This window comes from Pseudomonas sp. H1_G08 (genome assembly GCF_054681355.1).
Window position 1 is genome coordinate 283,885 of record NZ_CP162822.1, and the last position, 113,473, is coordinate 397,357.

100 protein-coding genes, 1 tRNA gene, 1 pseudogene and 1 riboswitch (2 of these 103 running past the window's edge) are annotated in these 113,473 nt (G+C 60.6%); of the genes and pseudogenes, 50 read left to right on the plus strand and 52 right to left on the minus strand.

The genetic code is table 11. From position 1 onward, the window contains the following. Both AB4N85_RS01325 and nhaA read right to left on the minus strand, forming a co-directional pair. Nucleotides 1-1,156 carry the 5' portion of an S-type pyocin domain-containing protein gene (locus AB4N85_RS01325; RefSeq protein WP_095180549.1) on the minus strand. It extends 59 nt beyond the left edge of the window, so 1,156 of the gene's 1,215 nt are visible here — the first part of the coding sequence; it begins with the start codon at nt 1,154-1,156; its stop codon lies beyond the left edge, outside the window. A 171-nt stretch (nt 1,157-1,327) separates the two neighbouring features. Beyond that, nucleotides 1,328-2,512 carry a Na+/H+ antiporter NhaA gene (gene nhaA, locus AB4N85_RS01330; protein WP_252868909.1) on the minus strand — a complete coding sequence of 395 codons (1,185 nt, stop codon included), beginning with the start codon at nt 2,510-2,512 and terminating at the stop codon, nt 1,328-1,330. A 251-nt stretch (nt 2,513-2,763) separates the two neighbouring features. Here nhaA and AB4N85_RS01335 point away from each other — a divergent pair, with 251 nt between their 5' ends. After that, nucleotides 2,764-3,858, plus strand: a complete 1,095-nt coding sequence (locus AB4N85_RS01335) for a PLP-dependent cysteine synthase family protein (protein ID WP_056783376.1) — start codon at nt 2,764-2,766, stop codon at nt 3,856-3,858. 136 nt (nt 3,859-3,994) lie between these two features. On the opposite strand, the gene AB4N85_RS01340 is transcribed toward AB4N85_RS01335, so the two are convergent. After that, entirely contained in the window at nt 3,995-5,608 is a 1,614-nt protein-coding gene (locus AB4N85_RS01340; RefSeq protein WP_041478036.1) for an NAD(P)/FAD-dependent oxidoreductase, read from the minus strand. A 96-nt stretch (nt 5,609-5,704) separates the two neighbouring features. Continuing rightward, nucleotides 5,705-6,358, minus strand: a complete 654-nt coding sequence (locus tag AB4N85_RS01345) for a COG3650 family protein (protein ID WP_252868910.1) — start codon at nt 6,356-6,358, stop codon at nt 5,705-5,707. Nucleotides 6,359-6,495: 137 nt separating this feature from the next. On the opposite strand from AB4N85_RS01345, the gene AB4N85_RS01350 reads away from it, so the two are divergent. Continuing rightward, entirely contained in the window at nt 6,496-6,843 is a 348-nt protein-coding gene (locus AB4N85_RS01350) for a hypothetical protein (RefSeq protein WP_252868911.1), read from the plus strand. Nucleotides 6,844-6,847: 4 nt separating this feature from the next. Here AB4N85_RS01350 and AB4N85_RS01355 read toward each other — a convergent pair whose 3' ends face one another. Beyond that, nucleotides 6,848-7,447: a short chain dehydrogenase gene (locus AB4N85_RS01355; RefSeq protein WP_252868912.1), complete on the minus strand. Its 600-nt coding sequence runs from the start codon at nt 7,445-7,447 to the stop codon at nt 6,848-6,850. A 104-nt stretch (nt 7,448-7,551) separates the two neighbouring features. Between AB4N85_RS01355 and AB4N85_RS01360 the strand changes: the two genes are divergently transcribed. Both AB4N85_RS01360 and AB4N85_RS01365 read left to right on the plus strand, forming a co-directional pair. Next, nucleotides 7,552-8,466 carry a LysR family transcriptional regulator gene (locus tag AB4N85_RS01360; RefSeq protein WP_056783386.1) on the plus strand — a complete coding sequence of 305 codons (915 nt, stop codon included), beginning with the start codon at nt 7,552-7,554 and terminating at the stop codon, nt 8,464-8,466. Between the two features lie 356 nt (nt 8,467-8,822). Beyond that, nucleotides 8,823-9,818 carry an IS110 family RNA-guided transposase gene (locus tag AB4N85_RS01365; protein WP_460066159.1) on the plus strand — a complete coding sequence of 332 codons (996 nt, stop codon included), beginning with the start codon at nt 8,823-8,825 and terminating at the stop codon, nt 9,816-9,818. Between the two features lie 28 nt (nt 9,819-9,846). Here AB4N85_RS01365 and AB4N85_RS01370 read toward each other — a convergent pair whose 3' ends face one another. The 9 genes from AB4N85_RS01370 to AB4N85_RS01410 form a co-directional block, all read right to left on the minus strand. After that, nucleotides 9,847-10,323, minus strand: coding sequence for a DoxX family protein (locus AB4N85_RS01370; RefSeq protein ID WP_095180554.1), 477 nt, complete (start codon nt 10,321-10,323; stop codon nt 9,847-9,849). Then, nucleotides 10,320-11,078 carry an HvfC/BufC N-terminal domain-containing protein gene (locus AB4N85_RS01375; protein ID WP_095180555.1) on the minus strand — a complete coding sequence of 253 codons (759 nt, stop codon included), beginning with the start codon at nt 11,076-11,078 and terminating at the stop codon, nt 10,320-10,322. The genes AB4N85_RS01370 and AB4N85_RS01375 overlap by 4 nt, the downstream gene beginning before the upstream one ends. Continuing rightward, the gene (gene bufB / locus AB4N85_RS01380) at nt 11,075-11,962 is read right to left on the minus strand and encodes an MNIO family bufferin maturase (RefSeq protein ID WP_095180556.1); all 888 of its coding nucleotides are present in this window, start codon (nt 11,960-11,962) and stop codon (nt 11,075-11,077) included. Before bufB ends, AB4N85_RS01375 begins: the two co-directional genes overlap by 4 nt. 25 nt (nt 11,963-11,987) lie before the next feature. Beyond that, nucleotides 11,988-12,293, minus strand: a complete 306-nt coding sequence (locus AB4N85_RS01385; protein WP_041478029.1) for a BufA1 family periplasmic bufferin-type metallophore — start codon at nt 12,291-12,293, stop codon at nt 11,988-11,990. A gap of 230 nt (nt 12,294-12,523) precedes the next feature. Further along, on the minus strand, nt 12,524-13,225 hold the full coding sequence (locus tag AB4N85_RS01390; protein WP_003222380.1) for an ABC transporter ATP-binding protein: 702 nt from the start codon (nt 13,223-13,225) through the stop codon (nt 12,524-12,526). Next, nucleotides 13,226-13,993: a high-affinity branched-chain amino acid ABC transporter ATP-binding protein LivG gene (gene livG, locus AB4N85_RS01395; RefSeq protein WP_016771357.1), complete on the minus strand. Its 768-nt coding sequence runs from the start codon at nt 13,991-13,993 to the stop codon at nt 13,226-13,228. It lies immediately after the preceding gene. Beyond that, a complete protein-coding gene (locus tag AB4N85_RS01400; RefSeq protein WP_016771356.1) occupies nt 13,990-15,246 on the minus strand; it encodes a high-affinity branched-chain amino acid ABC transporter permease LivM in 1,257 nt (418 codons plus the stop codon). Before AB4N85_RS01400 ends, livG begins: the two co-directional genes overlap by 4 nt. Continuing rightward, nucleotides 15,243-16,166 (minus strand): high-affinity branched-chain amino acid ABC transporter permease LivH, encoded by a 924-nt coding sequence (gene livH, locus AB4N85_RS01405; RefSeq protein WP_016771355.1) that lies wholly within the window; start codon nt 16,164-16,166, stop codon nt 15,243-15,245. Before livH ends, AB4N85_RS01400 begins: the two co-directional genes overlap by 4 nt. A 229-nt stretch (nt 16,167-16,395) precedes the next feature. Next, a complete protein-coding gene (locus tag AB4N85_RS01410; protein ID WP_016771354.1) occupies nt 16,396-17,523 on the minus strand; it encodes a branched-chain amino acid ABC transporter substrate-binding protein in 1,128 nt (375 codons plus the stop codon). 351 nt (nt 17,524-17,874) lie between these two features. On the opposite strand from AB4N85_RS01410, the gene AB4N85_RS01415 reads away from it, so the two are divergent. After that, nucleotides 17,875-18,180: a DUF2288 domain-containing protein gene (locus AB4N85_RS01415; protein WP_016771353.1), complete on the plus strand. Its 306-nt coding sequence runs from the start codon at nt 17,875-17,877 to the stop codon at nt 18,178-18,180. Between the two features lie 284 nt (nt 18,181-18,464). On the opposite strand, the gene AB4N85_RS01420 is transcribed toward AB4N85_RS01415, so the two are convergent. Next, nucleotides 18,465-20,663: a hypothetical protein gene (locus tag AB4N85_RS01420; protein WP_095180557.1), complete on the minus strand. Its 2,199-nt coding sequence runs from the start codon at nt 20,661-20,663 to the stop codon at nt 18,465-18,467. A gap of 196 nt (nt 20,664-20,859) precedes the next feature. Between AB4N85_RS01420 and AB4N85_RS01425 the strand changes: the two genes are divergently transcribed. Next, nucleotides 20,860-21,756, plus strand: coding sequence for an NAD(P)-dependent oxidoreductase (locus AB4N85_RS01425; protein ID WP_252868913.1), 897 nt, complete (start codon nt 20,860-20,862; stop codon nt 21,754-21,756). On the opposite strand, the gene AB4N85_RS01430 is transcribed toward AB4N85_RS01425, so the two are convergent. Together AB4N85_RS01430 and AB4N85_RS01435 are read right to left on the minus strand one after the other, a co-directional pair. Beyond that, nucleotides 21,647-23,929, minus strand: coding sequence for a putative bifunctional diguanylate cyclase/phosphodiesterase (locus AB4N85_RS01430; protein WP_252868914.1), 2,283 nt, complete (start codon nt 23,927-23,929; stop codon nt 21,647-21,649). The two genes, AB4N85_RS01425 and AB4N85_RS01430, sit on opposite strands and share 110 nt — an antisense overlap. Nucleotides 23,930-24,079: 150 nt before the next feature. Continuing rightward, nucleotides 24,080-24,448: a YkgJ family cysteine cluster protein gene (locus tag AB4N85_RS01435; protein WP_236168009.1), complete on the minus strand. Its 369-nt coding sequence runs from the start codon at nt 24,446-24,448 to the stop codon at nt 24,080-24,082. 301 nt (nt 24,449-24,749) lie between these two features. Between AB4N85_RS01435 and AB4N85_RS01440 the strand changes: the two genes are divergently transcribed. Then, entirely contained in the window at nt 24,750-26,099 is a 1,350-nt protein-coding gene (locus AB4N85_RS01440; protein WP_056783397.1) for a spinster family MFS transporter, read from the plus strand. Nucleotides 26,100-26,209: 110 nt separating this feature from the next. On the opposite strand, the gene rapA is transcribed toward AB4N85_RS01440, so the two are convergent. After that, complete coding sequence (gene rapA / locus AB4N85_RS01445) at nt 26,210-29,056, minus strand: RNA polymerase-associated protein RapA (protein ID WP_252868915.1); 2,847 nt, start codon at nt 29,054-29,056, stop codon at nt 26,210-26,212. 240 nt (nt 29,057-29,296) lie between these two features. Between rapA and AB4N85_RS01450 the strand changes: the two genes are divergently transcribed. From AB4N85_RS01450 to ccoM, 3 genes are all read left to right on the plus strand, one after another. Continuing rightward, nucleotides 29,297-29,638, plus strand: coding sequence for a hypothetical protein (locus tag AB4N85_RS01450; protein WP_024011931.1), 342 nt, complete (start codon nt 29,297-29,299; stop codon nt 29,636-29,638). 94 nt (nt 29,639-29,732) lie between these two features. Beyond that, a complete protein-coding gene (locus AB4N85_RS01455; RefSeq protein ID WP_016771347.1) occupies nt 29,733-29,894 on the plus strand; it encodes a hypothetical protein in 162 nt (53 codons plus the stop codon). 149 nt (nt 29,895-30,043) lie between these two features. Then, nucleotides 30,044-30,157: a cytochrome c oxidase subunit CcoM gene (gene ccoM, locus AB4N85_RS01460; RefSeq protein WP_016771346.1), complete on the plus strand. Its 114-nt coding sequence runs from the start codon at nt 30,044-30,046 to the stop codon at nt 30,155-30,157. Nucleotides 30,158-31,139: 982 nt separating this feature from the next. Here the strand turns inward: ccoM and AB4N85_RS01465 are convergent. Beyond that, nucleotides 31,140-32,615 (minus strand): inorganic phosphate transporter, encoded by a 1,476-nt coding sequence (locus tag AB4N85_RS01465; protein WP_016771345.1) that lies wholly within the window; start codon nt 32,613-32,615, stop codon nt 31,140-31,142. A gap of 370 nt (nt 32,616-32,985) precedes the next feature. Then, complete coding sequence (locus AB4N85_RS01470; protein WP_008080067.1) at nt 32,986-33,186, minus strand: hypothetical protein; 201 nt, start codon at nt 33,184-33,186, stop codon at nt 32,986-32,988. A gap of 631 nt (nt 33,187-33,817) precedes the next feature. Here AB4N85_RS01470 and pcaR point away from each other — a divergent pair. The 11 genes from pcaR (at nt 33,818) to pcaC (ending at nt 44,890) form a co-directional block, all read left to right on the plus strand. Further along, nucleotides 33,818-34,660 carry a pca regulon transcriptional regulator PcaR gene (gene pcaR / locus AB4N85_RS01475; protein ID WP_016771343.1) on the plus strand — a complete coding sequence of 281 codons (843 nt, stop codon included), beginning with the start codon at nt 33,818-33,820 and terminating at the stop codon, nt 34,658-34,660. A gap of 293 nt (nt 34,661-34,953) precedes the next feature. Next, nucleotides 34,954-36,300 carry a 4-hydroxybenzoate transporter PcaK gene (locus AB4N85_RS01480; RefSeq protein WP_073475852.1) on the plus strand — a complete coding sequence of 449 codons (1,347 nt, stop codon included), beginning with the start codon at nt 34,954-34,956 and terminating at the stop codon, nt 36,298-36,300. A gap of 269 nt (nt 36,301-36,569) precedes the next feature. Further along, on the plus strand, nt 36,570-37,427 hold the full coding sequence (locus AB4N85_RS01485; protein ID WP_073475850.1) for a CoA transferase subunit A: 858 nt from the start codon (nt 36,570-36,572) through the stop codon (nt 37,425-37,427). Beyond that, nucleotides 37,427-38,206, plus strand: a complete 780-nt coding sequence (locus AB4N85_RS01490; RefSeq protein ID WP_016771341.1) for a CoA-transferase subunit beta — start codon at nt 37,427-37,429, stop codon at nt 38,204-38,206. The genes AB4N85_RS01485 and AB4N85_RS01490 overlap by 1 nt, the downstream gene beginning before the upstream one ends. Further along, nucleotides 38,203-39,408, plus strand: coding sequence for a 3-oxoadipyl-CoA thiolase (gene pcaF, locus AB4N85_RS01495; RefSeq protein ID WP_252868916.1), 1,206 nt, complete (start codon nt 38,203-38,205; stop codon nt 39,406-39,408). Before AB4N85_RS01490 ends, pcaF begins: the two co-directional genes overlap by 4 nt. Nucleotides 39,409-39,444: 36 nt before the next feature. Next, complete coding sequence (pcaH, locus tag AB4N85_RS01500; RefSeq protein ID WP_041478916.1) at nt 39,445-40,149, plus strand: protocatechuate 3,4-dioxygenase subunit beta; 705 nt, start codon at nt 39,445-39,447, stop codon at nt 40,147-40,149. A 1-nt stretch (nt 40,150) separates the two neighbouring features. After that, nucleotides 40,151-40,717 carry a protocatechuate 3,4-dioxygenase subunit alpha gene (gene pcaG, locus AB4N85_RS01505; RefSeq protein WP_076566302.1) on the plus strand — a complete coding sequence of 189 codons (567 nt, stop codon included), beginning with the start codon at nt 40,151-40,153 and terminating at the stop codon, nt 40,715-40,717. A gap of 261 nt (nt 40,718-40,978) precedes the next feature. After that, nucleotides 40,979-42,274 carry an MFS family transporter gene (locus AB4N85_RS01510; protein WP_041478914.1) on the plus strand — a complete coding sequence of 432 codons (1,296 nt, stop codon included), beginning with the start codon at nt 40,979-40,981 and terminating at the stop codon, nt 42,272-42,274. 45 nt (nt 42,275-42,319) lie between these two features. Then, nucleotides 42,320-43,684, plus strand: coding sequence for a 3-carboxy-cis,cis-muconate cycloisomerase (locus AB4N85_RS01515; protein WP_252868917.1), 1,365 nt, complete (start codon nt 42,320-42,322; stop codon nt 43,682-43,684). 11 nt (nt 43,685-43,695) lie between these two features. Beyond that, entirely contained in the window at nt 43,696-44,487 is a 792-nt protein-coding gene (gene pcaD / locus AB4N85_RS01520; protein WP_252868918.1) for a 3-oxoadipate enol-lactonase, read from the plus strand. 10 nt (nt 44,488-44,497) lie between these two features. Further along, complete coding sequence (gene pcaC / locus AB4N85_RS01525) at nt 44,498-44,890, plus strand: 4-carboxymuconolactone decarboxylase (protein WP_252868919.1); 393 nt, start codon at nt 44,498-44,500, stop codon at nt 44,888-44,890. 103 nt (nt 44,891-44,993) lie between these two features. Here pcaC and AB4N85_RS01530 read toward each other — a convergent pair whose 3' ends face one another. From AB4N85_RS01530 to emhA, 5 genes are all read right to left on the minus strand, one after another. Continuing rightward, entirely contained in the window at nt 44,994-45,800 is an 807-nt protein-coding gene (locus AB4N85_RS01530; RefSeq protein WP_252868920.1) for a methyltransferase domain-containing protein, read from the minus strand. A gap of 292 nt (nt 45,801-46,092) precedes the next feature. Then, nucleotides 46,093-47,352, minus strand: a complete 1,260-nt coding sequence (locus AB4N85_RS01535) for an OprD family porin (protein ID WP_252868921.1) — start codon at nt 47,350-47,352, stop codon at nt 46,093-46,095. Nucleotides 47,353-47,720: 368 nt separating this feature from the next. Further along, entirely contained in the window at nt 47,721-49,181 is a 1,461-nt protein-coding gene (gene emhC, locus AB4N85_RS01540) for an efflux RND transporter outer membrane subunit EmhC (RefSeq protein WP_252868922.1), read from the minus strand. Beyond that, nucleotides 49,178-52,342 carry an efflux RND transporter permease subunit EmhB gene (emhB, locus tag AB4N85_RS01545; protein WP_041478908.1) on the minus strand — a complete coding sequence of 1,055 codons (3,165 nt, stop codon included), beginning with the start codon at nt 52,340-52,342 and terminating at the stop codon, nt 49,178-49,180. The genes emhC and emhB overlap by 4 nt, the downstream gene beginning before the upstream one ends. A 3-nt stretch (nt 52,343-52,345) precedes the next feature. Continuing rightward, a complete protein-coding gene (emhA, locus tag AB4N85_RS01550; protein WP_039762673.1) occupies nt 52,346-53,503 on the minus strand; it encodes an efflux RND transporter periplasmic adaptor subunit EmhA in 1,158 nt (385 codons plus the stop codon). Between the two features lie 266 nt (nt 53,504-53,769). Here emhA and emhR point away from each other — a divergent pair, with 266 nt between their 5' ends. After that, nucleotides 53,770-54,402: an efflux system transcriptional repressor EmhR gene (gene emhR / locus AB4N85_RS01555; RefSeq protein WP_016771330.1), complete on the plus strand. Its 633-nt coding sequence runs from the start codon at nt 53,770-53,772 to the stop codon at nt 54,400-54,402. A gap of 397 nt (nt 54,403-54,799) precedes the next feature. Here emhR and AB4N85_RS01560 read toward each other — a convergent pair whose 3' ends face one another. The 3 genes from AB4N85_RS01560 to AB4N85_RS01570 are packed head-to-tail and all read right to left on the minus strand — an operon-like array spanning nt 54,800 to nt 57,384. Beyond that, nucleotides 54,800-55,849 carry an alkene reductase gene (locus tag AB4N85_RS01560; RefSeq protein WP_016771329.1) on the minus strand — a complete coding sequence of 350 codons (1,050 nt, stop codon included), beginning with the start codon at nt 55,847-55,849 and terminating at the stop codon, nt 54,800-54,802. A gap of 31 nt (nt 55,850-55,880) precedes the next feature. Further along, nucleotides 55,881-57,047, minus strand: coding sequence for an MFS transporter (locus tag AB4N85_RS01565; protein WP_150636450.1), 1,167 nt, complete (start codon nt 57,045-57,047; stop codon nt 55,881-55,883). Between the two features lie 34 nt (nt 57,048-57,081). Beyond that, nucleotides 57,082-57,384, minus strand: coding sequence for an ArsR/SmtB family transcription factor (locus AB4N85_RS01570; protein WP_016771327.1), 303 nt, complete (start codon nt 57,382-57,384; stop codon nt 57,082-57,084). 168 nt (nt 57,385-57,552) lie between these two features. On the opposite strand from AB4N85_RS01570, the gene AB4N85_RS01575 reads away from it, so the two are divergent. After that, nucleotides 57,553-58,137: an acyl carrier protein phosphodiesterase gene (locus AB4N85_RS01575; RefSeq protein WP_252868923.1), complete on the plus strand. Its 585-nt coding sequence runs from the start codon at nt 57,553-57,555 to the stop codon at nt 58,135-58,137. 105 nt (nt 58,138-58,242) lie between these two features. On the opposite strand, the gene AB4N85_RS01580 is transcribed toward AB4N85_RS01575, so the two are convergent. Next, the gene (locus tag AB4N85_RS01580) at nt 58,243-59,037 is read right to left on the minus strand and encodes a lysophospholipid acyltransferase family protein (RefSeq protein WP_041478905.1); all 795 of its coding nucleotides are present in this window, start codon (nt 59,035-59,037) and stop codon (nt 58,243-58,245) included. After that, entirely contained in the window at nt 59,037-59,792 is a 756-nt protein-coding gene (gene olsB, locus AB4N85_RS01585) for an L-ornithine N(alpha)-acyltransferase (RefSeq protein WP_016771324.1), read from the minus strand. Before olsB ends, AB4N85_RS01580 begins: the two co-directional genes overlap by 1 nt. 153 nt (nt 59,793-59,945) lie before the next feature. Here olsB and AB4N85_RS01590 point away from each other — a divergent pair, with 153 nt between their 5' ends. The 5 genes from AB4N85_RS01590 to AB4N85_RS01610 all read left to right on the plus strand — a co-directional run bounded on the left by AB4N85_RS01590 (nt 59,946) and on the right by AB4N85_RS01610 (nt 64,281). Continuing rightward, nucleotides 59,946-60,824: an acyl-CoA dehydrogenase middle domain-containing protein gene (locus tag AB4N85_RS01590; RefSeq protein WP_252868924.1), complete on the plus strand. Its 879-nt coding sequence runs from the start codon at nt 59,946-59,948 to the stop codon at nt 60,822-60,824. Nucleotides 60,825-60,988: 164 nt separating this feature from the next. Continuing rightward, a complete protein-coding gene (locus AB4N85_RS01595) occupies nt 60,989-62,068 on the plus strand; it encodes a serine hydrolase domain-containing protein (RefSeq protein WP_460066685.1) in 1,080 nt (359 codons plus the stop codon). Continuing rightward, entirely contained in the window at nt 62,065-62,361 is a 297-nt protein-coding gene (locus AB4N85_RS01600; RefSeq protein WP_130901887.1) for an amidase, read from the plus strand. Before AB4N85_RS01595 ends, AB4N85_RS01600 begins: the two co-directional genes overlap by 4 nt. Before the next feature lie 170 nt (nt 62,362-62,531). Further along, on the plus strand, nt 62,532-63,122 hold the full coding sequence (locus AB4N85_RS01605) for a YceI family protein (RefSeq protein WP_016771320.1): 591 nt from the start codon (nt 62,532-62,534) through the stop codon (nt 63,120-63,122). Nucleotide 63,123: 1 nt separating this feature from the next. Beyond that, the gene (locus tag AB4N85_RS01610) at nt 63,124-64,281 is read left to right on the plus strand and encodes a phospholipase D-like domain-containing protein (protein ID WP_056783426.1); all 1,158 of its coding nucleotides are present in this window, start codon (nt 63,124-63,126) and stop codon (nt 64,279-64,281) included. A gap of 197 nt (nt 64,282-64,478) precedes the next feature. Here the strand turns inward: AB4N85_RS01610 and bglX are convergent, their stop codons facing one another. Beyond that, complete coding sequence (gene bglX, locus AB4N85_RS01615; RefSeq protein ID WP_252868927.1) at nt 64,479-66,770, minus strand: beta-glucosidase BglX; 2,292 nt, start codon at nt 66,768-66,770, stop codon at nt 64,479-64,481. 258 nt (nt 66,771-67,028) lie between these two features. Between bglX and AB4N85_RS01620 the strand changes: the two genes are divergently transcribed. The 6 genes from AB4N85_RS01620 (at nt 67,029) to AB4N85_RS01645 (ending at nt 71,666) form a co-directional block, all read left to right on the plus strand. After that, the gene (locus AB4N85_RS01620) at nt 67,029-67,637 is read left to right on the plus strand and encodes a LemA family protein (protein ID WP_095180575.1); all 609 of its coding nucleotides are present in this window, start codon (nt 67,029-67,031) and stop codon (nt 67,635-67,637) included. Between the two features lie 13 nt (nt 67,638-67,650). Further along, the gene (locus tag AB4N85_RS01625) at nt 67,651-68,403 is read left to right on the plus strand and encodes a TPM domain-containing protein (protein WP_095180576.1); all 753 of its coding nucleotides are present in this window, start codon (nt 67,651-67,653) and stop codon (nt 68,401-68,403) included. Between the two features lie 33 nt (nt 68,404-68,436). After that, nucleotides 68,437-69,054: a TPM domain-containing protein gene (locus tag AB4N85_RS01630; protein ID WP_460066692.1), complete on the plus strand. Its 618-nt coding sequence runs from the start codon at nt 68,437-68,439 to the stop codon at nt 69,052-69,054. A 177-nt stretch (nt 69,055-69,231) separates the two neighbouring features. Further along, nucleotides 69,232-70,458 carry a class I SAM-dependent methyltransferase gene (locus AB4N85_RS01635; protein ID WP_056783440.1) on the plus strand — a complete coding sequence of 409 codons (1,227 nt, stop codon included), beginning with the start codon at nt 69,232-69,234 and terminating at the stop codon, nt 70,456-70,458. Nucleotides 70,459-70,659: 201 nt separating this feature from the next. After that, nucleotides 70,660-71,241 carry a DJ-1/PfpI family protein gene (locus tag AB4N85_RS01640; protein ID WP_460060135.1) on the plus strand — a complete coding sequence of 194 codons (582 nt, stop codon included), beginning with the start codon at nt 70,660-70,662 and terminating at the stop codon, nt 71,239-71,241. Between the two features lie 80 nt (nt 71,242-71,321). After that, entirely contained in the window at nt 71,322-71,666 is a 345-nt protein-coding gene (locus AB4N85_RS01645; RefSeq protein WP_252879576.1) for a YegP family protein, read from the plus strand. A 164-nt stretch (nt 71,667-71,830) separates the two neighbouring features. On the opposite strand, the gene AB4N85_RS01650 is transcribed toward AB4N85_RS01645, so the two are convergent. Further along, complete coding sequence (locus AB4N85_RS01650) at nt 71,831-72,850, minus strand: DUF4917 family protein (protein ID WP_423663873.1); 1,020 nt, start codon at nt 72,848-72,850, stop codon at nt 71,831-71,833. 154 nt (nt 72,851-73,004) lie between these two features. On the opposite strand from AB4N85_RS01650, the gene yiaY reads away from it, so the two are divergent. Continuing rightward, on the plus strand, nt 73,005-74,153 hold the full coding sequence (yiaY, locus tag AB4N85_RS01655) for an L-threonine dehydrogenase (protein ID WP_252868931.1): 1,149 nt from the start codon (nt 73,005-73,007) through the stop codon (nt 74,151-74,153). Here yiaY and AB4N85_RS01660 read toward each other — a convergent pair. Next, entirely contained in the window at nt 74,114-74,785 is a 672-nt protein-coding gene (locus AB4N85_RS01660) for a hypothetical protein (protein WP_252868932.1), read from the minus strand. The two genes, yiaY and AB4N85_RS01660, sit on opposite strands and share 40 nt — an antisense overlap. Before the next feature lie 219 nt (nt 74,786-75,004). Between AB4N85_RS01660 and AB4N85_RS01665 the strand changes: the two genes are divergently transcribed. The 6 genes and pseudogenes from AB4N85_RS01665 to AB4N85_RS01690 all read left to right on the plus strand — a co-directional run bounded on the left by AB4N85_RS01665 (nt 75,005) and on the right by AB4N85_RS01690 (nt 80,301). Then, nucleotides 75,005-76,309 carry an NHL repeat-containing protein gene (locus AB4N85_RS01665; protein WP_252868933.1) on the plus strand — a complete coding sequence of 435 codons (1,305 nt, stop codon included), beginning with the start codon at nt 75,005-75,007 and terminating at the stop codon, nt 76,307-76,309. A gap of 348 nt (nt 76,310-76,657) precedes the next feature. Beyond that, the gene (locus tag AB4N85_RS01670) at nt 76,658-77,389 is read left to right on the plus strand and encodes a PA3715 family protein (protein WP_150636484.1); all 732 of its coding nucleotides are present in this window, start codon (nt 76,658-76,660) and stop codon (nt 77,387-77,389) included. Continuing rightward, nucleotides 77,388-77,519, plus strand: a pseudogene (locus tag AB4N85_RS01675) (glutathione transferase); the annotation flags it as partial. The gene AB4N85_RS01670 and the pseudogene AB4N85_RS01675, both read left to right, overlap by 2 nt. A 61-nt stretch (nt 77,520-77,580) precedes the next feature. Then, nucleotides 77,581-78,219, plus strand: a complete 639-nt coding sequence (locus tag AB4N85_RS01680) for a LysE family translocator (RefSeq protein ID WP_041478891.1) — start codon at nt 77,581-77,583, stop codon at nt 78,217-78,219. Nucleotides 78,220-78,294: 75 nt separating this feature from the next. Further along, nucleotides 78,295-79,644 carry a sensor domain-containing protein gene (locus AB4N85_RS01685; protein WP_252868934.1) on the plus strand — a complete coding sequence of 450 codons (1,350 nt, stop codon included), beginning with the start codon at nt 78,295-78,297 and terminating at the stop codon, nt 79,642-79,644. 153 nt (nt 79,645-79,797) lie between these two features. Continuing rightward, nucleotides 79,798-80,301, plus strand: a complete 504-nt coding sequence (locus AB4N85_RS01690) for a DUF4142 domain-containing protein (RefSeq protein WP_073475791.1) — start codon at nt 79,798-79,800, stop codon at nt 80,299-80,301. 162 nt (nt 80,302-80,463) lie between these two features. On the opposite strand, the gene AB4N85_RS01695 is transcribed toward AB4N85_RS01690, so the two are convergent. After that, entirely contained in the window at nt 80,464-80,874 is a 411-nt protein-coding gene (locus AB4N85_RS01695; RefSeq protein ID WP_016771301.1) for a low affinity iron permease family protein, read from the minus strand. Nucleotides 80,875-81,050: 176 nt separating this feature from the next. Between AB4N85_RS01695 and tam the strand changes: the two genes are divergently transcribed. Next, on the plus strand, nt 81,051-81,821 hold the full coding sequence (tam, locus tag AB4N85_RS01700) for a trans-aconitate 2-methyltransferase (RefSeq protein ID WP_095180585.1): 771 nt from the start codon (nt 81,051-81,053) through the stop codon (nt 81,819-81,821). A 343-nt stretch (nt 81,822-82,164) separates the two neighbouring features. After that, the gene (locus tag AB4N85_RS01705) at nt 82,165-82,524 is read left to right on the plus strand and encodes a DUF6124 family protein (RefSeq protein WP_252868935.1); all 360 of its coding nucleotides are present in this window, start codon (nt 82,165-82,167) and stop codon (nt 82,522-82,524) included. Nucleotides 82,525-82,588: 64 nt separating this feature from the next. Here AB4N85_RS01705 and AB4N85_RS01710 read toward each other — a convergent pair whose 3' ends face one another. Continuing rightward, nucleotides 82,589-82,798 (minus strand): transcriptional regulator, encoded by a 210-nt coding sequence (locus AB4N85_RS01710; RefSeq protein WP_081932519.1) that lies wholly within the window; start codon nt 82,796-82,798, stop codon nt 82,589-82,591. Nucleotides 82,799-83,097: 299 nt separating this feature from the next. Here AB4N85_RS01710 and AB4N85_RS01715 point away from each other — a divergent pair, with 299 nt between their 5' ends. Then, nucleotides 83,098-83,394 (plus strand): helix-turn-helix domain-containing protein, encoded by a 297-nt coding sequence (locus AB4N85_RS01715; RefSeq protein WP_095180586.1) that lies wholly within the window; start codon nt 83,098-83,100, stop codon nt 83,392-83,394. Then, nucleotides 83,394-84,677, plus strand: coding sequence for a type II toxin-antitoxin system HipA family toxin (locus tag AB4N85_RS01720; protein ID WP_095180587.1), 1,284 nt, complete (start codon nt 83,394-83,396; stop codon nt 84,675-84,677). The genes AB4N85_RS01715 and AB4N85_RS01720 overlap by 1 nt, the downstream gene beginning before the upstream one ends. 145 nt (nt 84,678-84,822) lie before the next feature. Here AB4N85_RS01720 and AB4N85_RS01725 read toward each other — a convergent pair. The 12 genes from AB4N85_RS01725 to AB4N85_RS01780 all read right to left on the minus strand — a co-directional run bounded on the left by AB4N85_RS01725 (nt 84,823) and on the right by AB4N85_RS01780 (nt 98,763). Then, nucleotides 84,823-84,896, minus strand: a tRNA-Gly gene (locus tag AB4N85_RS01725). 157 nt (nt 84,897-85,053) lie between these two features. Then, a complete protein-coding gene (locus AB4N85_RS01730) occupies nt 85,054-85,938 on the minus strand; it encodes an alpha/beta fold hydrolase (protein ID WP_236167986.1) in 885 nt (294 codons plus the stop codon). 316 nt (nt 85,939-86,254) lie between these two features. Further along, nucleotides 86,255-86,947 (minus strand): pseudouridine synthase, encoded by a 693-nt coding sequence (locus tag AB4N85_RS01735; RefSeq protein WP_460066706.1) that lies wholly within the window; start codon nt 86,945-86,947, stop codon nt 86,255-86,257. Between the two features lie 33 nt (nt 86,948-86,980). Next, a complete protein-coding gene (locus tag AB4N85_RS01740) occupies nt 86,981-87,211 on the minus strand; it encodes a cysteine-rich CWC family protein (protein ID WP_460066709.1) in 231 nt (76 codons plus the stop codon). After that, nucleotides 87,204-88,691, minus strand: coding sequence for a sensor domain-containing diguanylate cyclase (locus AB4N85_RS01745; RefSeq protein ID WP_041478881.1), 1,488 nt, complete (start codon nt 88,689-88,691; stop codon nt 87,204-87,206). Before AB4N85_RS01745 ends, AB4N85_RS01740 begins: the two co-directional genes overlap by 8 nt. A 281-nt stretch (nt 88,692-88,972) precedes the next feature. Continuing rightward, a complete protein-coding gene (atzF, locus tag AB4N85_RS01750) occupies nt 88,973-90,745 on the minus strand; it encodes an allophanate hydrolase (protein ID WP_460066713.1) in 1,773 nt (590 codons plus the stop codon). A gap of 25 nt (nt 90,746-90,770) precedes the next feature. Then, the gene (gene uca, locus AB4N85_RS01755; protein WP_252868938.1) at nt 90,771-94,406 is read right to left on the minus strand and encodes an urea carboxylase; all 3,636 of its coding nucleotides are present in this window, start codon (nt 94,404-94,406) and stop codon (nt 90,771-90,773) included. 278 nt (nt 94,407-94,684) lie between these two features. Beyond that, nucleotides 94,685-95,326, minus strand: coding sequence for an urea amidolyase associated protein UAAP2 (locus tag AB4N85_RS01760; protein ID WP_016771291.1), 642 nt, complete (start codon nt 95,324-95,326; stop codon nt 94,685-94,687). An 11-nt stretch (nt 95,327-95,337) separates the two neighbouring features. Next, on the minus strand, nt 95,338-96,063 hold the full coding sequence (locus AB4N85_RS01765) for an urea amidolyase associated protein UAAP1 (protein WP_252868939.1): 726 nt from the start codon (nt 96,061-96,063) through the stop codon (nt 95,338-95,340). A gap of 13 nt (nt 96,064-96,076) precedes the next feature. Continuing rightward, complete coding sequence (locus AB4N85_RS01770) at nt 96,077-96,865, minus strand: ABC transporter ATP-binding protein (protein ID WP_252868940.1); 789 nt, start codon at nt 96,863-96,865, stop codon at nt 96,077-96,079. Further along, nucleotides 96,862-97,677 (minus strand): ABC transporter permease, encoded by an 816-nt coding sequence (locus AB4N85_RS01775; RefSeq protein WP_024011982.1) that lies wholly within the window; start codon nt 97,675-97,677, stop codon nt 96,862-96,864. Before AB4N85_RS01775 ends, AB4N85_RS01770 begins: the two co-directional genes overlap by 4 nt. Before the next feature lie 18 nt (nt 97,678-97,695). Next, on the minus strand, nt 97,696-98,763 hold the full coding sequence (locus tag AB4N85_RS01780) for a putative urea ABC transporter substrate-binding protein (protein ID WP_095180593.1): 1,068 nt from the start codon (nt 98,761-98,763) through the stop codon (nt 97,696-97,698). A gap of 63 nt (nt 98,764-98,826) precedes the next feature. After that, nucleotides 98,827-98,927: riboswitch (guanidine-I (ykkC/yxkD leader) on the minus strand. Between the two features lie 350 nt (nt 98,928-99,277). On the opposite strand from AB4N85_RS01780, the gene AB4N85_RS01785 reads away from it, so the two are divergent. From AB4N85_RS01785 to AB4N85_RS01800, 4 genes are all read left to right on the plus strand, one after another. Further along, nucleotides 99,278-99,682 (plus strand): hypothetical protein, encoded by a 405-nt coding sequence (locus AB4N85_RS01785; protein WP_039760873.1) that lies wholly within the window; start codon nt 99,278-99,280, stop codon nt 99,680-99,682. A 196-nt stretch (nt 99,683-99,878) separates the two neighbouring features. Then, nucleotides 99,879-101,123, plus strand: coding sequence for a glycosyltransferase family 4 protein (locus AB4N85_RS01790; RefSeq protein ID WP_252868941.1), 1,245 nt, complete (start codon nt 99,879-99,881; stop codon nt 101,121-101,123). Between the two features lies 1 nt (nt 101,124). After that, a complete protein-coding gene (locus AB4N85_RS01795; protein ID WP_217852417.1) occupies nt 101,125-101,979 on the plus strand; it encodes a hypothetical protein in 855 nt (284 codons plus the stop codon). A 2-nt stretch (nt 101,980-101,981) separates the two neighbouring features. Continuing rightward, nucleotides 101,982-107,513 carry a calcium-binding protein gene (locus tag AB4N85_RS01800; RefSeq protein WP_290127818.1) on the plus strand — a complete coding sequence of 1,844 codons (5,532 nt, stop codon included), beginning with the start codon at nt 101,982-101,984 and terminating at the stop codon, nt 107,511-107,513. 64 nt (nt 107,514-107,577) lie between these two features. On the opposite strand, the gene AB4N85_RS01805 is transcribed toward AB4N85_RS01800, so the two are convergent. Beyond that, nucleotides 107,578-108,690 carry an enoyl-CoA hydratase/isomerase family protein gene (locus AB4N85_RS01805; protein WP_252868942.1) on the minus strand — a complete coding sequence of 371 codons (1,113 nt, stop codon included), beginning with the start codon at nt 108,688-108,690 and terminating at the stop codon, nt 107,578-107,580. A 132-nt stretch (nt 108,691-108,822) separates the two neighbouring features. Here AB4N85_RS01805 and ung point away from each other — a divergent pair, with 132 nt between their 5' ends. Further along, complete coding sequence (ung, locus tag AB4N85_RS01810) at nt 108,823-109,515, plus strand: uracil-DNA glycosylase (protein ID WP_150636503.1); 693 nt, start codon at nt 108,823-108,825, stop codon at nt 109,513-109,515. Nucleotides 109,516-109,634: 119 nt separating this feature from the next. Here the strand turns inward: ung and AB4N85_RS01815 are convergent, their stop codons facing one another. The 4 genes in view from AB4N85_RS01815 to AB4N85_RS01830 are tightly spaced (at most 55 nt apart) and all read right to left on the minus strand, a layout consistent with a single transcriptional unit that may run on beyond the window. Next, nucleotides 109,635-110,669 (minus strand): AbrB family transcriptional regulator, encoded by a 1,035-nt coding sequence (locus tag AB4N85_RS01815; RefSeq protein ID WP_056783516.1) that lies wholly within the window; start codon nt 110,667-110,669, stop codon nt 109,635-109,637. After that, the gene (locus AB4N85_RS01820; protein WP_016771277.1) at nt 110,662-112,176 is read right to left on the minus strand and encodes a tripartite tricarboxylate transporter permease; all 1,515 of its coding nucleotides are present in this window, start codon (nt 112,174-112,176) and stop codon (nt 110,662-110,664) included. Before AB4N85_RS01820 ends, AB4N85_RS01815 begins: the two co-directional genes overlap by 8 nt. Before the next feature lies 1 nt (nt 112,177). After that, on the minus strand, nt 112,178-112,636 hold the full coding sequence (locus tag AB4N85_RS01825; RefSeq protein WP_095180598.1) for a tripartite tricarboxylate transporter TctB family protein: 459 nt from the start codon (nt 112,634-112,636) through the stop codon (nt 112,178-112,180). A gap of 55 nt (nt 112,637-112,691) precedes the next feature. Beyond that, nucleotides 112,692-113,473 carry the 3' portion of a Bug family tripartite tricarboxylate transporter substrate binding protein gene (locus tag AB4N85_RS01830; protein WP_024011991.1) on the minus strand. It continues 196 nt past the right edge of the window, so the window shows 782 of its 978 coding nt (coding positions 197-978); the start codon falls outside the window, past its right edge; it ends in the stop codon at nt 112,692-112,694.

The window sequence follows — 113,473 nt, forward strand, 5'->3', positions numbered from 1 at the left end:
TGTGGTCGTAAGAGCCTAAATGGCTGCCATCACTTGCGCGGTAGCCTTCAAGCTCGCCGTGTAAATAGTCCCATTCATAAATTATTCGGCCTTTTGCATTGATCCAGCGATCCCGGAGCCCACCGTTGAACGGCGTTTTCTTTTTTGCTCTTCTTAAATCGGGAAAGGCTGTGATATCCGACGTTTCGGGAGCGGGGTGATAGGTATGTCCCGCTTCAGCGGTGCCTTTCGCAGAGCTGACAACGATGTAAATCGGTTTTACACCCGAGTCTGTGGGAAACACCAGAATGAAATCTTTGTACTCCGGCGGATAAAGCGGATTCACCAGTATCCCGTCCGCCGCCTTCGTCGGTGGATACACCCAGATATGCGGTGCCTGCGGTGCGGCCTCCAGTGCTGGAATGCCGAGAATGTCCGAGCCATCCACCGCCGGGGTCCAGAGCAGTTCGACGCCTTCACCCAGATCGGCAACGAACCGGTCGCCACGCGCAATGAACTGCACGACATCGACCATTTCCCAATCGCGGTTCTTACCGGTGTAGAAACCGTAACCCTTGAGGCTGCCATCGGCCTGTTGCTCGACGCGCAGGCGCACGCGGGTTCGGGCTTGTTTGAGTGTGCTCAGTTGCTCATCGGTGTAGAGCGCGCTGTCGCCCAGGCTGGATGGCATCAAAAGCGCAATCAGCCCCACCAAAGTCGCAGCCGCCGCAGGGGAGGCGAGCGCCGGTAGCACTTCAAAAGCCGAGCCTGCCAAGGCCAGACTGCCGAACCCGACCGGGATGGTGTTGGCGCTGATTTTCTTGAGAGGAATGCCGCCGCTTGCGTCGGCTTCGCGAGCGCCGAGCAGGATCAGCTCGCCGTAATCCTTCAGGCTGTCGGTCGGCACCATGCCGGAAGGATTGCTGTAATCGATAATCGCATCCGGCAACTTGCAGGACTTGGCGAATACACAGCCGGCACGCACGGCTTCAGGTTTTTTCGCAGCCACTTCACGGCTGCGCTCGAACGCCTCCTGCCGCGCCAGCATCGCGTCGTAAGCGTTTTGCCCGGCTTCGCGCTCGGCCAGTTCTGCGGCCGTCATATACCGCCAGGTAACGTGATGCCCGTCGCCCTGCGGTGGGTTTTGCACCCGGGGAATGTCCTTGTTCCGCGCCACTGATCATCCCTTCGTTCATCATCGACAGCCCCTCGGAAAGGGGCTGCAGGACGTTATCGAAGCGGAGAAAGTGTGGCTGTAGGACGGGTCGCTAATGACGTGGGGATTGTTCGCTGCGTAACTGTCAGGCGAGGAATCTGTGGCGAGGGCCAAGCTCCCTCGCCACAGGGGTCATTGCAGTTGTGAATTCTTGCGACTCGCCGCCGCCGTCACCGCATAACCAATCACCGCCGCGAGAATCGAGCCGGTGAGGATGCCCATGCGATCCATGCCGGCGTAATCACTCACGCCGGGTTCGAAGGCCAGCGAGCCGACGAACAGGCTCATGGTGAAGCCGATGCCGCAGAGGACTGCCACGCCGAGGACCTGGCCCCAGTTGGCGCCTTGGGGCAGGGCGGCGATGCCGATCTTGACCGCCAGCCAGGTCAGGCCGAACACGCCGACGGTCTTGCCCAACAGCAGGCCGATGGCGATGCCCATCGGTACGTCGTGGGTGAAGCTTTCGACGGTGACGCCGCTCAGTGACAGGCCGGCGTTGGCGAAGGCGAACAGCGGCAGGATGCCGTAGGCGACCCAGGGGTGCAGCGCGTGTTCGAGGGTCAGCAGCGGCGACGACTCGGCGTTTTTCGTGCGCAGGGGAATGCAGAAAGCCAGGGTCACGCCGGCCAGTGTCGCGTGGACACCGCTTTTGAGCACGCAGACCCAGAGGATCAGGCCGATGATCATGTACGGCCCGAGCTTGACCACGCCGAGCCGGTTCATCGCCACCAGCGCGGCAATGCACGCAGCCGCCAGGCCAAGGGACAGGGTCGAGAGTTCGCCGGAATAGAAGATTGCGATGATGACGATGGCGCCCAGGTCATCGATGATCGCCAGGGTCATCAGGAACAGTTTCAGCGACACCGGAACGCGTTTGCCAAGCAGGGCCAATACGCCGAGGGCGAAGGCGATGTCGGTGGCGGTCGGAATGGCCCAGCCACTCAGGGCGGCGGGGTTGTCGCGGTTGAGGAACCAGTAGATCAGCGCCGGCACCAGCATGCCGCCGATCGCCGCTGCGCCGGGCAGGACGATCTGCGAAGGCTTGGACAATTGGCCGTCGAGCACTTCGCGTTTGACTTCCAGACCGATCAGCAGGAAGAACATCGCCATCAGGCCGTCATTGATCCACAGCAGCAGAGGTTTGGCGATTTTCAACGCGCCGATCTGCGCCACCACCGGGGTGTCGAGCAGGCCGGTGTACAGCCACGACAGCGGTGAGTTGTTGATGATCAGCGCGAGAACGGCTGCGGCGATCAATAGCAGACCGCTGGCGGCTTCCAACTGAAAGAAACGCGTGAAAGTGCTACGCAGAGGCAAGGTCGCTCTCCATCGAATCAAGAAAAAGGTGAAACACCCTAACCCGTACCGTTAGTTGTTAAAACAAAAGTTATATTCTTTTTTGTTATATGTCGTTACAGGCTGTCTGGCTCGGGCAGCACTGAGCCTAGCAGTTGCCCGACACATTGAGACTCAGCTGTATCTTTGCCGTCTGCGGTATTTTTCCTAAGCTTGCGCCAGACCTTTTTCAGGAGACCGATCTCCTGGCTGATTCAATGAGAACCGAGACCATGAGCGACAACCGACAGTGGGCACGCGAAGCCATCCGCATCATCGAGGCGGACTTCCAGCGCAGCGCCGACACCCACCTGATCCCTTTGCCGCTGCCCGGTTTTGCCGGCATCGAGTTGTATTTCAAGGACGAATCCAGCCACCCCACCGGCAGCCTCAAGCATCGCCTGGCCCGTTCGCTGTTCCTTTACGCGCTGTGCAACGGCTGGCTGAAACCCGGCGCGCCGGTGATCGAAGCGTCCAGTGGGTCGACGGCGATTTCCGAAGCGTATTTCGCGCGCATGCTCGGTTTGCCGTTTATCGCAGTAATGCCGGCGACGACTTCGAAAGAGAAGATTGCCCAGATTGCTTTTTACGGCGGGCAGAGCCATCTGGTGCAGGATCCGACGCAGATCTACGCCGAATCCGAGCGCCTGGCCCGCGAGCATGGCGGTCACTTCATCGATCAGTTCACCTACGCCGAACGTGCCACCGACTGGCGAGCGAACAACAACATCGCCGAGTCGATCTTCCAGCAGATGCGCTACGAAAAGCACCCTGAGCCGACGTGGCTGATTTCCAGCCCCGGCACTGGCGGGACTACAGCGACCCTTGGTCGATACGTGCGTTATCGCCAGCACTGCACCCGCGTGTTGTGTGCCGATGCCGAGCGTTCGGTGTTCTTCGATTTCTATCAGAGCGGTGATGCCAGCCTGCGTCTGGACTGCGGCTCGCGCATCGAGGGCATTGGTCGACCTAGGGTGGAAGCGTCGTTCCTGCCCAAGGTGATCGATGCGATGGTCAAGGTGCCGGACGCCCTGTCGCTGGCGGCCATGCATTATCTGGCGCAGCGTTTGGGGCGGCATGTCGGCGGGTCGAGCGGGACCAATCTGATCGGTGCGCTGATGGCGGCGCAACAGATGAAAGCGGCGAGGCAGTCGGGGTCGATCGTGGCGATCCTGTGCGATGGCGGCGAGCGTTATGCCGACACGTATTACGATCAGCAATGGCTGAAGGCGCAGGGCTATGAACTGGGTGATTTGATTGCAGCGGTGGCGGCGAGTGCCGAGCGCGGGGAGGCGCTGCCGACCTCGGTGCTGCGCGCCAACATCTGAAGAAACGCAAAAACCAATGTGGGAGCGAGCCTGCTCGCGAAGGCGGAATCACATTCAACAACTTCGTTGAGTGACAGACCGCTTTCGCGAGCAGGCTCGCTCCCACAGGGTTTTGTGTTGGGTCAGTTGATGCTGATCAGGCTTCCAGTCCGAGGATATCGCGAGCCACTGCCTCGGCAATGCGAATCCCGTCAACACCCGCCGAGAGAATCCCGCCGGCATAGCCCGCGCCTTCACCGGCCGGGAACAGGCCTTTGACGTTCATGCTCTGCAGCGACTCGTTGCGGGTGATGCGCAGCGGCGATGAAGTGCGCGTCTCGATTCCGGTCAGCACGGCGTCGTGCAGAGAATAACCGCGAATCTGCTTCTCGAACGCTGGCAAGGCTTCACGGATCGCCTCAATGGCAAAGTCCGGCAGCGCCAAGGCCAGATCGCCCAGCGCCACGCCCGGCTTGTACGACGGCTCGACTTCGCCCAGTTCGGTCGATGGAATGTCGTTGATGAAGTCGCCAACCAGTTGCGCCGGAGCCTTGTAGTCGCTGCCGCCAAGGATGAACGCGTGGGATTCCAGGCGCTCCTGCAACTCGATACCGGCGAGCGGGCCGCCCGGATAATCGACTTCCGGGGTAATGCCGACGACGATGCCGGAGTTGGCATTGCGCTCGTTACGCGAGTACTGGCTCATGCCATTGGTGACCACGCGATTGGGCTCGGAGGTCGCCGCGACCACGGTGCCGCCCGGGCACATGCAGAAGCTGTACACCGAACGGCCATTCTTGGCGTGGTGCACCAGTTTGTAATCGGCCGCGCCAAGTTTCGGGTGGCCGGCGTACTTGCCCAGGCGCGCGCGGTCGATCAGCGACTGCGGATGTTCGATGCGGAAACCCACCGAGAACGGCTTGGCTTCCATGAACACGCCACGGCTATGGAGCATGCGGAAGGTGTCGCGGGCGCTGTGGCCGAGGGCCAGAACCACGTGTTTGGAATGCAGGGTTTCGCCGCTGGCCAGTTGCACCCCCACCAGTTGGCCGTCTTCGATCAGCACGTCGCTGACGCGCTCCTGGAAGCGCACTTCACCGCCCAGTTCGCGTATCTGCTCGCGCATGTTTTCGACCATACCGGTCAGGCGGAACGTACCGATGTGCGGCTTGCTGACGTAGAGGATTTCTTCCGGCGCGCCGGCCTTGACGAACTCGTGCAGGACTTTGCGGCCGAGGAATTTCGGGTCCTTGATCTGGCTATACAGCTTGCCGTCGGAGAACGTGCCCGCGCCGCCTTCGCCAAACTGTACGTTGGACTCGGGATTGAGCACGCTTTTGCGCCACAGGCCCCAGGTGTCCTTGGTGCGCTGACGGACTTCGGTGCCGCGTTCGAGAATGATCGGTTTGAAGCCCATCTGCGCCAGCAGCAGGCCGGCGAAGATGCCGCACGGGCCGAAACCGACGACGATCGGCCGCTGACCGAGATCGCTCGGTGCCTGGCCGACGAATTTGTAGCTGACATCCGGCGCCACGTTGACGTTACGGTCGTCGGCGAACTTGCCCAACACTCTGGCCTCGTCGCGTACGTTGAGGTCGATGGTGTAGATGAAGCACAGTTCGGAGGACTTTTTGCGCGCGTCATAGCTGCGCTTGAACAAGGTGAAATCGAGCAGATCATCGCTGGCGATGCCCAGACGCTGCACGATGGCGGCGCGCAGGTCTTCTTCGGGATGGTCGATTGGCAGCTTGAGTTCAGTGATTCGTAACATGGCGGGGATCCGGATTCGCGGGGCGCACAACTGCGCCAGGGCGTTTGAAGGCGGCGATTATAAGCCGCCGCGAGCGGATCCGTGGGGGAAAAACGATCAGTCGTTACGCGCGCCGCCGAAATAGCCGCAGCCGCGCTGGACCTGGCCGTCGATACGCAACTCGGCGCTCATATGCTGCACGCTGCCGGTGCTGCTGTCGACGCAGCGCTGTGGCGCAACCCACAATTCGATGCGCTGGTTGTTGGCTTCGCTGCTGAGATTGAAGCGGCCGTCGCCCAGTTGCTCTTCCACATACGGCACGGCGAGTGGAGCCTGGCCGTCGCGCTCGATGACCATGCCTTTGCCGCTGACCTTGACGTTCCATTCCGGGCCATGGCCGGCAGCGCGCAGGATCAGCAGTTTGAAATTCGGATCGTCGCAGGCCGTGCCCGAGCGCTCGACGCGATACAACTGGCCGAGGTCGAGACGGTCGCCGGAGACCTTGCCGCGCACATCGGCAAACAGCTTGCCCTGCTCGTCGGCAAGGGTGGCGGCCTCTTGCAGGACGCTGGTGCCGCCGATGTCGTTGACCACCAGTTGCCGCTGATCCTGGCACGGCTGGAACACCAGTTTGCCGTCGGCGGCGGTCAGTTGCCCCTGCATGCGCGTCTGCCCGGCATGGGACACACTTTCACGCTGGCCGTCGAACAACTGGCAGGCGGCAAACATCGGCAGTAGGGCAACGAGGACGAACGAACGGGCAACACGCATCTTTGGCTCTCCAGACAAGTGCTGCCACGTTACTGAGGCTGAGTGCCTATCACAAGGTCTGGTCTGCCACTATTGAGTCGGGCGTGGGAGCCCCGCATAGTCTCATGCACGTTTTTTGATGGATCAGGGAGTGTTAAATGAAATGGAAAATTGCGCTGTTGCTGTTGGCATCTGCAAGCGCTGTCAGCGTCCAGGCAGCCGATTTGGCTTTCTCGTCAGGGGTTGATTTCACAAAGATGGTAATGCTGCTCAAGGATGATCAGGGGCCCAATCCGGATCTTGTCGAACTGTCCCTGGTGTTGACACCCGTAGCCACTGAGAGGGCTAAGGCAATCAGTCATGAGGCGATGGGCCAGCCATTGAATCTTTCGATCAACGGCCAGCACATTTCCACGGCGACAGTGCGATCCGAGCTGGGCGGGGAGTTCAGGATCTCAATGTCGCGGTCTGTCGCCAAACGGCTTTTACCTACCCTGATCGATTAATCATTCAGGCCACGTGAAACGTCTGACCGGTTTGCAGGCCTTCGACACTTTTCGCGTAGGCCAATGCCACTTCCGCGGCAGGAACCGGCTTGAAGCCACGGAAGTAGGGCGCGTATTTGCCCAAGGCTTCGGTGAGTACGGTCGGGCTCACCGAGTTCACCCGCAGGCCACGCGGCAGTTCGATGGCGGCGGCGCGGACGAAGCTGTCGATGGCGCCGTTGACCAGCGCTGCCGAGGCGCCGCTGCGAATCGGATCGTGGCTGAGCACGCCGGTGGTAAACGTGAACGAAGCGCCATCGTTGGCGTACTCGCGGCCGATCAGCAGCAGATTGACCTGACCCATCAGTTTGTCTTTCAGGCCGAGGGCGAAGCTGTCTTCGGTCATGTCGTCCAGCGCTGCAAAAGTCACGTTGCCCGCCGCGCAGATCAGCGCATCGAACTTGCCGGTCTGTTCGAACAGCTTGCGGATTGAGGCGCTGTCGCTGATATCCACTTGCAAGTCACCGCTGTTACGACCGATACGAATGACCTCGTGGCGTTGCGACAATTCTTTGTCCACCGCTGAGCCGATGGTGCCGCCTGCGCCTATCAACAGAATTTTCATCGTGCTGTACCCCATGTGTGTGAATGAGGTTTCAGTCTAGGGTGGTTTTTTCAGCGGATAAGCGCACTAATAGGCAACCTTTGGTTTTCAATTGGAAACAATCCATGAGCGAAATGGATGATCTCGCCGCGTTCGCTGTGCTGATCGAGGCCGGCAGTTTCACCCTTGCGGCGCAGCAGTTGGGCTGCAGCAAAGGCCAGTTGTCCAAGCGCATCAGCCAGCTCGAAGCGCAGTTCGGTGTGGTATTGCTGCAACGCACCACCCGGCGCTTGAGTCTGACGGCGGCGGGGGCGGCGCTGCTGCCGCAGGCCCAGGCGCTGGTGGTCCAGGTCGAACGCGCACGGCAGGCTTTGGCGCGGTTGAAGGACGACATGGCCGGCCCCGTGCGCATGACGGTTCCGGTGTCGCTCGGCGAGACCTTCTTCGATGGCTTGCTGCTGGAGTTTTCCGGGCAATACCCCGAGGTGCAAATCGAGCTGGAGCTGAACAACAGCTATCGCGATCTGTCGCGCGATGGCTTTGATCTGGCGATTCGCGCCGAAGTCGCCAATGACGATCGGCTGGTGGCCAAGCCGTTGTTGGCGTGGCACGAAATGACCTGCGCCAGCCCGGCCTACCTCGAGCGCTTCGGCGAGCCGGCGACGCCGCATGCCTTGGCCGAGCATCGTTGTCTGCTCAACAGCCATTACAGCGGTCGCGAAGAATGGCTGTATCACCAGCAGCACGAGTTGCTGCGGGTGCGGGTTTCGGGTCCGTTTGCCAGCAATCACTACAGCCTGTTGAAGAAAGCAGCGCTGTCCGGCGCCGGCATCGCCCGTCTGCCGTCGTATCTACTGCAAGCGGAACTGGCGGACGGCCGCTTGCGCTGGTTGCTGCGCGATTACCAGACGCGACGCATGCCGATGTATCTGGTGCACCCGTATCAGGGGGGATTGCCCAAGCGCACGCAGGTGTTGGCGGATTATTTGATGGGCTGGTTCAAGCGCAGTGGCGAGGCGCTGGATCGACTCCAGCGCTGACACCGAACCTGTGTAGGAGCTGCCGAAGGCTGCGATCTTTGGATTTTTAGAAGCAAGATCAAAAGATCGCAGCCTTCGGCAGCTCCTTGTATGTTCCCCACACACCAGCATGAATGAGATCTAAGCTCGCTGGTGCGACATACGAAGATGTGTTTCTGGGGGAGACCGATCGCTCCTTAAGGCAGGACTTGCTCCTGACCTTGTATGTAGAGAGGTCCCCCCGCCTCATTGCCCACCACGAAGAGTATCGAGAAGCCGACGAGTCGGACTTCGCATTACAAGGTTGCAGTGGCATGAAGTTCGAGGTCAGGGGAACCAGGAAGCATTTTTAACTCAGTTCTCTTGGAGTTGAAAGCATGAACATGCACGTCGGCTTGGATGTGGGATCTCGCACTACAGCGATGGGCTGGCGCAATGGCGGCCGCTTTGCAGGTCAGTGCAATATCGACCAGACACCGGCGGGGCGCAAAGCTGCTGTCGGCAAATTGCTTGAGCTCAAGCCTATGTCTGTGGTGATGGAAGCCACAGGAATCTACTATCTGGACTTGGCCATGGAGCTCGCTGCGGCGGGTTTGCCAGTCTCGGTTATCAATCCGAAGAGTTTTCACAACTTTGCAAAACTGATGCTGAAAAACAGCAAAACGGACGCAATCGATGCCCAGTTATTAGCTGAGTACGGCGAACGCATGAGCCCAAGGTTGTGGACGCCGCCCACTTCAATACAGCTTGAGCTACGCGCTATCGGTCGCCACATCAATCGTTTGACGGGTCATCGCACCCGCGCCAAAAACGAGCTGCATGCACTAAAAGCCACTCAAACAACTCTTCTGATGCTGATTGAAGACGAAGAAGAAGCCATCAACGCCTTTGACAAACGAATCGAGCGTTTCCGACTAGCGGGTCGTGCATTGATCGACAACTGCCCAACGTTGAGCGCCCAGTTCGCCCACATGATCGCCGCCCCTGGCATGGGTGAGATCTCAGTATTTGCGGCGCTGGCTGAACTGACGACCTTACCGGTAACGCTCAAGTCAGCGCAGGTCAGCCGCCATGCCGGACTCGATGTCCGACTCACGCAATCAGGCACCAGCATTGATAAACCCGGCCGGATAAGTAAGGGCGGCAATGCCTATTTGCGATCAGCGATGTACATGCCTGCGCTGACCGCCATACGTTGCGACCCAAATGTGAAAGCGTTTTACGAAGCCTTGGTGGCTCGAGGAAAGAGGAAGATGCAGGCTATTGTCGCAGTCATGCGCAAATACCTGACCGGACTATGGGCCTGCATGCGGGCAGGCGAAGACTTCAGTACAGCCAAGCTTTTTAGCGATAAACACACCCAAAAAGCTTGACCGTGAACAGAGTATCTACAGTTTCAGGTCAGCCTTGGCATCGGCGGGCAATCAGCTGATCGATCGACAATTTGCCCGGCCCGGTCGCCATCAGGTACAGCAACACCGCCGCCCAGGTGCCGTGGGTCGGGTAGGCATCCGGGTAGACAAACAGTTGAATGGTCAGGGTCATGCCGAGCAATGCCAGCGCGGAAAACCGCGTCGCTAGGCCGAGCAGGATCAGCAGCGGAAACACATGCTCGGCAAACGCCGCCAGATGCGCGGCAATTTCCGGCGACAACAGCGGCAGGTTGTACTCGCTCTGAAACAACGGAATCGTCGAATCGGCCAAACGTGGCCAGCCCAGTTCAAAAGTGCCGTCAATCAAATCGACGGCCAGTCCTTCGACCTTGGTTTGCCCGGATTTCCAGAACACCGCAGCGATGGAAAAACGCGCGATGAAGGCAATCAGGCTGTGCGGGATTTTTTCCAACAGCGCGATGACGCGCAGGATAAAGGCGTTCATGGCAACTCCTTGTAATTCAGACGGGTAATCGCGTTATGCGCAATCAGTAAGGCGAGGGTTTGGGCGAGATCGAACGGCGGGCTGTTTTCTGCCGCCGCGAGCAGTGGCGAGTCCTGGAGCAGATGACCAATGAACACGCTCGCACCCGCCTCAAGAGCAAACACCTCAACGTCGAGACCGTTGCGCAGCACCAGGGCATGCTGGCCTTGATGGAGGCCAATGCCCGCCAGACTTGGCTCCTGCTGATGCGCGGCCCAGATCGCCACCACCGCGAAAGCAGAGTCGAGCAGGTGCAGCGAGGGATGCAGTTCGAAACACAGTTCACTCAGCGACTGCGGATCGGCCAGCGCGGCACTGACTTGTTCAGGCCGGATCGGCTGCGCATCGGCGGCGTGGTAGGCAACAGTACGCAAGTGCTCCAGTCGCGCGACGTCTGCGACATAAGGCACGCCGGCAATGGGTTCGAATTGTGCGATGAAGTCGGCGAAGTCCTCGCCATAGCGGCTCATCAACGGACTGTGAGGCGGCTGACTCTGGACGAAAATCGCCGCCATGGCGCGGAAGAATTCCTCGCCGACCAATTGCAGCACCACCGGATAACTGTCGGCCAGGGCATTGATCAGCGAGCTTTGCACGTTGTTGCGATAGACCGCGAAACGCCGCGACGGATCAGCGCCATTGCGGCTGCACAGGCCCTTGGGATACGGCAGTTGCGCATTGAGCAAAGCGGCGGCGAAGTCCGCCTGCGTGCTCATGCCGCACGCTCCGCGCGACGCAACAGCGTCTCGGCTTGCTGCGCTTCGGCGAGCAATGCGTTGAAAGTCGGGACGTGATTATCGCGTTCGATGAGTGTCGCCACCGGGCCGATACGTTGCAGCACTTGCCGGTACAGATCCCAGACGGCCGGATCAATCGGCGCGCCGTGATCGTCGATCAGCAAGCGGTCGCCGAGGTTGTCGCAATCTTCAGCGAAGCCGGCCAGATGAATCTCGCCGGCTGCGTGCAGCGGTAACGCATCAAGGTAGGCCGACGGATCGCGCTGATGATTGATGCACGACACGTAGACATTGTTGACGTCGAGCAACAAGCCGCAGCCGCTGCGGCGGATTACTTCGGCGATGAACTCGGCCTCGTCGATCGTCGAGTGCTCAAATCCCAGATAGGTCGCCGGGTTCTCCAGCAGCATCGGTCGTTTCAGAGTGTTCTGCACCTGGTCGATGTGCGCACAGACGCGGTTCAGCGTCGGCGTGTCGTAAGCCAGTGGCAGCAGGTCATTGAGGAACACCGGGCCGTGGCTCGACCATGCCAGATGTTCGGAAAAGGCTTGCGGTTGATAGCGCTCGATCAGCTCGGCGAGGCGTTTGAGGTGCTGGCTGTCCAGCGGGCCTTCGCCACCGATCGACAGTCCCACGCCATGCAGTGACAGCGGGTACTGTTCGCGAATCAGACCGAGAAAATGATGAAACGGGCCGCCGGCCACCATGTAGTTTTCGGCGTGGACCTCGAAGAAACCGAGGTCCGGTACGGAGCCGAGCACATCAAGGAAGTGCCCGGTCTTGAGCCCCAGCCCGGCGCGGGCAGGGAGCTCGGTGCGAGCTGCCTGAGTGCGCGGCAGGGACGGTTCGTGATGACTGAACATGGGCGTCACTCAGGCAGGCCGTGGATCAGGACTTGGCTTTGAAGGCTTCGAGCTGACCGAAACCGGTCGGCGAGGTTTTGCTCTCGGTGGTGGCGCAGGTGCCCTTCGGAACGAGCTTCCAGGCGTTGGCCTGATAGTCCATTTTCGCCGTGCCGGCGCAGGTGGTGCCGGCACCTGCGGCGCAATCGTTCTTGCCTTTGAGGGCTACGCCGAAGCATTTTTCCATGTTGGCATCAGCGGCCTGAGCGGTGGAGACAGTGGCGATGCTCAGAGCGGAACCGAGAGCCAGAACCAGAGCGGTGGCGGACAGGGTACGGGTAGTCGCAGTCATGATGTTTCTCCAGGTTTATCAGGGTTTCTGCAAGTGCTGTTGCGCTTGCTTGTCCCTCTAGAGAACGGGTGGGGGGATGCGTTACAGGTGGGGCGAGAAATTTATAAAAAATTTCGGATTCAGCAGTATCCCTGTGGGAGCGAGCAGGCTCGCTCCCACAGAGGATCGGTGTTTTTCGTTTGGGCATAAAAAAACGGCCCGAAAGCCGTTTTTCTGTGCAGCGATAACACTCAACCGCCGAGGTACGCCTCGCGCACTTTCGGGTCGGTCAGCAGCGCTTCACCGGTGCCTTGCATGACCACGCGGCCGTTCTCCAGAACGTAGGCGCGGTCGGCGATTTTCAGCGCCTGGTTGGCGTTCTGCTCGACCAGGAACACCGTCACACCGTCCTTGCGCAGCTGTTCGATGATGTCGAAGATCTGCTGGATGATGATCGGCGCCAGACCCAGCGACGGCTCGTCGAGCAGCAGCAGCTTGGGCTTGCTCATCAGTGCACGGCCGATGGCGAGCATCTGCTGTTCGCCGCCGGACATGGTGCCGCCGCGCTGGTTGAAACGCTCTTTCAGGCGTGGGAAAAGTCCGAGGACCTTGTCCATCTGTTCCTGATAGTCGCCCTTGTCGGTGAAAAATCCGCCCATCGACAGGTTTTCTTCCACGGTCAGACGGGCAAACACTCGACGACCTTCCGGGACCACGGCGATGCTCTTGCGCATGATCTGCGACGAGTCCTGGCCGACCAGTTCCTCACCCATGTAGCGGATGCTGCCGCTGTGCGCCTGCGGCGAACCGCAGAGTGTCATCAGCAGCGTGGATTTGCCGGCACCGTTGGCGCCGATCAGTGTCACGATCTCGCCCTGACGGACTTCGACGTTGACGCTGTGCAGGGCCTGAATCTTGCCGTAGAAGGTGGAAACGTTTTCGAACTGCAGCATTTACGCTTCCCCCAGGTAGGCTTTGATCACTTCAGGATTGTCGCGGATCTGTTCCGGCGTACCGTCGGCCAGCGGCGTGCCCTGATTGATCACGACGATGTGGTCGGAAATGCTCATGACCAGTTTCATGTCGTGTTCAATCAGCAGCACGGTAACGTTGTGCTCTTCGCGCAACACACCGATCAGCGCCTTGAGGTCTTCGGTTTCCTTCGGGTTCAGGCCGGCGGCCGGTTCGTCGAGCATGAGAATCCGCGGACGGGTCATCATGCAGCGGGCGATTTCCAGACGCCGTTGCTGGCCGTAGGCGAGGGTGCCGGCGGTGCGGTTGGCGAACTCTTTGAGGTTGACCTTTTCCAGCCAGTATTCGGCAAATTCCATCGCCTCGCGCTCGCTTTTGCGGAACGCCGGGGTCTTGAACAGGCCGGACAGGAAGTTGGTGTTCAAGTGACGGTGCTGGGCGATCAACAGGTTCTCGACCGCGGTCATGTCCTTGAACAAACGCACGTTCTGGAAGGTACGCACCACGCCTTTGAGGGCGATCTTGTGGCCCGGCAGGCCCTGGATCGGCTCGCCGTCGAGCAGGATGCTGCCGCCGGTAGGCTGATAGAAACCGGTCAGGCAGTTGAACACGGTGGTCTTGCCGGCGCCGTTCGGGCCGATCAGGGCAACCACCTGCTTTTCCTTGACGGTCAGCGCCACGCCGTTGACCGCCAGCAAACCGCCGAAGCGCATGCTCAGATTTTCGACTTTAAGGATCTCGCGGCTCATTTGCGCAACTCCATGTGTGGGCGTTGCATCGGCAGCAGACCTTGTGGACGCCAGATCATCATCAGCACCATCAGCGCACCGAACATCAACATGCGGTACTCGCTGAACTCACGCATCATTTCCGGCAACAGGATCATCACGATCGCCGCCAGAATCACGCCCAGTTGCGAGCCCATGCCACCCAACACGACGATGGCGAGGATGATCGCCGACTCGATGAAGGTGAACGACTCGGGCGTCACCAGCCCCTGACGTGCAGCGAAGAAGCTGCCGGCGAAACCGGCGAACGCAGCACCCAGGGTGAAGGCGGAGAGCTTGATCACGGTCGGGTTCAGGCCCAACGCGCGGCAGGCGATTTCGTCTTCACGCAGCGCTTCCCACGCACGGCCGATCGGCATGCGCAGCAGACGGTTGATCACGAACAGCGCGGCCAGTGCGAGCAACAGCGCAACCAGGTAAAGGAAGATCACCTTGTTGATCGAGTTGTATTGCAGGCCGAAATACTCGTGGAACGTCTGCAGGCCTTCGGCGGCTTTGCGCTCGAAGGTCAGGCCGAAGAACGTCGGTTTTTCGATGTTGCTGATGCCGTTCGGGCCACCGGTGATGTCGGTCAGGTTACGCAGGAACAGACGGATGATTTCGCCGAAACCCAAGGTCACGATCGCCAGATAGTCGCCGCGCAGACGCAACACCGGGAAGCCCAGCAGGAAGCCGAACGTCGCCGCCATCAGGCCGGCAATCGGCAGGCAGATCCAGAAGCTCAAGCCGTAGTAATGCGACAGCAGCGCGTAGCTGTAGGCGCCGACGGCGTAGAAACCGACGTAGCCCAGGTCAAGCAGACCGGCCAGACCGACGACGATGTTCAGGCCCAGGCCGAGCATCACGTAGATCAGGATCAGCGTTGCGATATCCACCGCGCCACGGGAGCCGAAGAACGGCCAGACCAGGGCGATCAGAATCAGCGCAATGATGAAATAGCGCTGGGTGGTTGGCAGGGTCAGGAAGTTGCTGGCCTTGGCCGGGATCAGCGGCATGCCCGGCGAGGAGCGCCAGGCCTTGCTGATCTGCTGGTTGAACAGCACGCGCAAGAACATCAGCACCGAGCAGATCGCGATGGTCGCAAGTACCGCAGGGCTGGTGTTGTGCACTTCCAGATTGATGCCGACGATGGTCAGTTTCAGACCCAGTACCGGGTAGGCCACCGCCCACACCAGCAAGGCACTGAACAGTGCCTGTTTAAGATTCCTAGTCATACTTTCTCAACCTCCGGACGGCCCAGAATGCCGGTCGGACGGAACAACAGCACCAGAACCAGCAGGCCGAACGCAACGACGTCCTTGTACTGGTCGCCGAAGATATCGGCACCGAACGCTTCCGCTACACCGAGCACCAAGCCGCCGAGCATTGCCCCGGGGATGCTGCCGATGCCGCCCAGTACCGCAGCGGTGAAGGCCTTGAGGCCGACGAGGAAACCGGCGTTGGGGTTGATCACGCCGTATTGCATGCTCAGCAGCACCGCGGCAACGGCGGCCAGCGCAGCACCGATGACGAAGGTCAGGGCGATGATGTTGTTGGTGTTGATGCCGAGCAGGTTGGCCATCTTGATGTCCTCGGCACAGGCGCGGCAGGCGCGGCCCAGGCGGGAACGGGAGATGAACAGGGTCAGGCCGAGCATGGCGATCAGGGTCACCACGAACACCACGATCTGCATGTAGGAAATCAGCACTTCTTGTGCGCCACCCGGACCGAAGGCGAAGTTGCCCGGGATCAGGTTGGGGATAGCTTTGTCCTTGGAGTCTTGCGCCAGCAGAACGGTGTTCTGCAGGAAGATCGACATACCGATGGCAGAAATCAGCGGGATCAGACGGTTGCTGCCGCGCAGGGGGCGGTAGGCGATCCGTTCGATGCTGTAACCGTAGGAACTGGTGACGACGATGCTGGCGATGAACGCCGCAGTCATCAACAGCGGGACACTGTCGAGTCCCATCATGGTCAGCCCGGCGATGGCGATGAAGGCCACGTAGGAACCGATCATGTACACCTCGCCGTGGGCGAAGTTGATCATTCCAATGATGCCGTAGACCATCGTGTAGCCGATGGCGATCAGGGCATACATGCTGCCAACGTTGAGGCCGTTAACCAGCTGTTGGAAGAAGTGATAGAGGTCAGGCATTACAGCGCTCCTAAAAACCTGTACGCATTTCACTGGTGGAGTCATTTTCCCGCCCGGCCCCGTGGATCTCTATCCACTTCGAATCCGGGTTTTGCCAGCGAACCGCTGATGACGGTTTTGAGATTTTCAGGTGGGCAGACTGGCGGATCACGCCAGCGCGGCCCATACATTCGCAAAACAAAGCCCACGGCACGCCGTGGGCTTTATTGGCAGTCAGTCGGGCAAGGCCTTACTGAGGCGAAACTTCAGTTTTAGGTTTGCCGTTGTGCCACTCGTACACGACAAATTTGAAGTCCTTCAGGTCGCCCTTGTCGTCGAAGCTCAGGTCGCCGGTCGGGGTCTTGAACGAACCGGCGTGGATGGCTTCAGCCACTTTGGTCGCGTCTTCGGACTTGGCCGCCTTGATGCCTTCGGCAATCACGGTCACTGCCGAGTAGGACGGGAACACGAACGGACCGCTCGGATCTTCCTTCTTGGCCTTGAACGCGTCAGCCAGGGCAACGTTGGCCGGATCCTGGTCGAAGGATTTCGGCAGGGTCACCAGCAGGCCTTCGGACGCATCCTTGGCGATCTGGGTGATCGAGTCGTTACCCACGCCTTCCGGACCCATGAAGCGGGCTTTCAGGCCTTTTTCCTGAGCTTGGCGCAGGATCAGACCCAACTCCGGGTGGTAGCCGCCGTAGTAGACGAAGTCGACGCCGGCTTGCTTGAGCTTGGCGATGATGGCGGAGAAGTCCTTGTCGCCAGCGTTGACGCCTTCGAAGACGGCAACCTTGGTGCCTTTCTTCTCGAGGGTCGATTTGACGGCGGTGGCGATGCCTTCACCGTACTGCTGTTTGTCGTGCAGCACGCCAACCACTTTCGGTTTCACGTGATCGGCGATGTAGTTGCCGGCGGCAGGGCCTTGAGCGCTGTCGAGACCGATGGTGCGGAAGATCATTTTGTAGCCACGGGCGGTGATGTCCGGGCTGGTGGCAGCCGGGGTGATCATGATCACGCCTTCGTCTTCGTAGATGTCCGAAGCTGGCTGGGTGGAGCTGGAGCACAAGTGACCGACCACGAACTTGACGCCGTCGTTGACGACCTTGTTCGCTACCGCTACCGCTTGTTTCGGATCGCAGGCATCGTCGTATTCAACGGCTTCGAGTTTCTTGCCGTCGACGCCGCCCTTGGCGTTGATCTGCTCGATGGCCATTTTCGCGCCACTGAACTGCATGTCGCCGTACTGGGCTACTGGACCGGTTTTAGGGCCGGCGATACCGATTTTGATGGTGTCAGCTGCGAACGAATGGCTGGCAACCCCGGCCAGAACCATAGCGGCAAACAGTTTGGAAATCTGCTTAGTAGCCTTAGTCATAGTGCTCCACTCTTACTGTTGTATTTTTTAGAGTTCTGGCGCCGTAGCAGCAGAACCGGGTCAGATATCTTTGCGATACCCTCCGGAAAATGCCCCGGCAACTGTACCGGTACAGTGTAGAGCGCCGCTTGATCAACTGGGAAGCGGGCGCCACGGGGCAAAACTTGGGGGTGTCGCATTTTTGAATGAAAGAGACAGAATTGCGGCGGGGCAATCGGGGGCATATATCCCAAAAGGCAGCATTCCCTGGCGTTCCTGCTCTTTTCGTTCGGTGCAGCGATTTGCAACCGGGTTTTTCTGCCGGACCACCGACGTTATCATTCGCGTCGATTTCTTTTCCGGACAGCTCCCATGAATCAAGAACCTAGCACCCTCTATGCCAAGCTGCTTGGTGAAACGGCATCTATTACCTGGAAAGAGCTGGAGCCGTTCTTCGCCAAGGGTGCCCTATTGTGGGTCGACCCTGACCTGGATTTGATCGCCGCCGCCGAGGCCGTGGCCTCGGATGAAGGCGAGAAAGTCGCGGCCTGGCTGGCCGACGACAAGGTCGCCAAGCTGTCTGAAACGCGGGCGCTGGATATTTTCGAACGTGATCCGCAGCTGTGGGCCGTGGTGGTTTCGCCGTGGATTCTGATCCAGGAAAGGGCGGCCGTTTAATTGCCTGCACCCTTTTGGCGCCTCGATTGCCGCGCCGCAAGTGTGTAGCGGAGTAGCGTGATGGCACCTTGCCGTGGAGAAATGCCACGCCTCACGGTGACGTAAACGTAACGGGAACAGTTTATGGAGCGGCCTGAGGGTCGCTTAATTGTTTCTGAATGTTCGCAGTGTTGGAGTTTGTCGGTGAAGTCGAGGGCGCCTTCGCGAGCAGGCTCGCTCCCACACTGGAATGCACTTTCCTGTGGGAGCGAGCCTGCTCGCGAATGGGGCGACTCGGTGCTGGATCAGACCGAGTAAGTCTTCCCGGTATGGTTATTCAGCGAAATGACCTTGGTCTTGCCAATCCGGTGGCGGTAGATCTCGCGCAGGTACTTGATCGACTTCTTCACGCAATCGCGTGACAGGCGAATGTCATTGATCGAGACGAACTTGTCCTTGTCGTTGATCAACTCACGGTATTTCTTTTCGTACATCGGTTTGATCGCGTACCAGTTGGTATCGAGGATCTTCGCCGGGTTTTCGAATTCGTTGAGCAGGTCGTCGATCCGCTCCTCGTCGAAGTCTTCCTGAATGATGAAGTCGAGAATCGAGTTGTCCAGCGTTTCGTCGAAACGGTACGGGTTCTTCGCGAAGCAGCGCTTGATGAATGCCACGATCAGTGTGAGGAAGTCGTCCGACAGGCACGGGCTCTTGGCGATCAGGGTGGTCAGCGACAGGTTGGCCGAAGCGCCGATCACCAGCGCGTAGCGCTTGAGCGTGGTGTTGGGGAACAGGCTGTTGAGGTGGGTCTTCAACCGGTTCAGATCCATGTACGACAGTTTGTAGTCTTTCGGCAGCGAGACGATCGAGACCACCGACGAGCAATTCTTGAAGAAGTGCAAATCGTGCAGCGCGGCGGCGTCGTAGCCGGAATTCTTGTACTGCTCAAGCGAAGCGCGATAACGCTTGGATTCGATCGGCAGCAGGCTGATGCCTTCGATGGCCTGAGTGACCTTGTTGAAGTGCGGCAGGTCGATCGAACGGAAGAACAGGTCGTCGATGTTCAGGCGCTGCGGCTCTTTATCGAAGACCTTGAACTTGTCGCTGCTCGGCGGCGGAGTTTCCGGGACTACCGATTCGGCGTAGGCAATCGCCACCGGGCCGGCCAGACTCATGAACAGGTCGTTGGCATCCAGGCGGATGGTTTCGCCGATGTCGATGCCGGCGCGGCGGAAGTAGTTCTGGTCGTAGTCGGTGGTGACTGCCTGCGCCGTCAGAATATTGAAGATCTGCTGCGAGATGTACTGGTTGGCATGCTTCTCCATGGCATTGACATCAATGTTCTGGATATTGCCGTCATCGCTTTCTTCGGCGTAACGCATGATGTCGTTGGAGATCAGCATCATCGCGTTCCACGGGCGGATACGCCCCATCACGCTGGCTTCGCTGCTGTCTTCGTTGGCGAAGTTGTAGGAGAAATCCCATTCCTCCGACAGGTATTTGCACAGCAGGCGCCCGGCGTTGATGTGCAGCGCTTCGGACATTTCGCTGCGGTGGTCGGAAATGTTCGGCAGCACGCAGATGCCGCTGGTGAAGATCGGCTCAAAGACAAACGAATGGCCGCTCTTGCCGTCATGCTCGTCCATCGGCTTGGTGTCGAAGGTCTTGTTCATGTACGAGTGCTGCTGCGCCAGACCGAACTCCGAGGCCATGCCCGAACCGGTACCGCCGCCGGCACTGAAGATCGAGAAATACAGTCGCGACTGGTTGGCCTTGATCCCGCAGCTGTCGATCAGGTACGAGTGGATCATTTTCCAGTCGGGGCTGGAGAAGCGCTGAGTGTCCTTGTTGAGGATGATCTTCGCCAGGTACTGGCCGAGGATCGGCGCGTTACCGGCGCCACCGGCGTGGACTTCGGACAAGTCCATGATCTTCATTTTGCTGTAGTCGCGCAGAAAGCCGCTTTTCTCGCCCTTGCGCGAGAAACGGATGCGCCCGGCGATGTCCTTGTCGAGGTCGCCAAGCATCACCAGCGGTTCGACCAGAAACACCGGTTTGGTCGATTTGCTGGTGCCGATGCGCAGGTTGTTCTTGATCCACTGCGCCGGGCTGTAGCCCTTGTCGGCCAGGCGTCGGTCGCTCGGGCGGTCTTCGTTGTTGAATTCGTTGAGGTAGAACTTGCGCGCGTTGTACACCAGCTCCGCCACGTCGAGGGCGATGTTGGAGCCGCAGCGACCGAGGCCGATCAGGCACACCGAGGGAAATTCCTGGTCGTTGTGCTGCTCGTTGTCGCCTTCCTGATGCGCCGGGCGCGGGAATACCGAATCGCGCAGGCCGTCGAGGTTATCGAGGATGCGGTCAGTGTTGGTTTCGGTGAAGTACAGGTATTGCTGGGTCGACAGCGGACGCGAAGGCGGCGTCGGTCTGGATAATGACGCGCTGTTCGCGGCGGGGCTCAGGGTCAGATCGGCTGTTGCACTGGCGGGGTTGTTTTTAGAGGTCATGGTGCGCCATTTACCTGGACTGGGTTGGCCCGCCGAACAGTGCCGGCGAACCTCACGGAATAAGATCTCGCGTCTTGTGTGCGCGAATACGGCCCGGGCGTCGTAGTGCTGGCTGGTCTGATCGCCGGGCGGAATCCTTTCCTGATCGTTGATGAATCGGCCATGATTCGGTGATCTTTAATCGAAAAGAGGCGAAATGATGTCAACGCTACCTTCGTTGGGGTTTGCCGGAATCGGCCTGATGGGCCTGCCCATGTGCCGGCGTCTGCTGGCGGCGGGTTACCCGTTGACGGTGTGGAACCGCAACCCGGACAAGTGCGCACCGCTGGTTGCGGCCGGCGCCCGCCAGGTATCGAGCCCTGCCGAACTGTGCGCACACGCCGACATCGTCATGCTGTGTCTGGCCGATACCGCCGTGGTGCGTGAAGTGGTGTTTGGCACTGGCGGTATCGCCGAAGGGGCAAAAAACGGCCAGCTATTGGTGGATTTCTCCAGTCTTGAACCGACCGCGACTCGCGAGATGGCCGCAGCGCTGGCCGAGAAAACCGCCATGGGCTGGCTCGATTCACCAGTGTCCGGCGGCGTGGTCGGCGCCGAGGCCGGCAGTCTGGCAATCATGGTCGGTGGTGCAGCGGCAGATCTTGAGCGCGTGCGCCCGGTGCTGCTCAGCCTTGGTCAGCGCGTCACGCACATGGGCGGCATTGGCGCCGGCCAGGTGACCAAGGCCTGCAACCAGATGATCGTCGCCTGCAATGCGCTGGTGATTGCCGAAGTGGTGGCGCTGGCCGAGCAGGCCGGGGTCGATGCCAGTCTGATCGCCGAGGCGCTGGCCGGTGGCTTTGCTGATTCGAAGCCGTTGCAGATCCTTGCCCCGCAAATGGCCGAAAGCCGTTTCGAACCGGTCAAGTGGCACGTGCGCACGCTGCTCAAGGATCTCGACACAGCAGTGAAATTTTCCCGCGAGCAGGGCTCGGCGACGCCAATCAGCGGATTGGCCGCACAATTGATGCGCCTGCATGGGGCGCAAGGCTTTTTAGCGAAGGATCCAGCGACGCTGGTGCAAATGTATCGCGCGCCAGACTCAACGGATTGACCCCGAGCACGGGTTCGCGCTGGTTGATTTCATCGAGCACCGCGCGCAATTCGTCCAGCGGCACCGGGCGGCTGAGCAGATAACCCTGAATGAAGTCGCAGCCCGAACGTTCGAGAAACTCATATTGCTCCAGGCTCTCGACGCCCTCGGTGACCACCTGCAGATGCAGGGTGTGGGCCATGACGATGATCGCCTGCACGATCTCCATGTCCGCCGTGGCGGTGGGAATGTCGAGGATGAACGAGCGGTCGATTTTCAGGGTGTTCAGCGGCAGGCGCTTGAGGTAGGCCAGCGACGAATAGCCGGTGCCGAAATCATCGATCGACAGCGACACACCGAGGGCGCGGATTTGCCGCAGCAGCACCAGAGTGTCGGCGATATTGCCCATCAAGGCGTTTTCGGTGACCTCCAGTTCCAGGCGTTCCGGGGCAACGCCCGCCGTGTGCAAGGCGTGCTCAATCTCCTCGGCCAGCTCTTCGCGCGCCAGATTCAGCGGCGAGCAGTTCCAGGCGATTTTCAATTCGGCACAACCATGCCGCGACAGCTCGCCAAGATCCTTGCAGGCGCGGCGCAGCACCCAATTGTCCAGTTCGGCGATCAAACCGTTGTTCTCGGCGATACCTATGAAGCGATCCGGTGTGAGCAAACCGTGAACCGGATGCTGCCAGCGAATCAGCGCCTCGAGCTTGGTCACGCGTCCGGTTTTCACTTCGAAGATCGGCTGGTAGTAGAGCATCAGCGCGTTGTCTTGCCGTAGCGCACTGCGCAGTTCTTCTTCCAGTTGCAGCTCGAAACTGGCGCGGGTCTTCAGGCTGGAATTGAAGAAGTGCAGACCGTTGCGCCCGGCGCCTTTGGATTGGTACAGGGCCAGGTCGGCGTGTTTGAGCAGCTCTTCGCAGGTAGTGCCGTCTTCGGGAAACAGGCTGATGCCGATGCTGGTGGTCATCACCATGCGCCGGCCGGCCAGTTCGATCGGCTCTTTCATCTTGTGCATGATGCGCTGCGCCATACCGCGCGCCTCTTCGCGGTCGCGCAGGCTGATGAGGATGCAAAACTCGTCGCCGCCGAACCGCGCGACCACGTCTTCGTGGCTGCGCACCGAGCTTTTGATGTGCTGGGCGATGACTTTGAGCAGCGCGTCACCGGCATCATGGCCGAGGCTATCGTTGATGCGCTTGAAGTGGTCGATGTCGAGAAACATCACCGCGAGCATGCCGCCCTCGCTGGCTTTCTGGTTGAGTTTTTCGGCGAACATCTGGTTGAAACCACGGCGGTTGATCAGATTGGTCAGCGCGTCGTAATTGGCCGCTTGCTGCAGGGACATGCGCGCCTGATCGAGTTGGCTGAGCAGGGCGTTGACCCGGCGCAGGTCGTTTTCCTTGTTCTGCAGTTTCTTGTCGGCGAGGGCGGCGCTGATCGCACTGCCGAGAATCAACAGGATGATCAGCGCCACGGTCAGGCCCAGCTGCAAATGCCCGGTTTCACTGCCGCTCGCTGCCAGGGCACCTTCGGGAAGCACCAGATCCAGCGCAGCCATGCCGGTGAAGTGCATGCTGATGATGCCGGCGCCGAGAATCAGCGCCGCGCTGTACTTGAGCAATTGATGCGCGACGCCGCTGCCTTCGCTGAGATAGCGCGCCACCCAGAGCGCGGTGAAGCTGGCGCCGATGGCAATCAGCACCGACAGCGCGAACAGCCCTGGCTGATAGTAGGCGGTGGCGCTCGACTTCATCGCGGCCATGCCGACGTAATGCATGCCAGCGATGCCCAAGCCGATGACAAACGCGGTCTTCAGGCAATGCAACGCGCTCGGCTGCACCTCACTGAGGGTGTGCATGGCCAGCCACGAGGCGAGCAGGGCGATCAGTAACGACAAGAGGGTGATGCCGAGGTCGTACTGAATATCGATGGGGGTCTGGAAGGCCAGCATGCCGATGAAGTGCATGGCCCAGATGCCGCCGGCCAGGCAGGTCGCGCCGATCCAGCGCCAGATTCGCCGCGACCCCGGATCTTCGGCATGTACCAGGCGCTCTGCCATGTCCAGGGTGGCGAAACTCGCCGCGCAGGCGACCAGGTAGGCCACCATCACCAACAAAGGGTTGTGGCTGCAATCGAGGAGAATCTGCCCGCTCGCCGGCAGCTCGGCAACAAACTGCAAACCAAGCCACTCCATAGCATGCCCCGTCTCGGATTCATCTGGCCCGTGCGTCAATCAACGCAGGCGAATGGATGGAGTATAGAGGCGGTTTTCACGCTGCAAGGCGTAGTGGCACATTGGTGGTAATGATTTTGCCATTAGCCTCATAGCGATTTGCGCTAAGGCTCAGGCAGTGCGCTCCAGCGGCAGATTATTCCAGTGTGGCGGCAAGGGGGGCAGGCCGTGGGCAGCGCGGGCCTTGTCGCAGTCCGGGTTGTGTTCGCCGTTCTCCCACGACGCCTCGAACTCGCGGCAGGTACTCGAGCGCTTGTCATAGATCGTGCAGGCCACGGCACTGCCGACCTCACCCGCCAGGGACATGCAACGCGCCGGTTTGCGATCGGTGCCGATCATTGCCACCCGGCTCGGGGTGATCTGCGCGACCAGTTCATCGGGCACCGTCCCGCCAGAGGATGAGCACTCACCCCAGAAAAAAGACACACGAAAATGGGAACAGCAGGCACCGCAATTCAGACACGGACTGGCTTCGGACATGGGCGGGGGTATCAAAGGGATTGATCGGAAGATCCGGACGGATCCGGCGGCCATTCTAGACTTTGCCATGCCGTTGGGAAGGGGGGCGCGAAACTATTTTTTTGTCGCCGGATTTTGCCGCGAAAGCCCCGTATGGCGGGGGATTCCAGAGTTATCAAGGGCTTACGTTTCGTTACAGTGCGATGGGTCGATATCAGGCTGACGAATGATGACAGACAGCCCCCGCGCGGCTGACTAGATTGCAGGTTCCGGGCTCGACGCGCTGGCAGTGAAGCCCTCATAACAATAAAGAGACGGACCCATGCAGAACTCGACCCAAGCGGCGAATGCCTGGCGCATTCTGTTCCTGCTGTTCCTCGCCAACCTGTTCAATTTCTTCGACCGCACCATCCCGGCGATCATCATCGAACCGATCCGCATGGAATGGCACCTCAGCGACTTTCAGCTGGGCATCATCGGCACCGCGTTCACCATCGTTTACGCCATTGCCGGCCTGCCACTCGGGCGCATGGCCGACACCGGTTCACGCAGCAAACTGATGGGCTGGGGCCTGGCCACCTGGAGTGCGCTGACTGCGGTCAACGGTATGGTCGGCAGTTTCTGGAGCTTTTTGATCGTGCGCATGGGCATCGGCATCGGCGAAGCCAGTTATGCACCAGCGGCCAACTCGCTGATCGGCGATCTGTTTCCGGCGCACCGTCGGGCGCGGGCGATGGGTATTTTCATGCTTGGCCTGCCGCTGGGGCTGCTGCTGGCGTTCTTCACCATCGGCGCGATGGTCAAGGCGTTCGACAGCTGGCGCGCGCCGTTCTTCATCGCCGCCGTGCCGGGGCTGATCCTCGCGGTGTTCATGTTCTTCATCAAAGAGCCGAAACGCGGCGCGGCTGAAACCGTGCAGGTTTCGCAGGAGAAAGTCGACAGGCCTATCCGCCGCGTTCTCGCTGTGCCGACCTTCCTGTGGTTGGTGATGGCCGGGCTGTGCTTCAACTTCGCGACCTATGCCTGCAACTCGTTTCTGGTGCCGATGCTGCAACGCTACTTTCTCATGCCGTTGCAGGAGGCGGCGGTGGCAACCGGGTTGATCGTTGGCGTGACGGGATTGGTCGGGCTGACCCTTGGCGGCTGGATCGCCGACAAGATCCACCAGCGCTTCGCCAGTGGGCGGCTGCTGTTTGCCGCGTTCAGTCTGATCATTTCGACGTTGTGCACAGCCTGGGCGCTGCATGCCGGGCGCATTGAGATCGGCGTGTTCGTCGCGGTGTTCAGCGTTGGCTGGCTGTTCGCTTACAACTTCTATACCTGCGTGTACACGGCGATTCAGGACGTCGTCGAACCGCGCCTGCGGGCCACGGCGATGGCGTTGTTCTTCGCCGGTCTGTATCTGCTCGGCGGCGGGTTGGGGCCGGTGGTCGTGGGTGGTCTGTCGGATCACTTCGCGCACACGGCGATGCTGGCGGCAGGGGCTGAGCAGATGACCGAAGCGTTCAAGGCTGTCGGCCTGCACGACGCGATGTACCTGATCCCGGTAGCGCTGTTCCTGACCATGGTCTTTCTGTTTCTGGCATCGCGGTGTTTTGTTCGCGATGCACAGCGGATGAAGGAGGGGTTGGTGGCGGTGGTTGAGCCTGAAATTTCTGCGGCGACTGCCTGACCGTTTTCGCGAGCAGGCTCGCTCCCACATGATCGTTCCCACGCAGAGCGTGGGAACGATCGGCCCGCATCACTGCGGGCCTCTTGGTTTTCAGTGGTGAAGCGGGGCGGTTAGCCCGCCACCAGCACCCGAATCGCTTCCAGGCGCAACGCCGCTTTGTCGAGCATCGCCAGACCTTGCTCACGCTGAGTGCGCAACGCCTCCAGTTCGCTGTCGCGCACGGTCGGGTTGACCGCTTGCAAGGCGGTCAGGCGCGCCAGTTCTTCGTCGGTGTCGGCGGCCAGACGGCGGCGCGCTTCGGCCACACGTTCGGCGTGACGCGGAGCGATCTTTTCTTCGCCGGCATTGATCCGTGGCGTCAGCTGATCGCGCTGGGCCTGGATGAACTTGTTGGCGCTGGCGCGGGGAACGCTTTCCAGCTGATCGTTGAGGGTTTCGAACGACACCCGTGGCGACAAGTCGTTGCCATTGGCATCGAGCAGGCAACGCAGCGCCGCCGGTGGCAGGTAGCGACCCAGTTGCAGCGAGCGCGGTGCGACCACTTCGCTGACGTAGAGCAATTCCAGCAACACGGTGCCCGGCTTCAGCGCCTTGTTCTTGATCAGCGCGACGGCGGTGTTGCCCATCGAACCGGACAGCACCAGATCCATGCCGCCCTGCACCATCGGGTGTTCCCAGGTGATGAACTGCATGTCTTCGCGCGACAGCGCCTGGTTGCGGTCGTAAGTGATGGTCACGCCTTCGTCGTCGCCCAGCGGGAAACTGGCGTCGAGCATCTTCTCGCTCGGCTTGAGGATCAGGGCGTTTTCCGAATGGTCTTCGCTGTCGATGCCGAACGCGTCGAACAGGGTTTCCATGTAGATCGGCAGGGCGAACTGATCGTCCTGCTCGAGAATCGCCTCGACCAGCGCTTCACCTTCGCCAGCGCCGCCGGAATTCAATTCCAGCAGACGGTCGCGACCGGTGTGCAGCTCGGCTTCGAGACGCTCACGCTCGGCGCGTGCTTCGTCGATCAGCGCTTGCCACTCGCCGTCATCGGCTTCTTCGAGCAGCGGCAGCAGGCGTGGGCCGAACTGATGCTGCAAGGCGTTGCCGGTCGGGCATGTGTTGAGGAAGGCGTTGAGCGCTTCGTGGTACCACTGGAACAGGCGCTCTTGCGGGCTGGTTTCCAGGTACGGCACGTGCAGTTCGATGATGTGTTTCTGGCCGATCCGGTCAAGACGACCGATACGCTGCTCGAGCAGGTCCGGGTGCGACGGCAGATCGAACAGCACCAGATGATGAGCGAACTGGAAGTTGCGACCCTCACTGCCGATTTCCGAGCAGATCAGCACTTGCGCGCCGAACTCTTCATCAGCGAAGTAGGCGGCGGCGCGGTCACGCTCGAGGATGTTCATGCCTTCGTGGAACACCGTGGCCGGGATGCCGGAACGCACGCGCAACGCGTCTTCCAGGTCCATCGCGGTTTCGGCGTGGGCGCAGATCACCAGCACCTTGGTGCGCTTGAGCATTTTCAGCTGATCGATCAGCCACTCGACGCGCGGATCGAATTTCCACCAGCGCTCTTCTTCGCTGGCGTCCGGCTGCGCCTGGAAGCTGACTTCCGGGTACAGCTCGGCGTGTTCGCCCAGCGGCAGTTCGAGGTATTCGTCCGGGCACGGCAACGGGTACGGATGCAGTTTGCGCTCCGGGAAACCCTGCACGGCCGCGCGGGTATTACGGAACAGCACGCGACCGGTGCCGTGGCGATCGAGCAGCTCACGGACGAGGCGGGCGCTGGCTTCAGTGTCGCCATCGTTGACGGCGGTGAGCAGGGCTTCGCCTTCGTTGCCGAGGAAACCGTGAATGGTCTTGTGCGCTTCGGCCGAGAGGCGGCCCTTGTCGAGCAGTTCCTGCACGGCTTCGGCGACCGGGCGATAGTTGTCGCTCTCGGCGCGGAACGCGGCCAGGTCGTGGAAACGATTCGGGTCAAGCAGGCGCAGACGGGCGAAGTGGCTGTCCTGACCGAGTTGTTCCGGGGTGGCGGTGAGCAGCAGCACGCCGGGAATCACTTCGGCCAGTTGCTCGACCAGCGAATATTCCGCGCTGGCCTTGTCTTCATGCCAGACCAGGTGGTGCGCTTCGTCGACCACCATCAGGTCCCAACCGGCGGCGAACAAGGCGTCCTGCGCCTTCTCGTCGTCGACCAGCCACTCCAGCGCGACCAGCGCCAGTTGTGTGTCTTCGAACGGGTTGGTGGCATCGCTTTCGATAAAGCGTTCTTCGTCGAACAGCGCGACCTGCAGATTGAAGCGGCGGCGCATCTCCACCAGCCACTGATGCTGGAGGTTTTCCGGGACAAGGATCAGCACGCGGTTGGCGCGGCCCGAAAGCAGTTGGCGATGGATGACCAGACCGGCTTCGATGGTTTTACCCAGACCCACTTCGTCCGCCAGCAATACGCGCGGGGCGATACGGTCGGCGACTTCGCGGGCGATGTGCAACTGGTGCGCGATCGGTTGCGCACGCACGCCACCCAGGCCCCACAGCGAGGACTGCAACTGGCGGCTGGTGTGTTCAAGAGTGTTGTAGCGCAGGGAGAACCACGGCAGCGGGTCGATCTGTCCGGCGAACAGGCGGTCGCTGGCCAGACGGAACTGAATGAAGTTCGACAGCTGGGTTTCCGGCAGCGTGACGACTTCGTTCTGCCCGTTGAGGCCGTGATAGACCATCAGCCCGTCGACGTCGTCGACCTGCTGCACGGTCATCTTCCAGCCTTCGAAATGGGTGATGGAGTCGCCCGGCGAGAACCGCACGCGGGTCAGGGGCGCATTCCGTAGCGCGTACTGGCGGGTTTCGCCAGTGGCCGGGTAAAGCACGGTCAGCAAGCGGCCGTCCTGTGCCAGAACGGTGCCTAAACCAAGCTCTGCTTCGCTGTCACTGATCCAGCGTTGCCCCGGTTGATACTGCTGCGCCATGCTGCCTGACTCCCACCTTGAAAAAGCGGGCTATCTTAACGGAATGAGGGCTTCAGGGCCAAAGATTACTGGCGTAGGAGCTGCCGAAGGCTGCGATCTTTTGATCTGTGGGAACACTTGGGTTTTGCGTTGTCCCATGAAAGATCGCAGCCTGCGGGTGCGAGGTGCATCACACAATTACGACAGGCGGCTCAAGGCGCCTGCACCCCAGCCGATAGCCTGCAGACAGGAGACCTTTATATGTTGCCACCGATGCTCCCCTTGAGCGCCGTGCCGATCACTTCCCAGCAGGATCCGATCCGCCAGCGGCCGGACATCCCGCCGGTGGTGCCGGTGCAGGAAAGCTCCAACGAAAGCACGATCGATCTGCAGAAGCGTGATCCGGAAGAGGATCGTCTGCTCGCGCGCGAAGAACAGCGCCGCCAACAGGAACGTGACCGTCGGCGCCGCGAGGCGGATGAGGATCCGGAAGAGCATCTGGCCGTGCCGGGCACTGAGCTGAACGCCGACAACACCGTGCCGGTGGTGCCGCTGATAGACGATCAGCCGCGTCAGGGCTTGTGGGTTGATATCGAGATTTGAGCAGCGACTGGTCAGCGCCTGCGCCAAGCGGCATGATTGGCGCAATCCTGTCGGTGACGGCAGCTGTGATCTCTTCTGCGATGTGCCGGACGCCATGAGCCAAGACGACAAACTGATCGACCTAAGCACTGAACGCGCCAAGCGAGTGCATGACCTCAACGAAAAGCGCCTGAACGAAGTGCGCCAGGCTTTCGAGCAGGCGATGCCGTTGGGAAAAGCCAAGAAAAAGTCGAAGAACAAGCCGAAAAAGCGTTGATCTCCCGCTGCATTGGTTGATGCAGATCAGTTATTTCCCCTCCTTTATTTCCCTTCGTTGCGGATATTGATCCTGATCAATATGTGCGCCTGTGTGTTTGTTAATTTGAGTCCATCGCAGCAAAGCAAAGCAGGGCCGGGAGGTCAGTCATGTTTTTCGATAACGTGGTGTTTGCCGGGGTTCTCACGGTGGGGCTCATGGTGCTGTTTTTTGCAGGGTTTGGATTTTTTATCTGGAAGGATGCGCATAAGCGGCGCAAGTGAGTTCTTCTGGATTGATGGGCACGCAAGGCATTTTGGGGCGACTTCGGTTGCCCCTTTTTTTTGTGCCTTGGCGGCCTTGGCGGCCTTTGGGCCCACCAGGCTGTTGGGGGGTTGGGTGAATATCCGTTGCTTCGGTAGCGGCTGCTGGCGGTTTCGCCTGACGGCGACTTACTTTTTTACAAGCGCCTAAAAAAGTAAGCAAAAAACGCTAGCTCCTGCGTTCGGCCCTCGCAGGCTCGGGTCCCTTCGCTCCGGGACTGATCCGGGCGCAGCGGCTACGGTTTGCTTCGCTGCACCTCCTTCCGCTGTGTCTGGCTGCGCCAGACGGTCGCTGCGCTCCCACGCCCGGATCAATCCCTCCGCTCAGCCTTCCGACGTCGCCCGTAGATCAAAAGCACTCGAGCTTGCGCTCATTGTTGAGTGGTTAGAAGCGTCGCATGGCTTGAGATTTTCGGTGGATTCGCCCCTCACCCCAGCCCTCTCCCGAGGGAGAGGGAGCCGATTTTTGCGGTGTTCAAAACCTGCATTCGACTCGGTATCGCAAGTCGGCGTGTTTCGCCCAAACACCTCGGTCAGTCCCCTCTCCCTCTGGGAGAGGGCTAGGGTGAGGGGCTCTTGATCTGGCTTTGGCTTTTGCTTTTGATCTTTTGCCCCTTCGGCAGGCTTCGTTACGGGATCGATCCGGGGGTGGGAGCGCAGCGACCGTACGACGTAGTCGTACACAGCGAGTGTAGGTGCAGCGAAGCCAACCGGAGCCGCTGCGCCCGGATCGGTCCCGTAACGAAGGTACCCCGAGCTCCAGCGAGCGGGCCGTACGCCGGGGCAAAGCCTTTTGGGTTACCTTTTCGGCGTTTGGGAAAGGTGACTCGCTGTAAGAGCGAAACCATAAGAGGCCGTTACCGCAGCAACGGATATACACACAGCCTCAAACAAAAAAGGCGCGATTCCAAAGAATCGCGCCTCCTTCACAAGCAACAATCGATCAACTACCCAAAGCCTTCGAAGCCAACCAGAACAACCCGGCCGACAGCGCCACGGTCGCAGGCAAGGTCAACACCCAGGCCAGCAGAATAGTCTTGACCGTGCCACCCTGCAGGCCGCTCTTGTTGGCAACCATGGTCCCGGCCACACCCGAAGACAACACATGAGTGGTCGACACCGGCAGGCTGAAGATGTTGGCCATGCCGATCAAACTGGCGGTGGTGATCTGCGCCGACATGCCCTGGGAATAGGTCATGCCCTGCTTGCCGATCTTCTCGCCAATGGTCAGCACCACACGCTTCCAGCCGACCATGGTGCCCAGGCCCAGGGCCAGGGCGACCGCCAGAATCACCCAGAACGGGGCGTATTCAGTGGTGGTGGTCAGGTCTTTGCGCAGCTTGTCGAGGTCAGCCTTTTCACGGGCTTCGAGGCCTGGCAGCTTGCCGACTTTCTTGGCCGTGTCGTCCAGGCAGAGCAGGTAGCGACGCACTTCGATGCGGCTGTCCGACGACAGCGAATGGTAGTCCGCTACACCTTTGAGGGTATGCAGCAGGGCGGTGATGGTCGGTTCGGTCTGCTGCGGGTTGCAGCGGAATTTCTCCGGCAGGTCGCCTTCCACGCTCTTGCCCAGGGCCAGGAACTCACCCAGCGAATCGGCGTTGCGCTGGTAGAACTGGCTCAGGTGCAGGGTCGCGTCGCGGGTGCGTTCGATCTGGTAGGTGGTGCTGTTCAGATCGAGTACGAACTGCGCCGGGACGATACCGATCAGCACCAGCATGATCAGGCCGATGCCTTTCTGGCCGTCGTTGGAACCGTGCACGAAGCTCACGGCCATGGCCGAGATCACCAGGACCAGACGGTTCCAGAACGGCGGGTGCTTTTTGTCGTCGATCTTGCGGCGCTGTTCCGGCGTCTTGTGCATCTTCGACAGCGGGCGCCACCATTTCAGGCCGATCAGCACCAGCGCGGCGATGAGGAAGCCGGCCATCGGCGAGAACACCAGCGAGGCGCCGATGTCGATCGCTTTCTGCCAGTTCACGCCATCTCTCAACGGAATGTCGTTGATCAGCGCGTTGGCCAGACCGACGCCGAGGATCGAGCCGATCAGGGTGTGCGAGCTGGAAGCCGGGATACCGAAGTACCAGGTGCCCAAATTCCAGGCGATTGCCGCGGCGAGCAACGAGAACACCATCGCCAGGCCATGGCCGGTGTTCACATTGATCAGCAGTTCAACCGGCAGCAGGTGGACGATGGCATACGCCACGCCAACGCCGCCCAGCAGCACGCCGAGGAAATTGAACACACCGGAAAAGAACACCGCCAGGTGTGGCGGCATGGCTTTGGTGTAGATAACAGTGGCTACCGCGTTAGCGGTGTCATGAAATCCATTGATGAACTCGAAGGCGAGGACAAACGTCAGGGCGAGCAAGAGGCTCACAAGCACCCAAGCATCCAGTCCGCTGAATAAATCGATCATGAAGGTTTTCTGACCCGGTCGTAAGGGGGCGCGATTATGCCAGAAAAGACAGGAAATCGATGCCCCGTCTGCTCACTGGTCACACCCTTCTTCGATTTAATTTGTTGCAGGGCGTGAAAACCAAGCAGCACGCAGGGTTTTTCAACTACTTGATTTTATTGAATAAACTATATTTTCGAGCCGTTTTTTCAGACATCGCAAAGGCTCAAACGCTTGTCTGAAATATCTCTGAAACCTGTGGGACGCTCGTTCATAAGCCGCAGAACAGCGATGCAGCCGCTGCCCGCGGTTAGCGGGCGCGCGAGGTGTCGTCTTCCACCGCGCTGTGGCTCAGGTGGACGCCGACTTTCGAATGCTCAACCGCCGTGGCTCATGGCTCTTCGGCTTTGAGTTCCTTTTCGATCTTTTCGATTTCCTGCTTGAACACCTGATCCTGAACAGTAGGGCGCTTGCGCCATGCCTTGCGTTCCGGTTCCGGCTGAGCGGCGTAGGTGGTGACTTCCCCGCCGTAAACTTCCTTGTAACGTTGTTCCTGGCGCTCTAGTTCCGCGCGCAGTTCGTCTTTCGTCACGGTGCTACCTGTATGAGTTGAATTGAATATCCGGTGAAACACACTGCAACGAGTCAATTGAGCGAACCCGCCAGTCATCCACAGCCCGATCAGGCCGGGTGGCATTGGAGAGGCGATCAAGACTTCCGTGTTACAGGCGGCTACGGCACCAGATAAAAACTGACGCAGCATCAGTTTCCTGTTTCAGCGAGCGCTGGCGTTGCATGTGTGATGGGCGCCGGGCGCTGGCCGGAGCTGAGACGAAGGACCTCGTTTCAGCAAGTCGCGGGCTTTTGATTAAAGCGCCGCGACTAGGGTGCATTATAGCGGCCGATTCGGGAATGACTATCTTTGCCAAGTTAAAAACGGTTCTGAATGTGTGAGGGTTTTGTTACCGGCAACTTTTACCGCTAGTTAAGTGTAAAGACCGCGTTATAGAACAGGCGTTCTGTTTTTGGCGCCATTAACTGGAACAACTAAGTTGCGAGCAGAATCGCTAAAGCTGCCTCAAGGATGAAGAGGAGGGCGGGCGGCTGGATTGCGATTATCGGTCGGCGGTTCGATAATCGCCCAATGTTGGCGCCGCGATGCTTGTGCATCGCGCGGCGAGCCGTTTGACTAGGCATCGATGCGTGCCGGACAAGGACAAGAAATGAACGATCAAATGCGCAACTCCTTCACGTCGGTGGCGCCGCCCATCGTCGCTTCGCCGGCCAAGCGCATTCAGGCGCTGACCGGTGATCCGGATTTCATGACCTCCCTGGCCCGTGGTCTGGCGGTGGTGCAGGCGTTTCAGGAACGTAAACGCCACCTGACCATCGCGCAGATCAGTCATCGCACGGAAATTCCCCGCGCCGCCGTGCGCCGTTGCCTGCACACGCTGATCAAACTCGGCTACGCCACCACCGACGGGCGCACCTATTCGCTGCTGCCAAAAGTGCTGACCCTCGGCCACGCCTATCTGTCCTCAACCCCGCTGGCCGTTTCCGCACAGCCGTATCTCGACCGTATGAGCGAGCAACTGCACGAAGCCTGCAACATGGCGACGCTGGAGGGCGATGACATTCTCTATATCGCGCGTTCGGCGACCACTCAGCGATTGATCTCGGTCGACCTTTCCGTCGGTGGGCGGTTGCCGGCGTATTGCACGTCGATGGGGCGGATTCTGCTAGCGGCACTGGATGACACCTCCCTGGGCGAATACCTCGACCACGCCGAACTGGTGGCCAAGACCAGCCGCACCATTCATACCCCGGACGCGTTGCTCGAATGTTTGCAGCAGGTGCGTCAGCAGGGCTGGTGCATTGTCGATCAGGAACTGGAACAGGGCCTGCGTTCGATCGCCGTGCCGGTTTACGACGCCTCCGGGCAAGTGGTCGCGGCGCTGAATGTCAGCACCCACGCCGGGCGGGTCAGCCGCGCCGAGCTGGAGCAGCGCTTCTTGCCCGGACTGCTCAGCGCCAGTCGCGACCTCAGCGCGCAGCTGTTCGCCTGAGGAAGCTGTTCGATAAACGCACAGTGTTGCGTTTATCGAATTGACGCTAAAACCCTCGGATCATTAATGTCGCGGCAGCGTCATCCGGCGCTGATGTGAATGAGCTCGCCGGACTGTCGACCCCATAATAATGACAAGAGGCAACTCACCATGCGCTCGCTCCCCGACTGTCTGTATCCCACCCGTTGTTGCCGGGTTCACCGCAACGCCTGATAACAACCTTCTATTCTTGTGACCGTGCCTTCCTTTGGCCGGCCGCCGTTCGACTGCGTTTTTTGCGTGGAATAAAAATAATGAACCAGCCTCAGTCCGCTGTGGGTAACTGCCTCGATGTGCAGACCTTTATCAACGCCCAACCGATCTCGCGCTATCAGTGGCGAGTGGTGATCCTGTGTTTCCTGATCGTATTTCTCGACGGCCTCGACACCGCCGCCATGGGCTTCATCGCCCCGGCGCTGTCGCAAGACTGGGGCATTGATCGCGCCAGCCTCGGCCCGGTGATGAGTGCCGCGCTGATCGGCATGGTCTTCGGCGCCCTCGGCTCCGGCCCTTTGGCTGACCGCTTCGGGCGCAAAGTCGTACTCGTTGGTGCGGTGATTCTGTTCGGCGGCTTCAGCCTGGCCTCGGCTTACAGCACCAACGTTGAACAACTGCTGGTGTTGCGCTTCCTCACCGGCCTCGGTCTCGGCGCGGGCATGCCCAACGCCACGACGCTGCTCTCGGAATACACCCCGGAGCGCAAGAAGTCGCTGCTGGTGACCAGCATGTTCTGCGGCTTCAACCTCGGCATGGCCGGCGGCGGTTTCATCTCGGCAAAACTGATCCCGGCGTTCGGCTGGCACGCGCTGCTGATGATCGGCGGGATCCTGCCGCTGATCCTCGCGGTGGTATTGGTGTTCTGGCTGCCGGAGTCGGCGCGCTACCTGGTGGTACGCAACCGTGGCACCGACAAAGTACGCAAGACCCTCGCGCCGATCGACCCGGTTACCGTCGCCCAGGCTGCGAGCTTCAGCGTGCCGGAACAGAAAACCGTCAAGGCGCGTAACGTTTTCGCAGTGATTTTCTCCGGCACTTACAGCACCGGCACCCTGCTGTTGTGGCTGACCTATTTCATGGGCCTGGTGATCGTATACCTGCTGACCAGTTGGCTGCCGACGCTGATGCGCGACAGCGGTGCGAGCATGGAACAGGCCGCGTTCATTGGCGCGTTGTTCCAGTTTGGCGGCGTGTTGAGCGCGGTCGGGGTGGGCTGGGCGATGGACCGCTTCAATCCGCACAAGGTCATCGGCATTTTCTACCTGCTGGCCGGGGTGTTTGCCTACGCGGTAGGGCAAAGCCTGGGCAACATCACCTTGCTGGCGACGCTGGTGCTGGTCGCAGGCATGTGCGTCAACGGCGCGCAATCGGCGATGCCGTCATTGGCAGCACGCTTCTACCCGACGCAAGGCCGCGCGACCGGGGTGTCGTGGATGCTCGGCATCGGGCGCTTTGGCGCGATTCTTGGCGCGTGGATGGGCGCAACCTTGCTCGGCCTGGGCTGGAATTTCGAGCAAGTGCTGACCGCGCTGGTGATCCCGGCGGGGTTGGCGACGGCGGCGGTGTTGATCAAGGGCATGGTCAGTCATGCGGATGCGACCTGAATCGGGCGCAGATCGTTATTGAACAGGCTGGCCCCTTCGCGAGCAGGCTCGCTCCCACATTCTGGAATGCATTCCAAGGTGGGAGCGAGCCTGCTCGCGAAGCTTTTGATCTGATTGTTAGCTGAACAACAATCCGTTCGATAAACGAACACTCAGTCGATTATCGGATTGTTTGGCGAATTTCCCGAGCTTAATCTTCAGTGACTCCGGCGCTGAACCTCGCGCCTTTTTATCACTGGCGATTCCTTACAAGAACAGGAGCCCGCTCCATGGCTGAGATCCTTTCGCTGCACGACGCGGTGAAGCAATTCGTCAACGACGGCGATACCGTCGCCCTCGAAGGCTTCACTCACCTGATCCCTACGGCAGCGGGTCATGAAATCATTCGTCAAGGCAAGAAAGATCTGACGCTGGTGCGGATGACGCCTGACCTGATCTACGACCAACTGATCGGCGCCGGTTGCGCGCGCAAACTGATTTTCTCCTGGGGCGGCAACCCGGGCGTGGGCTCGCTGCACCGTCTGCGTGACGCGGTCGAGAAACAATGGCCGCATCCGCTGGAAATCGAAGAGCACAGCCACGCCGACCTCGCCAACGCCTACGTTGCCGGCGCGTCCGGCCTGCCGTTCGCGGTGCTGCGTGCCTACGCCGGCTCCGACCTGCCGAAGGTCAATCCGCTGATCAAAACCGTGACCTGTCCGTTCACCGGCGAAGTGCTGGCGGCAGTGCCATCGGTGCGCCCGGACGTCACCGTGATCCACGCGCAAAAGGCCGACCGCAAAGGCAACGTGCTGCTCTGGGGCATTCTCGGTGTGCAGAAAGAAGCCGCGCTGGCCGCCAAACGCTGCATCGTCACCGTGGAAGAAATCGTCGATGACCTCAACGCACCGATGAACGCTTGCGTACTGCCGACCTGGGCCTTGAGTGCGGTCTGTCACGTGCCGGGCGGCGCGCATCCGTCCTACGCCCACGGTTACACCGAGCGTGACAATCGTTTCTATCAGGCGTGGGACCCGATCGCTCGCGACCGTGAGACGTTTACCGCGTGGATCAACGAATACATCCATGGCTGCGCTGACTTCAGCGAATTCCAGGCCAAATTGGCCGCTGCTTCGGAGGCCAAGTAATGACTTACACCACCAATGAAATGATGACCGTCGCGGCGGCCCGGCGCCTGAAGAACGGCTCGGTATGCTTCGTCGGCATCGGCCTGCCATCGAAAGCCGCCAACCTCGCGCGCCTGACTTCATCGCCGGACGTGGTGCTGATTTACGAATCCGGCCCGATTGGCGCCAAGCCGAGCGTACTGCCGCTGTCCATCGGTGACGGTGAGCTGGCCGAGACCGCCGACACCGTGGTGCCGACCGGTGAGATTTTTCGCTATTGGTTGCAGGGCGGGCGCATCGACGTTGGCTTCCTCGGCGCCGCGCAGGTCGACCGTTTCGGCAACATCAACACCACCGTGGTCGGCGACTACCACGCGCCGAAAGTGCGCCTGCCGGGTGCCGGTGGCGCGCCGGAGATTGCCGGTTCGGCGAAAAGCGTGCTGATCATCCTTAAACAGTCGGCGCGTTCGTTTGTCGACAAGCTCGATTTCATCACCTCGGTCGGTCACGGCGAAGGTGGCGATTCGCGTAAACGGCTGGGCCTGCCGGGCGCTGGGCCGGTGGGCATCATCACCGACCTGTGCATCATGGAACCGGAGGAGGGTACCCACGAATTCGTGGTCACCGCGCTGCATCCGGGCGTGACCCGCGAGCAAGTGGTCGCCGCCACCGGTTGGGCGATTCGTTTTGCCGACTCTGTTGAAACCACCGCTGAGCCGACCGAAGTCGAGCTGACGGCGCTGCGTGATCTTGAAGCGCGCACCGCTGCCGCCCACGGTCAGGCACCGGGAGAAGCATGATGCGTGACGTGTATATCTGCGACGCGATTCGCACCCCCATTGGCCGCTTCGGTGGCGCATTGTCCGCCGTGCGCGCCGACGACCTGGCCGCCGTGCCGATCAAGGCCCTGATGGAGCGCAATCCATCGGTGGACTGGAACGCCGTCGATGAGGTGTTCCTCGGCTGCGCCAATCAGGCCGGCGAAGACAACCGCAACGTTGCGCGCATGGCGCTGCTGCTGGCGGGACTGCCGGACAGCGTGCCCGGCGTTACGCTCAATCGCCTCTGCGCTTCGGGCATGGACGCGATCGGCACCGCATTCCGCGCTATCGCCAGTGGCGAGATGGAGTTGGCGATTGCCGGTGGCGTCGAGTCGATGTCCCGCGCGCCATTCGTGATGGGCAAGGCCGACGCGGCGTTCTCGCGCAACATGAAGCTGGAGGACACCACCATCGGCTGGCGTTTCATCAACCCGCTGATGAAGGCGCAGTACGGCGTCGATGCCATGCCGCAAACCGCTGACAACGTCGCCGACGACTATAAGGTCTCGCGCGCAGATCAGGACGCCTTTGCCTTGCGCAGTCAGCAACGTGCCGCCGCCGCGCAGGCCGCCGGTTACTTCGCCGAAGAAATTGTTGAAGTACGGATTGCCCACAAGAAGGGCGAAACCGTGGTTAGCCAGGACGAACATCCGCGCGCCGATACCACGATTGAAGCGTTGACCAAGTTGAAACCGGTCAACGGCGCGGACAAAACCGTCACCGCCGGCAATGCCTCGGGGGTCAACGATGGTGCTGCTGCGCTGATTCTGGCTTCGGCCGAAGCGGTGAAAAAACACGGCCTGACCGCCCGCGCAAAAGTGCTCGGCATGGCCAGCGCCGGTGTCGCACCACGGGTGATGGGCATCGGCCCGGTGCCGGCGGTGCGCAAACTCGCCGAGCGCCTTGGCGTCGCGGTCAGCGATTTTGATGTGATCGAACTCAACGAAGCGTTTGCCAGCCAAGGCCTGGCGGTGCTGCGTGAACTGGGTCTGGCCGACGACGCCGCGCAGGTCAACCCGAATGGCGGCGCGATTGCCCTCGGTCACCCGTTGGGCATGAGCGGTGCGCGTCTGGTACTGACCGCGCTGCATCAGTTGGAAAAGACCGGCGGCAAGAAAGGTCTGGCGACCATGTGCGTCGGTGTCGGCCAGGGTCTGGCCCTGGCCATCGAACGTGTCTGACGCGCTGCGGCACTTACAAGAACTGAGGAAAGCGAAATGACTGACAAGCCTGGTTACCGTCGCCCACAGGCAGGCACTCAGCCTGACTACCTGCACCCGACGTATCAATCCACCAACCTGCGCTCGCCGTCCAAGCCGTTGGTGCACCTGCCCCATTCACTCTCGGAAATCACCGGGCCGACCATCGGCGCCGAACACGTTGCCGAGAAGGACAATGACCTGACCGCTCAGCACGACGGCGAGCCATTGGGCGAGCGCATCATCATTCACGGCCGCGTGCTCGACGAGGACGGTCTGCCGGTGCCGGGGATTCTGGTGGAGATCTGGCAGGCCAATGCCGCCGGCCGCTACAACCATGCCCGTGACCTGCACGACGCGCCGCTGGACCCGAACTTCACCGGCACCGGCCGCACCGTCACCGATGCAGATGGCTGGTACCAGTTCCAGACCATCAAGCCCGGCGCCTATCCGTGGGGCAACCACCACAACGCCTGGCGCCCGGCGCACATCCACTTTTCCCTGTTTGGGCCGAGCATTCTTACGCGTCTGGTCACGCAGATGTACTTCCCCGGCGACCCGCTGCTGGCGTATGACCCGATCTACAACTGCGTGCCGGACACTTCGGCCAAGGAACGCCTGATCGCCAGTTTCGATCTGGAAAAAACCATTCCGTCCTACGCCCTCGGTTACCGCTGGGACATCGTGCTGCGCGGCCGTGAAGCCACGCCGATGGAGAAATAAGATGACGCTCTATGCGACCACGTCCCACACCGTCGGGCCGTATTACCACATCGGCCTGACCTGGCTGAACCGCGAAACCCTGGCCAACGAGCTGACCCTCGGCGAGCGCGTGGCAATCACCGGCCAAGTGGTGGATGGCAATGGCGATGTCGTCAACGACGCCATGCTCGAAGTCTGGCAGGCCAACGCCGCCGGCAAGTACGACCACCCGGAAGATCAGCAGGACAAACCGCTCGACCCGAATTTCGAAGGCTTCGGCCGGGTACCGGTGGACGCCGAAGGGCGCTTCCGTTTCACCACGATCAAACCGGGCACCGTGCCGGGGTTGAAAGGCTCGACCCAAGCGCCGCATCTGGTGGTGCTGGTGTTTGCCCGTGGTCTGGTCAAGCATTTGCTGACGCGGATTTATTTTGAAGGTGAACCGGCGAACGTGGCTGATCCGTTGCTGGAATGTGTGCCGGCGGAGCGTCGCCAGACGTTGCTGGCCAAGGCGGATGCGTCGGGTGTGTACCAGTGGAATGTAGTTCTGCAGGGCACCGATGCCGAGACGGTGTTCTTCGATTATTGAGAGAACACCCCAAATCCCCTGCAGGACAGAGTCCCTGTGGTGAGGGGATTTATCCCCGCTGGGCTGCGAAGCAGCCCCAAAAACCAGTCGGCGCGGTATTCAGATGAACCGCGTGTATCTGATTTGCGAGTGCTTCGCACTCGAGCGGGGATAAATCCCCTCGCCACAAAGGCTGATCCAGACGTGGGTGATGATCCGATGTGGAACGGGACTGTTGCAAAGTATGTCTAGACTGTGACTGTCCCTATCGAGTGAAAAACAATGACAACCACCACCTCCCACTACACCGGCGAAGAGCGCAGCAAGCGCATCTTCGCTATCGTCGGCGCTTCGTCCGGCAACCTCGTCGAATGGTTCGACTTCTACGTCTACGCCTTCTGCGCGATCTATTTTGCCCCGGCGTTTTTCCCCTCCGATAACCCCACCGTGCAACTGGTCAACACCGCTGGCGTGTTCGCTGCCGGGTTCCTGATGCGTCCGATTGGTGGCTGGATTTTCGGCCGGGTCGCTGACAAGCACGGGCGCAAGAACTCGATGCTCATCTCGATTCTGATGATGTGCTTCGGCTCGTTGCTGATCGCCTGTTTGCCGACCTACAAGGACATCGGCGTCTGGGCACCGGTGCTGTTGCTGTTCGCGCGTTTGCTGCAAGGTCTGTCGGTCGGCGGCGAGTACGGCACCACCGCGACTTACATGAGCGAAGTCGCGCTCAAGGGCCAGCGCGGATTCTTCGCCTCGTTCCAGTACGTGACGCTGATTGGCGGGCAATTGCTGGCGGTGTCGCTGGTGGTGGTGCTGCAACAGTTCCTCACTGAAGAAGACCTGCGTGCCTACGGCTGGCGGATTCCATTCGTGGTCGGTGCGGTGGCGGCGCTGATTTCGCTGTTCCTGCGTCGTTCGCTGAAGGAAACCACCAACAAAGAAACCCGCGCACACAAAGACGCCGGCAGCATCACTGCACTGTTCCGCGATCACAAAGCGGCGTTCATCACCGTGCTCGGCTACACCGCTGGCGGCTCGCTGATTTTCTACACATTCACCACCTACATGCAGAAATACCTGGTGAACACCGCCGGGATGCACGCCAAGACCGCCAGCTACATCATGACCGGCGCGCTGTTCCTGTATATGTGCATGCAGCCGCTGTTCGGCATGCTCGCCGACAAGATCGGCCGGCGTAACTCGATGCTTTGGTTCGGCGCCCTCGGCACGCTGTTCACCGTGCCGATTCTGCTCAGCCTGAAAAGTATCAGCAGCCCGTTCCTCGCCTTCGTGCTGATCACCCTGGCGCTGGCAATCGTCAGTTTCTACACCTCGATCAGCGGTCTGGTGAAAGCCGAGATGTTCCCGCCGGAAGTCCGCGCGCTTGGTGTCGGCCTGGCTTACGCGGTGGCGAATGCAATCTTCGGTGGTTCGGCGGAATTCGTTGCCTTGAGCCTCAAGGCTGGCGGCATGGAAAACGCCTTCTACTGGTACGTCACGGCGATGATGGCGGTGGCTTTCCTGTTCAGCCTGCGTTTGCCCAAGCAGGCGAAGTATCTGCACCACGATCTGTAAACCCATGTGCGCGGGCTGCGAGGCCCGCGCCGGCAAGGACTGTTTATGACTCAGCGACCGGGCAATCAATTGTTCGATGCCTACTTCACCGCCCGCGATATGCGCGAAGTGTTCTGCGATCAGGGCCGGGTGCAGGCGATGCTTGATTTCGAAGCGGCGCTGGCCCGGGCTGAGGCGCGGGTCGGGCTGATTCCTTCATCGGCCGTGGCACCGATTGCCACAGCGTGCGACGCCGGTCTGTATGACTTCGCGGCGCTGGGCGAGGCGATTGCCACGGCCGGCAATTCGGCGATTCCACTGGTCAAGGCCTTGGGCAAGCAGATCGCCTCGAGCGATGCCGAGGCCGAGCGCTATGTGCATCTGGGCGCGACCAGTCAGGACGTGATGGATTCCGGGCTGGTCTTGCAATTGCGCCAGGCGCTGGCGCTGATCGAAAACCAACTGGCACAACTGGCCGACTCGCTCGCCACTCAGGCACAACGTTTCGCCGCCACGCCACTGGCCGGTCGCACCTGGCTGCAACACGCGACGCCAGTGACCCTCGGTATGAAAATCGCCGGATGGCTGGGTGCCGTCACGCGCAGCCGTCAGCGTCTGCAACAACTGAAGCCACGGCTGCTGGTGCTGCAATTCGGTGGCGCCTCCGGCACGCTCGCGGCGCTGGGGGAACAGGCGTTGCCGATTGCCGAAGCCTTGGCCGAGGAACTGCAACTGACCCTGCCCGAGCAACCGTGGCACGCCCAGCGTGACCGCATCGTCGAGTTCGGCGCGGTGCTTGGCCTGATCGCCGGCAGCCTCGGCAAATTCGGCCGCGACATCAGCCTGTTGATGCAGACCGAAGCGGCGGAAGTGTTCGAGCCCGCCGCACCGGGCAAGGGTGGTTCGTCGACCATGCCGCACAAACGCAATCCAGTCGGCGCGGCGGTGCTGATCGGCGCGGCCACGCGGGTGCCGGGGCTGGTGTCGACGCTGTTCAGCGCGATGCCGCAGGAACACGAACGCAGCCTCGGTTTGTGGCACGCCGAATGGGAAACCTTGCCGGAGATCTGCTGCCTGGTGTCCGGTTCGCTGCAACAGGCGCGTTTGCTGGCCGACGGTCTGGAAGTCGACGCGGCGCGCATGGCCCGCAACCTCGAATTGACCCAAGGCCTGGTGCTGGCCGAAGCGGTGAGCATCGTCCTCGCCCAACGCGTCGGCCGCGACACCGCGCATCACCTGCTCGAACAATGCTGCAAACGCGCCGTGGCCGAGCAGCGCCATCTGCGTGCGGTGCTGGCTGACGAGCCGCAAGTCACCGCCGAACTCAGTGGCGCTGAACTCGATGATCTTCTGAACCCCGCGCATTACCTTGGCCAGGCGCAAGCCTGGGTCGAGCGCGCGGTGGCTGAACACAACGCTTTGACTGTCTGAAGGAGAGGGCTGTGGCTTTCGTTCAACTCGCCGATGGCGAACTGCACTATCAAATAGAAGGCCCGGCCGCTGCGCCGGTGCTGGTGCTGTCCAACTCGCTGGGCACCGACCTGCACATGTGGGACGCGCAGATGCCGGCGTTCACCGAGCATTTCCGCGTGCTGCGTTTCGACACGCGCGGCCATGGGCAATCGCTGGTCACCGAAGGGCCGTACAGCATCGAGCAGTTGGGCCATGACGTACTCGGTCTGCTCGATGCGCTGCATATCGAGCGCGCGCATTTCTGCGGACTGTCGATGGGCGGGCTGATCGGTCAGTGGCTGGGGATCAACGCAGGCCATCGTCTGCACAAACTGATCGTGTGCAACACGGCGGCGAAAATCGGCGATCCGTCGGTATGGAATCCACGCATCGAAACCGTGTTGCGCGACGGCCCGGCGGCGATGGTCGCGCTGCGTGATGCCTCGATTGCGCGCTGGTTTACCCCGGACTTTTCCGCAGCGCATCCCGAGGCGGCGAAGAAGATTACCGACATGCTTGCCGCAACCAATCCACAAGGCTATGCGGCCAACTGCGCGGCCGTGCGCGATGCCGATCTTCGTGAACAACTGGCTTCGATCAACGTGCCGTTGCTGGTGATTGCCGGCAGCGAAGATGCGGTGACGCCGCCGTCCGGCGGGCACTTTATTCGCGACCATGTGCGCGACGCCGAGTACGCCGAGTTCCATGCGGCGCATTTGTCCAACGTGCAGGCCGGCGCCGATTTCAGCGACCGTGTGCTGGCGTTTTTGCAGGCTCAGTGAGGAAGATTTTGTGGACGAGAAACAACGTTACGACGAAGGCATGCAAGTCCGCCGCGCGGTGCTGGGCGATGCCCACGTCGATCGCAGCCTGACCACGCTGACCGAGTTCAACTCGGAGTTCCAGGAAATGATCACCCGCCACGCCTGGGGCGACATCTGGACGCGTCCGGGCCTGCCCCGGCACACCCGCAGCCTGATCACCATCGCCATGCTGATCGGCATGAACCGCGAGGGCGAACTGAAACTGCACCTGCGTGCGGCGGCCAATAATGGTGTGAGCCGTGGCGAGATCAAGGAAGTGATCATGCAGAGCTCGATCTACTGCGGCATACCGGCGGCGAACGCGACGTTTCATTTGGCCGAATCGGTGTGGGATGAACTCGGGGTTGAATCCCGCGAGTGAGGTTGTTGCACTGACGCCTTCGCGAGCAGGCTCGCTCCCACATTGGAATGCATTTCCCTGTGGGAGCGAGCCTGCTCGCGAAAGCGGTAGCGGCCGTAACGAATCACACCCTGGCGACAATAAATATTCGCTTGAATGCAAACAACGTATGCCCATCCCCCTCTTGCGGATAATGCTCATGCACCCGAATCAGGTAGTGATAGATAAACCGCGCCTGTTCCGCTGAACTCAACGCCTGCATCACCGGCCGCAGCGCCGAGACCTTCACCCAGTCATACACCGGCGACTTGCCGTCAACCACCTGCAACTGCTCGGTCTCCCAGATATCCAGCGACGTAGTCATGGGCGCGAGCAACCGGTAGTAATCCTCCAGTGCCAATAACGGCCGCGCCGCCATGCGCTGGCGTAGTTCAGGTGTGCCCAGTGGTGTGCCACCGGGGCCGCCGTTTTCGAGGGTGTCGAGCATCAACCGATACCACAACGCATCGCGCCAGTCCGGCATGTGCGCCGCCAGACAGCCGCCGGGATTCAGATAATCGAGCAGGCGCGGCAGCAAGGTTTCGTGGTCATCGAGAAAATGCAGCACAGCGGCGGCGAACAGCAGATCCGCCGGTTGCTCAGGCTGCCAGTTCAGCAGATCAGATTGTTTCCACAAGGCCTTGATCGGCAGGCTTCGGGCCTCGTTGAGCATCTGCGCCGAGCTGTCGATGCCCTGCAAATGCGCACGCGGCCAACGCTTGGCCAGCAACTGCGTAGCGATGCCGGTGCCGCAGCCCAGATCGTAAATGCGTTGGGGGTTTTGCAGTTCGATACGGTCGAGCAATTCGTTGACCGGACGTTGTCTGAGACGGGAAAACTGCTGGTACGCCTTGGCGTCCCAATCGGGTGCAGTGGTGCGGCGTGTGATCATGAGGTGATCCTCCGGTGATCAAATGGTGTCTTCTGATGACAACCTGGTGCACAGCTGGAGACCGACTACGAAACGGAAGCGTGAAGGGGTGGAGCACCTGAGTCCTTCAGGTTTGCTCACTGTAACTGCCGCCCGCAAAAGCGCTACATGGCCTGACCAATGGCATGCATCTGTGATGGGAATCAAATGTGGGAGCGAGCCTGCTCGCGAAGGCCATTTCATATTCGACACAGATGTCGACTGAAGCAGCGCTTTCGCGAGCAGGCTCGCTCCCACAGTGGAGCATGTTTGGTTAAAGCAGGCTGATCGGGTAGCTGACGATCAACCGGTTCTCGTCGAACTCGTTGTTGCTGAAGTCGCGGCGCATGGTCGAGTTGCGCCATCTGACGTTCAAATCCTTCAACGTGCCGCTCTGCACCGTGTAACCGAGTTCCGATTCGCGACCCCATTCCTTGCCGTCGGTGATCGTCCCGGTGTGCACGTTGTCGCCGCTGATGTAGCGGTTCATCAGGGTCAGGCCGGGGATGCCCATGGCGGCGAAGTTGTAGTCGTGACGCAACTGCCAGGAGCGTTCCTGAGCGGTGTCATAACTGGCGTTGTAGCTGTCGTTGGCCAGGGTGCCGCCGCTGGTGCCGTTGACGCGCATCCAGGCGCTGTCGCCGGTGAGTTTTTGCAGGCCGAGGTAGAACGTGTTGCCGCCGTACTTGGCCGAAAACATCCCGTACCAGGTCTTGTTGTCCAGATCGCCGGCACGCGCGCTGCCATCTTCCTTGCCGTAGAAAAAGCCGAGGTTGGCGCCCAGCGTCCAGTCGCCGAGCGGCTGACTGTGCAGTACGTTGAGGTACTGCTGGCTGTAGATGTCCTTGAGCTGCGCATTCCATAAGCCGATCTGTGTGCGCTTGTCGTTGAACAGGTATTCGCCGCCCTGGAAGTTGAAGCGATCAGAGGTGAACGCGGCTTTGCCGGTCATCGACATGTCGCTCATGCTGCTGTCATCGCGCGGGCTGTTGGCGCGGAACTGGCCGCCATAGAGGGTCAGGCCGGCGATTTCCTTGGAGGTGATCTGGCCGCCACGGAAGGTTTGCGGCAGCGAGCGACCGTCGTCCGAACGCAGAATCGGCAATACCGGCATCCACTCGCCGACCTTGACCTCGGTCTGCGAAAGTCTGGCCTTGAACGCGACGTTGGTGCGACCGAAGTTGTCCGCCGGGCGGCCGTCATGGTCCAGCGGCAACAACTGCGTGCCGCCCGTGCCTTTACCGCCATCGAGCTTGATCGAATACAGTCCGAGTACGTCCATGCCGAAACCGACGGTGCCTTGGGTAAAGCCGGATTTGGCGTCGAGGATGAAACTCTGCGTCCATTCTTCAGCCTTGCCCTGGGTTTTGGTCGGGTTGGTGAAGTTGCGGTTGATGTAGAAGTTGCGCAGGTTGAGGTTGACCTTGGCGCCGTCAACGAAGCCGCCTTCTTCGGCGCTTGCCGGCAGGGCCAGACCGGCGATGGCCAGGGCGATCACAGCGGGCAATGCGTAGGGCACAGGGAAAACTGTCATGGACTTGGGTCTCTCTTGTTTTTTTAGGGCGAACGGCTGCGCTGTCGCGGCGGGTGCGGCGCAGGCAACGTGATGCAGGTCTGAGATGCAGCGGTGGCGGTCAGCCGGGCGGGGCAGGGCGCTGGAGCATGGTGTCGAACCTTGTTGTTATTGGTTTTCTGGTTCGAATGGTGAAGGGACTGTGTGTTCAGGTTCAATTGCTGAAAGCGGGTTTTGGGCGGTTATCGAACAGCAAAAGATCGCAGCCTTCGGCAGCTCCTACAGGGCAACGCATTTCAAATGTAGGAGCTGCCGAAGGCTGCGATCTTTTGATCTTCAAAAAACAAAAAGCCCACCAATAAGGTGGGCTTAATGTATTCAGCCGAGGATCAGAACAGCTTCATCTTCGGCGCTTCTTCTTTCAGCGCTTCGTTCTGCGCGGTTTGCGCATTCCAGCCACCGCCCAGGGCCTTGTACAGGTTGACCGCACTGGTCAACTGCGCGAGGCGGTCGGTGATCAGCGCTTGTTGTGCGCTGAACAACTGACGCTGGGCATCGAGGAAGGTCAGGTTGCTGTCGACGCCGATGCGATAGCGACGTTCGGCCAGGCGGTAGTAATCCTGGTTGGCCTGCACGAAGTCACGCTGCGCTTGCAACTGCTCGGTATAGGTCTGGCGAGCGGCGAGGCCGTCGGCGACTTCCTGGAAGGCGGTCTGGATGGACTTCTCGTAGTTCGCCACGCCAATGTCCTTCTGGATCTTGGCGTAGTCGAGGCTGGCGCGCAGGCTGCCGGCGTTGAAGATCGGCAGGTTGATCTGCGGCTGGAACAGCCACGTCCCCGAACCGCCCTTGAACAGGCCGGACAGGTCCGGGCTCAGGCTGCCCGCGTTGGCGGTCAGGCTGATGCTCGGGAAGAACGCTGCACGGGCCGCACCGATGTTGGCGTTGGCCGCCTTCAGGTTGTACTCGGCCTGGAGGATGTCCGGACGACGTTGCAGCAGGTCCGAAGGCAGACCGGCCGGTACGTCGCTGAGCAGATCATCAGACAGCGGTTTGGCGGCTTGCAGATTGGCCGGGATACCGGTGCCGAGCAGCAGGGTCAGGCTGTTTTCGTCCTGCGCGACCTGGCGGGTATAACGCGCCAATTGTGCCCGGGCGTTTTCCACGGAAGTGCGCGATTGCGCCAGGTCCAGCGCCGAAGCCACACCGACTTCGTTGCTGCGGCTGGTCAGCTTGTAGCTTTCTTCGAAGGCACCGAGGGTGTCCTGCGTCAGCTTGAGCAGTTCCTTGTCCGCTTGCCAGGTCAGGTAAGCATTGGCGACGCTGGCAACCAGACTGATCTGGGTACTGCGGCGTGCTTCTTCAGTAGCGAAGTACTGTTGCAACGCTTGCTCGCTCAGGCTGCGCACCCGACCGAACAGGTCGAGTTCGTAGGCGCTGACGCCGACGGTAGCCGAGTAGGAGCTGCTGATCATCGACTCGCCGGTCTGCGAGGCACGGGCCGGCAGACGCTGGCGGCTGCCGGCGGCATTGGCCGACACTGCCGGGAACAGGTCGGCGCGCTGGATGCGGTACTGCGCCGCATAAGCGTCGATGTTCAGCGCCGCGACACGCAGGTCGCGGTTGTTTTCCAGGGCGACCTGGATCAGCTGTTGCAGGGCCGGGTCATGGAAAAACTGCTTCCAGCCCTGTTCGGCAGCGGCTTGCGCCGGAGCCTGGGCCGGCGAATATGCCGGCCCCTGCGGGTACTGACCTGCGACCGGAGCCTCAGGCTGCTGATAGTCAGGTATCAGCGAGCAACCGCTCAGCACGAAGGCAGCGACTGCGATGGAGAGTAGCGACTTGCTCATTGGCCAGCCTCTTTAGGAGTTTCAGTAGTCTCATCCGCGTCGGTCTTTTTACGCTGACCGATGGACGACACAGTAACGAAGAACAGTGGGACCCAAAAGATCGCCAGGATCGTGGCCGTGAGCATACCGCCAATCACGCCGGTACCGATCGCGTGCTGACTGCCTGAGCCGGCGCCGGTGGAAATCGCCAGCGGCACAACACCGAGAACGAAGGCCAGCGAGGTCATGATGATCGGGCGCAGACGCATGCGGCAGGCTTCGATTGCCGCTTCACGCAGGCTGCGTCCCTGTTCATGCAGTTCCTTGGCGAATTCGACGATCAGAATGGCGTTTTTAGCCGCCAGACCGATGGTCGTCAACAAGCCCACCTGGAAGTACACGTCGTTGGACAGACCGCGCAGGCTGGTAGCCATCAGTGCACCGATGATCCCCAGCGGTACCACGAGCATGACCGCGATCGGAATCGACCAGCTCTCATACAGCGCCGCCAGACACAGGAACACCATCAGCAGCGACAGGGCGTACAGCGCTGGCGCTTGCGAGCCGGACAGACGTTCCTCGTAGGACAGACCGGTCCAGGAGATACCGACACCGGCCGGCAGCTTCTTGGCAATCGCTTCGACTTCAGCCATCGCTTCACCGGTGGAGTAGCCCGGCGCCGGAGCCCCGAGGACCTCGACCGCTTCCACACCGTTGTAACGCGCCAGTTTCGGCGAACCGTAGACCCACTCACCCTTGGCGAACGCCGAGAACGGAACCATGGTGCCTTCGGCGTTGCGCACGTACCACTTCTTCAGGTCTTCGGGGCTCATGCGCGAATCCGGCTGGCCCTGCACGTAGACTTTCTTCACCCGACCACGGTCGATGAAGTCGTTGACGTAACTACTGCCCAGCGCGATCGACAGGGTGTTGTTGATATCGCTGATGGTGATGCCGAGGGCACTGGCCTTCTCGTCGTCGATTTCCAGCTGGAACTGCGGCTCATCGTTCAGGCCGTTCGGACGCACTTGGGTCAGCACCTTGCTTTGCGCCGCCATGCCAAGGAACTGGTTACGCGCTTCCATCAGTTTTTCGTGACCGATACCGGCGCGGTCTTGCAGGAACACGTCGAAACCGGTGGCGTTACCCAATTCCAGAACCGCTGGCGGGGCGAAGGCAAACACCATCGCGTCGCGGAAGCTGAAGAAGTGTTGCTGGGCACGCGCGGCGAGCTTGAACACGCTGTTGTCGGCGTTACGCTCGCCCCACGGTTTGAGCATGATGAACGCCATACCCGAGCTCTGCCCACGGCCGGCGAAGTTGAAGCCGGTCACGGTGAACACCGAAGCCACCGCGTCCGCCTCACCACCGTCCTTGTTCGGACGCAGCAGGTACTCACGCATTTCATCCACGACCACCTGCGTGCGCTGGGCACTGGAACCGGCCGGGGTCTGCACCTGGGCGAACAGTACGCCCTGGTCTTCTTCCGGCAGGAACGCGGTCGGGATGCGGGTGAACAGCCAGATCATGCCGACGACGATCAGCAGATACGCCAGCAGGTACGGCGCCTTGCGGGTCAGCATGTTGCCGACGCCGCGCTCGTAGCTGCGCACGCCACGGTCGAAGTTGCGGTTGAACCAGCCGAAGAAACCTTTCTTCGGGGTACCGTGCTCGCCTTTCGGAATCGGCTTGAGCATGGTCGCGCACAGCGCCGGGGTGAAGATCAGGGCAACCAGTACCGACAGGGCCATGGCCGACACGATGGTGATCGAGAACTGCTTGTAGATCACACCAGTCGAGCCGCTGAAGAATGCCATCGGCAGCAGTACCGCCGAGAGTACGAGGGCGATACCGACCAGTGCGCCCTGGATCTGGCCCATGGATTTCTTCGTCGCTTCCTTCGGTGACAAGCCTTCTTCGCTCATCACCCGCTCGACGTTTTCCACCACGACGATGGCATCGTCCACCAGCAGACCGATGGCCAGCACCATGCCGAACATGGTCAGGGTGTTGATGCTGAAACCGGCGGCGGCGAGGATGCCGAACGTACCGAGCAGTACCACCGGCACGGTCATCGTGGTGATGACGGTGGCGCGGAAGTTCTGCAGGAACAGGAACATCACCAGGAACACCAGCGCGATCGCTTCGACCAGCGTGTGCACCACGCCTTTGATCGACTCGGTCACCACCGGAGTGGTGTCGTACGGGAACACCACTTCCATGCCTTGCGGGAAGAACGGCTTGAGGCTGTCGATAGTGTTGCGCAGCGCTTTGGCGGTATCGAGGGCGTTGGCGCCGTTGGCCAGTTTCACCGCCAGACCGGACGCCGGGCTGCCGTTGAACTGGGCACTGATCGCGTAGTTCTCACCGCCGAGGCCGACTTCAGCCACGTCTTTGAGGCGAACCTGCGAGCCGTCCTTGTTGACCTTGAGCAGGATTTCCTTGAACTGCTCAGCGGTCTGCAGACGGGTCTTGCCGATGATCGTCGCGTTAAGTTGCTGGCCCTGCACGGCAGGCAAGCCACCGAGCTGACCGGACGACACCTGGACGTTCTGCGCAGCAATGGCGTTCTTCACGTCGACCGGGGTCAGGTTGAAGTTGTTCAACTTGGCCGGGTCGAGCCAGATACGCATCGCGTACTGCGCACCGAAGACCTGGAAGTCACCGACACCGGCGGTCCGAGAGATCGGGTCCTGCATGTTCGACACGATGTAGTTGGACAGGTCGTCCTTGCTCATGCTGCCGTCACGCGAAACCACGCCGATCACCAGCAGGAAGTTCTTCACTGCCTTGGTCACGCGGATACCCTGTTGCTGCACTTCCTGCGGCAGCAGCGGGGTGGCCAGGTTCAGCTTGTTCTGGACCTGTACCTGCGCGGTGTCGGAGTTGGTGCCTTGCTCGAAGGTCGCGGTGATGGTCATGCTGCCGTCGGAGTTACTTTCCGACGACACATAACGCAGGTTGTCGATACCGTTGAGCTGTTGCTCGATGACCTGGACCACGGTGTCCTGCACGGTTTGTGCGGACGCACCCGGGTAGGTCACCTGGATCGCAATGGCCGGTGGCGCAATGCTCGGGTATTGGTTGATCGGCAATTTCAGGATCGAAAGTGCCCCGACCAGCATGATCACCAGGGCGATTACCCAGGCGAAAATCGGACGGTCGATGAAGAATTTTGACATGGGTTACTCCCCTTTGCCGCCGGCGGCTTTGTCAGCTGCCTGTGCGGGGGCCGGGTTCTTGGTGCCGACGTTAGTCGCCTCGGTCGCTTTGACCTCGACGCCCGGTTTGACGTACTGCAGCCCTTCGGTGATCAGACGATCGCCGGCTTTCAGGCCGTCTTCGATCAACCACTGGCTGCCGACAGTGCGGCTGGCCTTGAGCTGACGCAGCTCGACCTTGTTGTCGGCGCCGACGACCAGTGCGGTCGGGGTGCCTTTGAGGTCGCGGGTCACGCCTTGCTGTGGCGCGAGGATCGCTGCGCTATTGACGCCGGCCTGCAACTGGGCGTGGACGAACATGCCTGGCAGCAGGGTGTGATCGGGGTTGGGGAACACGGCGCGCAGGGTCACCGAGCCGGTGGTCTGGTCAACCGAGACTTCGGAGAATTCCAGCTTGCCGTCGAGCTTGTACTGGCTGCCGTCTTCCAGGGTCAGCTTGACTGCGGCGGCGTTGTCGCCAGCCTTCTGCAGACGGCCGCTTTCCAGCTCGCGGCGCAGTTCCAGCAGTTCCACCGACGACTGGGTCACGTCGACGTAGATCGGATCGAGCTGCTGAATCACTGCCATTGCATCGGCCTGGCCATTGCTGACCAGTGCGCCTTCGGTGACCGAAGAGCGGCCGATACGGCCGGAGATCGGCGCATAGACCTTGGTGTAACGCACGTTGATCTGCGCAGTCTGAAGCGACGCTTCCGATTGCAGGCGGTTGGCCAATGCGGTGTCGTATTCCTGACGGCTTACGGCTTGCTCATCGACCAGTTGCTTGTAGCGGTCGGAGATCGACTTGGTCGAACGCAGGTTGGCTTCGGCACTTTTCAGCGTCGCTTCATAGACCGACGGATCGATCTGATAAAGCTGCTGACCGGCTTTGACGTCGGCGCCTTCCTTGAACAGACGCTTGAGAATGATGCCGTTGACCTGCGGGCGAACTTCAGCGATGCGGAACGCACTGGTGCGGCCCGGAAGTTCCGAGGTCAGGGTAAAGGCTTGTGGTTGCAGGGTGACGACGCCGACCTGAGGGGGCGGAGCGGCAGGGGCCGCTTCTTCCTTTTTACATCCGCTGAGCAGCGATGCCAGGGCGACGGCAGTGACCAGAGCGGTAACAGCTGGCTTGAATTGCATGAAGATCCTCGGGTCAGGCGCGCATGAAGCGCACAAGAAGTGTGAAAGAGTAAAAATCGGGCACCGGGTGGATAAGTAGCTTGCTAAGTAATATACTTACGTTCATGGTTGTTTGTAAACACCTGCGCCGCGTACCCACCCTGATACAAAAGTCGTCGCAAGGTTTGAAATTGTAGGCCGGGGAGTCGATTCACGAGAGATCGCCCCCTCTTTATTCAGCGGATATTCAGCCATCCCTGAAACATCCTGTTTGAGGTTTTACTGCCATGGTCCGTCGTACCAAAGAGGAAGCTCAGGAAACCCGCAGCCAGATTCTGGAAGCGGCCGAGAAAGCCTTTTATGAAAGGGGGGTTGCCCGCACCACCCTGGCGGACATCGCGACCCTCGCCGGCGTAACGCGTGGCGCCATCTACTGGCATTTCAGCAACAAGGCCGATCTGGTCCAGGCGATGCTCGACAGCCTGCACGAACCGCTGGATGAACTGGCCAAGGCCAGCGAAAGCGAGGACGAACCGGACCCGCTGGGCTGCATGCGACAGTTGCTGATTCATTTGTTTCATCAAGTTGCACTGGACCCGAAAACCCGGCGCATCAACGAAATTCTGTTTCATAAGTGCGAGTTCACCGATGAAATGTGCGATCTGCGCCAGCAGCGCCGGACGGCCAGTCTCGATTGCAATCTGCGCATCGGCCTGACCCTGCGTAATGCGGTGAATCGCGGCCAGTTGCCGGAAGACCTCGACACTGCCCGCGCGGCCATCAGCATTCATGCCTACATCGACGGCCTGCTGTACGGCTGGCTGCTGGCCCCGGACAGCTTCGAACTGCATGCCGAGGCTGAACGCTGGGTCGACACCGGGCTGGACATGCTGCGCCTGAGCCCAAGCCTGCGCAAATGAAACAAAATGCGCAATGGCCCGGCAGGATGTCAATCAGCCGCCATGGCTGATGATCGCGGCGGGGAGTTTAATCGTAGCGAGTCGCAGATTTTGTAGGGAAATTGTGTAGCTCTTGTGAATCCGTGTTTCGCCGCTTTTCCCTCACCCTAGCCCTCTCCCACAGGGAGAGGGGACCGACCGGGTTGTTTGGCCAAGCTGGGCCGATCTGAAATATCCCGCCGAACTCAAAGTTTGAAAAGCACAGCAATCGGCTCCCTCTCCCTCGGGAGAGGGCTGGGCGGGCGGCGTTCCGATGAGGGGCTACGCCGGGTGCCACGCAACAAGTCTGAAGCCGAACAACAAAAAGCCCCTGACTCTCAAAAGTCAGGGGCTTTTTCATTTCTGCGCTACAGCCTGATTACAAGGTCGGATAGTCGATGTAGCCGACCGGACCTTTACCGTAGAAAGTCTCTGGATGCGGCTCGTTCAGCGGCGCATCAGCCTGCAAACGTGCCGGCAGGTCCGGGTTGGCAATGAACGGCACGCCGAACGCTACGGCGTCTGCCTTACCGCTGGCCAGCCACTCGTTGGCGCTTTCCTTGGTGAACTTCTCGTTGGCGATGTACGGGCCACCGAAAGCTTCTTTCAGTTGCGGGCCGAGGCTGTCGGCGCCTTCTTTTTCGCGCGAGCAGATGAACGCGATGCCACGCTTGCCCAGTTCACGGGCGACGTAAGTGAAGGTTTCGGCAAGGTTGTCATCGCCCATGTCATGGGAATCGGCACGCGGTGCCAGGTGCACACCAACGCGGCCGGCGCCCCAGACTTCGATCGCGGCGTCGGTCACTTCCAGCAGCAGGCGCGCACGGTTTTCCAGCGAGCCGCCGTACTGGTCGGTGCGCTGGTTGGTGCTGCTTTGCAGGAACTGGTCGAGCAGGTAACCGTTGGCGCCGTGGATTTCCACGCCGTCGAAACCGGCGGCCTTGGCGTTCTCGGCGCCGGTGCGGTAGGCGTCGACGATGTCGGCGATTTCAGCGGTTTCCAGCGCGCGCGGGGTTGGATAGTCGGCCAGTGGGCGCACCAGGCTGACGTGGCCCTTTGGCTGGATGGCGCTTGGCGCGACCGGTGCTTCACCGTTCAGGTACGAAGGGTGAGAAATGCGGCCAACGTGCCACAGTTGCAGGAAGATCTTGCCACCGGCGCCGTGAATCGCCTTGGTCACGTTGGCCCAGCCACGCACTTGATCGTTGGACCAGATGCCCGGGGTGTCCGGGTAGCCGACGCCCATCGGTGTTACCGAAGTGGCTTCGCTGAGGATCAGGCCGGCCGAGGCGCGTTGTACGTAGTATTCGGCCATCAGCGCGTTCGGCACACGACCTTCGTCGGCGCGGCAGCGGGTCAGCGGGGCCATGATGATGCGGTTGTTCAGCTCGATGTCGCCGAGTTTGATCGGGTCGAAAATAGTCGCCATGTCTAAAAGCCTCTCTTGATAAGGAAGTTGATCAGTTGGAAGCAGGCGCCAGCTCGGCATTGCCGTTCTGGCGGAAGGTAATCAGGGTCACCAGCAGGGCAAGTACGGCCAGCGCGGCGGCAGCCAGTGGCACGCTGGTCAGGCCGTAGCCGTGGGCGATGACGCTGCCGCCGACCCAGGCGCCGAGGGCGTTGCCAACGTTGAAGGCGCCGATGTTCAGGGTCGAAACCAGGTTCGGGGCAGCCTTGCCGAAGGTCACCACGTTGACCTGCAGCGCCGGCACAGCGGCGAAACACGCGGTGGCCCAGAGGAACAGAGTGATTTCAGTCGGGATCAGCGCGACGCTGGTCCAGCTCAACACCGTGGACACCACGGCCATGGCGATGAACACGCCGATCAGCGTGGCGGCCATGCCTTTGTCGGCGAGTTTGCCGCCGATGATGTTGCCGACCGTCAGGCCCAGACCGATGAGCATCAGCGTCCAGGTCACGCCACGCGGCGACACGCCGGTGACTTCGCCAAGCAGTGGGGCAACGTAGGTGAACAGGGTGAAGACCGAGGCGGCGAACAGCGCGGTCATGCTCAGCGACAGCCAGATGCCGGCACCTTTGAGGGCGGCCAGTTCGGCGCGCATGTCGAGTTTCTCTTCGTCACGCTTGGCCGGCAGAAAGCGGATCAGGCCGATCAGCGCGATCACACCGATGACGGTCACTGCCCAGAAGGTCGAACGCCAGCCGGCTTCCTGACCCAATGCGGTGCCCAGCGGTACGCCAAGTACGTTGGCCAGGGTCAGGCCGGTGAACATCAAGGCTACTGCCGAGGCACGTTTGTTGGGCGCGACCAGATTGGCCGCCACCACCGAGCCGATGCCGAAGAACGCGCCGTGACACAGCGCGGTGACTATCCGGGCAAACATCAGCACGTTGTAGTCGCTGGCGATGGCGCAGAGCAGGTTGCCGACAATGAAGATGCCCATCAACGCCACCAGCGCTGCCTTGCGCGGCAACCTGGCGGTGGCCAGCGCCATGAACGGTGCACCGATGGCCACGCCCAGGGCGTACCCGGTGACCAGCCAGCCGGCGCCGGGAATCGACACGCCGAGGTCCGCCGCCACGTCGGGCAGCAGGCCCATGATGACGAACTCGGTGGTGCCGATGGCGAAGGCGCTCAGGGCGAGGATGAGAAGCGAAAGGGGCATGCAGGTTTCCTTGTCGGCTGGCTGACGTTAAGGGTCAGAGCTCTTTACTGAGGGTGCTGAGAAACGCCTGGATGACGTCCTCGTTACGTTTGAAAAAATGCCACTGCCCGGCCTTCTGGCTGCTGATCAGCCCGGCCCGTTGCAACGTCGCCAGGTGTGCCGACACGGTCGATTGCGACAGGCCGCAACGTTGATCGATCTGCCCGGCGCAAATACCGTATTCGTGGTTGTGCAACTGCTCGGGGAATTCGCCTTTCGGGTCTTTCAGCCAGTTGAGGATGTCTCGCCGTACTGGGTGCGCCAGGGCTTTTATTATTTCGTCGAGGTCGAGGTTCATGGCTTGGGCTCGTGGTGGCAGTAGCGATATATCGCGATGGAGCGAACTTTAAATCGTTGGATCGCGATATACCAATATGAATTCGGTCTGACGAACGCATAAATCGCTATATCGGGTTATAACGATACGAGGGTGCTGGAGCAGCGACAGCAGTGCTAAGCTGCGCCCATGAACTATCTCGCGCATTTGCATCTCGGCGGCCAGCGCCCTGGTCAGTTACTCGGCAGCCTGTATGGCGACTTCGTCAAAGGTCGGCTGCAAGGCCAGTTCGACCCCGAGGTAGAGGCGGCGATTGCGCTGCATCGGCGCATCGACGTGTTCACCGATCGGCATCCACTGGTGGACATTGCTTTGGGGCGCTTCAGCGAAACGCGGCGGCGCTATGCCGGAATCGTCCTCGATGTGTTTTTCGATCATTGCCTGGCGCGGGACTGGACGCTGTATGCCGACCGACCGCTGGAGCAGTTCACCGCAGACGTCTATCAGGTGCTGTCCCGCGAACGGCAATTGCCGGAGCGGCTGGCGAAGATCGCCCCGCACATGGTCGCCAACGACTGGCTGGGCTCGTATCGCGAATTTGAGGTGCTGGAACAGGTGCTGCGCGGGATCTCGCGACGGCTGACCAGGCCCGAGGAATTGGCCGGGGCAATGGCGGAGTTGCGGCGGTTGTATGAGCCGTTGAGTGAAGACTTCAGCCTGTTCTACCCGCAATTGCAGGATTTCGCACAAAACTCTGATCCACTGAAGATCTGAATGTGGGAGCGAGCCTGCTCGCGAATGCGGTGTCTCAGCCAATATAGATGCTGAATGGCACGACGCCTTCGCGAGCAGGCTCGCTCCCACAGGGGATTTGTATTTTCAGGCGGCGATCAAATCGCCTGCGCGACGCGGTTCGGCAGGTTTCGCCACCTCACCAAACAACACCTTCTGCACCGCCTGCTGCGCTTCGAACGCCAGCGCCGCGCGCTCGCGGCCCTGACAGGCAATCGGCTTGAGCAGATGCACCTGGACATCGCCGCAGTCATGGCTGAACAGGCGCATCAGGTGCGAGAGCAAATCATCGTCACCAATGAACGGTGCGAGCGTATCGATTTCGCCGTCACGCAGATAACGAATCGCCACCGGTTGCAGCATCACTTCGGAATCGATCGCCGCCGACAGCAGGCGACCATGAAAGGTGCGCAGCGAACGGCCATCGGTGGTGGTGCCTTCGGGGAACATCAGCAGTGCATGTTCAGTTTGCAGATGGCGGGTCATCTGCTTGCGGATCAACTGACTGTCGCCCGACCCACGGCGGATGAACAGGCTGCCGGCTTTGGCTGCGAGCCAGCCGGCCACCGGCCAGGTGCGCACTTCGGCCTTGGACAGAAACGACAGCGGCGTGAGCATGCCCAGCAGCGGAATGTCGGTCCACGACACGTGATTGCTGACCCAAAGCATCGGCTGTTTCGGCAGCTCGCCATGCACGCTCACGCGAAACGGCAGGGCGTTGCTCAGCCGCGCCATGAAGAAGCGCGACCAGCGCTGACGCCGCTCCATCGAGTGCGCCAGACCAATGCGCTCGAACACGCCGAAGACGCTGGCCATGGTCAGCCCCAGCGTCACCACCAGCAGCACTCGCGCGATTCGCGCGTACACCCGCAACCGGCTCATCACACCGCCGCCTTGAAGTGTTTGGCGTAGCGCGGGCAGAGTTCGTCGCGCTTGAGCAGGATGAACACGTCGGCCACTTGGAAGTCTTCGTCCCAGCACGGCTCGCCGCAGATCTTCGCCCCGAGGCGCATGTAGGCCTTGAGCAGCGGCGGCATTTCGGCGATGACGTTGGACGGGATATCCAGCGTCGGCAGCGGATTTTTCGGCTCGGCGCGCAAGTGTTCGGTGCACAGATAACGCTCGCGCAGACGCTGCATGATCGCGTGGGCCTGAATGCCGCCGTCCTGCATCGGGATGCTCGCGCAACCCATCAGATAGCTGTAGCCGCCCTGATTGAGCACTTCGGCCAATTCGCCCCAGAGCACGGCGATGGTGCCGCCGTTGCGGTACGCCGGATCGACGCAGGTGCGGCCGATTTCCAGGATCGGGCCTTGCAGATGGGCGAGGCCGTGCAGGCTGAATTCTTCTTCGCTGTAGAACTTGCCGAGGCTGCTGGCGGCGGTGTGATCGAGCAGACGCGTGGTGGCGACCAGGCGCCCGGTGTTCAGATCACGCACGCCGATGTGGCTGCAGTGAACATCATAATCATCCATGTCCAGACCCAGTTCGGCGCCTTTCAGTTTGGCGTTGAACTCGCCGCTGAAGACGGCGAAGCGCAGGGCCTGGGCTTGCTGCAAGGCTTCGGCGCCGATCAGGCGTTCGGCTTGCAGGCGGCGTTCATTGCCGGTGTCGCTGATGCGGGCGATTTGCGTCATGTGAATCTCCGTACGGGCCTTTAACCCGTCGTGGGTTGCAGCCGATCGACTTTCTTTATGCAGCCGTGTTGTGCAAAGTCAGGCTATGTAGCCCCGGTGTCATCGCCATGAACGTTCGGTGATGCTTATATGACAGCCCACAAGGAGGCGCCCATGCCCTGGCCAGATCTGCTGCACCGCCGTGAACGCTTGCCCGCCGCAGCTGATCTGGCCGAGGGCTTTGCAACGTTGTTGCAGACGCTGGGCAACGTCACGCCGTTCGAATTGGCGGTGGCCGGCGGGCGGCGGATGGCGACGCCGGGGCTGGCGTTTCTGGTGGGTTATCAGGCGGCGCTGCGCATGTTGTGGCCGAGCGCGCCGCTGAGCCTCGGCGCCTTGTGCGCGACCGAGCAACGCAGCCTGCGTCCGGCCGATATGCAAACGCGGCTGCGCGATTTGCGCTTGAGTGGGCGCAAGGATTTCGTCACCGCAGGCGACGCCGCCGATTGGTTACTGGTTGCTGCGCGCAGTGAGGAGCCTGGCGAAACACCGCGCCTGAGTCTGGCGGTGGTGTATCCCGGCGAGCCCGGCGTGAAGGTAGAAAAACTTCCGGCGTTGCCGTTGATGCCGGACATCAGCCACGGCCGCCTGTACCTCGACGGCGCCCTGTGCGAATTGCTCGCTGGCGATGGCTGGGACGCCTACGTCAAACCGTTTCGCACCCTTGAAGATGTCTACGTGCTCAGCGCCATGACCGCGTGGTTGTACGGCGTCGGCCAGGACAGCGACTGGCCGCAGGCCCTGCAACTGCGTTTGCTGGCGCTGCTGGCCGGGTGCGCCGAGGCCAGTCGGCAAGCGCCGAACAATCCGCCCGGGCATGTGCTGCTGGGCGGGTTGTTTGCGCAGTTTGAAGCGCTGGCGGGGGAGGTGGACCAGGCATTGGGCAATGGCCCGGTGGAGTGGGCGCAGATGTGGCAGCGGGACAAGGGCGTGATGCAGTTGGCGGCGGGGGCGAGGGCCAAGCGGTTGGCCAAGGCTTTGGCGGTGACCTGAGCGGCCCCTTCGCGAGCAGGCTCGCTCCCACAGGGACGGTATTCTTCAATTGAAATGCGATCAACTGTGGGAGCGAGCCTGCTCGCGAAGGCGGCCTCAAAATCACCATACATCTGTCATAAACCCCGACTAGTCTCGACAGGTTCATTCCCAGAGCGCCCACCATGTTCAAAGGCCTGTCGCTGTTCCTGCTGCTGATCAGCCTCACCGTCCGCGCCGAACAATGGCCCGGCGAGCAATGGCCCATCGCCCCGCAGATCACCGGCCCGGCCGTCGATGCGCTGGAAGCCTACGCCTTCCCGCCCCGCAACGACGCCACCCGCGAAGGCATCCGCACCGACGCCTTGCTGATCATCCGCGACGGCCAGATTCTCTACGAACGCTACGCCGCTCCGACCACTGCACAGACTCCGCACCTGACCTGGTCAATCAGCAAAAGCCTGCTGGCCACGCTCCTCGGCATGGCCTACGGCGAAGGCCTGTTCAAGCTCGACGATCCGGCGCTGAAGTTCTACCCAGCGCTGGAAAAACACCCGGCGATCACCCTCGGCCATCTGCTGAACTGGGCCTCCGGTCTGGATTGGCAGGAAGACTACGAATACGCGCCGCTGAAATCTTCGGTGGTGGCGATGCTCTACACCCGCGGCCATCGCGACATGGCCGCGTTCACTGCGGACCACGACGCCTACGCCGCGCCGGGTCAGGCTTTCCGTTATTCCAGCGGTGACAGCAGTCTGCTCGCCGCTGCCCTGAAAACCATGTTCGGCGCAGAGCGTTATGCCGATTATCCGTGGACAGCATTGTTCGAGCCGTTGGGCATTCGCCACGCCGTGTGGGAAAGCGATGCCAGCGGCACCTTTGTCGCCTCGTCCTATGCCTATCTCACCGCGCGGGATCTGGCGCGGGTCGGTCTGCTGATGGCGCGCGGCGGGCGCTGGAACGATCGGCAGTTGCTGCCCGAGGATTGGCTCGCGTTCAACCTAACACCGTTTGCCGGCTACAAGGCGCATCAGGACGAAGCCGTACCCGGCGGCCATTGGTGGCTCAATCGGCCAGTCGGTGGCGCACCATCACCATGGCCCGACGCCCCACCCGACACCTTCGCCGCCCTCGGCCATTGGGGCCAGGCGTTGTACGTGATGCCCAGTGAAAAGCTGGTGATCGTGCGTTACGGCGATGATCGTGATGGCAGCTATAAGCACAACGAATTGCTCAAACGCGTGTTGCAGGCGGTGCGGCCATGAAGCGCTTTCTATTGTTGCTGTTGGTCGTGCTGCTCGGTTGGGGTTGGTATGAACGGGAAAACCTCTGGGCTTTCCCGGACATCATCAGCGCCTACACCGCCAAGGAATATTGCTCGTGCCGGTATGTGATGAACAACGATGCCGGGTATTGCCGTGGTTATGTAAAGCAATGGCTGCCAACCAGCGGTTTTACCGATGATGTTTCCAGCAAAACCATCACCGTCAGCGGCATGGGCCGCAGTAACAGCGCGCAATGGCTGAGCGAACGCCAGGGCTGTCGCCTGAATCCTTGAATTATCTGGTCTCCCCTGTGGGAGCGAGCCTGCTCGCGAAATCGTCGCAAGCCGCAATACATGCTGTGCGGGGAGCATTGCATTCGCGAGCAGGCTCGCTCCCACAGGGCTTGCAATAACTTGGCGGGCGGTTAAGGTTCGTGCAGGTTTATCGCCCCCACGAGTGTTCAATGTTCAACCGCTCCCTCTATACAACCTTCGCCAGTCTGCTGTTGACCGCCGTTGCGCTGCCGGCCCAGGCCAATTGGTATCTGGATGGCGAGTCGTCGCGGCTGTCGTTCGTCAGCACAAAAAATGCCAGCGTGTCGGAGGTGCAGCGCTTTCTGGTGCTGCACGGCAAGGTCGATCCCAACGGTCGCGCCGAGGTCGAAGTCGAGCTCGAATCGATCAACAGCGGCATTCCGCTGCGCGATGAGCGCATGCGCAAGGAGCTGTTCCAGATCGAGCAGTTTCCCGCAGCCACCATCACTACCCAGATCGACCTGCGTCCGATCAACGATCTGGCCCCCGGCGCGCAGCTGGAGTTGCGCCTGCCGCTGACCGTCAGCCTGCACGGCAAGCAGCACGAATACCCGGCCGAGTTGCTCGCCACTCGTCTCGATGACCGGCGTTTTCAGGTGGTCACGCTGGAGCCGCTGGTGATCAATGCCGAGGATTTCGATCTGGCGCCTGGCCTGGAAAACCTGCGCAAACTCGCCGATCTGTCGGCGATCAGTCTGTCGGTGCCGGTGGGTGCGGTGCTGATTTTCACGGCGCGCTGACATGCGCGGTGCGGTGTTCCCTTGGCGTGACGGCAACCGTTTCGAACTGTTGATCGACGGCCCGCAGTTCTTTCCGCGCATGCTCGAGCACATCGCTGGAGCTACAGAACAGATCGAACTGGAGCTGTACCTGGTCGAGGCCGGCGCCTGCGCCGAAGCCATCGTCCAGGCGCTGGTCGCGGCGGCCGAGCGCGGCGTGCGCGTGCGTTGCTTGTTCGATGATTACGGCAGCCTCGCGTTCACGCTGCATCTGCGCCAGCGCCTGACCCAGGCCGGCGTCGAGCTGCGTTTCTACAATCGCCTGAGCTGGCGGCGCTGGGTCGGCAATTTCTATCGCGACCACCGTAAATTGCTGCTGGTCGACCAATGCCTGGCAGTGGTCGGCGGCACCGGCGTGACCGATGAATTCTGGACGCCGGGCCATGATGTCAGCGAGTGGCACGAGGTGATGGTCGAGATCAGCGGCCCGTTGGTGATCGACTGGCAATTGCTGTTTGATCGCCAGTGGATCGCCAACCGTTACCGCCGCGCCTGGCGCCCGGCCGCGCATTTCGGCTTGCCGCGCCTGCCCCGCGTACCGGACAAGGGCGAAGGCATGGGCCGCGTGGCGTATGCCGATGCCCGTCAACATCGCGACATTTTGCAGTCGTTGTTCCGTGCGTTGAACAGCGGGCAAAAACGCATCTGGATGGCCACGCCGTACTTTCTGCCGACCTGGAAAATCCGCCGCTCGCTGCGCAAAGCCGCCGCACGCGGTGTCGATGTGCGGTTGCTGCTGACCGGCCCGCGCACCGATCACCCGTCAGTGCGCTACGCCGGGCATCGCTACTACCCGCGCCTGCTCAAAGCCGGCGTGCAGATCTTCGAATACCAGCCGTGCTTCCTGCACCTGAAAATGGTTCTGGTCGACGAATGGGTAAGCATCGGTTCGTGCAACTTCGATCACTGGAATCTGCGTTTCAATCTGGAGGCGAATCTGGAAGCACTGGACCCGGCGTTGACGGCAGCGGTGGAGGCGAGTTTTGTGAAGGACTTCGGCTTGAGTCAGCTGGTGAGCCTGGAGGAATGGCAGCGCCGACCGTTGTGGCGGCGGGTCAAGCAGCGGGTGTGGGGCTGGGTGGATCGGTTGGTGGTGAATATTCTCGATAGACGCGGATAACCACGATTTTGAATACACCCTGAATCCAATGTGGGAGCGAGCCTGCTCGCGAAAGCGGTGCGTCATTTGATCGTTCCCACGCTCCGCGTGGGAATGCCTCTAGGGACGCTCCGCGTCACTGGACGCGGAGCGTCACGGGCTGCATTCCCACGCAGAGCGTGGGAACGATCAGTGCAGGGGGGGCGGTGTGCTTGCTGTTACAGCAATTCAAAGCTCTGCTGCGTCACCGCCTGCGAATCCAGGCCGATCTGCACGTTGAACTTGCCAGGCTCGGCTGCGTATTTGAGCTGGGCGTTGTAGAACTTCAGGTCTTCCTCGGTGATGGTGAAGTGCACGACCTTCTGTTCGCCGGCCTTGAGCATGATCTTCTGGAAGTTCTTCAGTTCTTTCACCGGGCGAATCATCGAACCGGTGACGTCCTGGATGTACAACTGCACCACGGTTTCGCCGTCACGCTTGCCGGTGTTCTTGACCATGACGCTGGCGTCGAGCTTGCCGCTGGCGTTCAGGGTGGTCGATGACAGCGCCATATCGCTCAGGGCGAAGGTGGTGTAGCTCAGACCATAACCGAACGGAAACAGCGGGCCGGTGGTGTCATCGAAATACTGCGAGGTGTAGTTGCCCGGTTTGCCCGGCGTGAACGGCCGGCCGATGCTCAGGTGGTTGTAGTAGGTCGGGATCTGGCCCACGGAACGCGGGAAGGTCACCGGCAGTTTGCCCGACGGGTTGTAGTCGCCGAACAGCACGTCGGCGATGGCGTTGCCGCCCTCGGTGCCGCTGAACCAGGTTTCCAGAATCGCATCGGCCGACTGGTTCTCTTCGAGAATCGTCAGCGGACGGCCGTTCATCAACACCAGCACCAACGGCTTGCCGGTGGCTTTCAGCGCACGGATCAATTCGCGCTGGGTTTCCGGGATGTTCAGGTCGGTGCGGCTCGAGGATTCGTGGGACATGCCACGGGACTCGCCCACCGCTGCAACGATCACGTCAGCCGCTTTCGCCGCTTTCACTGCCTCGTCGATCAGCACGTTGGCCGGGCGCGGGTCATCGACCACTTCCGGAGCATCGAAGTTGAGGAAGTTCAGGTAGTCGAGGACCTTCTTGTCGCCCGTGATGTTGGCGCCACGGGCGTAGATCAGGTTGGCCTTGTCGCCGATCACCGAACTCATGCCATCGAATAGCGTGACCGATTGCGCCGGACGTCCGGCGGCGGCCCAGCTGCCCATCATGTCGATCGGCGCTTTCGCCAATGGGCCGACCAGCGCGATTTTCGCGTCTTTCTTCAGCGGCAGGGTTTCGTTGTGGTTCTTCAGCAGCACCAGACTGCGCCGCGCGACTTCGCGGGCCTCGGCGCGGTGCAGGCGGCTTTCGGCGTAGGTGTCGGCCGGGTCATCTTCAGCTTTGCCGATGCGCAGGTACGGGTCTTTGAACAGGCCCATGTCGTACTTGGCCGCGAGCACTTCGCGCACAGCATTGTCGATGTCTTTCTGTTCGATCTCGCCGGACTTGAGCAGCCCCGGCAGCTCTTTGCCGTAGAGGGTGTCGTTCATGCTCATGTCGATGCCGGCCTTGATCGCCAGCTTTGCCGCTTCGCGACCGTCGCGGGCGACGCCGTGCTTGATCAGTTCGAAGATCGCGCCGTGATCGCTGACCGCCAGGCCTTTGAAGCCCCAGTCCTTGCGCAGCAGGTCGTTCATCAGCCAGGTGTTGGCCGTGGCCGGAATGCCGTTGATCGAGTTCAACGCCACCATCACACCGCCAGCACCGGCATCGATCGCGGCGCGGTAGGGCGGCAGATAATCCTGGTACATCTTCACCGGGCTCATGTCGACGGTGTTGTAGTCGCGACCGCCCTCGACCGCGCCATACAGGGCGAAGTGCTTGACGCTGGCCATGATGCTGTCGGCGGCGCTTGGGGTCTCGCCCTGATAGGCCTTGACCATGACTTTGGCGATGCGCGAGGTCAGGTAAGTGTCTTCGCCGAAACCTTCGGAGCTGCGGCCCCAGCGCGGATCGCGGGAGATATCCACCATCGGCGCGAAGGTGATGTCGAGGCTGTCAGCGGCGGCTTCTTTAGCCGCAACGCGACCGGACTGGCCAATGGCGTCCATGTCCCAACTCGACGCAAGGGCCAGCGGAATAGGGAAAATCGTACGGTGACCGTGGATCACGTCGTACGCGAAAAACATCGGAATCTTCAGGCGACTGCGCATGGCCGCGTCCTGCATCGGACGGTTTTCCGCGCGGGTGATCGAGTTGAACGTGCCGCCGATGTTGCCGCCGGCAATTTCCTTGCGGATCAGCTCGCGGGGCATTTCCGGGCCGATGCTGATCAGGCGCAACTGGCCGATCTTCTCGTCGAGGGTCATTTGTTTCATCAGGTTGCTGATGAAAGCATCCTTGTTTTCCAACGGTACCGGGGTCGTGGCGGCCAGTACCTGGTGACTGGCCAGGCTGACGAACAGACCCAGCAAACACAGCTTCTTCATGAATTTTTTCTCTAGAGCCCAAACGGTGATGCAACACCGGCCAGCCAAAATGTAGGGAGCGACTATTGTTGTTCGGGTGCCGGCGCAAAATCCTGAGCCGGAAAACCGCAGCCGACAGCGGCAACGTGAACGCGAAGGGCACTTTTTAGCCGATTAACCCGTCGCATGCCAGTGGCGGCGCCGATTATGCCCCAACCGCTGGCCGGGAATGCCCAGCGCTCGGTTTTTAAATCAAATGTGTCATGGAGCATCACTGCAATGAATATCAGCTCAACCTCCCGTTCACGGCTACAGATCGCCACGTTGCTGGTGTTCGCCACGCTGTTGACCGCGTGCGGCATCAACAATATCCCGACCCTCGACGAACAGGTCAAAGCCGCCTGGGGCCAGGTGCAGAACCAGTATCAGCGCCGCGCCGACCTGATCCCCAATCTGGTGGAAACCGTGAAGGGCTATGCCGCCCATGAGCAGGAAACGCTGACCGCCGTGATTGAGGCGCGGGCCAAGGCGACGTCGATTCAGGTCGATGCCAGCACCCTCGACAACCCCGAGAAGCTCAAGCAGTTCCAGCAGGCGCAGGATCAACTGACCGGCGCATTGAGCCGTTTGATGGTGGTCTCCGAGCGCTACCCGGATCTGAAGGCCAACCAGAACTTCCTCGCCCTGCAATCGCAACTCGAAGGCACGGAAAACCGGATTGCCGTGGCGCGTCGCGATTTCATCCTGGCGGTGCAGAAGTACAACACCGAGATCCGCACCTTCCCCGGTCGCCTGTGGCACAGCGTGATGTACAGCGATCTGCCGATGCGCGAAACCTTCGAAGCCACCACGCCCGGCGCGGAAAAAGCTCCGGAAGTGAAATTCTGACTCGAGGTCGCCCATGCGTGTGTTGAAACTGGGCCTGGTGCTGATGCTCTGGCTGTTCGCCGTCAGCGCCCGGGCCGAATTGACGTTTCCGCCGCTGAGCGGGCGCGTGGTCGATCAGGCGCAGATGCTCGAGCCATCGATTCGCGCGCAACTGAGCCAGCAATTGCAGGCGCACGAACAGGCCACCGGCGAGCAATTGGTGGTGGTCACGTTGCCCGATCTGCAGGGCACCACCATCGAGGATTTCGGCGTCCAACTGGGTCGGCACTGGGGCATCGGTCAGAAAGACAAGAACAACGGCGCCTTGCTGATCGTCGCCCGTGACGAGCGCAAACTGCGCATCGAAGTCGGCTATGGCCTGGAGGATCGCCTGACCGATGCGCAGTCGTCGGTGATCATTCATCAGGTCATCACGCCAGCGTTCAAGGCCGGCAATTTCAGCAAAGGCATCAGCGACGGCGTTGCGGCGATGCTGGTAGTGCTCGGTGGCAATCCGCTGGACGAACCCTCAACCGTGTACGAATCCAGCGGCGACCCGGCGGATGATTTCATCTCGCGGCACCCGGCGCTGTTCGTGTTCCTGGTGATGTTGTTCATCCTGACGGTGTTTGTCTGCCAGATGCTCGGTATCCTGCCTGCCGGCCGGGGTGGCTCCGGAGGAGGGGGCGGCTTTGGCGGAGGCGGCGGATTCGGCGGCGGTGGCGGTGGCGGCTTCAGCGGTGGCGGGGGCAGTTTCGGCGGCGGCGGTTCGTCCGGCGGCTGGTGAGATCAAAAGAATAATGAGCAGGCACTTTTCGACATGGCATTACTGACTGAACACGAACAACGCAAAGTCGCCGAGGCCATTGCCCGGGTCGAGCGCAATACCGACGCCGAGCTGGTCACGGTGCTCGCTGCCCGTGCCGACGATTACGCGTACATCCCGCTGCTCTGGGCCAGTCTGCTGGCGCTGGTGTTGCCTGGCATCGTCCACTACTTCACCGGCTGGCTGACCCTGCACAGTCTGCTGCTGGTGCAATGGGGCATGTTCATCGTCCTCTGCCTGTTGTTCCGCCTGCCGAAAATCACCACGCATCTGGTCCCGCGCCGCGTGCGCCACTGGCGCGCCTCCAACCTGGCGCGGCGGCAGTTTCTCGAACAGAACCTGCACCACACCGTGGGCAGCACCGGCATGCTGATTTTTGTCTGCGAGGCTGAGCGCTATGTGGAGATTCTGGTGGACGAGGGGATTTCCAAACGGCTGGATAACAGCAACTGGGACGCGATTGTCGCAGCGTTCACCGAACAGGTCCGCGAAGGCCGCACGCTTGAAGGGTTTGTCACGTGCGTGGAGGCGTGTGGTGAGTTGTTGAAGGTGCACGTGCCGGTGACGCAGGTGCGGAACGAGTTGCCGAATCGGTTGGTGGTGTTGGGGTAGATCAAAAGCTCGCAGCCTTCGGCAGCTCCTGCAGGAGAATGCATTCCAATTGTAGGAGCTGCCGAAGGCTGCGATCTTTTGATTTTCGCCGTTGGGTAAATAAGAAGGTGTCCCCAACCCCCATCCCCCCTAAAATACCCGCCATTCCCGATTCCGCCCGTCCGAGGCCGCTTGTCCATGTCCGTTTCCGCTGCTTCCGCGCCGTCCGCCAAACCGGCCGCCGATCACCACGCCCAGTTCATCGAGCTGCTGCAAGCCAGCCTCGACGACAGCGGTTTCATCAAGCTGGTGCTGGCCAAGTACGTCGGTGAAGAGGCGGATCTGCAACGGGTCATCATCAAACCGGTGACGGTCAAGGCGCAGCCGTGCCTGTCATTCGTTTATCGCTACAAGACCCGCGACATCACCAAAAATCTGCCGCTGAGCGAAGGCGTGGCGCTGATCGCCGGGCTGCTGCCGGCCTCGTTCAAAAATGCTCATTTACTGGCGCTGACCGACGAAGCGCAGCTGGAATACAGCAAAAAGGGCAAGAGTTCGCTGTTCAAGAGCAAACCTCAGCAATTGCGTGAAGCGCCGTCCGCCGAGCACAACCGTGAGAAAAACCGCTTCCTCGAATTGAGCCGTCCGTTCCTCAAGGACCTGGGCGTGACCAATGCACAACACGAGCTGATCCCGGCGATGTCGCGCAAGTGGAAGCAGATCAACAAGTTCATCGAAGTGTTCAGCCATGCCCTGACCTCGTCGCCGCTGGCGCTGGACAAACCGGTGCGGGTCGCCGATTTCGGTTCGGGCAAGGGCTACCTGACGTTCGCCATTCACGACTACCTGCGCAACACGCTCAAGGCCGAGGGCGAAGTCACTGGCGTCGAGCTGCGCGAAGAAATGGTCAACCTGTGCAACGCCGCAGCGGCGAAGCTCGAGCATCCGGGGCTGGTGTTCAAGTGCGGTGACGTGCGCACGGTGGCGCCGAGCGAACTGGACGTGATGATCGCCCTGCATGCCTGCGACATCGCTACCGATTACGCGATCCACACCGGCATCCGCTCGGGCGCGTCGATCATCATGTGCTCGCCGTGCTGCCACAAACAGATCCGCCTGCAGATCCAAAGCCCGGCGCTGCTCAAACCGATGCTGCAATACGGCTTGCACCTCGGCCAGCAGGCGGAAATGGTCACCGACAGCTTGCGTGCACTGTTCCTCGAAGCCTGTGGTTACGAGACCAAAGTCTTCGAATTCATTTCGCTGGAACATACCAACAAGAACAAGATGATTCTCGCGGTGAAACGCGCCGAGCCGGTTAATCCAGCGCAATTGTTGGCAAAGATCGAAGAGCTGAAAGCGTTCTACCACATCAGCGAACATTGTCTGGAAACACTGCTGCGCGCTGACGGTTTTCTCGCCTGATAGCCTGAAATACACCCCTGTAGGAGCTGCCGAAGGCTGCGATCTTTTGATCCTGGTTATTTAAATGCAAGATCAAAAGATCGCAGCCTTCGGCGGCTCCTACATTTATCGCGATCGAGCGTAGTAAGCCTGGAATTACCGCAACCCTTGGATACGGTCTACCTTGAATACTCCCCAGACCTTTCCCCGAGGAGTTTTCCCATGGCCGCGAAAAAGATCCTGATGCTGGTCGGCGATTACGTCGAAGACTACGAAGTGATGGTGCCGTTCCAGGCCCTGCAGATGGTCGGCCACACGGTCCACGCCGTGTGCCCGGACAAGTCCGCCGGCAGCACCGTGCGCACGGCGATTCATGATTTTGAAGGTGATCAGACCTACAGCGAAAAACCCGGTCACCTGTTCGCGCTCAATTTCGACTTCGCCAAGGCCCGCGAAACTGATTACGACGCGCTGCTGATTCCCGGCGGTCGCGCTCCGGAGTACCTGCGGCTGAACGACAAAGTCCTCGAACTGGTGCGCGCCTTCGACAACGCTGGCAAGCCCATCGCAGCGGTCTGCCATGGCGCGCAACTGCTCGCGGCGGCGGGTGTGCTCGAGGGGCGTGAGTGCAGCGCGTATCCGGCCTGCGCCCCGGAAGTGCGTCTGGCCGGTGGCACCTATATCGACATTCCGGTGACCGACGGCCATGTTCAGGGAAATTTCGCCACCGCTCCGGCGTGGCCGGCGCATCCGCGATGGCTGGCCGGTTTCCTCGGTCTGCTCGGTACGAAAATCACCTTGTAGTCGATGCAGGCGACAGATCGCAGGCGCTGGTCTTTACTCTGAAGCGCGAAATCTCTCAATCGCCCCCAGGAGAAACAGACATGTCCGGATGGTACGAAGTGAGCAAAAGCAGCAACGGCCAATTCAGGTTCGTGTTGAAAGCGGCGAACGCCGAAACGATCCTGACCAGCGAGCTCTACAGCACCCGCGCCGGTGCCGACGGCGGCATCGCCTCGGTGCAGGCCAACAGCCCGCTGGATGAGCGCTACGAGAAAAAGTCGACCAGGGATGGCCACCCGTACTTCAACCTGAAGGCGGCCAATCACCAGGTCATCGGCAGCAGCGAGTCGTATTCATCGGACGGCGCGTGTGACAAGGGCATTGCCAGCGTGAAGGCCAACGGCCCGACCAAAGTGATTAAGGACAAGACCCTGCCGGTGCTCTGAAATCCGACATCAACCTGTGGGAGTGAGCCTGCTCGCGAAAGCGGTGTTCCAGTCACCTTTTGGGTTGGCTGATATGCCGTCTTCGCGAGCGGGCTCGCTCCCACAGGTGACCGCATTCCATTGTGGGAGCGAGCCTGCTCGCGAAGGCGTCAGCCCGGCCAATATCAAACCTCAACCGGTACCGACAATTTCGGATCGCCCAACGCATGGCTCTTGGCATCAAAGAACCGCAACTCAACCCCGGTACCTTCAAACACCTTGGCGTAGTGACGCTTCTGATGCTGGATGAACGCGGCGCTGCGCGGGTAAATCGAGATCGCCACGCACTTCGGTCGGGCCAGGCGCAACGCGCGCACCAGATGCGCATCCTGCTCGCCCAGCGCGTGGCCGAAGATGCACAGGCTGTCGCCATGGGCCAGTAACTGCTCGTAGCAGAACGACAGATAATCCGAGCTGCGGATGGTCTTGAGCTTGTCCGCGCTCGGCCCTTCGGTGACGAACAGCGGCACGTCGTCCAGGGTCTTGATCGTATTGTTGATGGCGAAACTGCCGAGCAGCGTGCCCTCGGTCGAGGTCAGTTTGCGTGCGGTGCCGTCCTGATTGCGCACCAGATGCAGACCACCGTGCAGGTAGAGCAGACGCGGTTTGTCGGTGGCGCTCTGGCTCAGATCGAAACTCGCGTCGGCGCCGTTGAACAGGTCGTCGATGGTCTCGCCGGGATGTTGCAGTGCCCAGTAATTGAGCAGGTCGTAGTTGGTGGTGAACACCGTGTGATAGCGCGCCAGTTCTGCATTGAGCACCGTCAGTGTCGAAGGCTGCACCAGCCGCCACGGGATGTGCACCGCATGCACGGTGTTGATCAGCGCTTCCTTGATTGCGTAATAGCGATTGCGCGGCGCCGCCGAGCTGACCGCCAGCGCCTTGTTGACCCGGCTGGTAGTTTTCAGGGCGCCCAGCACTTGCTCGAAGCTGCGGGTTTGCAGCGCGTCGAACACCGCCAGTTCCGATGGGCTCAGCGGTTTCTCTTCGACCGTACGGGCGTTTTCGAACAGCGAGTCGTAGCCGAAGTCATCCCACACCGCGCGGCTGGCGCCATTGCCCACCAGCAAACCCTGAAAATCGTTCGCGGCGCGCAAGGCATTCCAGTCTTCGAGGGTGGCGTCGACATCGAGAAAATCGGTCATTGCGTGGGCGGTCTCAAAACAAAGGGCAGATGGACGGCGACTTTATCACGAGCGGACATTGAGCCAGATCAACATCGCTCGTGACCGATCGGTCGATTCTGTGCGCACCCGCCGAATCGAGGCAGTCGATCCGGCTTCAGTCAGGAGACACACGATGAGCAGCACCTTCTTCATTCCGGCGGTCAACATCATGGGCAGCGGCTGCCTCGACGAAGCCATGGTCGCGATTCGCAATTATGGCTTTCGCAAGGCGCTGATTGTCACCGACGCCGGGCTGGCCAAGGCTGGCGTCGCCGCAATGATCGCCGAGAAACTGGCGATGCAGGACATCGATTCGGTGATCTTCGATGGCGCCAGACCGAACCCGACCACGGCCAATGTCGAATCCGGGTTGGGGCTGCTGAAGGAAAGCCGTTGCGATTTCGTCGTGTCGCTGGGTGGCGGCTCGCCGCACGATTGCGCCAAGGGCATCGCCCTGTGCGCAACCAATGGCGGGCAGATCGGCGATTACGAAGGCGTCGACCGCTCGAGCAAGCCGCAATTGCCGCTGATCGCCATCAACACCACCGCCGGCACTGCCAGCGAAATGACCCGCTTCTGCATCATCACCGACGAATCGCGCCACGTGAAAATGGCCATCGTCGACCGCAACGTCACGCCACTGCTGTCGGTCAACGACCCGGAGTTGATGGTCGCGATGCCCAAAGGGCTGACCGCTGCCACCGGCATGGATGCGCTGACCCACGCGATCGAAGCCTACGTCTCGACCGCCGCCAACCCGATCACCGACGCCTGCGCTTTGAAGGCCATGAGCCTGATCAGCAGCAACCTGCGTCTGGCCGTGCGCGACGGCAGCGACCTGGCGGCGCGGGAGAACATGGCTTACGCGCAGTTCCTCGCCGGCATGGCGTTCAACAACGCCTCGCTCGGATTTGTCCACGCCATGGCGCATCAGCTCGGCGGCTACTACGACTTGCCCCACGGCGTCTGCAACGCTGTGCTGTTGCCGCATGTGCAGAGTTTCAATGCGCTGGTCTGCGCTGAACGACTCAGGGATGTCGCCCACGCCATGGGCGCGGATATTCGTGGTTTCAGCGCGGAGGAGGGCGCACAGGCGGCGATCAATGCCATTCGCAACCTTGCCAAGGACGTCGAGATTCCCGGCGGACTGCGTGAGCTGGGCGCGAAACTCAGCGATATCCCGGTGCTCGCCACCAACGCCTTGAAGGACGCCTGTGGACTGACCAATCCACGGGCGGCGGATCAGCGCCAGATCGAGGAAATTTTCCGCAATGCGTTTTGAATGAAGGCGCGCAGGCGAGCGAAGTCGGACAAGCCTTCGCTTGCTTCTGCGACCACGGCAAATGTCCGCACACGGCCCCAATCTGAAACCTTGCCGGCGATGTTGTGTACGGCGGAGATACGGTACTGCCCGACCGCCAGGGAGGGTGCTGCCGGGGTTTGCCATTTCCGGTCGCTTTCGACCGCTGCTCTGGCAATCTCCAGGCCAGTGTCCAGATCGAAAATACTGACGAAACCCTCGGCTCGCGTGACATCTCCCGAAAAGATCAGAGGCGTATCGACCTGCGCGCCCTCAATCGGTTCGACAACGACCGGGACGTCGATCTCGGGCCGCAGTCGCACCTCATATCCGCGCTCTTCGCTCCATTCGGACGTGATGCCTGCATAGGTCTGGTGGGCGTGAATCCTCTGCTGACCCTGGGCCTGAACGCCGGTGATGCTGAACGCCCATCGTCCATTTGCGCTGACCAGCCCTTCGCCAAGCGAATGGGTGTTTTCAATGTTCCAGACCTGCACAAGAGCATTGGGTATGCCGCTGCCGAGCAACAATGTCGCAGGTCCCGTCGTGCTGGCCTCTTCGGGATAGGTGATGGTCGGGGCCGGTTGTGAAGTTTGCTCGTCGCGAGTGCTCATCATGCTTCTCGTTCATGGCTGATTTGAACGCTGAGGTTGGCATGACGTGCCTGAATTCGAACCTGTAAGAACTACCAGTCATTCAGTCTTTTTTACACAGTCGGTAATTTCTTTTTCTTCTAAAAAACTGTCATTTCTGTCAGTTGTCCGGCGTGGTGGCCTGGGGTCGAATGCTCGCTACGAGGGGATCGACGTCGATCTCTTGAGGAGCATACGAACATGTCGGAATCTATCGCGCCATTGTCCCCAAACGTGCAGTCAGCCGGGGAGCTGGATGCGCTCTTTGGTCTGCGAACGCTGAAATTCCCCGGAGCGGGCAAGACCATTGCCAAAGGCGTGGCGATCACGCCTTCGGAGCAGATCATGGTCAGCGCTACCGTCGAGCAATCGGGCCATTCGTACTACGGCCTTGCGCGCCTGGATGCCGATGGCAATCCGGATCCGGCTTTCGGCACCGGCGGATATCTCAGCGGCCAGTTCGGCACAGACTCGCTCACGCAAGGCGGGCCATTGATCGTTGATGCGCTGGGACGGATCTGGATGTGCGGTGTGATTGGCGTCGTCAAAGACCAGACTCTTGAATACCAGCAAGTCATCGCCCGGTTTCTGCCCGACGGCTCGCCGGACATCGAGTTCGGCGGCGACAGGAATGGCTACCGGATTGTGCCCATGCGGATTCCGGCACTCTTTGGGGCCACGCATGGGCAACTGCTGCTGGCGGAATCCGATCCGCAGCTTGCGCAGCCGGACAGGTTGCTGTTCGTGACCGCGCAAAAGGGCAGTGGCCTGTTGACGCGATTCCATCTCGATGGCTCGGACGATTTATCGTTCGCCAGCAACGGTTGGCTGCCCCTGTCACTGCCAGGGGTGGCCATTTCGCTGTTCGGGATCATCCAGCTCGACGATGGGCTGATTCTGCTGCATGGCAAAACGGAAGTAACCAATCAGGGACTGGTCATGGCGTTCGACCACAGCGGGAAAGTTGCACAAGCGTTCGGCGACAAGGGGGTACTGCTGTTGAACATTCAGCGCGATGGCCAGCCGCTCGAAAGCAGCGTGATGGACATTGCTGTGCAAACGGCGCAGCGCCTGCTTCTGCTCGGTTCGGCGGTCGAGTCCACGCAAGGCAGGAAACTGCAACACGGGTTCATCAGTGGTATTACCTACGCCGGCCAAATGGATGACGCGTTCAACAATCCTGTCCTCACCCCGACGGCGCAGGAACGGGATCTGAGAGGTTGGCAAGCAGGGTTTGCGCTGGATGACATCGCCGGTAAACGGATCGTTGCGGTCGGACAGACCTCGGGCAGCGCACGAGGCTTGTTGACGGCAGGCTTTCTGGTCGATGGCGCAGTGGATGATTCGTTTGATGTCGAGGGCGCGAGAGACATTTCATGGTCAGCCATTGATGCCTGCCTGCAAGGCTCTTCAATTCTGGTGTTGGGACGCAAGGACGATGGTGCGCAATTGGTTCGCTTGCTGACCGCGCCTGTCACAAAACGGCGAGACCGCATCGGCCTTTGAGCGCCAGAGGTAAACCGAACTGTCCTGCCGGCTCGGATGAACCCTGTCCAGTTCGGCGGGATCGTCAGCCAGGTTTTGCTCGGCGCGCATCAAGGACCTCACCGGCAGCACCGCCCCGGCTTGCCGCAGAAGTTGCGCACGCTGGATAAGTTCTGAGACTCGCGGCGTCTGTGATGACGCCTTCGCGAGCAGGCTCGCTCCCACTTTGGAATGCGCTTTCCTGTGCGAGCGTGCCTGCTCGCGAATTCCGACTTCAGACACATGAGCAGATTCGCTGGCCAGATCTGTTGAATCCTCCGATGCAGAAAGGGATAGTGCGCGCCTGGAAATATCTTCAAGGAGCAGGAAATGACAGTGAAGTCAGTATGGATCAGCGCAGCGCTCTGCGGGTGGTTCATGGCTGGGCAGGCCTGGGCCGATTGCACACCGCCGGCGGTCAGCGCGGAAGCGGATTTCTCGCTGTGCAAAGAATGGCCGGCTTATCCGTCGCTGACGATTATCGCGCTATCGACGTTCGTGCCCGATCCGGTCTATGGCCATGACGGCAGCGTGGGCTCGTACGATCTGGATCTGGCTATCATCACGGCCGGCAGCCCCAAACCGCTGGCGACCTATCATCAGCGGTCGGCGTTTCTCTCCGATGCCATCGCGCTGGAGAGTCTGGAGCTGGATACGGCGCGTTATAAACTCACGCCCGACCTCCGTGCCTTCGGCGTTCGCGCCCATTTCAAAGGCTCGTCACGCGTCAATCCGCTGGATGAAACCCTGCTGTCGCTCTACGTGAAAGAGGGCGACAAACTGCGCCCGGTGCTGGATCGCTTGGTCGCCTACAGCTTCAGTGGCGAATGGGATGGCAATTGCGCCGGAGAGCGCTCGGAGACGGTGCGTACGCTTGAGATGGGCAAAACCAGTTCCCATGGTTACGCCGATATCATTGTCCGCTCAGTCACCATGGGCCTGGTCGGTGAGGGGCCACCCGACACCTGCGAATCGAAAACTACCCACGAAAAGCCGGTGCTGACCACGTTGCGCTATGACGGACAGCAATATTTCGTTCCCGAAAATCTGAGAGGCTATTGAAGGCGCGTCGTTCTACTTCCTCGATCCCGACGGGCACAAGCTGGAAGTCCACGTCGGCGATTTGCAATCGCGGCTGGCTACGTGTCGGCAGAAACCGTACTCCGGCATGCGTTTCTGCGACGAACCCTGATCCGCTTCAATCGCGGTGATATAGACTCTGCGCCAAGTATTCTGGCGCTTGCAGGTTTCTCATGACTCCATCATTGCTGTTGGCCGTTCTGGCTTCGGGTTTCATCTACGGGATCACGCCCGGGCCGGGCGTGCTGGCGGTGTTCGGGATTGGCGCGGCCCATGGCCGGCGGGCCGGGGCGGGGTTTCTGTGCGGGCATCTGCTCGGCGATGTGATCTGGTGCAGCACCGCGCTGGTGGCGATTGTCGGTGCGCGGGAAATCGGCAGCACCGCGTTCGATGTGCTCGGCGTGCTCAGCGCGTTGTACCTGTTCTGGCTCGGCTGGCGTGCGGTGCGTGCCCAACGCCGCAATGGCGACGAAGCGCAAGGGGCGGCGCGGCAGCCGTTCTGGCACGGCATCGTCTTCGGCCTGACCAATCCCAAGGCCTATCCGGTGGCGGTGGCGACCTTTACGGCGCTGTTGTCGAGCCGCGCCGAACTGCTCAACTGGTCGATGCTACCTGCACTGATCGCCCTGAGTTTCATCGGCGGTGCGCTGGCCTACGCTATCCTCATCGGCGTGGTCGGCGCACAGCGAGTGCGCATGGTGTATCAGCGGCATGAGCTGCTCATCACGCGTTTATGCGGCGTGATGTTTATCGGCTTCGCCATCAACGCGTTGATGCACGCGCTGCCGGGGCTGCTGCCGAACAAGACTTGATGGAATGGGCAGGGACGCGCAATCACGATCATGGATGATTGAAATCGCTGCACTGCGCGGACACCCCGTAGAACCATGCAAAGCCCCAACCCTGCGCCGCTGGCGAGCTACATTGACCTGTTGCTGGATGCCGTTTGCGCGGTCGACAAACAGGGCCGTTTCGTTTTTGTCAGCGCTGCCTGCGAGCGGATTTTCGGCTACACGCCTGACGAACTGATCGGCCGCTCGATGATCGAGCTGGTGCACCCGGCCGATCGCCAGCGCACCCTCGCGGCCGCGGGCGAAATCATGGGCGGCGACCCAAAGCACAATTTCGAGAACCGCTACCTGCGCAAGGACGGCAGCGTCGCGCACATTTCCTGGTCGGCGCGCTGGTCGGAAGTCGATCAACTGCGCATCGCCGTCGCCCGCGATATCACCGAGCGCAAGCAGGCCGAGTCGCGGCAAGCGGCGTTGTACGCGATTTCCGAAGCGGCGCACGCGGCGGAAGATTTGCTGGCGCTGTTCAAACGCATCCATCTGCTGATTGGCGAGTGGCTGCCGGCGCTGAATTTTTCCGTGGCGCTGTACGACGAACACTGCGCGCAGCTGAATTTTCCCTATCACGTCGACGATCACGAATTGCAGCCCGAGCAGCCCGGCACCGTCATCGGACGGCTCTGCGCGCAAGTGATCCGCAGCGGCCAGCCGATGTTGCTGACGCCGGACAGCGCCGATGCCACGCCCGATTTTGCTGAGCTGGTGGCGGAACAAAACGCGCCTTGCTGGCTCGGCGTACCGCTGAGCTCAAAAAACGGCACCATCGGCGCCTTGATCGTCAAAAGCCTCGCTGGCGGCGAACGCTACACCGAGCAGGACAAGGAACTGCTGCAATACGTCTGCGCACAAGTCGCCACGGCCATCGAACGACAGCAACTGCACGCGCGGCTCAAACGCATGGCGCAATACGATCAACTGACGCAACTGCCCAACCGCGAACTGCTGCGTGATCGGCTCAGGGCTGCGCTGGCCGATGCGCGAACCCTGCACGGCCACATGGCGCTGCTGTATGTCGATCTGGATCGCTTCAAACAGGTCAACGACACCCATGGCCATGCCGTCGGTGACATGCTCCTGCAAACCGTGGCCAACCGGCTGAAAGGCTGCGTGCGTGAAACCGACACGGTGGCGCGTATCGGTGGCGATGAGTTCGTCGTGCTGCTGCACAGCGTGCATGCCGCCGGCGATCCCGACAGTGTCGCCGGAAAAATCCGACAGGTGCTGGCGCAGCCCATGCGCCTCGACGGGCATGACTTGCGGATCGAATCGAGCATCGGCGTGGCGCGCTTTCCTGAACACGGCGAAGAAGAACAGCAGCTGTTTCGGCATGCCGATCAAGCCATGTATGCGGCCAAACGCCTGAATCATCGGGCCTTGGGCAGCTGAAGCGAGCGCGCCGTTCGTCGCGGTTCAGGCAGATTTTCTAAACCTTTGACCGCCAAAGCATTCCTAATTGAGGCGGACAATTGTCCGCCGCGACTATTTGAGCTGCGGGCGAATCACGGCCCGTTTGAATTTTCCACGAAGGAGGGCGCGACCATGAGCCGGATGGCCACCCGTTTACGTAACGTCAGTTTTGCAACCCTGCTGGGCCTGTGCGCCAGCAGTGCGTTCGCCCAGTCGCCTGCCGAATTCATCAACGATGCCTCCGCCAAAGGCATGGCCGACATCGAAGCAAGTCGTCTGGCCCACGGCAAGACCGAATCGAAAGAGGTCAAGGATTACACCATCGTTGTGATCAACGACCGCACCACGGCCAACCAGCATCTGGCGAAAATCGCCAAGAAACTCGACCTGCCGGTTGCCCCCCGCGAAGAACTTGCTGACAAGGCCAAAGAACTGATGCCGGAAGTGAAGGACGGCGCGACATTCGATCAGGCTTACGCCGCCAGTCAGGTCAAGGCGACCGAAGAGGCCATCACCCAGATCGAGCAACAGGCACAGACCACCGACGTGCCGGAAATCAAAGCGTTTGCCGATGAGACTTTGCCGAAACTGCAAAGCCATCTGGAGAAAGCTCGAGCGTTGCAGGCCAGTCGCTAACTTCGCCTTGTTGTTGCAGCGCGAGCGAAACCTTCAGTTGAAATGCGATGCTTCCCCTGTGGGAGCTAGCCTGCTCGCCAAAGCGGTGTGTCAGTCAATGATGTTTTGACTGACCCGCCATCTTCGCGAGCAGGCTCGCTCCCACAGGGTGTGTTTACTTGCTCAGCACTCATTCAAATCCTGCTTTGGCTTGCTCTTGTCGCCAAGCCCCTCAAGATCAAACACCTGATTCTCACCCAGCGCGCGGTAATGCCGGCGCAGCGCTTCGAGCTGCTTCAGATCCAGCGCCTCCAGCCCGAGCATCGCGTTCTGCGCTTCCTTGTTCACCCGCAACAGCTCATCGAGTTTCAAATGCAGAATGTCGGTATCGCGGTTCTGCGTGTTCTGAATCAGGAATACCATCAGGAACGTGATGATCGTCGTCGAGGTATTGATGATCAGCTGCCATGTGTCGTTGTAACCAAAAATCGGCCCGCTCAAGCCCCACAACCCGATAAGAATCAACGCCCCCATGAACGTTTTCGGGCTACCGGCCCACAGGGCAAGTTTCTGGGCAATCTTTGCGAATTTCATGATGGAAGTCCTTGTTTTGGGAGCTTGAAATTCAGACATCGGTGTTGTGCTGAAAATTCTAATTACAAATAACCGGGCGGGACGCCGGAGGCGAGGCGAGCTCATCGGCCTTATCGCTGTATGGTATGGGCAGCTGCACTTCCCGGTTTCAAGCCATGCCCCGACAGGAGAACGCAATGAGTTGGTCTGCCAAGCAATACGTCGCTTTCGAAGATGAACGCACCCGCCCGGCCCGTGATCTGTTGGCGGCGATACCCACCGCGCAGGCCCGGGCGGTGGTGGACATTGGTTGCGGACCGGGCAATTCCACCGAATTGCTGGTGCAGCGTTTTCCCGATGCGAGCGTCAGTGGCCTCGACAGTTCGGCGGACATGATTGCCGCCGCGCGCAAGCGCTTGCCTGACGTGCAGTTTCAGGTGGCCGAGGTCGACAAATGGGCTGACGAGGGTCCGTTCGATGTGATCTTCGCCAATGCGGTGCTGCAATGGGTGCCTGATCACGCTTCGTTGCTGCCAGCCCTGGCGAGCAAGCTTTCAGACGGTGGCAGCCTGGCGATTCAAATGCCGGACAACCTCAACGAACCGTCCCACCGCTTGATGCGTGAAGTCGCCGCCAATGGGCCGTGGGCGAGCAAGCTCGCAGACGCTGCCGGGCAGCGCACCGACATGGCCAGTGCCAGTGAGTATTTTTCAATGCTGCGGCCGCACTGCGCGCGGGTCGATGTGTGGCGCACCACCTATCACCACCAACTTCGGGACGGGGCGGCGGGGGTGGTGGAGTGGTTCAAGGGTAGCGGGTTGATTCCATTCCTGAGCCCATTGACCGAGGAGGAGCGGGCGCAGTATCTGCAGCGGTATCTGGCGGAAGTTGCCAAGGCTTATCCGGCCTTGGCTGACGGCTCGGTGCTGTTGCCGTTTCCACGTTTGTTCATTGTTGCGACCCGCTGAAAATATTCATTCGCCTAGCTCGTTTTTTATCGTGAGTTCGACGCATTGGTTCAGGTCGGCGTAACTCGCAAGAACAACCCGATCGGTCCCCTCTCCCTCGGGAGAGGGTTAGGGTGAGGGGCTCGCTGGGGCAGTGATCGGGTTTAGCAGCCCGGCCAGGATTGATCAACGGTTGCACATGTGCCTTCCAGTCAGGCTTCGCCTGCACTTGATGGTGGCTGTGCGCATGGCACCCTCGGGTGCGCCGGGTTTTGGACTTCCTACCGGTCTGCTAACTTGCGTACAGCTGCCACCCTTTCGTATAGCAGCGGGATGGTTGCAGTTACCACTACAGGAAGATTCCATGTTCAAGGTAACGCCAAATCCGCCGGAAACCGATCCGGCTTCTCCGTACGAGTCCCTCGATTCGAAAAAACTCCACGAAGCCGCCGAACGCGCTTTCGACCACTATCTCATCCCGCCGCAAACCAGCTCACCGCCATACCAGGCCAGCAGCATGTTCATGGTCAATCCAGGCACCGACACCGAGTCGCTATTGGTCAACGCCAGCGAGTCCCTCGGCTCGGCCAGCGTCATGCTCGGCGACTTTGCCGCCTTGCTCGACGGCAGCCAGCGCAAAACCCTGCTCGGCATCGCCCAGGTCGTCATGCTGGGCGAGCTGGCGGTGAATCAGGTGTTGGATAATGTGGTGCCGGTGGGTTAGCCGGCGTTGATTTCCGAGTAAAAAGTAACCGGTCGTTGCGACCGGTTTTTCGGCTAGTGCAGCGTCAAAACCGCTGATCAATACCAGGTTTGTCCTCTTGAAAGGGCTCGGAAGGGGGAATCGGGAATTGCTGCTCCTCATACTCGCCCACCCGCCGAGCGAGAATTTCCAATTCATCGCCTTCCGGCGAGTTCATCTCAGCGCCCCAAATCTGCTCGATACGCAGCAATGCTGCGGACAAGTCTTCAGTGCTCCGAATGGGTTTGATGTCCATAAATGATGTCCGCTTTGGTAACCACATGAGCGGCGATCTTGAACGGCACAACAAACGCTGTGTTCATCATTACGTTGCCAAATATGACTGCATTGCGGAGAGTCAGATTCGCGGTGACAAAAGCGGCCACGCGTGACCCAACCGCGTAATCCTCAATGTCAGCTGTGTAGCAATCAGAAGATCTCTATTGCTCCACGAAATTAGTGAAATTTTTCAAAAATGGTCATATCTGATCCTTAAGGGAGGTTAGATGGCTACAATGGCTCTATTAAGATCCTTAAGAATTGGAAGGGTTTGCCATGTCATTCATGCATTTGCTTCACTCGCCGGCTGAGATCGCTAGAAATGTCGGAGAAAACGCCAAAATCCTGCGGCTCTCCAAAAACCTTTCCCGCAAGACGCTCGCAGAAAAGGCGGGGGTTTCCGAATCCACCATCAAGCGATTCGAAGCGACCGGCCTCGTGACGTTGGAGGCTTTGATCCTGATAGCCACTGCGCTTGATGAACTCAACGCTGTGACCAGGCTGTTCAAACCAGAGCAACCGAGCTCGCTGGATGAGCTGAAGAATGCCAGGCGCAAGAGAGGGATGCGCTGATGATCAAGCCTTTCAAACACACAGAAGCGCTGGATGTTTTGAAAGAGGGCGCCAAGGTTGGTGAGCTGGTCAGAGTCGCGGGCCGGGGGATTTACTTCGCTTACGATCCGGGTTGGCTTGCCACTGGCTACAATCTTTCGCCGCTGACAATGGCTTGGGACGAAAAGCCCCAGTTGGCCAGGAACACCAGCCTCTTCGAAGGGCTACACGGACCGTTCGCCGATTCACTGCCTGACGGCTGGGGCATGCTGCTGATGGATCGATATTTCGACAGCACCTTCGGTGACGGCACCCACCTTACCCTCACAGCGCTTGATCGCCTTGCTTATATGGGCGAGCGCAGTATGGGGGCGTTTGAATATCAGCCGAAGGCGGAAAAAACAGAGCTCACAGGCCCTTTGGATATTTGCCAACTCTACGAAGCTTCAATCGAAGTTCAAGAGGGTGAGACCCCTGCTGTGCTTACCAAATTGCGACTGGCCGGTGGCTCACCGGGGGGCGCACGACCGAAGGCAATCGTGGCGCTGTCTGCCGACAAAAAACACGCAATTTCGGCCTTTGATGCCCTGCCCGAGGGCTATGCACATTGGATCGTGAAGTTCAGGGCATTGTACGAACCGATTGAAACCGGCGGCATTGAACTCGCCTATGCCGAGATGGCTCGTGCCGCCGGAGTGACCATGGCTGAATCGGATCTTCTGGATGTGCAGATGCCTGGCGGCGAGGTTGAGCGTTTCTTCGCAACCAAGCGCTTCGACCGCGACGGCGAGCGCAAGATTCACATGATGACCGTCTCGGCGCTCATGTACGCGGACTACCGCGCATTGTCATCCATCGACTACCCGAACCTGCTCAAGCTCACTCAGGTGTTGACCAGAAGCTCCGTCGAAGTGGAAAAGATGGCCAGGTTAATGATCTTCAATGCGCTGTCTCACAACCATGACGACCATGCGAAGAACTTTGCCTTTCTCTGCCACAATCCTGAAAAAAAAGGCGAGAAAGAAACCTGGACGCTGTCCCCGGCATACGACCTGACTTTCGCAAACGCCATGGGCGAGCACACCACTGACTTCGGTGGCCGCACTCCCGGCACGCCTACGCGCAAGCGAATCATGGAGATCTGCAAGGATTACAAATACCTCAAGGCCGAGGAATACATCGAGCAGACTCTCGCAGCGCTCGCCGACTGGAAGAAAGTATTCACTCGATTGAATGTCCCGCACAAAGCCGGGGAACCGATCTTCAATGTACTGGCGAGGCTGCATCAGGATTTCGAGAAGTAATCCGGGGAGGAAGGGCTTAGCGATCCTCTGGAACTCTTCACCGCCAACACGCTTCAACTTCCAGACACAAAAAAACCGGCCATCAAGGCCGGTTTTTCATTTCTGCATCCCCCGTCGGACAACACAACGCGAGATCAATATTCGGTGGAGCGGGTAGAGGGAATCGAACCCTCATCTAAAGCTTGGGAAGCTTTCGTTCTACCACTAAACTATACCCGCTCAGAGCGGCTGACTTTGTACCAGACTCGGCCACGGATTTGAAGTTTTCTTTTCTCTGCGAGGGCTTTGCCACGCAGAAAACGGTCGATCGCGAGCAAGGGCTGCGCCGGTGCAACAGGCACTTCAAGCTTGCAGCCTTGCCCGCGATGACGCTGTTTCAAATGGCCAAAGCATGTTGATCCTGCACAAACGAGTAGCGCGTTCGGCTGGCTTGCGGCGCAGGTTTCAGAAAGCCGAGCAGGGCGTTCTGGCTGTCGCGGCAGGCGGCCTTGTGCTCCATGTCGAGAAAGTGTCCGGTGGCTTGCAGGGTGGTGAAGCTGCTGTGGGCAACGTGATTGCCGAACAGTCGCGCATCCTCGGCGGCGGTGTATTCGTCCCATTCGCCGTTGAGAAACAGCACCGGCACGTTGATCTTTTTCGCCGCATTCAGATAGCACTGGCGATCGCTGTGCAGCACGTCGTTGATATGAAAATGCATCTGTCCGTATTCATGCTCGGCGAGACTGCTGACGTGGCGGTAGTTGAAACGCTTGAACAGCGACGGCAGGTGTTTGCCGATGGTGTTGTTGACCAGATGGCCGACCCGATCGCCGTCGCGGCTGCCGAGGTAATCGACGCCGCGCTCAAGGTAATCGAGCATGTGCGCATTGATCACCGGGGAGAACGAGCTGATCACGGCTTTTTCGATGCGCCGGGGCCGCTGGGCGAGGGCGACCAGAGTGGCGGCGCCGCCCCAGGAGAACGACAGCACGTGTTCGGCGGCGAAGTGGTCGATCAGCTCCAGCAGAATCTGCCCTTCGACTTCCTTCGTCAGATGTTTCTCATGCCGGTTGTGGGCTTTTGACCGACCCGCGTAGGGCTGGTCGTAGCAGACCACGTTGAATTGCGGGTGCAGGTTTTTCACGGTCTGTGCAAACGACGCAGTCGTGGCCATCGAGCCGTTGACCAGAATGATGGTCTTTTCTGCGGCGTCTGCGCGATAGAACTCCGTGTAAACCCGATACTGACCCTGTATATCCAGCACAGCGATTTCTGGCCTCATGTCATAAGACTCCTGGCAAGCAAGCGGGTATGCGCGCAATCGAGATTGCACGAGCTTTGTGACAGGTAGGCATACGCCTGAAATTTGCTGGCCCATGTCGATCCGGTACGGCAGGTCGACGGGTGTTGTTATTGGCGGGCAGATTGTCGGCTGAGGCGCAGCCCTTGAGGGCAGACGACCGACAAAAAGTTTCTTGGAAGTATGTGGTGACTCATCGGTCACATTTCGGCCGACGTCCTGATTCAAGCAGGGGACTCAGGATCACGCAAGTGCCGTCGGCGAATTGTTCGACAACTTCGGCTGAGCGGTCGCCGGCTTAGAACAAATGAATCTCTTCGGTGCGCAAAGCGCGGTACTCGCCCGGTTTTAGCGCGTGATCGAGGGTCAGTTTGCCCATGGATTCGCGGTGCAGGCGCAGGACTTTGTTGTTGAAGAACCCAAACATGCGCTTGACCTGATGGTAGCGGCCTTCAACGATGCTCAGCCGTGCCGAGCGTGGGCCGAGCAGCTCAAGCTGTGCCGGTTGCGTGGTCAGATCTTCGAAAGCGAAGTAGATGCCCTCGGCAAATTTCAGCGCGTAGCTCGGGTCGATGTCCTGTTCGGTTTCGACGTAATAGACCTTCGCCAGTTTGGTTTGCGGCTGCGTCAGGCGCCGCGACCAGGCGCCGTCATTGGTGATCAGCATCAGCCCGGTGGTGTTGAAATCCAGACGCCCGGCGATGTGCAGATCGTCCTTGTGCGGTTCATCGAGCAGGTCGAGCACGGTCGCATGCTGCGGATCGCGGGTGGCGCTGACGCAGCCCGGCGGTTTGTGCAGCATGAAATAGCGCGCCGGCTTACCGCTTTGCAGCACCTCATCGTCAACTTCGACCCGGCTGAATTCCAGCACCTCACTGTGCGGGTCGCTGACGACTTTTCCGTCAATCCGCACGCGCTTTTCCACCAGCAACAGGCGCACCTGCTGACGGTTGTAGCGGGGCAGATTGCTGAGGAAGCGGTCGACGCGCATGGTCAGGATTCAACGGACAAAGGGCCGCGCATCTTACGGGATCGGCCGCCGGTCTGCTCGCAACTGCGCTTCGACCTGTGCGCAGCGCGGGCACAGGCAGGCTTGATTGCGCAGCGCGGCCGGCAGCGCGTCGAGCACCGCCGGGTCGATGGTCACGCCATAGCACCAGCATTCGCGGTCGGCGGTGCGCGGGTCGGCGAGGCTGCAATCGTTGCGGGCGCCGCAGGCCGGGCAGTGGTCGGGTTTGACGTCGTTATCAGGCATAGGTCGAGTGCGGCATTTCCATGCAGGTGCGGTTGCGCCCGGTTTGCTTGGCGCGGTACATCGCATGATCGGCCCGCGACAGCAGAGTGTGCAAGGTGTCATCGCGTTGCACGGTGGTGGCGCCGATGCTCACGGTCAGATGCAGGCTGTGGCCATCGTAGGCATATTCGTGTTGCTCGACGTGTTGACGGATTTTTTCGGCGATTTTCTGCCCGGTCTCGCCGTCGGTGTCTTTCAACAGAACGATGAACTCTTCACCGCCCCAGCGGCAGACGATGTCGGCGTGACGCAGGCAACTTTGCAGGTCGCGGGCGAAACCGATCAATACCTGGTCGCCAGCCATGTGCCCGTAGGTGTCGTTCAAGGCTTTGAAGTGGTCGAGGTCGAGCAGCAACGCGGTCAGCGGCTTGGTTTCCCGTTGGGCCTCGTGCAGCGCTTGCGCAGCGAGGATGTCGAAGCCGCGTCGATTCGGCAGTTCGGTGAGACTGTCGAGGGTGGCGTGCGCCTGGATCTTCGCCTGGAAGCGCTTGATCACCCGATTGAGCAAGGCCAGCACGATCAACGTCACCAGCAGGCAGATCAGCAGATTGAGATACAGCGACTGGCGGATCTCGCTCAGCGCGCCGTCCTCGCGTTTATCGACGAACAGGTACCAGTTCAACTCGGGGATAAAACGCACGTTGAGAAAATGCCCCTGGCCGTGGGTGGAGTATTCGTAGCTGCCGCTGTGCGGCTTGGGCAACTGGCTGACCAGACTTTTCATGCTCTCCAGTTCGCCAAGACTCTGGCCGATGTGCGCGCCTTCCGGACCACCTTCTGCGCCGGTCAATACGAGGCGGCCGAAGGTGTCGACGAAGTACACGCTGCGTTGATAGCGCTGTTGATACTTGTCGATCAGCTTGATCACCGCGTCCACGGTCAGGCCCACGCCCGCCGCGCCGATGAAGCGGTTGTGGTAGTCGTAGACCTTGTAGTTGATGAAGAACGTCAGGTTGTCCTTGTTGGCGAGATCCGGGTCGACGTTGATCTCGTACGGGTCCTGCATGTCGCGCACGCGGAAGTACCAGGTGTCGCGCGGCTCATCGACTTTGACCTGCTTGAGCACGCCTTTGGCGTGGTAGTAGGTGAGCGTGGCATTGGAAACGAAGAACGCCGTGTAGGCGCCGTAATGGGTCATGACCTCGTCGAGATAGCGGGTCATCTGCTCGGGATTCTGCTCGCCATTGACCACCCAGTCGCGCATGAACGTGTCACGGGACATCATCGAGGAAATCAGGATCGGCCGGACCAGATCTTTCTGGATTTCCGAATAGACCGTGTCGGAGGTCAGTGGCAGTTCAGTGTTGACGATGTTGTCGCGGATCGACTCGCGGGAAGCGAAATAGCTCAACAGCGAGGTGGCGAGAAACCCGGCGCCGAGCAGGGCGACCAACGTGAGCACCAGTGAACGTTGCGAGTACAAGGGAGAACGAAGCGGCATGGCAGATCCGTTGGCAGTGGCCCGATGGGATGCATTCTAGTGGGATGGTCGGGAAAACACTGCGGGATTTGTGCCTGAAATGGCGGGGGATATGACGTAGCGGTGTGTCAGGGAAATCGCAGCCCCTCACCCCAGCCCTCTCCCGGGGGAGAGGGAGCTGGATTGAGGGTGATGGAAAATCTGTGATCGACTCGGTATCAGCCAATGGCAACCGATGGACAGTCACCTCGGTCAGTTCCCTCTCCTGGGGGAGAGGGCTAGGGTGAGGGCGAGCTTTCGGATCAGCCCCGGGATGCCAGATACGCCCGCCATCCCCCCAAATGACTGATATCCACCGCACCCTCCAGGCCATACGGCTCGCAGATAAATCCGCTCTCCCAGCGCCCGTCCGCCAGTTGCACCTTGCTCAACCCGAGCGGCGCCGGAATTCCGGTGAGAAACGAGCCCAGCTCGCTGCTCGGCAATTCCCAGACCTCCACGGCAATCGCCACGCCGCCGTCCTTGACTCGTACCATCCCCGGACGCAGCGGTGGGCCGCCGGCGAGGGCGTGCAGTCGATAGTCCGGCGAACTGAATGTGGTTTCCAGCAAGCGCCCGCCACGCTGGGTCAGTTGCCAGTTCAGCGCCAGCCCTTGCAGATGCGCGCCACACACCACCAATCGAGCGCGGTCGTTGCGCGCAGCGTTCGCCGGAGCTGGCAGGGCGCTGTCCTGCTGGCGCTGCAAGGCATCCGCCACGCTCAACAGATACTGATCGGTAAATACCCGCCCAAACAACGTCACGCCCCACGGCAAACCATTGCCCATGAACGCGGTCGGCACGGCGACGGCGGCGTAGTCGAGCAGGTTCATGAAGTTGGTGTAATAACCGAGTTCGGAATTGCGCAGCACCGGCTCGGCCGCAAGCTCGGCCAGGGTCACCGGACGACCGATGGTCGGTGTCAGCACGCAGTCGAGATTCTCCAGGGCTTCGTCGCAGAGGGCCTTCAGTGCCTGCAATCGATATTGCGCGCGAAAGGTCTGCACGCCAGTCACTGCCGGTGCCTTGGCCAGCACCGCTCGGATCACCGGCAGCACCGCTTCGGGATTCTGCTCCAGCAGCTCACCGGCGACGCTGTAACGCTCGGCGACCCACGGCCCGTCGTAGAGCAGACGCGCTGCTTCGAGAAACGGCGACAGATCGAATTCGACTGCCTCGCCCCCCAAAGCCTTGAGCCGTTCGATGGCCGCTGCGAACAACTGTGGCCCCTCGTTGCAGCCGAAAAATTCAAGGTCCTGCGCCCGTGGCACGCCGAAGCGAAACGGCCGTGGCGCGCCAAATGCCGAGCCGTCATTCCATGCCGGGTTGCCTCGACTGTACTCATCGCGAGGATCGTGTCTGGCCGTCAACGCCAGCAACTGACTGGCCTCACGGGCGGTCGCGGTGAAGGTGGTTACACAGTCCAGCGTGCGGCACGCCGGCAGCACGCCAGCGGTGGAAATCAGGCCTTTGCTCGCCTTCAATCCCACCACATTATTCAGCGCCGCCGGCACTCGCCCGGAACCGGCGGTGTCAGTGCCCAAGGCAAAACTCGCCACACCCAGCGCTACCGCCAGCGATGAACCCGCACTGGAACCGCCGGACGGATACTCCGCCAGCACGCTGTTCGGGCACGCACCATAAGGCGAGCGGCTGCCATTGAGGCCGGTGGCGAACTGATCGAGATTGGTCTTGCCCAGCGGGATCGCCCCCAGCGCCAACAGTTGCTCGACGATGGTCGCCGACTGCTGCGGCACATAGGCGAACGCCGGGCACGCGGCTGTGGTGGGAATGCCGGCCAGATCGATGTTGTCCTTGATCGCGAATGGCACGCCATACAGCGGCAGACTGTCGAGGTCACGACCGTCGAGGGCGGCCAGATACGGCTCCAGTTCATCGACGCAGAGCAAGTGAATGAACAGGTGATAGTCGGGATTCAGCGCAGCGGCTTTTTCGCGCAATTGCAGCAGCAGTTGGCGCGGTGTGGTGTCGCCATTGCGATAGGCCTGGCGCAGTGCATCGAGTTGCAGATTCATCGGTTGATCCTTATAAAAAATGGCTTCAGTCGAGTTCCAGCACCACCACCCGTTGTCCGGCGCGCACCGCCGAACCGGGTTGCACGCGGATCTCTCGCACCACACCGGCCAGCGGCGCGAGCACAGGGATTTCCATCTTCATCGACTCGAGAATCACCAGCACATCGCCGGCCGCGACACGCTGGCCGGCCTCGACCTGCACCTGCCAGAGATTGCCGGCGATGTGGCTGTCGACGCTGTGTTCACCGTTTTCCAGTGGTGCTTCTTCGCTGGCGTCAGGCACGGCTTCTTCGCTGTCGAAATGCGCCTGGCCGCTGGCGATCCAGCGCTCGCGTTCAGCTTTGAACGCGCCCTGTTGCTGCGCACGGAAAGCGCTGATGCCCGCGGCTTCCTGACTGAGAAATGCCTGATAGTCGGCGAGGTTGAGCTGGCTGTGTTCGATGTTCAGATCGAAGCGCCCCAACGGGAAATCGCGGCGAATGCGCAGCAGTTCTTCGGCGCTGACCGGGTAGAAACGGATCTGATCGAAGAAGCGCAGCAGCCACGGTTTGCCGTCGAACGCGGCGACTTCGCGATAGCGATTCCACATCTGCAGGGTGCGCCCCACAAACTGATAACCGCCCGGGCCTTCCATGCCGTACACGCACATGTAGGCGCCGCCGATGCCGACCGAATTCTCGGCGGTCCAGGTGCGTGCCGGGTTGTACTTGGTGGTCACCAGACGATGACGCGGGTCGAGCGGCGTGGCCACCGGAGCGCCGAGATAGACGTCGCCAAGGCCCATCACCAGATAGCTCGCATCGAACACCGTGCGCTGCACTTCGTCGAGATTCGGCAGGTCGTTGATGCGCCGGATGAACTCCAGATTGCTCGGGCACCACGGCGCGTCCTTGCGAACGGTGGTCATGTATTTCTCGATCGCCAACTGACAGGCCGGGTCGTCCCACGACAGCGGCAAGTGCACGATGCGCGAAGGCACCTGCAAGTCCTTGGCGGCGCACACCGCGTCCCATTCGCCAGCGATGATGCCGAGCAGATCGGCCAGCGGCAGTTGCTCGGGCTGGTAGTGCACTTGCAGCGAGCGAATGCCCGGGGTGAGGTCGATCACCCCATGCAGGGCCTGGCTTTCCAGCGCCTGCATCAGCGCGTGGGCGCGAAAGCGCAGGACCAGATCAAGCTCGGGCTCGCCGATTTCCAGCAGTAAATGAGTGTCGCCAGAAACCCGCCCGACAAGCCGCCGATCCCCCTGACCCAACTCAAGAACCACAGGCGACACAATCCCTTGTGGGAGCTGGCTTGCCAGCGATGAAGTTGATGCGGTGTCAGATCGGGCACCATCGCTGGCAAGCCAGCTCCCACAGGGGGCATCCCATTTCAGGGCGAGATCGCGGGCGGTGCCGAGGTCGACCGGGATGAACTGAATTTTATCGCCCGCCTTGAGCTGCCCCAGCTGCCACAGGTCCGCCTCAATCACCGTCACCGGGCAGACAAACCCACCCAGGCTCGGGCCATCCGGGCCGAGAATCACCGGCATGTCCCCGGTGAAATCCACCGCACCAATCGCATACGGATTGTCATGGATGTTCGACGGGTGCAGACCCGCTTCACCGCCATCCTCACGCACCCACTCAGGCTTCGGCCCGATCAGGCGCACGCCGGTGCGGCTGGAGTTGAAGTGCACTTCCCACTGGGTCGCGAAGAATGTGGCGATGTAGTTTTCGCTGAAGTATTCCGGTGCGCCGTGGGGGCCGTAGATCACCCGGATCTGGCGCACGCTCGGCAGCGCAGTGATGTGCTGTTCGGCCAGTTGCTGGCCGGCGCTGCGCTCGGTCAATGCCAGCACATGCAACACGTCACCGGCCCTTAACGCCCGTCCGCCATGCCCGCCGAACTGGCCGAGAGTGAAGGTACTTTTGCTGCCCAGATAATCCGGCACCTGCACGCCGCCGCGCAGGCACAGATAACTGCGCGCGCCGGCGCCGCTGATGCTGCCCAGTTGCAATGTCGCGCCGGCCGGGATCAGCAGCGCGGTGCTCATCGGCACCGGTTCAGCGTCAAGGGTCAAGGCAATCGGCGCGCCGGTCACCGCGACCACCGCGTCACAATTGAAGCGCAGGATCGGCCCGCTCATGGTGATTTCCAGCGCGGCTGCGCCTTGTTCATTGCCGAGCAGGCGATTACCCAGACGCAGTGCTCGGCTGTCCATCGGCCCCGACGGAGGCACGCCGACGGCCCAATAGCCGAGGCGGCCGGGATAGTCCTGCACGCTGGTTTGCGTGCCGGCGCTGAGCACTTCGAAGGTGTTGGCGTGATAGAGCAGATTTTCCAGGCAACGGGTCCACGGCTGGCCGCTGGCGAATGGAGTATCGAGGAGAATCTGCCGCAGGTAATCGCGGTTGGTTTCCACGCCATACAGCAGGCTATCGCCCAGTGCCTGATGGAGTTCGGCGCGAGCCTGTTCGCGGCTCGGCGCCCAAGCGATGAGCTTGGCAATCATCGGGTCGAAATACGGCGGGATTTCCACACCGGCCTCGACCCAGGTATCGATGCGCAACTCAACGCCGTTGGCTGGCGGAAACTGCACAGCGGTCAGCAGGCCCGGGCTCGGCTGGAAATCACGCCCCGGATCTTCCGCGTACAGACGTGCCTGAATCGCATGGCCCTGCGGTTCCAGGCCTTGATACAACTCGTTCAGCGGCGGCAGATCACCGGCGGCCAGCTCGATCATCCAGCGCACCAGGTCCACGTCCCACACCTGCTCGGTGACGCCGTGCTCGACCTGCAAGCGCGTGTTCACTTCGAGAAAATAGAAGCGCTGGGCCGCGCTGTCGAAGACGAATTCGACGGTGCCGGCGCTGCGATAATTCACCGCTTGCGCCAGTTTGATCGCTGCCGCGCACAGCTCATCGGCCATGCCTTCGGGCAGGTTCGGCGCCGGGGTTTCTTCGAGGACTTTCTGGTTGCGCCGCTGCACCGAACAGTCGCGCACACCGAGAGCGATGACTTCACCGCAGCCGTCGCCGAACACCTGCACTTCCAGATGCCGCGCGCGTTCGATGTACTTCTCGATGAACACCCCGGCGTCGCTGAAGTTGTTCTGACCGAGGCGTTTCACCGCTTCGAATGATTCGCTCAATTCACTGGCGCTGCGGCACACGCGCATGCCGATGCCACCACCGCCAGCGGTGCTTTTCAGCATCACCGGGTAGCCGACCTGTTCGGCGGCACTCAGCGCGCAATCGAGGCTGTCGAGCAGGTCGGTGCCTTCGAGCATCGGTACGCCGTGCTGTCTGGCCAATGCGCGAGCAGTGTGCTTGAGGCCGAACACCCGCAATTGCTCCGGCGTCGGCCCGATGAAGGCGATGCCCTGCGCTTCGCAGGCTTCGGCGAACGCTGCGTTTTCCGAGAGAAATCCGTAGCCGGGATGAATCGCCGTGGCGCCGCTTTGTTTGGCGATAGCGAGGATTTTATCGACGGCCAGATACGTCGCGGACGCCGCGCCTTCGCCGAGGCTGTGCGCTTCAGCGGCCTGGGAGATGTGCAGGCTGGCAGCATCGGCTTCTGAATACACGGCGACGCCTTGGGCCTTCAGCACGTTGATCGTGCGCAGGATGCGACAGGCAATCGCGCCACGGTTGGCGATGAGGATTTTTTCGAACATGGCATAACCCCTGAAGGGGGAGCGGGCCGTCCCGCTGTTTTTCGACAGACATCCGGGCCGTCCCGGATGGAAAAAACATCACTCAAACTCACCGCAAACTCCTGTGGGAGCTGGCTTGCCAGCGATGAGGTCGGCACATCCAACATTGTTGGTGACTGAAACACCGCAATCGCTGGCAAGCCAGCTCCCACAGGACTATCAGTGCCTTGAAGGTTTCAGGCACTGCCCGGAACGCGCCTGGCACAGGGCAAAAAGCCAACGGCGTAAACGGCTGATGGTCAGTTCCATACCAGCAACTCCGCCGGGGTCGGGTTGTAGGCATTGCACGGGTTGTTCAACTGCGGGCAGTTGGAAATCAGCACGATCACGTCCATCTCGGCGCGCAAGTCGACGTACTTGCCCGGCGCCGAAATACCGTCCTCGAAAGTCAGCCCGCCGTCCGCCGTCACTGGCACGTTCATGAAGAAATTGATGTTCGGCCCGATGTCGCTCTTGCTCAATCGGCCGTCGTGGGCGCAGGCGCGCAGGTAGTTGTCGCGGCAGCTGTGCATGTAGCGTTTTTCCAGGGCGTAGCGCACGGTGTTGCTCTCTTGCGCGCAGGCGCCGCCGAGGGTGTCGTGGCGCCCGCAAGTGTCGGCAACGATGGTCAGCATCGGCTGGCCGAGGTTCGAATACAGCACGCTGCCGGTGCTCAGGTAGACGCTGTTCTGCCTACGCAAGGTGCGTTGCACGTCGTAGCGTTCCTTCGGGTTGGCGAGGCTGTAAAACAAAGTGTCGACGGCCTGATTGCCTTCCAGATCGAGGATGCGCAGGGTCTGCCCGGCCTTGACTTCCATCAGCCAGGGCTCGCCGGCGGGAATGGTGGCGCGGTAGATCGCGCTGTCGGCTTGCTTGTGCGAAGTGGCAATTGCGAGTGACATGGCAGCGATCCTCAGGCGAACAAACGGTCGGTGTTGATAAAGCCGCGCTCGTTTTCCGGGCGCGAAGTGCGGCAGTGTTCGGCGACGCTGGCGTCGGCGTTCATCCAGCTCAGCTTCAAGGGTTTCGGGGCGTATTCGGGTGACGGGTCCATCGGATGTTGCAGGGCGGTGAGCACCACCAGGGTGTCCATCGGCGCGTACAACTCGATGTAGTCACCTGCCTTCGAATTGCCCTCGACGAAGTGGAAACGCCCGGCCTCATCGACGTTCACGCGGCTGAACAGATTCAGGGTCATCAGCAGGTCGGACAGGCCCAGGCCCCACTTGCCGAGTTCCACCAGCAGGTTGTCGGTGCCGTTGCGAAAGAAGCCGTTGCGCAGTTCCTGATAGCGGCCCTGGCCGTATTTTTCTGCGACCTCTTGCGCGCACAGCACGCCGCCGAGGCTATCGCTCCAGCCGCAGGTGTCGGCGGTGATCGCGGCGAGCACGCGGCCCATGTCCGAGTACAGGCAGTGGCCGGCGGTGAGCTTGGCGGTGTGTTGGCATTTGAGGCTGTCGGGCAGGTTCAGCCGCTCGGTTTTTTCATTGGCATTAAGCAAGGTCAGGCTGGCATTGGCGCCGCCGCGCAGGTCGGTCAGGCGCAGCAATTGGCCGCGCTTGAGCACGAACGAACGGTGGCCGCCGCCCGGCAGCAGTTCTTCAGCGAAGGGTGGGAAGAGTTGGATTGAATCAGTCATTGCAGCAGTCCTCTCAAGCAGTGCGAAGGGTGCCCGCCAGCGGCAGCGGCAGGGCCTCGACGGCGGCGCGCTGGGCGCGGCGGTCGCTGTTCAACGGGATGTCGTAGGTGATGCGTGCGCCATAGGCGCCGGGGGCGTGCGGGTCGAGGCGCACCTTGTCGAACACCAGCAGACGCGTGCCGAGGCTGAAGCCTTCGGACAGGTCGTGGGTGACCATGAACACCGTCAGTTGCGTCTCGCGCCACAGCTCCAGCAGCAGCGCGTGCATGTCTTTGCGAATGCCCGGGTCGAGTGCGCCGAAGGGCTCGTCGAGCAGCAACACGCGCGGCTTCATGATCAGCGCCTGGGCAATCGCCAGCCGTTGCTGCATGCCGCCGGACAGCTGCGCCGGGTATTTGTCCAGCGCATGGCCGAGGCCGACTTTGCTCAGCAGGGCTGCAGCCTGCTCGCGAGCCTCGCGTTTGGCGTTGCCGAACAGCCGGCCAAGCAAGGGCGCGCGCGGCAATTCGAGACCGAGGGCGACGTTGTCGAGCACGCTCAGATGCGGGAACACCGAGTAGCGCTGAAAGACCACGCCACGGCTGGCATCCGGCTCGCTGGCCAAGGGCTGGCCGTCGAGCAGAATCTCCCCGCGACTGGCGCTTTCCTGGCCGAGCAGCAGGCGCAGGAAGGTCGATTTGCCGCAACCGGAGGCGCCGACCAAGGTGCAGAACTCGCCCTCGTTGACGCTCAGGTTCAAGCCTTCCAGCACCACTTGATCGGCGTACTGCTGCCAGACGTTTTTTACTGTGATGAAGCTCATTTCGCCGCTCCCTCATACCAAGGGAAAGCGCGCTGGGTCAGCTGTTTCAGGCCCCAGTCCATCAGCCAGGCGAGCAGGGTGATCCACACCACGTAGGGCAGAATTACGTCCATCGCCAAGTAGCGCCGCACCAGAAAGATCCGGTAGCCGAGGCCGTCGGTGGAGGCGATCGCCTCGGCGGCAATCAGGAACAGCCACGCCGAACCGAGCATCAAGCGCAGCGAGATCAGCAAGCGCGGCAACAGCTGCGGCAAGACCACGCGCAGCATCAGCGTCCAGGTCGAGGCGCCCAGGGTCTGCGCCTTGATCAGCAGTTCGACCGGAATGTCGCGGGCACGCTGTTCCAGATCCCGGGCCAGCGCCGGGGTGATGCCGATGACGATCAGCATGACTTTCGACAACTCGCCCAGCCCGAAGACGATGAACAGAATCGGCAGGATCGCCAGCGGCGGCACCATCGACAGCACCGTTAGCAGCGGCGACAACGGCGCGCCGAACAGCGGCAGGGTGCCCGCCGCAATACCGAGGCAAAGACCTGCCAGCGCCGCGATGCCGAGGCCGATGGCCAAGCGCCGCAGACTCGACGCAGTGTCTTGCCACAACAGGTATTCGCCGGTGCGGCTGTCGGCGTTGAAGGCCAGGCGTTTTACCGCGTCGCTCATCTGCACGGCGCTGGGCAGCAGTTTGTCGTTGGGGTTGTCCGCCAGGCGCTCGGCCGAGCCTGTGAAGTAGGCGAACAGCACCAGCGCGAACGGCAGGATCACCAGCAACAGGCGACTCGGGCGATCGGGGTGGCGATTGATCAGGCGCATGGCCAAATCCTCCGTGGCTTACAGCTTGGCGTCGGCGGCCATCTGCACGTAAGTCGGATCGAAACGCAGCTTGAGATTGGCGGTGTCGCCGCTGGTCACGCCGTTGGCGAAGGACATGCCGACCGCGCTCGGGTCCTTCGCGCCTTCGCCGAGCAGACCATGCTCGAAGGAGAATTCGGCGACCTTGCGCATGGTGTCCGGCAGTTGTTTGCTGGTGGCGAAATTCAGCGCTTCGCTCGGCGTGGCGAACAGTTTTGTGGTGTCCAGTTGCGCCTGGAAGCCGGCGAGATCAGTTCCCGAGGCCTTGGCCATGTGCTCCAGCGCAGCTTTGCTCGCGGCACTTTTCGCGTTCATCAAAGCGACCACTTCGAACCACGCCCCGGTCAGCGCTTTGCCCAGCGCCGGGTTGTCTTTGAGGGTGGCGCTGTTGACCACCATCATGTCCATGATCTCGCCGGGGATCTGGCTGGAATTGAACACTTCGGTGACGCCGGGTTTGGCTTTGATATCCGAGAGCATCGGGTTCCAGGTGGTCACGGCGTTGACGTCGTCGGTGTTGAACGCGGCGGCAATGTCGGCGTCGGAGGTGTTGACCACTTTCAGGTCTTTCTCGGTCAGGTCCACCGAGTCCAGCGCGCGGGCCAGCAGGTAATGGGAGACCGACAGCTCGACCAGATTGACGTCCATGCCTTTCAGATCGGCGACTTTTTTACCTTCGCCTTTGAGCACGATGCCGTCGTTGCCATTGGAGAAATCGCTGACGATCAACGCGGTGCTGTCAACGCCACCGGCAGCGGGAATGGTCAGCGCATCCATGTTGGTCATGGTGCAGCCGTCGAACTGGCCGGCGGTGTACTGGTTGATTGATTCGACGTAGTCGTTGAGCTGCACGACGTCGATCTTGATCCCGTATTTCTTCGCCCATTTGTCGACGATGCCCTGGCTGCCGGCGTATTCCCATGGCATCCAGCCGGCGTAGATCGTCCAGCACACGCTGAAGTGGTCTTTCTGGGCGGCGGAAGATTGCGTGCTGATGAGCGCGGCGAAAGCGGCGGCGAGCAGGGCGGGGAAACGTAGTCGGATCATTGCGGATTCTCCAGTTGATCGAGGGCGGACAGGAAGGCAACGCGGCACCGCGAACGGTGGCTTGTCTCCCGGGCTTTTGTCCCGCCGTGTAACCTCAACTGGAGGTCGCCAACTCTCGGACCAGCCACTCGCGATTGCGAGCCGGAACCCTAGTCAGCCATTGCAAATTGTGGTGCCGCGAACCTGTGATGACTCCTGCACGGGTTTGCTAAAGCGAGAGACGTGCCAAGTCGGGCCGAGGCCTCTGCGGCGGGGATCTGCTGGATTGCCGAGGTGAGCGGGCCGAGCGACAGCGCATCGTGGTGGTGCGTGGTTGCACCGTCATGCAGCGCGGTTACGCTTCACGGGTCGCTGATTTTGCGGATAAACAAGATTTCATGATCACTTGTTTCAACTTGTTGCAGGAACGCACCAGATTCCGAAACCGCTGTCTGATTCTTCGACAGTCACGCAATTGCTGACGGTCGCCTGCCAGCGTCGCTGGTGTGGCCAACCCGCGGTCCAGGAGGCCGCCATGTATCGCCGAATCGTACTGCTTGCCGTGATGCTTTTTTCCCTTGGCGGATGCGTTCCTTATTCCTATGGAGACAGCTACTACAGGTCAGAGGTCTACACATCACCCGCACCGGCCTATTACAGCGGTGGCGGCTCCTATTACCGCAGCGGCGGCACCTATTACACCCAGCCGCGCTACTACCAGCCAGCGCCGCGTTACTACCAGCAACCACGTTATTACCAGGCGCCGCGGCACTACCAACCGGCCCCGCGTTACTACGAAAGCCGTCGCTGGCACGGCAATGATCGCGGACGCTGGGACGGCCACCGTCGCGGCGGTTGGGACAATGACCACCGCGGTCGCGGCAACTATGATCGCCACAGCGGTCGGCGTGACTACAACGGCCGTGGCAACCGCTGGTAAATCTCTGCAATGAACAAGCGGCGCATCAAGCGCCGCTTTTTTTTGCCCGGCGAAAAGTTGTTCCGTTGGCCATCTCCTAGGAGATTCCCGGAAGCGTCCTACAGTTTCATTTCGTGGCGTTTGTTAGCGTTCGTGGATGCCGAACGAGGCGAGCAATCCTCAGCTCGATAGCGGCGAAAAATGGACGTTTAGCGCTATGAAGCTTCTGGTTATTCACCAAAATTTTCCGGGTCAGTTCCGTCATGTGGTGCTGGCGGCGCTGGAGCGCGGTGATGAGGTTATGGCGGTAGGTCGGGACACTGCACCGGGCGTCGCCGGTGTGGAAATCCATCGATATCGAGCGACCAGCCGAGCGCCCGGCAATATTCACCCGTATCTGATCCGCTACGAACAAGCGGTGATCGACGGGCAGAAAGTTTTTGAAATCCTGGGCAGGCTGAAACGTTCGGGCTATCAGCCAGACGTGATTCTTGGTCATCCCGGATGGGGAGAGACGCTGTTTGCCAAGGACGTCTATGCCGATACGCCGCTGATTCACTATTGCGAGTATTACTATCGAGCGCAGGGCGCCGATTGCGGGTTCGACCCTGAATTCCGCCGAGCCGCAAGGGAGTCGTCACGGCTGCGAGTGCTCAACTCGCTGCATCTGTTGAATCTTCAACAATGCGATATCGCAATCGCGCCCACGCAGTGGCAGCGCAGCCTGTTTCCGGCCGCTTACCGGTCGGCGATTCGGGTCATTCACGAAGGTGTGATTCAACGTGCTGACTTGGCGAAAGTCGGGGCAGTCAGATTGCCCAATGGAATCGAGCTCAAAGCCGGACAGCCGATCGTTACCTATGTCGCCAGAAACCTTGAGCCTTATCGCGGCTTTCACAGTTTCATGCGAGCGATCCCGCTTATTCAGGCCGAGTGCCCCGATGCGCAGATCATCGTGGTTGGCGGTGACGGTGTCAGTTATGGGAGTAAGCCGGTCGGGTACCCGGATTGGCGCAGCAGGATGGAGGCGGAGGTCAGTTTCGATCACTCCAGAGTGCATTTCACAGGGAAACTTCCCTACCAGACTTATCGAGCGGTTCTGCAGTGTTCGAAAGTTCATGTCTATTTGACGTATCCGTTTGTCTTGTCGTGGTCGTTACTGGAGGCGATGGCGTCCGGTTGTGTGGTTGTTGCGTCGGATACGGCTCCGGTAAGGGAAGTCATTGTCGAGGGGGCTAATGGAATATTGGTGGATTTCTTTGACCATCAAGAAATTGCCAGAAGTGTAAGCAAGGTTTTGAAGTCGGCAGGTGAGTACGGTGGTCTTGCCAGCGCCGCGAAGTTGACGGCAGGTCGGTTCAGTGTGGAATCGGGCGTGAGCCAATATTTTGAGGTTTTTGCAAGCGCGATATCCGGGCATAGCGACATACCAACCGTTCCGCAGTTTGAGCGGGAGGTTTGAAATGTCCAGGAAGTCGCGTAAGCAGGCGATCAAGTGGTTTAAAAGGTTGTTGAAGTATGGATTGTTCTTTTATGTCTGTTACTGCGTAGCGGAATTTTATATTCGCAAAGAACAAACTGCCGAGTCGGCGGCTATTCACCAGGCAAACGAGAAAGCTTGCCAGAACAAGCTGGCGAGCATGCAGCAAGTGCCGATATTAGGCGGCGCCTATATAGATAAGACGCTGGTCCCTGAGTTTTACGTAGGCATGCCTGAAATGGTCAACAAGAAAGCGTGTCTGGCGATTGCTCTGAAGGGGCTTTTCTGGTGGACCGGGACGGGGCTGCACCGGTACCAGGATCAGCGCGCAGAGTCGATCCCCAAAAGTTGGCGGCTCTATAAATTGAACGCCGGACTTTTTACCAGGAAAGAAACCACCGAACCCCATGAGCGGGGTTATCGGCACGTCAACTGGCCGGATGAGTTGATTGTGAAACTAAAGAATTATCCGGGGCTGGAGATTTGGCTCGATGCACCTCCGCCGCATTTCAAGAATGAAGATTCGGTTAGAACGTTTGTCATTACTGGCTGGCCGCGGCGAGATGGAACCCCTCGGTTGATCAACTGTGACGGCTTGATTCGCCCGGCTTCGGAGGAAAAGCTGACTGACGAGAAACTGGCAAGGTTCAGCAGAACTGAATTGGAAAATCTTGATTTCGGCAAACTGAATTTCTTCTGCGCTATCAATCTGGATAACTTCGACTTCGCTGGTGGGCACGGTGGCGTAAAACTCGGATTAGCGTCATTACGCGAAGCACCTGAGATGCTCAAGTATCTCAGTGGTTATCTTTCACGGGCTGTTATTACAAGGAAGTAACAATGAGTTATGTTTTTAGCGACATGGAAAAATCAGAGATTTTCAACGCGGCTAATATTTGCAAAGGAATGAGGCTGAGCTCAAAACAAATTCAGTACGATGCGCTGAAAATAGCAGGGGCAAGCTGCGCCCCCCTGTACCAAAAGCTATTCGATATTATTGGTGAAAAAGTTTCTGACGTTGTAACTGCCGATAAAGAGGCCGGAGAAGTGCTGAAAAGCGCCAGACTCTGGCTTGCCGTGGCCATTGATGCCAACGGTGGAAACGGTGCCTACTCTGCCCTGATTCGTGGTTACACCTCCCGCCAGGGTGAACTGAGACTGAATACAATTTTCAGTGAAGACCTGATGCAGCTTTCATCCAACCAGGTTGCCGTCAACTTCATCAATACCCTGATCAACGGATCCCTTGCCGGTCAACTGGCACCCTGGACCGTTCCGTCAATCAGCCAGATCGCAGAAATCGACGCCAGCGCGATTGGCGAGGCCCTGTTCAAGGAGGTTTGCGGGGAGGACGACACCGCCGTGAAACGTAACTCCGGTTGGTCTGGAACAGTCGGATTCAGCCTGTTGGGCGGTAAACCTCCCTATGAAACGTGGAGACTGATCTCTGCGGGCGACCCGGATGCGGAAGATGGCGGCCCACCCACTCAGGCAAAACCCAACCGGCTCGACGACTATAAAAACATTCTCTTCGCCATCGACGCCTACAGCGTCGGCCTGCGAGCGGCGATCAGTAATTTCGGCGTCAATCCACTGCAAAGTCTGCTATCGGTCGTACCCGAGCAAATCAACATCGCGCTGGCCAGTGGCAGTGTGAATCCGCTGATTCAGCATGTAGTCAAAGGCACGCCTGTTGCCGCCGTGGTCGAGCTGATCTTGCGCTACGGCCAGAACGAATTTCTCGACATGTTCAAGCGCACTCACGACGGCGATTCTGCTGCCACACCCACCACCAACGACACCTTCGCCAGCAATGCTTACGCCTTCTTCTCGGCATTCTCCCCAGAGCAGTCGCAAAGCATCGTCACCCGGACAATAGGCGAGTTCGGCAATGCCAATGCATGGGCAAAACTGGCAGGCGAGGCGACGCCGCTCGGTCTGGCGTTGCGCAACTCTTTGCAGCAACTCAGTGAAGTCGTCATAGAGCGAGCCGACGGTTATCCCGACCGCAACCTCGAGCTTTACGATCCGCACACTGGCGAAGGCTTTATCACCGCGCAGTGGCTGGCGGACCGTGCGCAGATGCTCGCCCGTTTGATTGCCCGAACCCAAGGCTCGTTTGGCGAACACTCGCTGCAGCAGTTTTCCTACTCCGATCTCGCCTCCGGCAAACAGGCGCCGATGACCACCGGAGTGCTGAACTCGTTGGCCATGTTCGGTGATGACGGCGGGCGATCTTTCGCCGGTGGCGCCAATGCCGATCATCTGTATGGCGGCGAGGGCAATGACTCAATCGATGGGATGGCCGGTCACGATGTAATTGAAGGTGGTCACGGCAATGACTCGCTAACCGGAGGTGACGGCAATGATGAGTTGTACGGGATGGCCGGTGACGATGTTCTGATCGGAGGAAAGGGTAACGACTCCTTGATCGGGGGCGAAGGCAACGACCGTTATGAATTCGCCAGCGGCGATGGCCTCGACGAGATTCTTGATGCCAACGCCGATGGGCAGCTGTGGATCAACGGCGCACCGATTCCCGCACTCAAACGCCGCGCGCCTCTGAGCAACATCTGGTCTACCGAGGATCGGTCCATCACCCTGGCGCTTGTTGAAAACACCCTCAACATCAAATACGGCCAGGGCGATCTGGTGGTGATCAAAAACTTCCAGCCCGGGATGCTTGGCATCCGCCTCCCTGAATACGAGGGGCAGCCGCTCACTGCTGCGGATTTGACGCTTCAGGGCGACTGGAAAGCCAAAGACGCCGATCCCACTGTCCCCGGCGATCAGCCCTCCTTTGATGAGCTGGGCAACGTGGTGCTGCTGCCCAAGGTCAAACAGCGCAACAAGGCCGACGTACTTTACGGTTCCGCCGCAGACGATGTCATTCTCGGCCTGGGCGGTTCTGATCGATTGTTTGGCAAGGCTGGAGACGATCGGTTATTCGGCGACAAGCAGACGACGCTCGAAAAAGCTATGGCCGACGGTGACGCCAAGGGCAAGGCGAATCGCGGAGACTGGCTCGACGGCGGGCAAGGTGACGATTTGCTTATCGGTACGGCATCCCGAGATGTTCTGCTCGGTGGCAATGACCGGGATACCTTGATCGGTGGTGCTGGCGACGATGTGTTATCCGGAGACGAAACCACCGGTGCGCTGGAGCAGGGTTGGGCGGTCAAACACGCTACCGTCACTATTGCTGGCGGTGTGACCAGTCACCGAACGGTCTTTTCAAAGGCCTCGATAAACAGTGCGTCCGAGGGCGGTGACGACGTGCTGTACGGGCAGGGTGGCAAGGACTTTATCGACGGCGGCTGGGGGGAGGACCTGCTTGACGGCGGAGCTGACGACGATTTTCTCAAAGGCGATCAAGGTAACGACACCCTGGCCGGTGGCAGCGGCAACGACGTGATGCTTGGTGACAACCTCGATTGGGGCGGTGGCCTGCCCAGCAGACACCATGGCAACGATGTGCTGGACGGCGGCAGTGGTGATGATTCACTCGGCGGTAACGGTGGCAGCGACGCTTTGTATGGCGGCCCTGGCAACGACATTTTGCAGGGTGATGACGGCGTACTGGACGGCGTCGAAGGCGATGCCGCGCATTTTTTTGGCGATGATCTGCTGGACGGTGGCCTCGGCGATGACACGCTCTGGGGCGGCGGTGGCGATGATCTGCTCTTCGGCGGCGAAGGCCATGACGATCTGATCGGCGATAGCCCTGAGCATTCTGTTCGTTATCACGGTAACGACTTTCTTGATGGCGGTGCGGGGGACGACACCCTGCGAGGCATGGGTGGCGCGGATACGCTGACGGGTGGCGCAGGGGCTGATTTTCTCGATGGCGACGTATCTGACCTGCAACCGGGCGGAAGCAACAATGACGTGCTTCAGGGCGGTGAAGGAAACGATACGTTACAGGGTGGTTTCGGTGCCGACACGCTGTACGGCGGCGCGGGTGACGACATTCTTGCCGGCGATTACGAAAACAGCGCTGAGGCCGAGCAGAATGCCGATTATCTGCACGGTGGCTCAGGCAACGACACGCTGCTCGGAGGCGCTGGCAACGACACCTTGCTGGGCGGGGAAGGGACGGACTACCTTCGCGGCGATTCTGGCGACAACGTGTTTGATGGCGGTCCCGGTGCTGACGTGCTGGATGGCATGGATGGCGCTGACATCTACTATTTCGGCGCTGGCGACGGCCTGGATATCGTCACCGATGCCGGCGGCCGCAACATCATCAGGTTCGGTGCAGGGTTTTGCGCGCAAAGCCTGAAGGCCGACGTTATCGAAGTTACCGTCGGCACGGTGTTGCGACTGGCCAATGGCACGGGCGACGCGATACTCATCAAGAATCACGAGCGGTGGAAGGATTCCACATTCAATTTCAGCGAGGGCGTGGTACTTGATTACGCAGATGTCCTGCGCAAAACACTGCCACCGATAGAGACGGCCGAATCACCCGTACCAGAACCTGTCACCGCCCCGGCAACCACTGAAAGCAAAGCTGAGGATCCGTTTCAGCGAGACGATGTAACCGCTGCGGCGCAAGGCCCGGTGGCGTCTGTTCAAGCGGTCAACTGGACCGATGAGTTCCTCGCGCAAATCCAGTCAAAACGCTCCGCCCGCAGACACGCCACAGGTTTTACATTGAATGAGCAAGGCGTCTGGGTTCGCAGCCATATCACTACCAGCGACACCGGTTACACCACTCACACCGAGCTGATCGAGGACAGCGTCGAAGCGGGGACACTGTCTGAAACGCCGCCATGGATGAAGGTTGATTCAGCGCACGCCGTGGTCAGTGAAAGGCAGTCGACAACCACAACCCGTGTCGAACATAAACCGGTGAAAGCCGAGGGAGCAATGCCTTCCTCAGCTCAGGCGCCTCGCTATTATCGATCCGGTTCGGCCAACGGGTTTTCATTCAATTCGGGCGACGTATTGGTTGAGGACCGAGAGGAATCCGGCGCGCTTGAAGGCTGGTACGTCTATCCGGCGGCAAGCTTCAGTTCGGGCGCAACAGTGCCCAAGGCGTTTCGCAGGGATGTCACAACTGACACGATCAAACGCAAAATCGTCCATGGCGACGATGCCGGCGGGCGAGTCAACGTCGAAGTGGAAAACGTTTTCCACGGCGGCGCGGGTGATGATCTGATCGTCGCTTATGCAGGCTCCCCACTTGACTACGGCACTGTCGGCGACAGAACACCGGGCGCGTTTTTATCCGCAGGTGCAGGTGACGATACCTTGCTGGGCGCCGAGGGCGCCGACTATCTGGTCAGCGGGGCAGGGGATGACTGGCTTTACGGCGAAGACGGCGCCGACACCTACATCGTGCAAGCGTACGCCGCAGCGACCACCACGATTGCGGATGTGCCGAACCCTGTTTTCCACCGCGCAGAAGTTGGCGCAGCGGAGTGGAAAGACGAGTACGGAATGTCCGATCAGGACACGGTCGTCCTTCCAGCAGGCGCGCAGCGCGATGCACTGCAATTGAGCTGGGGTGCTGCGCTGATAGAGACCACTCATGTCGAGCTGGAGCCCAACCCGGATCGCGCGGCTTACCGCAACCCGCCGAAAGCGAAAATGCTTCATCCGACACTCGATATCCAATGGGGCGGGACGCAAAAAGTCCGCATCGTCTTGCCCCACAACGGTGAACTTGAGGGGGCCGGTATTGAACTCGTCAAGTTCGCCGATGGGTCGGTCGCAAGTTTGAAGCAGCTCCTGGAATCAAGTCAGCTCGGCTCTGCGCCCGAGACTTTTCATACGGGTGTCATCGTCAACCATCCCATCCGTTCAACTTCCTTGCGAGACGAACGAGCGCTGCCACTCGTGGGCGGTCGGGGCAACGACACGATAAGCGGCGCGGGGGAGATCCGAGGCATGCACGGGGATGACGTGCTCACGGGCAGCCTCGGTGATGATCTGCTGGTGGGTGGGTCGGGCAATGACACGCTGACCGGCGGTGCTGGAAATGATATCTACCGATACGATGGCCTCGGCAGGGACGTAATCATCAACAACGGAGGCGGCCTGGACGGGATCGATTTTTCCGAACGCAGGCTGACGATCGACAACCTGAAGTTTCACCGTGAGCGTGATGATCTGGTGATCGTGGTCGACTACGGCATGGCACCGAAAATCCGGGTTTCCAGGCACTTTGCCGAAGGTGAAAGCGCTATTGGCTTCATAAGAGTCAGCGAAGGAACAGCGACTCAAGACTACAGCGCGACGCAGATTGCCGAGCGCCTGCACCCGCTTCCGCCATTAAGGGATGTCGAGGATATTTTGATAAAGGGCGACGATGAAGCGCAGCGGGCCATGAGGGAAATCATTGAGTTCTACGAACTGAATGTCTGACAAGACGACCGATTGAGCCGGCCCGCGATGGCAATTCAGTCGCCATAGCGGGCCTCGCGTCACCTCAATACTGGGTCAGATCCGCCAACGGATGCCGTCCCTCCCAGACTTTATGAAAGTGTGCCTCGACCACCGCATCCGGCACGCTACTGATATCCGGCCAGTGCCAGTGCGGCTTCTGATCCTTGTCGATCAACCGCGCACGCACGCCTTCGCTGAATTCCGGATGACGGCAGCAATTGAGGCTCAGGGTGTATTCCATCTGGAATACTTCGGCCAGCGACATGTGCCGCGCGCGGCTGATCTGTTCCCAAACCAGATGCGCGGTCAGCGGCGAGCCCTCGGTCATGGTTTTCGCCGCTCGGGCGATCAATGGATCGCTGCTGTCGAGGTGCAGACTGATGGCTTTCCACGCACAGGTGACGTCGCTGACATCGAGCAGTTCGTCGATCAGCTGGCGACGCGGCAGCCACTGCGCTTCGGGCATTTGCTCAAGTGCCTCCTGCTGCAGAGCCTTGAGCAGGCTGTTGAGCTGCATGGCGGTCTGTTCCTGCCAGTTCAATTGCAGCAGGCCTTCGATCAATTGCGGTTGCTGTTCGTCGAGCAGGAAGCGATCGGCCAGATCCAGATCCAGCGCATCACGGCCGTTGATGTGCGCGCCGGTCAGGCCGAGAAACAAGCCGAGCTTGCCCGGCAATCGGGCGAGAAACCAACTGGCGCCGACGTCCGGATACAGTCCAATAGTGATTTCCGGCATCGCCAGACGGCTGCTCGGCGTGACGATCCGCGTGCTCGCGCCCTGCAACAGGCCCATGCCGCCACCGAGCACATAACCGTGACCCCAGCAGATCAGCGGCTTGGGATAGGTATGCAGGCTGTAATCGAGGCGATATTCCGCGCTGAAAAACTGCGCGGCCAACGGCGGGACTTCGCCGGGGTGAGCGCGGCAGGCTTCGACCAGGCTGCGCACCTCACCGCCGGCGCAGAAGGCTTTGGCGCCGTTGCCGCGCAGCAGCACGCAGACGATTTGCGGGTCATTGGCCCAGGCGTTCAATTTGTCGCTGAGGGCGTTGATCATCGACAGTGACAGCGCGTTCAACGATTTTTCGGCATCCAGGCAGGCGATGCCGATGCGTGCGCCGTCGGTGCCGGTAAGTTCTTCGAAGTGCAGATTCATCGTGACCTCGATCGGAAATTTGAGCGATCAGTATGATCGCTATGGGGGAAAGTGCCGGATCTGCGTCAGATCAATTGACAAGCGTGGTCGGCTTTCCTAGGGTTCGCCCCATTGTTTTTGCCGGAAATGACCATGACTGCTGACGACCGTATCAAACTCGAACCGAGCTGGAAGGAGGCACTGCGTGCTGAGTTCGACCAGCCTTACATGGCAGAGTTGCGCAACTTTCTGCAGCAGGAGCGGGCCGCCGGCAAGGAGATCTATCCGCCGGGACCATTGATTTTCAACGCACTGAATTCGACGCCGCTGGACAAGGTGAAAGTGGTGATCCTCGGCCAGGACCCGTATCACGGCCCGGGCCAGGCCCACGGTCTGTGCTTCTCGGTGCAACCGGGCGTGCCGGCGCCGCCGTCGCTGGTCAACATCTATAAAGAGCTGAAACGCGACCTCAATATCGACATTCCCAACCACGGCTACCTGCAGAGCTGGGCCGAACAGGGCGTGCTGCTGCTCAACACCACCATGACGGTTGAGCGCGCCAACGCCAACGCGCACAAGGACAAGGGCTGGCAACACTTCACCGACCGCATCATTGAGGTGGTCAGCGAGCGGCAGCCGCATCTGGTGTTCATGCTCTGGGGCGCCCATGCGCAGAGCAAGCAGAAGCTGATCGACGCGACCAAGCACCTGGTGCTGACCTCGGTGCATCCGTCGCCGTTGTCGGCGTATCGCGGGTTTTTGGGCTGTGGGCATTTCAGCCGGACCAACAAGTTTCTCGAACAGAATGGCGAAACGCCGATCGACTGGCGCTTGCCACCGATTTGATGTGTCGACCGGGTTGGCCCCTTCGCGAGCAGGCTCGCTCCCACAGGAATTGTGTGCAAGCCACAAACCCCCTGTGGGAGCGAGCCTGCTCGCGAAAAGAGCGACCCGATCTCGCAGACTTAGGCGGGATGACGATTCCAGTATTTGAACAACGGCTCCGCCAGAAACAGCACAAACAACAGCCGCATCACCTGCATCGCCGTCACCAGCGGCACCGACAGTTGCAGGGTCTCCGCCGTCAGGCTCATCTCGGCGATCCCGCCCGGCATCATGCCCAGGGTCAGCGAACGCAGATCCAGATGGGTCAATGCACTCAAGCCCAGCGCCGCCAGCGACGCGATCAACATGGTCAGCGCCGTGCCGATCAACGTCCGGCCCATGAACGACGGCGCGCGGCGGAAGAACTGCCGATTGAAGTGACAGCCCAGACCGCTGCCAATCAGCCATTGGCCGATCTGACTGCCGCCATTGGGCAAACCGATGTGCAGATCCCAGGTGATGCTGACCGCCGCACTGACCAGTAACGGCCCGAACAGCCATGGATTGGGTTGGCGCAAACGCTGCCAGAGCCAGGCAAGCAGGGCGCCCGCCGGAAACAGAATCGCCAGCCAGCGCCAATCGACACTGCCGGCGTGAGAAATCGGCGTGCCGTCGCCGAGCAGATACTTGAACGCCGCCGGCACGCACAACACCACCACCAACACCCGCAGACTCTGCCCGGCCGCGACATGGCTGAGCAGAGCACCGTTACGGGCACCGAGGTTGACCATCTCCCCGGAACCACCGGGCATGCTTGAGAAAAACGCCGTGGCGCGATCCTCGCCGGTGCGGCGCATCAGCCATACGCCGACCACCGCCGACAGGCTGGTGACCAATGCACCGAAGAAAATCAAACCGAAATGACTGAGCACCTGTTCCATCACCAGCGGGGTGAAGTGCAGGCCGATACCGATGCCGACGATCCACTGGCCGCACTTGCGCCCGCCAGGGATTTCCGCCAGTTGCCACGGCGTCAGGCAGCGCACCAGGATGATCGCCAGCAACGAGCCGACCATCCACGGTAGCGGCCAGCCGATCTGGCTGGCGATGAAACCGCCAAGCAGACCGACCAGCGGGGTGCCCCACCAGGCTTTCAGGGACAAGCGATCAAACATCGGCAATGACGCGCCGTGCCGCCGAACGTTTACGCCAGATGCGAATCAGCGGCATCAGCAGCATGATCGCGGTGAGGATCCAGCAACCGAAGGTGATCGGACTCGACCAGAGAATCTCCAGCGCGCCATTGGAGATCGACAGCGCGCGACGCAGGTTCTGCTCCATCAGGCCACCGAGGATGAAGCCCAGCAGCAGCGGCGACAGCGGGAAATCCAGCTTGCGCAGGATGTAACCGAAGATGCCGATACCGATCATCAGGAACAGATCGAAGGTGGTCGCGTGCACCGCGTAAACGCCGATCCCGGTGATGATCGCGATGATCGGCACCAGCGCCCAGTTCGGCACGGCGAGGATGCGAGTGAATACGCGGATCATCGGGATGTTGAGGATCACCAGCATCACGTTGGCGATGAACAACGACGCGATCAGACCCCAGACGATGTCCGGTTGCTGTTGGAACAGCAGTGGACCCGGGGTGATGTTGTACAGCGACAGCGCGCCGATCATCACCGCAGTGGTGCCCGAACCCGGAACGCCGAGGGTCAGCATCGGAACGAGAGCGCCGCACGCCGCGCCGCCGATCGCGGTCTCTGGCGCGGCCAGACCACGCGGATCACCTTCACCGAATTTGCCGCTGGTGCCAGCGATGCGCTTCTCGGTCATGTAGGCCACGGCACTGGCGAGCGTTGCGCCGGCACCGGGCAACACGCCCATGATGAAACCGAGCACGCCGCAGCGCACGTTGACGACGAAAACCGACGCCGCTTCCTTGAAGTTGAACATCATCCGGCCGGTGGCTTTCACCGCTTCCTGGCCGTGGTGGGTCTTTTCCAGCAGCAGGAGGATTTCGCTGATCGAGAACAGACCCAGCACCAGCACCACGAACTGGATGCCGTCGGTCAGGTGAATGTTGTCGCCGGTGAAACGGTACACGCCACTGTTGGCGTCGATGCCGACGGTGGAAAGGAACAGGCCGATCAGCGCCGCAATAAAGGTCTTCAACGGTCGATCACCAGCCATGCCGCCGAGACAGACAATCGCGAACACCATCAACACGAAGTATTCCGCCGGTCCGAAGGCAATCGCCCATTTCGCCAGCAGCGGCGCAAACAGCACCATGCCGCAGGTGGCGATGAACGCGCCGATGAACGAACTCCACGCCGACAGTGACAGCGCGACACCGGCCATACCTTTACGAGCCATCGGGTAGCCGTCGAGGGTGGTCATGACGGTGGAAGCTTCACCCGGAATGTTCAGCAGGATCGAGCTGATCCGGCCGCCGTATTCGCAGCCCAGATACACCGCCGCGAGCAGGATCAGCGCCGACTCCGGCGGCAGGCCGAGTGCGAACGCGATCGGAATCAGCAACGCCACGCCATTGATCGGACCAAGGCCCGGCAACAGGCCGACGACGGTGCCGATCAGGGTGCCGCACAGTGCGGTCACCAGGTTGTACGGGCTCAGCGCGACGCCGAAGCCCTGACCCAAATAGCCAAGGGTATCCATATCAGTTCTCCAGGACGCTGAGCAGACCGAGGGGCAGCGGAACATCCATCAAGCGATCGAACAGCAGATAGAGACCAACCGCCATCAGGCTGATGATGACCACGCTCGGCAGCCAGCGGCCGCCATAGAGACGGGCCATCGGTACGCCGGTAATGATGCTGGCCACGATGAAGCCAAGGGGTTCGAAGGTGCCGGCAAACACCAGCAGCAACACCACGCACAGACCTATCTTGGTCAGGGTTTCGCGATCCAGCGGCGGCTCATCCGGGTTGTGTTTGATGGGTGCCGGGCGAACCACCATGTACAGCAGCGCCAGCCCCATCAGGCCGAGCATCAGCAGCGGAAAGGCGCGTGGGCCGACGGGTTCATAGGAAAAAGCCGCTTGGTACGGCCACGCCATCAGTGCCAAGCCGGCACACACCAGCAGCAACACCGAGGCGAAAATGCGTTGAATAAGCATGGGAGCTCCTGTGCTGCGTCCCCGCGTAGGAGACGCAGCCACTAGACAGAGACGATCACTGGATCAGGCCGAACTCTTTGGCCAGCACTTTGTAGTCGGCGACCTGCTTCTTCACGTAGGTGTCCAGTTCCGGGCCGGTCATGGCGAACGGGAACAGCTCACGCTGATCGCGCAGCTTGGCGAACTCATCGGAAGCCAGCAGTTTGTCGAACGAGTCTTTCCACCAGGCGTAGTCTTCGTCGCTGACTTTTGGCCCGAGGTAGAAGCCGCGCACCACCGGCCAGACGATGTCGTAGCCTTGCTCGCGAGCGGTCGGGATGTCCTTCATTTCCGGTTCGTCGAGACGCTTGTCCGAGAACACCGCGAGCAGGCGCATGTCACCGCTCTGGATGTGCGGCATGGAGTCGGAGATGTCGGTACTGCCGACCTGGATGTGGCCGCCGAGCAGGGCCGTGGCGATCTCACCGCCGCCTTCGAGTGCCACATAACGCAGCTCGCGCGGGTTGATGCCGGCGGCCTTGGCGATCAGTGCGGTCTGCATCCAGTCCTGGCTGCCGACGGTGCCGCCGGAGCCGATAACCACCGAGCCTGGATCTTTCTTCAACGCCTGAACGAGATCGTCGAGGGTCTTGTAGGGCGAATCGCTTTTCACTGCGATGGCACCGTAGCTGGTGCCGACGGCCGCGAGCCAGCGCACGTTGGTTTCATCGAAGCGGCCGAACTTGCCCTGGGCCAGGTTCAACAGCGAACCGCTCGACCACGCGACCAGCGTGCCGGCATCCGCCGGACGTTGTGCCACCACCGCGTTGTACGCCACCGCGCCGACGCCGCCGGGCA

Excerpts from the sequence above, each read along its gene's own strand:
- AB4N85_RS01335 (WP_056783376.1), top strand. The coding sequence starts at position 2,764 with ATGAGCGACAACCGACAGTGGGCACGCGAAGCCATCCGCATCATCGAG.
- AB4N85_RS01340 (WP_041478036.1), bottom strand. The coding sequence starts at position 5,608 with ATGTTACGAATCACTGAACTCAAGCTGCCAATCGACCATCCCGAAGAA.
- AB4N85_RS01345 (WP_252868910.1), bottom strand. The coding sequence starts at position 6,358 with ATGCGTGTTGCCCGTTCGTTCGTCCTCGTTGCCCTACTGCCGATGTTT.
- AB4N85_RS01350 (WP_252868911.1), top strand. The coding sequence starts at position 6,496 with ATGAAATGGAAAATTGCGCTGTTGCTGTTGGCATCTGCAAGCGCTGTC.
- AB4N85_RS01355 (WP_252868912.1), bottom strand. The coding sequence starts at position 7,447 with ATGAAAATTCTGTTGATAGGCGCAGGCGGCACCATCGGCTCAGCGGTG.
- AB4N85_RS01360 (WP_056783386.1), top strand. The coding sequence starts at position 7,552 with ATGAGCGAAATGGATGATCTCGCCGCGTTCGCTGTGCTGATCGAGGCC.
- AB4N85_RS01365 (WP_460066159.1), top strand. The coding sequence starts at position 8,823 with ATGAACATGCACGTCGGCTTGGATGTGGGATCTCGCACTACAGCGATG.
- AB4N85_RS01370 (WP_095180554.1), bottom strand. The coding sequence starts at position 10,323 with ATGAACGCCTTTATCCTGCGCGTCATCGCGCTGTTGGAAAAAATCCCG.
- AB4N85_RS01375 (WP_095180555.1), bottom strand. The coding sequence starts at position 11,078 with ATGAGCACGCAGGCGGACTTCGCCGCCGCTTTGCTCAATGCGCAACTG.
- bufB (WP_095180556.1), bottom strand. The coding sequence starts at position 11,962 with ATGTTCAGTCATCACGAACCGTCCCTGCCGCGCACTCAGGCAGCTCGC.
- AB4N85_RS01385 (WP_041478029.1), bottom strand. The coding sequence starts at position 12,293 with ATGACTGCGACTACCCGTACCCTGTCCGCCACCGCTCTGGTTCTGGCT.
- AB4N85_RS01390 (WP_003222380.1), bottom strand. The coding sequence starts at position 13,225 with ATGCTGCAGTTCGAAAACGTTTCCACCTTCTACGGCAAGATTCAGGCC.
- livG (WP_016771357.1), bottom strand. The coding sequence starts at position 13,993 with ATGAGCCGCGAGATCCTTAAAGTCGAAAATCTGAGCATGCGCTTCGGC.
- AB4N85_RS01400 (WP_016771356.1), bottom strand. The coding sequence starts at position 15,246 with ATGACTAGGAATCTTAAACAGGCACTGTTCAGTGCCTTGCTGGTGTGG.
- livH (WP_016771355.1), bottom strand. The coding sequence starts at position 16,166 with ATGCCTGACCTCTATCACTTCTTCCAACAGCTGGTTAACGGCCTCAAC.
- AB4N85_RS01410 (WP_016771354.1), bottom strand. The coding sequence starts at position 17,523 with ATGACTAAGGCTACTAAGCAGATTTCCAAACTGTTTGCCGCTATGGTT.
- AB4N85_RS01415 (WP_016771353.1), top strand. The coding sequence starts at position 17,875 with ATGAATCAAGAACCTAGCACCCTCTATGCCAAGCTGCTTGGTGAAACG.
- AB4N85_RS01420 (WP_095180557.1), bottom strand. The coding sequence starts at position 20,663 with ATGACCTCTAAAAACAACCCCGCCAGTGCAACAGCCGATCTGACCCTG.
- AB4N85_RS01425 (WP_252868913.1), top strand. The coding sequence starts at position 20,860 with ATGATGTCAACGCTACCTTCGTTGGGGTTTGCCGGAATCGGCCTGATG.
- AB4N85_RS01430 (WP_252868914.1), bottom strand. The coding sequence starts at position 23,929 with ATGGAGTGGCTTGGTTTGCAGTTTGTTGCCGAGCTGCCGGCGAGCGGG.
- AB4N85_RS01435 (WP_236168009.1), bottom strand. The coding sequence starts at position 24,448 with ATGTCCGAAGCCAGTCCGTGTCTGAATTGCGGTGCCTGCTGTTCCCAT.
- AB4N85_RS01440 (WP_056783397.1), top strand. The coding sequence starts at position 24,750 with ATGCAGAACTCGACCCAAGCGGCGAATGCCTGGCGCATTCTGTTCCTG.
- rapA (WP_252868915.1), bottom strand. The coding sequence starts at position 29,056 with ATGGCGCAGCAGTATCAACCGGGGCAACGCTGGATCAGTGACAGCGAA.
- AB4N85_RS01450 (WP_024011931.1), top strand. The coding sequence starts at position 29,297 with ATGTTGCCACCGATGCTCCCCTTGAGCGCCGTGCCGATCACTTCCCAG.
- AB4N85_RS01455 (WP_016771347.1), top strand. The coding sequence starts at position 29,733 with ATGAGCCAAGACGACAAACTGATCGACCTAAGCACTGAACGCGCCAAG.
- ccoM (WP_016771346.1), top strand. The coding sequence starts at position 30,044 with ATGTTTTTCGATAACGTGGTGTTTGCCGGGGTTCTCACGGTGGGGCTC.
- AB4N85_RS01465 (WP_016771345.1), bottom strand. The coding sequence starts at position 32,615 with ATGATCGATTTATTCAGCGGACTGGATGCTTGGGTGCTTGTGAGCCTC.
- pcaR (WP_016771343.1), top strand. The coding sequence starts at position 33,818 with ATGAACGATCAAATGCGCAACTCCTTCACGTCGGTGGCGCCGCCCATC.
- AB4N85_RS01480 (WP_073475852.1), top strand. The coding sequence starts at position 34,954 with ATGAACCAGCCTCAGTCCGCTGTGGGTAACTGCCTCGATGTGCAGACC.
- AB4N85_RS01485 (WP_073475850.1), top strand. The coding sequence starts at position 36,570 with ATGGCTGAGATCCTTTCGCTGCACGACGCGGTGAAGCAATTCGTCAAC.
- AB4N85_RS01490 (WP_016771341.1), top strand. The coding sequence starts at position 37,427 with ATGACTTACACCACCAATGAAATGATGACCGTCGCGGCGGCCCGGCGC.
- pcaF (WP_252868916.1), top strand. The coding sequence starts at position 38,203 with ATGATGCGTGACGTGTATATCTGCGACGCGATTCGCACCCCCATTGGC.
- pcaH (WP_041478916.1), top strand. The coding sequence starts at position 39,445 with ATGACTGACAAGCCTGGTTACCGTCGCCCACAGGCAGGCACTCAGCCT.
- pcaG (WP_076566302.1), top strand. The coding sequence starts at position 40,151 with ATGACGCTCTATGCGACCACGTCCCACACCGTCGGGCCGTATTACCAC.
- AB4N85_RS01510 (WP_041478914.1), top strand. The coding sequence starts at position 40,979 with ATGACAACCACCACCTCCCACTACACCGGCGAAGAGCGCAGCAAGCGC.
- AB4N85_RS01515 (WP_252868917.1), top strand. The coding sequence starts at position 42,320 with ATGACTCAGCGACCGGGCAATCAATTGTTCGATGCCTACTTCACCGCC.
- AB4N85_RS01530 (WP_252868920.1), bottom strand. The coding sequence starts at position 45,800 with ATGATCACACGCCGCACCACTGCACCCGATTGGGACGCCAAGGCGTAC.
- AB4N85_RS01535 (WP_252868921.1), bottom strand. The coding sequence starts at position 47,352 with ATGACAGTTTTCCCTGTGCCCTACGCATTGCCCGCTGTGATCGCCCTG.
- emhC (WP_252868922.1), bottom strand. The coding sequence starts at position 49,181 with ATGAGCAAGTCGCTACTCTCCATCGCAGTCGCTGCCTTCGTGCTGAGC.
- emhB (WP_041478908.1), bottom strand. The coding sequence starts at position 52,342 with ATGTCAAAATTCTTCATCGACCGTCCGATTTTCGCCTGGGTAATCGCC.
- emhA (WP_039762673.1), bottom strand. The coding sequence starts at position 53,503 with ATGCAATTCAAGCCAGCTGTTACCGCTCTGGTCACTGCCGTCGCCCTG.
- emhR (WP_016771330.1), top strand. The coding sequence starts at position 53,770 with ATGGTCCGTCGTACCAAAGAGGAAGCTCAGGAAACCCGCAGCCAGATT.
- AB4N85_RS01560 (WP_016771329.1), bottom strand. The coding sequence starts at position 55,849 with ATGGCGACTATTTTCGACCCGATCAAACTCGGCGACATCGAGCTGAAC.
- AB4N85_RS01565 (WP_150636450.1), bottom strand. The coding sequence starts at position 57,047 with ATGCCCCTTTCGCTTCTCATCCTCGCCCTGAGCGCCTTCGCCATCGGC.
- AB4N85_RS01570 (WP_016771327.1), bottom strand. The coding sequence starts at position 57,384 with ATGAACCTCGACCTCGACGAAATAATAAAAGCCCTGGCGCACCCAGTA.
- AB4N85_RS01575 (WP_252868923.1), top strand. The coding sequence starts at position 57,553 with ATGAACTATCTCGCGCATTTGCATCTCGGCGGCCAGCGCCCTGGTCAG.
- AB4N85_RS01580 (WP_041478905.1), bottom strand. The coding sequence starts at position 59,037 with ATGAGCCGGTTGCGGGTGTACGCGCGAATCGCGCGAGTGCTGCTGGTG.
- olsB (WP_016771324.1), bottom strand. The coding sequence starts at position 59,792 with ATGACGCAAATCGCCCGCATCAGCGACACCGGCAATGAACGCCGCCTG.
- AB4N85_RS01590 (WP_252868924.1), top strand. The coding sequence starts at position 59,946 with ATGCCCTGGCCAGATCTGCTGCACCGCCGTGAACGCTTGCCCGCCGCA.
- AB4N85_RS01595 (WP_460066685.1), top strand. The coding sequence starts at position 60,989 with ATGTTCAAAGGCCTGTCGCTGTTCCTGCTGCTGATCAGCCTCACCGTC.
- AB4N85_RS01600 (WP_130901887.1), top strand. The coding sequence starts at position 62,065 with ATGAAGCGCTTTCTATTGTTGCTGTTGGTCGTGCTGCTCGGTTGGGGT.
- AB4N85_RS01605 (WP_016771320.1), top strand. The coding sequence starts at position 62,532 with ATGTTCAACCGCTCCCTCTATACAACCTTCGCCAGTCTGCTGTTGACC.
- AB4N85_RS01610 (WP_056783426.1), top strand. The coding sequence starts at position 63,124 with ATGCGCGGTGCGGTGTTCCCTTGGCGTGACGGCAACCGTTTCGAACTG.
- bglX (WP_252868927.1), bottom strand. The coding sequence starts at position 66,770 with ATGAAGAAGCTGTGTTTGCTGGGTCTGTTCGTCAGCCTGGCCAGTCAC.
- AB4N85_RS01620 (WP_095180575.1), top strand. The coding sequence starts at position 67,029 with ATGAATATCAGCTCAACCTCCCGTTCACGGCTACAGATCGCCACGTTG.
- AB4N85_RS01625 (WP_095180576.1), top strand. The coding sequence starts at position 67,651 with ATGCGTGTGTTGAAACTGGGCCTGGTGCTGATGCTCTGGCTGTTCGCC.
- AB4N85_RS01630 (WP_460066692.1), top strand. The coding sequence starts at position 68,437 with ATGGCATTACTGACTGAACACGAACAACGCAAAGTCGCCGAGGCCATT.
- AB4N85_RS01635 (WP_056783440.1), top strand. The coding sequence starts at position 69,232 with ATGTCCGTTTCCGCTGCTTCCGCGCCGTCCGCCAAACCGGCCGCCGAT.
- AB4N85_RS01640 (WP_460060135.1), top strand. The coding sequence starts at position 70,660 with ATGGCCGCGAAAAAGATCCTGATGCTGGTCGGCGATTACGTCGAAGAC.
- AB4N85_RS01645 (WP_252879576.1), top strand. The coding sequence starts at position 71,322 with ATGTCCGGATGGTACGAAGTGAGCAAAAGCAGCAACGGCCAATTCAGG.
- AB4N85_RS01650 (WP_423663873.1), bottom strand. The coding sequence starts at position 72,850 with ATGACCGATTTTCTCGATGTCGACGCCACCCTCGAAGACTGGAATGCC.
- yiaY (WP_252868931.1), top strand. The coding sequence starts at position 73,005 with ATGAGCAGCACCTTCTTCATTCCGGCGGTCAACATCATGGGCAGCGGC.
- AB4N85_RS01660 (WP_252868932.1), bottom strand. The coding sequence starts at position 74,785 with ATGAGCACTCGCGACGAGCAAACTTCACAACCGGCCCCGACCATCACC.
- AB4N85_RS01665 (WP_252868933.1), top strand. The coding sequence starts at position 75,005 with ATGTCGGAATCTATCGCGCCATTGTCCCCAAACGTGCAGTCAGCCGGG.
- AB4N85_RS01670 (WP_150636484.1), top strand. The coding sequence starts at position 76,658 with ATGACAGTGAAGTCAGTATGGATCAGCGCAGCGCTCTGCGGGTGGTTC.
- AB4N85_RS01680 (WP_041478891.1), top strand. The coding sequence starts at position 77,581 with ATGACTCCATCATTGCTGTTGGCCGTTCTGGCTTCGGGTTTCATCTAC.
- AB4N85_RS01685 (WP_252868934.1), top strand. The coding sequence starts at position 78,295 with ATGCAAAGCCCCAACCCTGCGCCGCTGGCGAGCTACATTGACCTGTTG.
- AB4N85_RS01690 (WP_073475791.1), top strand. The coding sequence starts at position 79,798 with ATGAGCCGGATGGCCACCCGTTTACGTAACGTCAGTTTTGCAACCCTG.
- AB4N85_RS01695 (WP_016771301.1), bottom strand. The coding sequence starts at position 80,874 with ATGAAATTCGCAAAGATTGCCCAGAAACTTGCCCTGTGGGCCGGTAGC.
- tam (WP_095180585.1), top strand. The coding sequence starts at position 81,051 with ATGAGTTGGTCTGCCAAGCAATACGTCGCTTTCGAAGATGAACGCACC.
- AB4N85_RS01705 (WP_252868935.1), top strand. The coding sequence starts at position 82,165 with ATGTTCAAGGTAACGCCAAATCCGCCGGAAACCGATCCGGCTTCTCCG.
- AB4N85_RS01710 (WP_081932519.1), bottom strand. The coding sequence starts at position 82,798 with ATGGACATCAAACCCATTCGGAGCACTGAAGACTTGTCCGCAGCATTG.
- AB4N85_RS01715 (WP_095180586.1), top strand. The coding sequence starts at position 83,098 with ATGTCATTCATGCATTTGCTTCACTCGCCGGCTGAGATCGCTAGAAAT.
- AB4N85_RS01720 (WP_095180587.1), top strand. The coding sequence starts at position 83,394 with ATGATCAAGCCTTTCAAACACACAGAAGCGCTGGATGTTTTGAAAGAG.
- AB4N85_RS01730 (WP_236167986.1), bottom strand. The coding sequence starts at position 85,938 with ATGAGGCCAGAAATCGCTGTGCTGGATATACAGGGTCAGTATCGGGTT.
- AB4N85_RS01735 (WP_460066706.1), bottom strand. The coding sequence starts at position 86,947 with ATGCGCGTCGACCGCTTCCTCAGCAATCTGCCCCGCTACAACCGTCAG.
- AB4N85_RS01740 (WP_460066709.1), bottom strand. The coding sequence starts at position 87,211 with ATGCCTGATAACGACGTCAAACCCGACCACTGCCCGGCCTGCGGCGCC.
- AB4N85_RS01745 (WP_041478881.1), bottom strand. The coding sequence starts at position 88,691 with ATGCCGCTTCGTTCTCCCTTGTACTCGCAACGTTCACTGGTGCTCACG.
- atzF (WP_460066713.1), bottom strand. The coding sequence starts at position 90,745 with ATGAATCTGCAACTCGATGCACTGCGCCAGGCCTATCGCAATGGCGAC.
- uca (WP_252868938.1), bottom strand. The coding sequence starts at position 94,406 with ATGTTCGAAAAAATCCTCATCGCCAACCGTGGCGCGATTGCCTGTCGC.
- AB4N85_RS01760 (WP_016771291.1), bottom strand. The coding sequence starts at position 95,326 with ATGTCACTCGCAATTGCCACTTCGCACAAGCAAGCCGACAGCGCGATC.
- AB4N85_RS01765 (WP_252868939.1), bottom strand. The coding sequence starts at position 96,063 with ATGACTGATTCAATCCAACTCTTCCCACCCTTCGCTGAAGAACTGCTG.
- AB4N85_RS01770 (WP_252868940.1), bottom strand. The coding sequence starts at position 96,865 with ATGAGCTTCATCACAGTAAAAAACGTCTGGCAGCAGTACGCCGATCAA.
- AB4N85_RS01775 (WP_024011982.1), bottom strand. The coding sequence starts at position 97,677 with ATGCGCCTGATCAATCGCCACCCCGATCGCCCGAGTCGCCTGTTGCTG.
- AB4N85_RS01780 (WP_095180593.1), bottom strand. The coding sequence starts at position 98,763 with ATGATCCGACTACGTTTCCCCGCCCTGCTCGCCGCCGCTTTCGCCGCG.
- AB4N85_RS01785 (WP_039760873.1), top strand. The coding sequence starts at position 99,278 with ATGTATCGCCGAATCGTACTGCTTGCCGTGATGCTTTTTTCCCTTGGC.
- AB4N85_RS01790 (WP_252868941.1), top strand. The coding sequence starts at position 99,879 with ATGAAGCTTCTGGTTATTCACCAAAATTTTCCGGGTCAGTTCCGTCAT.
- AB4N85_RS01795 (WP_217852417.1), top strand. The coding sequence starts at position 101,125 with ATGTCCAGGAAGTCGCGTAAGCAGGCGATCAAGTGGTTTAAAAGGTTG.
- AB4N85_RS01800 (WP_290127818.1), top strand. The coding sequence starts at position 101,982 with ATGAGTTATGTTTTTAGCGACATGGAAAAATCAGAGATTTTCAACGCG.
- AB4N85_RS01805 (WP_252868942.1), bottom strand. The coding sequence starts at position 108,690 with ATGAATCTGCACTTCGAAGAACTTACCGGCACCGACGGCGCACGCATC.
- ung (WP_150636503.1), top strand. The coding sequence starts at position 108,823 with ATGACTGCTGACGACCGTATCAAACTCGAACCGAGCTGGAAGGAGGCA.
- AB4N85_RS01815 (WP_056783516.1), bottom strand. The coding sequence starts at position 110,669 with ATGTTTGATCGCTTGTCCCTGAAAGCCTGGTGGGGCACCCCGCTGGTC.
- AB4N85_RS01820 (WP_016771277.1), bottom strand. The coding sequence starts at position 112,176 with ATGGATACCCTTGGCTATTTGGGTCAGGGCTTCGGCGTCGCGCTGAGC.
- AB4N85_RS01825 (WP_095180598.1), bottom strand. The coding sequence starts at position 112,636 with ATGCTTATTCAACGCATTTTCGCCTCGGTGTTGCTGCTGGTGTGTGCC.